This window comes from Caulobacter sp. FG7, assembly GCF_057808875.1.
Genome location: NZ_JBMDIW010000004.1, coordinates 115,343 through 223,935, shown reverse-complemented (window position 1 = coordinate 223,935; position 108,593 = coordinate 115,343). Strand labels below are relative to the sequence as shown.

Here is a 108,593-nt window from a genome sequence, read left to right as displayed (position 1 = left end):
AGCCCGTCCGGATTGACGCCGATCCGTGCGAAGACGCGTCGCGCCGCGCCGTCGGCCATGCCCAGCGAGGCCTGCAGCAGGTCCTCCGCGCCTATAGTAGCGCGTCCGGCCCGCAGACCCACGTTCGTCGCCTCGATGCACAGGGACCTGACGGTCCTGATGTCGAGCATGCGCTGCTTGACGGCTTCCGTGACCATGAAACTTCCCCGACTCCGAACTGTTACTACAGGTCCCCCGGCCCGAAGGCCTCGGGCAGCAGGCTCCAGAACGGCGTCCGCCGCGTCGCCTCGCCGCCCTGCACCGAGACGATCTCGCAGGTCCTGCTGGCGAACTCGCCGATGCGCTGGCGGCAGGCGCCGCAGGGCTGGACCACGGCGTCCGAGCCGGCGGCGATGTAGACCCGCTCGATCCTGCGCCCACCGGCGGTGACCATCGCGCCGATGGCGGTCTGCTCGGCGCAGGTGCCCGACGGATAGGCGGCGTTCTCGACATTGACGCCGAAGTGCACGCCGCCCTGGTCGTCGACCACGGCGCTGGCGACGGTGAAATTCGAGTAGCGGGCGTAGGACCGCGCCAGATAGGCCGGTAGCCGCGCGGCGATGGCGGCTTCGTCGGAGCCTGAAAAGTCGGAAGAAAGTCGTGCGGCGCTCATGCCATCCCTCGGGTCCCGGCAGGATCGCGCCGGGAACCGAGGCAATCAGTCGCGGGGCGGTTATGCAAGCGCAAACCGCACCCCCTGGTTCAGCTTTCGCCCGGCGCCAGGGCGACGATCGACAGGGCGTGCACGGGACCGGCCATCTCCTCGCGCAGGGCCTGGAAGATCAGCCGCTGGCGGGCCACGCGGGGCTTGCCGGCAAAGGCCTGCGCCTCGATGGTCAGGTTGAAGTGGCTCTCGCCGCCTTGGCGATGGCCAGCGTGGCCGTTGTGACGGTCGCTGTCGTCCACCAGCTCCAGCCTGGTGGGCGAAAAAGCGGCGTTGAGCTTGGCTTCGATGGCGTCTGCGACGGCGCCCATGGTGATCTCCGGCATGTCAATCCTTGAACGGAAATAGCCTGCGCTTACTCTAAGCGCCATGAGCCGCGCGTTCGAGTACCGCCCCAAGTTCTTCGACATCCGAGTCCGCCCGCCCAAGCCGGGCGAGGAGGAGGGTCCGCGCGCGGACGACGTCTACAAGCTCAAGCCCGGCCAGAAGCGCTGCGAGCATCCCGACTGCCTGCGCCCGGCCGAGGCCAAGGCGCCCAAGAGCCGCGACCTGCCCGGCCAGTATTACAATTTCTGCCAGCAGCATGCGGCCGAATACAACAAGAACTGGAACTTCTACGCCGGCATGAACGAGGGTCAGATTCGCGCCGAGCAGGAGCGCGAGAAGATGACCGGCGGCCGGCCGACCTGGAGCATGAAGGCCGACGCCGGCTCGCGCGAGGCCGCCGCCGCCGCCGCCCGCGACGCCCGCAACATGGCGGACCCCTTCGGCCTGTTCCGCGCTCAGCAGCGAAAGGCCGAATCGGCGGCCGCCGGCCGCGCCATCGGCAAGCTGGAACGCCAGGCCCTGGCCGACATGGACCTGGACGTCGACGCCGACGCCGCGGCCATCCGCACGCGCTACAAGGAACTGCTCAAGCGCTGCCACCCCGACATGAACGGCGGCGACCGCAGCGCCGAGCACAAGCTCCAGCGCGTGATCAAGGCCTACAAGACGCTGCAGAAGTCGGGCCTGGCGAAGTAGGCGCTCAGCGCGCCAGGCGGCGGTAGCCCTTCTCGCTCCAGCCTTCGAAGAAGTCGCCAGGATCGCCTTCCTCGGTCTCGATAGCGGGCAGCGGTTCACGCGCCCCGCCAGCGTAGGACAGCGTCCAGGCACCGCCCGACTCGCGCGCCAGGCTCGCCTCGACGCGACGAGCGCCTCCGACAGGCCCGACGACGCAGCCCATGCGCAGGCGGTCAGACGCCAGCCAGGCCTGCGGACTGCACGGCGCGCCCTTGGAGGCCACCGGGACCAAGTCCGCTCCGTCGGCCCGATAAAGGGTCACGCCGCCGCCGTCGTCGCTCTCGGAGCCGAACACCAGCCAGACGCCGTCCGGTGATGCGAGAGGCCGCCCGACATCAGCGACGCGCGGGCGACCATCGGCGCCGATCAAGAGCGAAAGGGCCTCGCCCTCGCCGTGGGAGAAGGTGAGATAGGGCAGCCGCTGGCCGCCAACGGGCACGACGCCCGCCAGACGCCAGCGAGCACACTGGTCGAAACCGTCGCACACGCCGCTGTCGGTAAAGGCGGCGACGTCGCGCCCGCCGCTACGTACGAACAGCGTGTCACCGGCGCGGCGAACCAGATCCGGCTGCGCGACCAGCAAGGCTTTCTCCGCGATGGCCCCCTGGCGGCCCCGCCCAGCCTCGTCGGATATGGAAACGCCGCCCTCGCTGTCGATCTGGATATGGAGCGGCGTGGGCGCGCCAGGCGGCCGGCGATCGAAAGGACGCGCGGCCAGCAAGGCGGCCACGCCGATACAGGACGCCACAACAGCGCCCGCGATCCCCCAGCCGACAATACGCTGCAAAGCCATGGCCAAGCTTTACGCCCGGCCAGACCATGACGCGAGACCCAAAGCGTACTCGCGCTTAAATTCAGCGGATACGGATGCGGATCGGCACGTCGATGAACGAGCCGGCCCGGCTCTTGCCGTCCGGGCCCAGGAGCTCGACCTGGATCTGCGAGGCCATTTGCAGGGCCGCGTCGCCGACACCCAGGTCGGTGGGGCTCTCGGCCTGGACGCTGCAGTCGGTCAGGCCGCCGTTGCTCTTGACCATGCAGCTGAGCAGGGCGACGGCTTCGCGCGGTTGCGCCACCTGGACCACGCGGGCCTGCGGCTCGGCCTGAAGGGCCGGAGCGGCGGTGGTGACGGCGGCGGCGAGAACGAACGAAGCGATCACTGTATCTTCCCTATGGTCTTGTCGGATGGCCCGTCAGGGCTCCGCGTTTCATTTCGGGTCAGGCGGCGTTCGCCTGCTTGATCCGCTGCAACCCCTGGGCCGCCATGTCGGTCAGCGACCGCAGGCCCAGTTCGGCGAAGACGTCGAACGCCACCGCCAGGGCGGTGGCCGCGCGGTCGAGGCGCCCGTCGTCGCGGCCGGTGATCTCGACCCGGGCCTCGTAGAGGCGAGCCAGGTTCATCTGGGCCACGGCCCAGCCGGCCGGATCGCGCGCGCCCGGCTGCTCGGCCAGCTCGGCCTTGAAGGCCAGCTCGGCGGCGTCGAGCACGGCCAGGTCCGCGGTCAGTTCGGCGCAGCGCGCCAGGCTGAGGGCGCGGTTGTTGGCCACGGCGGCGCGCAGGGTCAGCGCCGGCTGCACCTTCACGATGTGGGTTGCCCGGTCGAAGCAGGTGACCGCCTGCTCGAAGCAGCGCTCGGACGTCGTCGCCTCGCCCATGGCCTGCAAGGTCTCGCCCAGCGAAGCCTGGGCGCGGGCCCAGTCCAGCGGGCTGTGGCCGGGATCCAGCGGCTCCAGGGCCTGGGTCGCGGCCTCGACCGCGTCGGCGATCAGCGACAGCTCGCCGTCGAAGTCGCCCAGGCGGGCCAGGGCCTCGGCGCGCATCAGTTCGAGGCGCGACCAGGTCAGGGGTTCGAAATCGGGATCGAGGGCGGCCAGCGCCGTCCGGGATTCGGACAGGGCGACCTCGACCAGGGCGCGGTCCTTCAGCCGCACGGCGCAGGCCAGCAGCAGGTCGATGCGGGCGGCGCGCTGCTCGGCCAGCTGCAGGCGGGCGCCGCCTGACCTGGCCCCGCGCTCGCCGGCCAGGGTCGCCAGCGGCGCCTCGAAGGCCTGGGCCGCGGCCAGCGCGCGGTCGATGTCGTTGTCGGACAGGGCCATACGGCCGTCGACGGCGGCCAGCAGGCTGGCGGCCAGGGCGGCGTGCGGGCCGTGGGCCGTCTTGGCCAGGGAAAGCGTCGCGCCCGCGGCGGCGTGCAGGCCCTCGTCACCGAACAGCTCGGCGCCCAGCATGGCCAGCACCGCCTGCTCGCAACGGGCGGCGCAGACGAGGTCGGCCTTGCGTTCGGTATCGGCCAGCCTGGCGGCGGCCTCGGCCTGGGCCGCGCCCTTGCGCAGGGCCGCGGCGTCGCCGGTGCGGCGGGCCACTTCGCGCCAGACCACGGCGGCTTCCAGAAGGCGGACCGCGCGATCCTTGCAGCCGATCCGACCGGCGGCGACGTCGGCGGCGCGGGCTTCGTTGGTCAGCAGGCGCAGGTCCATCAGTTCCAGCAGCGCGGTGTCGCCGCCGGTCAGGCCTTCTCTATGCGCCGCGGCATGGGACACCCGTCCCTGGCCCTCGACGCCCAGAAGCCTCTTCAGATCGCGCCCCACGAATTCGAACATCGCTCGCGTACTCCGCACCGGGATCGTCCCACCTCGGCACGGCCGGGATGGATTTGACGCGAGATCAGCAAAACCGGAGCCAACGCTCTTAACAAGGGGTTAACAGGTCTGAATCCGCCATTAACCACGAATATTCGGATCACATTAACTTTGATCGCCGCCGCGTCCGGAAAATCGGCGATTTTGACCCATTTTGGCACGCTTTTTGCTTCAGGCGCTCACAGCCAGCGGACGGTGCGATCGCACAATTAATAACGCCGTTACCAATCTAAAAATGACGTTAACTATAAGATTTAGGACCTTGTTTACATTTCGTTCACGTTCGTGAATGGGCGGGATGGCGGATCAGCCCGCCAGGCGCTAGGAAGCGGCCATGACCAGCCCCGCCGTGACCCTCTGGACCGCCGCCCTCTGCAAGCAGGATCCCGGCTATGGCGGCTGGGCGTTCGTACGGAAGCTGGACGGCGAGTCGGGCGCGGCCGCGATCAAGGGCGCCGCTGGCGGCGAGCGGCGGACGTCTCTGGCGAAGATGAGCCTGTCGGCCCTGATCGAGGCGCTGGCCAGCCTGTCGGACCTCCCGGCCGACACGGCCGTGACCCTGCGCTTCGCCGATCCGGCCCTGGCCGGCGAACTGGTGACCGCCGACGGCGCCTACGCCACGGCCGAACCGGAAGCCTGGGCGGCCGCCCGCGCCCTGGTCGCCGCGCGATCCTCGCTGAATTTGGTTCCGCTGGCGGCCAGCGCGCCGCAGACCGGCTTCGTGGCCGCCTGGGCCGAGTTCGGCCAGGACACGTCCAAGAGCCGCGGCAGCTTCAAGGCCGCCATTCCGAAGCCGAACTTGATGAAGTTTCCCGCCTGAGGGTCCTCCCCCTGAAGGGGGAGGTGTCGGCGAAGCCGACGGAGGGGACGTGGCCTGCGAGCCAGCGGGCGCCTCGACGTCAGTAGGAACTTCCCCCGCCGCCCCTTCGGGCCACCTCCCCCTTCAGGGGGAGGATCTTTTTTACCCCAACCCCTTCACCACCAGCGTCGCCGTGGCCGGGTTACAGGCGAACGGGATGTCGGCCAGGGTCGCGAGGCGGATCAGCGCCTTGACGTCGACGTCGTGCGGCTGCGGCGACAGCGGGTCGACGAAGAAGATCAGGATATCCAGGCGCCCTTCGGCGATCATCGCGCCCAGCTGCTGGTCGCCGCCCAGGGGACCGCTCTTGAGGCGGGTCAGCTGCAGCTGCGGCAGCGCCTCCAGCACCCGGCCGCCGGTGGTGCCGGTGCCGTACAGGATGCTCTTCTCCAGGAACGCCGCATTGGCCTTGGCCCACGCCACGAGGTCGGCCTTCTTGTCGTCGTGGGCCACGAGGCCGATGGCGAGCTGGCGGGTCATGCGGGAACGGCTCCGGTTGCGAACGTTCCTCCCTATAGCGGCTGGCGAGGCCTCCGCCAGCCCGATGCGCCCTTCCCTTTTGGCGCGCATTGCCGTTAGGATACATATTGAAACGATATCTCAAATAATGAGACCGCCAGCGTAGCGGTCCTTGGAGGAAGCCGCCGATGAGCCTCGACCGCCGCGCCTTCGCCGCGGGCCTGACCGCCCTGCCCCTGCTCTCGGCCGCGCCGATGGCCCTGGCCGCAACTCCGGGCGCCCGCCCCGGTCCGTTCCTGCTGGGCGCCGACGTCACCTGGATCCCGCAGGACGAGGCCGACGGCGCGCAGTTCTTTGCCAACGGGCGCCGGCAGGACATCCTGGCGATCCTGGGCGAGGCGGGCTTCAACGCCATCAAGATCCGCGTCTTCGTCAATCCCGAGAACGGCTACTCGGAGACGCGCAAGACCGACCCGTGGGCGGGCCTGGCCCAGACCGTCGCCATGGCCAAACGGATCAAGGCCGCCGGCATGCACCTGACGATCAGCTTCCACTACAGCGACACCTGGGCCGACCCGCAGAAGCAGGGCAAGCCAGCCGCCTGGAAGGACCTTTCGTTCGACGCCCTGGTCAAGGCGGTCGGCGACCACACCTGCCAGGTGCTGGGCGCCCTGATGAAGGCCGGCGCCAAGCCCGACATGGTGGTGATCGGCAACGAGATCACCTTCGGCATGCTCTGGCCCGACGGCCGTGTGCCGCTGCCGGTTCCCACCGGCAACCCGGCCACCGACGCGGTTCACCTGAACGTTCCCGACGCCGGCGGCTTCGACAAGCTGGCCCGCCTGCTCAGCGCTGGCCTGGACGCCTCGCGCGAGGCCGTGCCCGGCGTGAAGACCAGCCTGCACAACCACCTGGGCCGCCACTGGACGATCGTCAGCCACTGGATGGACAGCCTGCTGGCGCGCGGCGTGCGTTTCGACGCCACCGGCTTCTCCTGCTACCAGCAGGCGGCCGAGGGCGACTGGGCCAACACCTTCGCCCGCTTCGGCGAGCGCTACCGCGACCACGGCTTCTACGTGGCCGAATATTCCAGCCGGAAGCGCTACGTGAACGACCTGGTGTTCGACGCGCCGGGCCAGCGCGGCTGGGGCACGTTCATCTGGGAGCCCACCCGGCACCAGGAGGCGATCTTCGACCAGGACGGCAAGAACGCCGGCGAAGGTCCGCGCCCCAACCTGCTGTCGCAAGGCATCAACGCCGCCGAGGCCCCCGGCGCCCACATCGCCGGCGCCCCGCCGCCCGAGCCGGAGAAGACCGAGCACGGCGGCCGCTACGACGCCAACGCCTTCATGGAGCTCTACCGCCAGATGGCGCGGGACTACGGGCTGAAGAAGGCGTGAGGCCCTAGCTGCCCTGGAAGACGCGGGCGGCGACCGGGGCGGGCTGGGCGATGATCGCCTCCAACCACGTCAGGGCGCCCTCGCACCGCTCCTTAGGCGTCAGCTTATCCTCGCTGCTGGAGCCCATCGCCGTCAGCCAAGCCTGATCGCCTCCGGCCGCCTTGTAGGAGCGGATGACGCTGAGGCCGTCCTCATTGCTGGGCCGGGCGCGCTGGGTCGGATTGCGTTCGGCCGCGGCGATGGCCCGGGCCTGGACCGTGATCGACTTCTCGATCTCGGCCCGCAGCAAGGTACCTACCGTCAGGGCGGTTTCGACCTTCAGGCCCTTGTTCTCATGATACTCGTAGCAGACGGCGTAGTTGGTCTGGGCGGCGAAGCGCATGACGCCCAGCTGCGCCCGCGCCATGGCCACGACCTCGGCGTCCGGCGCCTTGCGGCCCACCTCGCTGGCCGCCTTGTGAACCTTGCTGCTGAAGTCCGCGATCAGGGCCTTCGTCGCCGCGATGTCAGGCGTTGGCGCGAACATGCCGTCGAGGGCCTTCTTCTCGAACGCCTCGTATTCGGCGGGATTGGCCTGCACATAGGCCGCGACGATCTCCGTGCTCAGCATGCGCTCGCGCAGGCGCACCTTCATGTCGGCGCGGAACTCGTCCATCGGCGGAACGGGCCCCTGCGCCGCCGCCGGCTGGGCAAGAACCGCCATCGCGGCGCAGGCCGCCAAGAGAAACGAACGATGCATCAAGGCCCTCGGGATTTGAGGAGCCGGACCCTATGACGATTCCACCAGGGCGAGAGCCTTCGACCTGACGCTACGGCGCGCGGGGCGACGGAGATCGGCGAGACGGATCGTTGGTTGGGCCGACGCGACGAGGATCCGCCGCTGAGGGTCGACGCGGCCGGCCCCAGCCCATATCTGCACGGGCCAAGCCCCGCCCCGTGACGCCCGGAGACCATAGCGTGAGTGAAGTGGAGATCGACGGACGCCTGCTGCAACGCTGGTTGAAGAGTGACGCGGCCGATCCGGCTCTGCTGGCCGGCTGCGCGCTGGACGACGGCGAGAGCGACGAGCCCCTGCCGATCCTCGAGGTCGATCTTTCCCGCCAGGCGCTGGTCTGCGGCGGACAAAGGGGACGCATGCGGTTCCCGTTCGGACGACTGCCCGACGGCCTGCTGGTGGCGCCCGCGCCCGATCATCCGGCCGTCGCGGCGGTCAGGGCCGCCGTCTCGCCGCAGGAGCGCGCCCACCAGACGATGCGCGAGGAGCTCGGCGCGGAGTATCCCCGGCCGTTCGCCTCGGTGGCCGACCTCGAAGCCGTCCACGCGGCCGAGATGGCCCGGCGCGCGGGCAAGCTGCCCGAACGCGCCCTGCGCGGCCCGTGGGTGCGGGCGCTGAAGCGGAACGAGCTGCATCGCCAGGGCGCCCAGCTGGCCCAGTCGTGGCGCGAACTGGCCAATTCGTGCGGCGCGCCGTGGTCGGACATCGCCCTGCACCTGGCCTGGTTCCAGCGCCAGGGCGGCCATCCCAACCGGGCGATCGAGACCGCGCGGGACTTCTGGCGCTCCAAGGCGGCCGCCTCGCAGACCGAGATCGCCATGCTGGCGACGGTGGAGGCGGCGGCCTGGATCGACCGCTTCGAGCGCAAGGGCGGCGCCCCGCCCGACCTGGTCGAGGCCCGCCGCGCGGCGGCCAAGGCCTACGCCATCTCGCCGACCGATCCGGAGATCCAGACCGTCTACCAGCGCCTGAAGGCGGCCGAGACCGGTCCGGGCTAGCCGCGCTCCTTCGTCCGCTCGAAGCGCACCTTCGGATAGCGTTCGGCGACGTAGTTGATCTCCCAGCCGCTCTTGCCCAGGAACACCGGCTGCTCGTCGATGTCGCGGCCCATGGCCGACTTGTGCTTGTTCTCGAAGTCCTCGACGTCGGCGCGATCGCCGACCAGCCAGCGGGCCTCGGCGTAGGGGCTGTTCTCGAAGATGCAGTCCAGCTGGTATTCGTTGGCCAGGCGGTCGGCCATGACCTCGAACTGCAGCTGGCCCACGGCGCCGACGATGAAGTCGGAGCCGATCATCGGCCGGAACAGCTGGGTGACGCCCTCCTCGGCCAGGCCTTCCAGCGCCTTCTTCAGGTGCTTGGCCTTCAGCGGATCCTTCACGCGCACGCGGCGCAGGATTTCCGGGGCGAAGTTGGGCAGGCCGGCAAAGCGCAGGGCGCCGGTCTCCGACAGGCTATCGCCCACGCGCAGCACGCCGTGGTTGGGGATGCCGATCACGTCGCCGGCGAAGGCGTCTTCGGCCAGTTCGCGGTCGGAGGCGAAGAACATGATCGGCGCGTTGACGCTCATGGCCTTGCCGGTGTTCTGGGCCTTCAGCTTCATGCCGCGGGTGAAGCGGCCGCTGGTCAGGCGCAGGAAGGCGATCCGGTCGCGGTGATTGGGGTCCATGTTGGCCTGGACCTTGAACACGAAGCCCGAGACCTCGCTGTCGCCGGGGGCGACGTGGGTCTCGGCGCCGGCCTTGCTGGCCTTGGCCGGCTTGGGCGCGGGCGCATAGGCGCCGATGCCGGCCAAGAGCTGGTCGACGCCGAAGTGGCGCAGGGCCGAGCCGAAGAACACCGGCGTCATGTGGCCTTCGAGGAACGACTGCACGTCGAACGGCTTGCCGGCCTCGGTGACCAGCATGGCGTTGTCCTCCAGTTCCGAGCGCTCTTCGGGGTCGAGGTACTGGACGATAGCGTTGCCGTTGAAGGCGACGGGGTCGGGATGGCCCTCCTCGTCGGTCGAGCTCTTCTTGGCGTAGGGGATGAACTGCTGGCTGCGCAGGTCGAGCATGCCCTTGAAGCGCCCGCCCGAGCCGGCCGGCCAGTAGAGCGGCGCCGGATCCAGGGCCAGCTTGGACGACACCTCGTCGAGCAGCTCGAACGGATCCTGGGCCTCGCGGTCCATCTTGTTGATGAAGGTGATGATCGGGATGTCGCGCAGGCGGCACACCTCGAACAGCTTCAGGGTCTGGGGCTCGATGCCCTTGGCGGCGTCCAGCACCATGACGGCCGCGTCGGCGGCGGTCAGGGTGCGGTAAGTGTCTTCCGAGAAGTCCTCGTGGCCCGGGGTGTCGAGCAGGTTGAACATCAGACCGTCGTGGTCGAACGTCATCACCGAGGCCGACACCGAGATCCCGCGCTCGCGCTCGATCTTCATCCAGTCCGACTGGGTGCGGCGGGCCTGGCCGCGCGCACGCACGGCGCCGGCCGCGCGGATCGCCCCGCCGGCCAGCAGCAGGTTTTCCGTCAGCGTGGTCTTGCCGGCGTCGGGGTGGCTGATGATGGCGAAGGTGCGCCGACGGGCGGCTTCAGCGGCGGGAGAGGTGCTCATCCCGCGCAACTACCCCCCCGGCGCGTCCTTGTCACCTTCCCCCGAAGCGGCGGCGGCGGTGGCGGGCTTCAACGCCTCGCCGTCGGCCTTGCCCTCGAGCGTCGACAGAAGCTGGGTGGCGCGCCTGGCCTGCGGCCCGCCGTGCGGGTTGCCGGCCACCGGCTCCAGCAGTTCACGGGCGATCTCGTACTGCTTGGCGCGGATGAACAGGCGCGCGGCGTTGGTGCGGATGGCCGGGTTCTGCGGCGCGATCGTGGCCGCCCGGAAGACGACGTTGAGGGTGTTCTGCGACGGCTCGCGGTCCATCGACTTGGTCTCGGCGTAGCCGTAGAGCGTCAGGTAGTTGTCGTCGTCGAGCTTGTGGGCGCGGCCCAGATAGGTCGCAGCGTCGGCATAGACGACCTTGGCCTTTTCGCGGTCGGCCGGAACGCGAGCCATCCGCCGGGCAGTCTCCAGCCGGCTGTAGGCCATGACCTGCAGGGCCTCCAGGTCGCTGGGCCGCTCGTCCAGCAGGGTCTTGAGGATCGCCTCGCCCTTTGCGCGGTCGCCCAGGTCGATCTCGGCCCGGGCAAGGGCCAGGCGGCTGTAGAACTCGCCGGGACGCTTGGCCACCGTCTGCTGGAACTGGGCCAGCAAGGCCGGCGCCTCGGCCTTGGCCACGCCGCTCTTCAGGCGCTGGACCTCCAGGATCAGGTCGTCGGCGCCGGCCGGCAGCCGGGTGAAGGCGATCTGCGGCTTGGGCGGCTCGCGCGCGATGTCGAGCACGGGCAGCGACTTCATGTAGCCGCGCAGCGCCTTCTCCAGCGCCGCCGAGTCCTGGCCGTAGAGCTTGGTCCAGCTGGCCATGGGGTCCTGGTGATCGCGCACCAGCTCCAGATAGTCCTGCAGCTTCTTGCGGCGCTCGCGGTCGCTCCAGATGTAGTGGGTCAAAAGCCAGGACTGGGCGTAGAAGGTCAGGGCGTCGTCGCGATCGAACTGCGTGGCGCGCTTGGACAGGATGTCCGACATCGGCAGCCACTTCTCGTTCAGCAGCGAGACGGCCCGCCCGCGGCTGAAATCGCCGATCCGCACCCGCTTCATCTGCAGGTCGATGGTCTTGTAATACTCGGCCAGCCCCTCGACGAGCCAGCCCGGATAGGCGTCCGGGAAATACTGCATCATGAAGTGGTGGGTGTATTCGTGCAGCACCGTGTCGTCGCCGTTGGTGCGGTCGCTGAGATTGTCGTCGCCGCGAATGGCCAGGACGAAGATGTCCTCGACGCCGGTCATGTAGATGCCCCGCAGGCGCTCGTCGGCGCCCGGGATCACCCGCCGAAGCTGGCGGGTGTCGCCCAGCAGGTACAGCGGCAGCTTGCGTGGGGTCTCGGCCTCGGTCTTGCCGTGCAGCCGCCGCAGGACCGCGTCGAAGTCCTCCAGCATCGTCACATAGCGACGGACCAGGGCCTCGCTGCGGTCGGAATAGACGATGAAGTGCTCGCTCTCGCCGCGGATCCAGCGGCCGGGCGCGTCGGCCTGGACAGCGGGCGCAGCGGGCGCCGAGCCCCCGCCCTGGGCCCAGGCCGGAGCCCAGGCCCCCAGAGCCGCCGCCATGACCAGACCGACCCCGAAAGCCCGCGATACCAAGCTCGCCCCCTGCACAATTACACGTTGAGCTTTGCCGGACATCCAGGCCTCGGGCAAGGTCCAGCTTCGCCCCGAAGCAAAATGCTCCGAAGCCCGACGAACAGGCGTTCGAAAGACCCTATTCAACCTGGGGAATTGGAGTCATGCTCACCGTGTCGCCGACGTTCGGCCCCCGAGAGCCGTCGGGGCGACGGAGGAAACGACATGGCCCTGGCCGAAGACCCTCGCGATCACATCCGTCGTCGTCCCCTGGGGCAGAGCGCGCTCTGCCTGGGTACGGTCATCGCTGGATTGGTGGTGATAGCCCTCGTCCTGAACATCGTGGCCGGCCTGCTGATGTAGCGGGCCGCCGGCGACGTCAGGCCGCCAGCCGGCGCCAGACCTGGCGATCGGCCTCGAGATTGGTCAGTTGGCCCGCCTTCTGACGCTGATGCAGCGCGCCCATGACCTCCAGGCCGATCTGGGCGTAGCGCACCTGCACCTGCTCGATCAGGCAGCCGCGCGCCGGCGCGACGAACAGCGCCGCATTGATCTCCGGGGCCTTGGCGATGATCAGGGCGGCCAGGCGCTTGGCCTTCTCCACCTGCTTATGGTGCAGCAGCGGCTCCTCGGCATAGAGCTCCTTGCCCAGCTCGGCGACGAAGTTCAGCGACAGGGCCGCGAAACGGTCGCGCGTCATCGGCGGCGACAGTTCGACGGCGTCCAGGCTGAGCACGACGTCGTTCATCAGGAAGAGCATGGGCGGATGACGGGGGCTGCTTGAGAGACCTGCGACATCCTGCCGCGCTCTACTTTCGGTCTGGTTTAGCGGCAGGGTTAATGCTGTGGATCGTTGCACGAACGCCCTGCGGCCCGTCGTCCCCGGCGCCCGCTCAGCCCTCGACCGCTTCGGTCAGGAAATGGCGGCCTTCGCGATCCTCGATCTCCACCACCCAGACATCGGGGTCGATGCGGGCGGCGCGCTCGGCATAGGCGTCCAGGTCGGGCTCGAAGTCCGACTTGGTGGGCTGCATCCACACCCGCTCGCCGTCGCCGCGCGTGGCCTCGCTGTAGAGCCGCACCGTGCCGGCCTTGCGGTCGACCACCTTGACCAGCACCGCGCCCGCCCGGGCGTCGCCCTTGCGCACGACCATGGCGAAGGCCCCGCCCAGCTCGGCGCGGCGGATCAGCGCGCCCACCCAGAGATCCGTCGAAAGAAGCATTGCTAACCGAACCGCAACCAGGAGCGGCTAAGGTCCGCTCGAATATCCTCTCTCGCAGAATACGAGAAAATGGCCACCGTGAAGACCTCCGTCCCGCGAAAGCGGCGCCTGGCGGCGACGCTCGTCGCCACAGCCGTGCTCGGCGCGGCCCAGACGGCGACGGCCACCCCCTCCGACGTTTTCTACGAACGCAGCCTGATGAGCGCCGCCGGCGCGCGCTGCGGCCTGTTCAGCCCGTCGCTGTCGGGCGCCCTCGACGCCGGCAGGGCCCAGGCCCGGGGCGCGGCCCTGCGCGCCGGCGCCAGCGCCGATCAGCTGGACGGCGTGCAGCAACGGGCCCACGCCAAGGCCGCCTCCGTACCCTGCGGCTCCAAGGACCTGACCACCGCCGCCGGCCGCGTGCGCAAGGCCTTCGAGGGCTACGCCCTGTTGCAGCGGATGAACTATCCGGGCGACCGAGCCAGCTGGCAGGCCGACCGCGCCAGCTCGGCGACCATCCCGTTCTGGCGGCTGTCGCAGGCGGCCAGCTTCGGCGGCGACCGCCTGGTGTTCGGCCTGGCCGGCCGCAACACCGAACTGCTGGCCGTGGCGACCTTCGCCGACGGCGCGCGCCCCTACACCGCCAGGCTGGTCATGCGCGATCCGGCCCGCACGCAAGGTCCCTATCTGAAGGCCCGCGCAGCCGGGGGCCTGGCCGACAACGCCGCCCCGCGCGCCGCCAGCCGGGTGTTCGGGGCCGAGACCCGCGACGCCGCCCCCGCTCCCACCCTTTTGCCGACCAGCGCCAAGACCGGCATGGGCTTCCGCTTCCCGCGCGAGGCCGGCGACGCCATCGCCCGGCTCGACCCGCGCGAGGCCATGACGGTGGAGTTCGTCATCCAGGGCCGCGACGGCCGCGAGACCGTGCGCCGGGCCTATGTCGAGGTCGGCGACTTCGCCGCCGGGCGCGCCTTCCTGCGAGTCAGCTGACAGGTTTGGGCGCCGGGCCATTTGGCCTCGACGCGGCCTGGGCCCATATTCAGGTGATGACACGCATCCGCGTCATCGACCTCGAGACCGCCGGCAATGGACCGCAGGACGTCTGCGAGATCGGCTGGCAGGACGTCGTCCAGGACCCTGGCGGCTCCTGGCGCGTCGACGAGGACCGCGGCGCCCTGCTGGTCAATCCCGGCCGGCCGATCTCGCCGGAAACCATGGCCGTTCACCACATCCTCGACGAAGAGGTGGCCGGCGCGCCGTTCTGGAAGGACGCCGCGCCCGGCGTACTGAAACCCGAAGGCGGCGTCGCGGCGCTGGCGGCGCATCGCGCCTCGTTCGAGCAGCGCTACTGCACGCCGGCCCTGGCGGGCGGGGCGGCCTGGATCTGCACCTGGAAATGCGCCCTGAGGCTGTGGCCGCACCTGACCAGCTTCTCCAACCAGATGCTGCGCTACCAGCGGATGCCGCGGGGCCTGGTCCATGCGCTGGGCCTGCCGGCGCACCGCGCCCTGCCCGACGCCTATGTCACCGCCCATCACCTGCGCGACATGCTGGGCGAGGCCTCTCTGGAGCAGCTGCTGGCCTGGAGCGCCGAACCGGGCCTGCTGCCCCGCGCGCCCAAGGGCCCCGAGCGCGGCAAGCCCTGGCCCCAGCTCGGCGACGAGGCGCTGCGCCTGCTGGCCCAGGACCGCGACCCCGACGTGCGCTTCAGCGCCGAGACCGAACTGCGCCGTCGCAGCGACGCGGCGCCGGCGGTGGCCGTGGAGCCGGCCCAGCGGACGCTGCTTTAGAGCTATCTCCCAGGCGGGGGCGAAGAACTTTCCGCCTTCCCTCCCCCTTGATGGGGGAGGGGCAGGGGTGGGGGTGGTCACGGCGGTATACGCCTGGCGCCGCCGCCAGCTCAGCAGTCACCCCCATCCCCGGCCCTTCCCCCATCAAGGGGGAAGGGAGAAGCGTTGGCAGCGCCCCTACTTCCCCGCGTCGGACGGGGCCATGCATTCGACCGGCTTGGCGCTGGCGACGTCTTCGCCGTCCTTGAGCGGCGCGACCATCCCTTCGGTCATGCCCTTGGTCCACCATTGCAGGCCATCGCCCACATAGCGCGCCCCGCTGGCCGACATGGCCACGGTCAGGGTGCGGGTCTTGTCGCCGTATTCGACCACGGCGGTCTTGTCGTCGGGATAGGTCGCCTTCAGCACGCTGCCGTCGGCGCAGGCATAGACGATCTGCTTGGCCTCAGTGGCGGCGGGCGCGGCCGGCGGCGCCGGGCTCTGGGCCAGGTTGTCGGGCGTCGGCGCGGGCTTGGGCGCCTCGGTCTTCTTCTCGCAGGCGGCCAGGGCCAGGACGGCCAGGCCGGCGACGAACAACGGACGGATCATTGGCGAGCTCCCCGAAAAGCGAAGGTTCGATGAGCCTATAACGTCGGCTGGCCGACGTCGTTGCCGATCACTCGCCGTCGCGGTCGGCCTTCAGGCGGGCGCTCTCGGCCCTCAACGGCTTGGCGACCGGACAGACCTCCTGGACGAACTCGGTCAGTGTGTTGACCAGGCTGTCGCGCACCAGGCTGTAGTGCACGTACTGGCCGCGCTTCTCGCTGGTCACCAGCCCCGCCGCCTCCAGGATCGACAGATGCTGCGACACCGCCGGCTTGGAGATCTCGAAACGCGAGGCGATCTCGCCCGCCGTCAGGTCGGCATGGGCCAGATAGGCCAGGATCTTGCGTCGGACCGTCGACGACAGGGCTTCGAACACGCGTTGCATATGCCGAATTTAAGCTGTTCGCTAATCACTTGCAAATTAGCGATGAGGTATTTAAGGAATCGCCTATTAATTGAGAAACGGTCATGCGCGACTTCACTCGCCCCCTGCCGCAAACCAGCTCCCTCCAGATCGTCGCCGCCCTGCTGGCGGGCTCGATCACCGGCGCGGGGCTTCATGCCGCCTGGGTCCTCGTTGAGGCCGTGCTCATGGGTCAGTTCGAAGCGATACTGATCCTGCCGAGCCCCATCCTTCTATTCGTCGCCTGCGGCTGGGGCCTTGGCCTGGTGGTCTTCGGCCTTCCGTTGGGCGTGGTCCTGCACAGGCGCCGCCTACGGACCCGCCGCACCGGTGCGATCGCGGGCGCGATCGTGTCGGGCGCTGTCGTGGCAGCCTTTTGGATCCTCACGCCGATCCTGGTCGTCACCCCCGAGCCGAGCATCTGGAACATCGTCCAAGCCGTCGCCCTCTTCGGCATGGCCGGCGCGATCGTTGGCTGGGTCGTGGTCCGCTTGGCCTATGGAAAGCAGAACCCGTGACGAGCCGTCGGGAGGCCGGAGGATTCAGCGTTCCGCCGCCCCGATCGCCTTCCACACCGCCAGCGCCTGGCTCATCTCGCGCACGTCGTGGACGCGCACAGATTCCACGCCGCAGGCCGCGCCGTGCAGATGGACGGCCAGCGAGCCGCCCAGGCGGTCGCGGGCGTCCTGGGCGCGCGGATCGATGGCGGCGATGAAGCGCTTGCGGCTGGCGCCCAGCAGCACGCGATAGCCCAGCCCCACGAAGCGCGGGAGGGCGGCCAGCAGGGCCAGGTTGTGCTCCAGAGTCTTGCCGAAGCCGATGCCCGGGTCGAGCCAGATCTTCTCGCGCTCGACCCCCGCGGCCATGGCGGTCAGGGCCCGGGCCAGCAGGAAGGCCTCGACCTCGGCCACGACGTCGTCATAGCGCGGCTCGTCCTGCATGGTGCCCGGCTCGCCGCGCATGTGCATCAGGATCACTTCGCAGCCCAGCTCGGCGGCGACCTCGGGGGCGTCGGGGGCGAAACGCAGGGCCGCCACGTCGTTCCAGATGTCGGCCCCGGCCGCGACGGCGGCGCGGGCGACGCCCGGCTTCATGGTGTCGATCGAGATCGTCACGTCGCTCTCGGCGCGGATGGCGCGGATCAGCGGAACGGTCCGGGCGATCTCGTCAGCCTCGGAGACCGGGTCCGAACCCGGCCGCGTGCTCTCCCCGCCGATGTCGAGAATGGCCGCGCCGTCGTCGATCAGCCGGCGGGCGTGGGACAGGGCGGCGGCGGGATCGAAGAACCGGCCGCCGTCAGAGAAGCTGTCGGGCGTGACATTGACCACGCCCATGACGCTTGGAACGGCATGGATCATGGGGGCGGGTTTACCCCCGTGACCCGCGGCCGTCACCAGCCGATGAACTTGGTGAAATCGTCGATCATCGAGGTCCAGACGCCGAAGTCGTCGTCCAGGACGTCGGTGGTGCGGCCGGCGTTCAGGTTGACGTCGTACTGGACGTAGGGGTCGCCATCGTCGTCGATATAGGCCTTCAGGTAGCGGTTATCGCGGTTCCACTCGTTGATCTTGCCGGCCGAGAGCGGGGTCTTCATGTCGAAGCCGGCCGAGAACTGGATCGCCTTGCAGCGCGGCTTGGCCGTGCAGTCATAGAAATAGATGTCGAAATTGACCCCGTTGGCCGCGCTCTTGATGTGCGGGTCGCCGGTCTTGTCGGTCAGCAGCTCGGCCTTGTAGCCGGCGTCCTGCAACCACTTGACCACCTCGGGACCGGTCATGCCGTCGGCATGGATCGGCTTGGAGGCGGCCAGGGCGGCGGCGGGCGCCAGCGCCATGGCGGCGGCCAGCAGGAGCGGCATCGACGTCTTCATCGACTTCCCTTTCGTTCAACTTCGAAGGGAAGCTCTACCGGCCTTCGCCGAGGAAGGCCAGGACGGCGGCGTTGAACCGCTCGGTGCGCTCCAGGTGCAGCAGGTGGCCGGCGTCGAAGGCCTCGACCCGAGCGTTCTTCATCGTGGGGGCCAGGGCCTGGGCGCGGGCCAGCACATGGCCGAATTTCGGCTTGTCCTCGGGCCTGGCGTAGCCCTTGCCGGGCGCCGTGCCGTCGCGATCTCCCGCCAGGATCAGCACCGGAACCGACACCTTGGGCAGGTCCTGCAGATAAGGCTGGTCGCGGATGGCGACGGCGCTGGCTGCGAAGCTGCGGGCATAGCGTGGCCACTCGCCAGAGCGCTTGAGGCCCTCGCGCAGCTCGACATAGGGCGTCATGGCCTCGCGCGGCAAGGTCAGGCCGTAGCTGGTCATCAGTTCGTTCAGATAGGCGTCAGGCCCCTTGGCCTCGTCGTCGGCGACCAGCTTCTCCAGCGGCGTGGACGGCGTGTAGAGGCGGTAGTCCTCCAGCCCGACGGGGCCGTACATGACCAGGCGCCCGGTGCGATCGGCGTGGGCCAGGGCCCAGCGCACGCCCACGTGGTTGCCCATCGAGTGGGCGACGACGTCGACCTTGCCGATCTTCAGGTGGTCCAGCAGGGCGGCGGTGTCCTCGACCATGCGATCGAACCGGACGGGAACGTCGTCGAGCTTGGACGACTTGCCGAACTGGATCTGGTCGGGGGCCACCACCCGATAGCCGGCGGCGCCCAGCGCCTTGATGGTCGGCGCCCAATAGCCGGAGGGGAAGTTGCGGCCGTGCAGCAGCAGAACCGTCCTGCCGTTGGCCGGGCCGGTCGGGGCCACGTCCATATAGGCCATGCGCACCGCATGGCCGCCGTGCTCCAGCGGCAGGAACGCCAAGGGATAGGGATAGGCGTAGTTCTCCAGCCCGATGCCGACGGCGGCGGGCTCGGCGGCCTTGGCCATGACGGGAAGCGACAGCGCCAGCATGGCGGCGACGAGAGCGGTCTTCATGGGGCTACCTAACGCGCAAAACAAAAGCCGGACCCGAGAACGGATCCGGCTTTCGCATTATTCGAAGTTCTGTCGAACCCTTAGGCGGTGACGCCCGTGGGCGAGACCGGAACCGAAGCGACCGGGCCGGTCGGCTTCTTTTCTTCCGGCTCGTCGCGCTTGGGGGCCACGCCCTTGGTCACGCCGATGATCTCCTCGCCGCTGAGGGTCTCGAACTCCAGCAGGGCTTTCGCCACCGAGTGCAGGTCTTCCAGCTTCTCGGTGAGGATCCGGCGGGCGTCGTCCTCGCCGCCCTTCACCAGGCGACGGACCTCGGCGTCGATCTTGACCATGGTGTCGGGCGAGACGTTCTGGGTGCGCGCGACCGAGTGACCCAGGAACACCTCTTCCTGGTTGTCGCCGTAGGCCACGGTGCCCAGGTCGTCGGAGAAGCCCCAGCGGGTGACCATGTTGCGAGCCAGGTTGGTGGCCGCGCTGATGTCGCTCGACGCGCCCGAGGTGATCTTCTCCTTGCCGAAGATCAACTCTTCGGCCACGCGGCCGGCCATCATGATGGCCAGACGCGAGGTCATCATGTCGTAGCTCATCGAGTAGCGGTCGCCTTCCGGCAGTTGCATGACCATGCCGAGAGCGCGGCCGCGCGGCACGATGGTGGCCTTGTGGACCGGGTCGGCGACCGGGACGTTGAGGGCCACCAGGGCGTGGCCGCCCTCGTGATAGGCCGTCAGCTTCTTCTCGTCCTCGCTCATGGCCATCGAGCGACGCTCGGCGCCCATCATGACCTTGTCCTTGGCGTACTCGAAGTCGTGCATGGTGACCATGCGGCGGTTCTTGCGCGCGGCGGTCAGGGCCGCCTCGTTGACCAGGTTGGCCAGGTCCGCGCCCGAGAAGCCGGGAGTGCCGCGCGCCAGGGTCTTGACGTCGACGTCGGCGGCCAGCGGCACGTTCTTCATGTGCACGCGCAGGATCTTCTCGCGGCCGGCGACGTCGGGGTTGGGCACCACGACCTGGCGGTCGAAGCGGCCCGGACGCAGCAGCGCGGGGTCCAGGACGTCGGGACGGTTGGTGGCGGCGATCAGGATGATGCCTTCGTTGGCCTCGAAGCCGTCCATCTCGACCAGCAGCTGGTTGAGGGTCTGCTCGCGCTCGTCGTTGCCGCCGCCCAGGCCGGCGCCGCGGTGGCGACCGACGGCGTCGATTTCGTCGATGAAGATGATGCAGGGAGCGTTCTTCTTGGCCTGCTCGAACATGTCGCGCACGCGGCTGGCGCCGACGCCGACGAACATCTCGACGAAGTCCGAACCGGAAATGGTGAAGAACGGCACGCCGGCCTCGCCCGCCACGGCGCGGGCGATCAGGGTCTTACCGGTGCCGGGAGGGCCGACCAGCAGGGCGCCCTTGGGGATCTTGCCGCCCAGGCGCTGGAACTTGGCCGGGTCCTTCAGGAAGTCGACGACCTCCTGCAGTTCTTCCTTGGCCTCGTCCACGCCGGCGACGTCGTCGAACAGCACGCGGTTCTTGTTCTCGGTCAGCAGGCGGGCCTTGGACTTGCCAAAGCCCATCGCGCCCTTCGTGCCGCCCTGCATCTGGCGCATGAAGAAGATCCACACGCCGATCAGCAGCAGGATCGGCAGCATGTTCAGGAACAGGTTGACCAGGCTGAAGCGGCCGCCGTCCTGGATCTTGATCTCGGCGTTGCGCGCTTCCAGGCGCTTGATCAGGTCTTCGCTGTTGGGCGGAGCGTTGACGGTGTAGGTCGTCTTGCCGTCGGGCGAGGCGATCTTGACCTGCTGCCCGTTGATCTCGGCGGACTTCACCTGCCCGGCGTCGATGTTCTTGAGCAGCTGCGAGTAGCTGACCTCGCCGGCGCGCCCCGTGGGACCGCCGCGCTGCAAGACGCTGTAGGCCATGATGAGGACGAAAACGACCCCAAGCCAGATGGCGACATTCCTCAGATTCATACGCGTCGTCTTCCCAAAGATAGCGCTCGTCGACCCAAGATAGGACGGCGGACGGCTTTTCGCCACGCGCGCGATGTCATGTCGCGGGTTCTTGATCGATCAGGCCGGTCGCGGCCTCGAACCTTTCCCGGATCAGCACGCGCGCGCCGATTGTTCCGACCCCTGCAAGGATCGGGCTAGAAACCATGCCGGCGGCGTCGACGGCGGCCGGCAGGACGGGGCGGACGGCGGCCGCAAACCCCTTCAGGGCTTGTGTTTCGTCCGCCGGCAGACGGCTGGCCAGACCGCCGAGCGGTCGGACGGTGATCGGCCCGGCGCCCGCGGTGATCTCGTAGCGACCGTCCCAGACGCCGGTCTCGCCGGCGGCCAGGACCAGCGGCGATAGGCCGCTGCGGCGCCCCTCCCCCGCCTCGCGCACGAACAGCGCGCCGGCCGCGTCGGCGACGATCCGGGCGCCGGCCAGGGTGGCGACGAAGGCCTCGCCCGATCGCAGCCGGGCGACCAGCCGCTCCAGCCGCTCGCCGCGCGGCGGCGTGGCGGCGCCGGCCGCGCAAAGGCAGGCGGCGGCGACGTGGGCGGCCGAAGCCTCGCGCGGCAGGCGCAGGGCGTGATCGCCCTCGAACGCGGCGGGCGGGGCGGGATCCGGCGCAAGCGGAGGAACGGCCAGGTCCTCTTCGGCTAGAGCCGCCCGGGCCCGGGCGCGGGCGAAGCGGGCGTCGGCGTTGGCCGGATCCTCCAGCCAGGTCTCGCCCCTTTCGGACAGCCAGTCGCGCAGCGCCTGGCGGCGGGCCTCCAGCAGCGGCCGCAGGACGAATACGCCGCGCCCCTCCGGCCAGACAGGCGATGGGGCCCATTGCCGAGGATCGGAGGTGGTCGAGCCCTCGGCCCGCATCCACGCGGCCTCCAGGCGATCGTCGGCGGTATGGCCCAGCAGCAGGACCCGGGCGCCGGCCTCGCGGGCCGCGGCGGCCAGCAGGGCGTGGCGGGCGGCGCGGGCGGCGGCCTGCATGCCCGCCTGCGGCTTGTCTCCGGTCCAGTGCAGCGAACGAGCGTCTGCGCCGAGAGCCTTGGCCTTGGCCAGGGCGTCGGCGGTCCAGCCGGCGCTGGCGGGATTGAGGCCGTGGTCGACGGTCAAGGCCAGGACCGTCCGCCCCCGGGGCGCGGCCCAGTCCAGGGTCAGGCGCAGCAGGGCCAGGCTGTCGCCGCCGCCCGAAAAGCCGACGGCCAGGGGCGTGGTCGCCCCTGGCCGCAGTCGCCGTTGCAGGACGGCCTGGAAGTCTTGCGTCAGGCCGCGCACTTGGCCTGAGTGCGCGTGCTCTTGGCCTTGCTGACGACGTCGGCCGGCGCCTTGGGATAGCGCTTGGCCAGTTCGTCGAGCGTGCGGCAGGCGTCGGCGGGCTTCTTCAGCGCCACCAGCGAGCGCGACAGCTTCAGCACCGCGTTGGGGGCCCAGTTGGTCTGCGGCCAGCCACGCACCGCGCCGAGATAGGAGCCGGCGGCGTCGCCATAGGCCTCGCGGACGAACTGGGTCTCGCCCAGCCAGTAGCGGGCCTCGGGCGCCTTGGCGTCGTCGGGATAGGCCGAGACGAAACCGCCGAAGGCGTTCTCGGCGCCAGCGTAGTCGCCGTCCAGCAGCAGCTGGCGGGCCTGCTTGAAGGCCGTGGCCGGATCGGCCGGAGCGGCCGGCGGCGCCGGGATCTGCGCGGCCGCGGCGTTGGCGGCGGCGGTCTCCAGCGTGGTGATCTTGCCTTCGAGGGCCGACAGCCGCTGTTCCAGCTGGTCGGCGCGCGACTTCTGGCTCTCGGAGCCACGACGGGCCTGGTCAAGATCGTGGGTCAGGACCTCGTTCTGACCATTCATCCGCTGGATGGTCTGCTCCAGGTCGGAGATCCGCTCGTTGAGGGCGGCGATCTGGGCGTCGGTCTCGGCGGTCTGGACGACGACCGGCTTGCCGGTGTCGCGCCCCTGGAAGACGATCGCCCGCAGCTCGCGCACGACCTTCTCCATCTTCTCGATGCGCTTGGCCGAACGGTCGTCCAGCGGATCGGGCATCGGCGTCTGGGCCAGGGCCGGCGCGGCGGCGCAGGCCACAAGGACGGAGGCGAGGAGCGCGGTTTTCAGCTTCATGTCGACGATTATGCCCCGGTTGCGGACAAAAGTGCGGCCAGAAACGCGGCCAGAAAAAAGGCCCCCCTCCGCTAGGAGGAGGGCCTTCGTTCAGATCAGGCGATCAAGCCTTAGCGCGCGCCCTCGGTGATGGCGGTGCGCGAGTTGCGGTTCTTGGCCCACGCGTCTTCGGTGGTGCCCGGATCCAGCGGACGCTCCTTGCCGAACGAGATCGTCTCGATGCGCGAGGCGGCGACGCCCTGGCTGATCAGGAACTCGCGGACGGCGTTGGCGCGACGGGCGCCGAGAGCCAGGTTGTATTCGCGGGTGCCGCGTTCGTCGGCGTTGCCTTCGATGCGGACGCGAACGGCCGAGTAGCGGGCAAGCCATTGGGCCTGGCCGGCCAGGACCGGCTGGGCGTCGGCGCGCACCGAGTAGGAGTCGGTGTCGAAGTAGACGCGGTCGCCGACGTTGACGACGAAGTCCTGCACGGTGCCCGGCAGCGGACCTTGGTCCACCGGGCCCGGGGCCGGCGGCGGCGTGTAGGGCTGCTGCGGCGTGGCCGGCTGCGTCGGAGCCGGCGGGGTTTCGACCGGACCAGCGGGCTTCGGGCGCGTACAAGCCGCGACCGAAGCGACGGCCAGACCGATCAGCGCCAGTCGGGCGGCGCTCTTGATGTCGAAGCTCATACGATATCTCCTCAAGTCTAGGTACGGCCTGGGTTCAAAACTCTTACCGGCGCTGCTCTTGCTCCGCCCCGCAAAAACGTTCCCTGGACCTCACAATGGCGTCAGTTGGACGCTGTTCCACCTCGTTTCACCTGTCGGGTGAACGACGGATGAACAGCCACGCTCCAACGCGTCGAGGCTGTGGAAAGTTGCGAAACCTTCTTATTTCGCAGCTTCCCACGCCCCAAAATCAGTCCAGTAGCGGCGACCAGGCCGGATCCGAGGCCGCGCCCGGATAGGCGGCGGGACGCAGGATTCGGCCGGTGATGTCGACGGTCCAGAGGCGCGGATTGCCCGCCGAGCTCTCGCGGAAGAACATCAGCACCCGCCCGTTGGGGGCCCAGGTCGGGCCTTCGTCCAGGTAGCTGGTGGTCAGCAGGCGCTCGTCGCCGCCATCGGTGCGCATGACGCCGATGTGGAACTGGCCGCCGGTCTGCTTGGTGAAGGCGATGTAGTCGCCGCGCGGGCTCCACACGGGGGTCGTGTAACGGCCGCCGCCGTAGGAGATGCGGCGCACGCCCGAACCGTCGGCGTTCATCACGTAGAGCTGGGCCTGGCCGCCGCGGTCGGAGTTGAACACGATCTTGCTGCCGTCCGGCGAGAACGACGGCGAGGTGTCGATGGCCGGATCGGTGGTGATGCGGGTCGACTGGCGCGTGCGCAGGTCCAGCACGTAGATGTCGCTGTTGCCGCCCTTCTCGACCGAGAAGGCCACCTTCTTGCCGTCAGGCGAGAAGCGCGGGGCGAAGACCATGCCGGGGAAGCGGCCCACCGTCTCCTGGCGGTTGGTCTGCAGGTTCAGGAGGTAGATGCTCGACCCCGTCGGCCGCAGGGCCATGTAGGTCAGTTCCTGGCTGGTGGCCGAGAAGCGCGGGGTCATCACGATCGACGAGCCGTCGGTGATGAACTGCGGGTTGGCGCCGTCCTGGTCCATGATGCCCAGGCGCTTGACGCGGGCCAGCTTGGGGCCGCTCTCGGCGACGAAGGCCACGCGGGTGTCGAAATAGCCCTTCTCGCCGGTCAGGCGCTCATAGACCGCGTCGCTGATCTTGTGGGCCACGCGGCGCCAGTTCTCGGCCGTCGAGGTGAACTGCAGGCCCAAGAGCTGCTGCTGGCTGAAGGTGTCCCACAGGCGGAAGTCGACGCGCAGCGAGCCGTCGGCGCCGACCGTGACCTGGCCGTTGATCAGCGCCTGGGCGCCCGTGCCCTGCCAGTCGGGAAAGCGCGGCTGGATGTTCACGTCGGTCAGCTTGTCGGGCACGCCGGCCACGTTCAGCGGCTGGAACAGTCCCGAACGCTCGAGATTGCCGCTGATGACCTGGGCGATGTCGGCGCCGCGCTGGGCGCCGGCGAAGGCCGGGATCGCCACGGGCATCGGCTTGACCGCGCCCTTGTCGATGTCGATCTCGATCTGGGCCGCCGCCACGCCCGGCAGGGCGGCCGCGAACGCGCCGCCCGTCAGGGCGAGGGTCACGGCGAGGAGCGGCGTGGCGAGGGTCCGCTTGGCGCGGGCGCTCTTGGCGATCATCGTCGGGCTTCCTTCCATTCTTCTCTTTGCGGCGTCCATGGAACGCCTAACGCGCGGCGCAGGCGTCGCGCGCCTTGAAGTTCAGGTTCAGCTGGGTGTTGTAGTAGTCGGGCGGCAGGCCTTCGAACGGGGCAGACTGGAAGACCGCGCGGATCGCCCGCTCGGCCTCGGTCTTGACGATGGCGTCGCCGGAGTTCTCGGCCCCGCCGGCCGTCACCTGGCCGGAGACCCGGCCATTGCTGGCCAGCTTGAAGCTGAGCTTGATCTGCATCGAACCACCGCCCACGACCTCGCAGTTGGGGTTCCAGCGCCGCTGGATCTCGTCCTTCATGCCGCTGATGGCCGCGGCCTGCATGGCCGTCATCTGACCCGCGCCAGGGCGGGCCTGGGTCGCGGTCTCCGGACGGTTGGTCTGGCCTTTGGGCGCGGACGAAGCCGGCTTGCCGGCCGGCTTGGCCGTCTTCGACAGCGTCTTTTCCAGCGACGAGAAGAAGTCGGGCTCGGGCTTGGCCGGGGTCGGCTTCGGCGTCGGCTTGGGCTGCGGCTGCTGGGGCTTGGGCGTGGGGGTCGGCGCCGGCTTTGGCGGCGGCGTCGGTTGCGGCTTGGGCGTCGGCGCGGGCTGCGGCTTGGGCGGCGCGGGCTGGGGCTGCGGCGCGGGCGTCGGGGCCGGCGGCTCGGGCGTGGCCTCGGGAACCGGATCGATGGTCTCGGCCGGCTGCTCGACAGGGTCCTCGATGGCCGGGCGCACGTTGGTCGGTCCCTCGGTGACGATGGTCACCGGCACGCTCTCGCCGATGACGATCTTCTTGGACGTCTTCCACGGCCAGCCGATCATCACCGCCGCCACCACCGCGGCGTGGAGCGCGACCGAGCCCAGCAGGGCCGGAGACAGCTTGTTGCGTTCTTCCCGCATCAGGCTTGGCTATTCCCTACTGGGCCGGACGCAGGTCGCCGCCGCCGCCGACCGGCTGGGCGTCCTGCGGAGCGGCGCCCGACGACGGGCCGCCGGTGTCGGTCAGCAGGTTGATCTTGGTGAAGCCGGCCTTGGACAGGGCGGCCATGACCTGGGCGACCACCTCGTAGGGGGTCTTGCCGTCGGCGCGCACATAGATCGGCTTGTCGTTGGCGTCGCCGGCCTTGGCCGAGACGATCGAGGCGAACTCGGTGAACGGCGCCTGGTCCTCGCCGATGAACACCGCGCCGTCGTGGCGGACCGACACGGTGATCGGCTCCTGCTCGTTCTTCAGCGCGCCCGCCTCGGTCTTGGGCAGCTCCAGCTCAACGCCCGAAGTCAACAACGGGGCGCTGATCATGAAGATGATCAGCAGCACCAGCATGACGTCGACCAGCGGGGTGACGTTGATCTCGGACAGGGCCCCCTTGCCGCGTCGGCGGCGACGGCGGCCGCGACCGCCGCCCGAGGTGGCGAAGGCGTCGTTTGCGGACATCGCCATGGGGTCAGACCCGCTCGCTCAGGCGACGCTGGATGGCGGTCGACAGGTCGTCGGCGAAGTTCTCCAGGCGGCCGGCGTACTTCGAGGCGTCGGTCGAGAACTTGTTGTAGGCGATGTAGGCCGGGATGGCGGCGATCAGGCCGACGGCGGTGGCGAACAGGGCCTCGGCGATGGCCGGGGCGACCACGGTCAGCGAGGTGTTCTTGGCCGCGGCGATGCTCTGGAAGGCGTGCATGATGCCCCAGACCGTGCCGAACAGGCCGATGAACGGCGAGGCGGTGGCGACGATCGCCAGGCTGCCCAGGCCCTCTTCGGCCTTGGCGCTCTCACGGGCGATCTGGGTGTCGAGCACGCGGTCGATGCGCTGGGAAAGCAGGGCCACCTGGCCCTCGCTCTGCACGCCCTTGGTCTTGGCTTCGCGCCATTCCTTCAGGGCGGCCTGCAGCATGCGCGGCAGGGCGTGGCGCGGGTTCGAGCCGGCCTCGCCGGCGACGTCCTCGAGCGAACGGCCCGAACCGACCTGCTCCTCGAAGCGGTCGGCGGCGCGGTTCAGCGCGGAAAAGCGGAACAGCTTGTCGAGAATGACCGCCCAGGAGCCCAGCGAGGCGAGGATCAGACCGATCATCACCAGCTTGACCACCCAGTCGGCGTTCAGGAACAGCGTGATGAAGGAGAAGCTTTCGGGGCTGGCGGCGGCGTCCATGCGGGGTCCTGTTCCGTTCGGGCGTCAATCTAGGGCGCTTCGGGCGAAGTGTGTGCGTTTGCCCGCTCGAATGCGCTCCAGGCACTAAGGTGATTGGTCTGCGCCTTACTGCATGAAGCGGCGCAATGTTGAAACTATGACATTGGTTGCAGACGGCCCATTTTTCACCGACCCGCGATCTTCATTGTCATGCGGGCGCCGTCAGATCTCTTCGGGAGCGAGCCAGGGCGTGACCTTGGCGGTCATCTCGGCCGACGGCTTGCGCGGGCGGCCGTCCAGGCTGATGCAGACCGCCTCGACATTGGCCGCGCAAATCAGCTCCTCGCCGCGCGTGATCCACTGCCTGGCCAGAAGCCGCACGCCCTTGATGCGGTTCCACACCGTGTGCACCACCAAGGCGTCGTCGACCCTCGCCGCGCGCTTGAAGTCGATCTCCATGCGGGTGATGGCGAAGGCCGTGTCGATGGCCGCGAGCTCGGTGTGCGACACCCCGATCATCCGGAAGAAGTCGCTGCGCCCGCGCTCGAAGTAGCGCAGGTAGTTGGCGTGATAGACGATCCCCGAGAAGTCGGTGTCCTCGTAATAGATGCGCACCGGCAGCTGGTGCTCGCGGTCGACGAAGACGCCGGCGGAGGGTTCGATCATGAGGCAGATCCGACGCAGTTGGGCCAGCCGTTGTAGTGGCAGGCTCGCGGAATGAAAATCGAGCCGATCTCGTCTGAAGAAACCGAGGGCCCGCCAGAGCTGTCTAGTTCCTGACCTCTTCGACGGCCCCACCGTGTAGCGCCTGCTGGACGTGGGCGATCAGGCGCACGCGCTCGTCGCGATAGATGTAGCTGGTCATGATGGCCACGTAGAGACCCCATCCACCCAGGAACAGGCACCACAGCCCGAACAGGATGACGTGGACGGCGGTCAGGCCGCCAGCCTCCGCCGCGATCGGTCCGAACAGGCAATAGGCCGACAAGGCGAGCACGAGCACCAGGCCGATGATCATAGCCCGGGCGAAGCGCCTGCTCGGCCCCCGCATACGGCAAGTCACCAGACATCCTTCGCCTTCAGCGAGCCAGTCGATGCGCAGCGGAACCGGTGCGCTTCGATGATGCGGTCGATGATAGATCCTGGCCCCGTCAAGGCCGACTCGGCCGATCACGACCCCGACTCGGGTCTCCTCCGGACTGCCGACGCTGGCGGCTAGGCGCTCGCGTACGCCCTCAGGCGAAAACGGCGCGCGGAAGCGCCAGGCGGCGCCGCCCACTGTGCTACTCATCCCCGAACATCACCCCACCGCACAACTTCTGATCGTGGCGCGTCCGACGCCGTTGGGCCAACGTCGTTGTAGTGATAGGCTGGCGAAATGAAAATCGAGCCGTCCCTGTTCGATGAGATCGATGACGAGGTCGAAGCCGCCGCCGATGCGCGGGCTGAGGCCGACGTCGCCGCCGGCCGATTGATCAGCCACGAGGCCGTCAGCCGCTGGCTGGCGTCCTGGGCCGACGGCGCGCCAACGCCCAAACCCAAGCCCGGCGACTGATGTCGCGTGTCGTCTGGACGGCGGAAGCCGTCGACAATCTCGACAGCATCTTCACCTATGTGGTGTCCTTCAACGCCTCGGCGGCGGCGCGGCTCGCCCAGCGGCTCCACGCAGCTGCGAACAGTCTCGACGCCAATCCCGAACGCGGTCGACCTATCCCAAAGGGGTTGCGGGAACTGGCGGTGATTGCGCCCTACCTGATCCGCTATCGGATCACCGAGGACGCCGTGATCATCCTGCGCATCCGACATGGAATGCGCCAGCCCGACTAGGCCCTACTCATCCCCGAACAGCCCGCCCTGCGCCGCCGAAGGCGGGGCGGCGGGCGGGGTCAGTCCAAGGTGGAGGTAGGCCTTGCCGCAGGCCATGCGGCCGCGCGGCGTGCGCTGGATGAAGCCCTGCTGCATCAGGTAGGGCTCGATCACGTCCTCCACCGCGTCGCGGGCCTCGGCGATGGCGTAGGCGATGGTCTCCACGCCCACCGGTCCGCCGCCGTAGTGCTCGATCATGGCTCGCAGGTAGCGACGGTCGAGGCTGTCGAGGCCGCTTTCGTCGACCTCGAGGCGGGCCAGGGCCATGGCCGCAGCCTTGCGGTCGATGACCTGCGCGCCGTCGGCGGTGGCGAAGTCGCGCACCCGGCGCAGAAGGCGACCGGCCACGCGCGGCGTGCCGCGGGCCCGCTTGGCGATCTCGTCGGCGCCGTCTTCCGACAGCGGCGCGCCCATCTTGCGTGCGGCGTGCAGCAGCACGTGGCGCAGCTCGCGCGGGGTGTAGAACTCCAGCCGAACCGGAATGCCGAAGCGGTCGCGCAGGGGCGTGGCCAGCATCCCCGCCCGCGTGGTCGCCGCGACCAGGGTGAAGGGCGCCAGGTCGATGCGGATCGAACGGGCCGAGGGCCCCTCCCCGATCACCAGGTCGAGCACGTGGTCCTCCATCGCCGGATAGAGGATCTCCTCGACGTTGGACGACAGCCGGTGGATCTCGTCGATGAACAGGACGTCGTTCGGCTCGAGATTGGTCAGGATCGCGGCCAGGTCGCCGGGCTTGTTCAGCACCGGGCCCGAGGTGGCGCGGAAGTTCACGCCCAGCTCGCGGGCGACGATCTGGGCCAGGGTGGTCTTGCCCAGGCCGGGGGGGCCAAACAGCAGCACGTGGTCGAGCGACTCGCCCCGCCCCTTGGCCGCCTCGATGAAGATCCGCAGATTGGCCTTGGCCTGCTCCTGGCCGACGAACTCGGCCAGGGTCTGGGGCCGCATGGCGCGATCGGAAGCGCCGGGGATCTGCTCACCGTGCTGGGCTTCGCCGGAGATGATGCGAGTCATGCTGCGCAAGCCCCCTCAGTCGCTCCGCGACAGCTCCCCCAAGAGGGGAGCATCTTGGCGCCGGCGCCGAACGCGATCCTCCCCCTCTGGGGGAGGTGGCCCGGAGGGCCGGAGGGGGTAGCGCGAGCCCTCATCGACCCAGCTCCTGCAGACCCGCCTTGATCAGCGCCTGCACGGACGCGTCATCCCCGAGCTTCGCCGCGGCGGCCTCGACCACGCGGCGGGCGTTCACCTCGGCCACGCCCAGGCCCATCAGGGCGGCGACGGCGTCGCCGGTGGCGGCGGGCTTGGCGGGGGCGGACGGCGCGGCGGCGGCCGAGGGCGCGGCCGTCAGCACCGGTCCGTCAGTGATCGGCTTGCCCTTCAGCTCGGTGACGATGCGCAGGGCAAGCTTCGGCCCCACGCCGTTGGCGCGGCCCACCGCGGCCTTGTCCTCGCGCGCCACGGCGCTGGCCAGCTCGGCCGGCGACAGCACGTCGAGCACGGCCATGGCGGCCTTGGGCCCCACGCCCTGGATCGCCTGCAGCAGCACGAAGGCGCGGCGGTCGTCGCGGGTGGAGAAACCGTAGAGCCGCAGGCCCTGGTTCTCGCTCCACTGGCTCTCGACATGGACCAGCGTCTCCTCGCCCAGGGCCGGCAGGCGCTGGAGGGTGCGCTGGCCGCAGCGGACGATGTAGCCGACGCCCATGACGTCGATCAGGGCCTCTTCCTCGCCGACCTCGGCGACAGCCCCGCGCAGTCTTCCAATCATAGCTTTCTGGCGATCATGCGACTCTCCTCGCCGTGCGGGCGTGAGCGTGGGCGATGGCGACGGCCAGCGCGTCGGCGGCGTCGGCGGTGGGCGAGCCGGCGGTCGGCAGCAGGCGGGCGATCATGAAGGCGACCTGGGCCTTGTCGGCCGCGCCGGTGCCCACCACCGCCTTCTTGACGACGGGGGCCGAATATTCGGCGACGAGCAGGCCGGCGCGGGCCGGGGCGATCATCGAGGCCGCGCGGGCGTGGCCCAGCTTCAGCGTCGACTGGGCGTTGGTGTTGACGAAGGTTTCTTCCACCGCCGCCTCGTCGGGGGCGTGCTGCTCGATGACCGCGCAGACGCCCTCGAACAGGGTCAGCAGGCGGTCGGAGAAGGCGGCCTTCTCATCGGGCGCGATGACGCCGTGGGCGATGTGGGTGATGCGCGAGCCGGCCACGCCGATCACGCCCCAGCCGGTGCGGCGGAGGCCCGGATCGAGGCCGAGGATGCGCAGAGGGCGATTCGCGTTCATCATGTGTTCTCGCAGTCTCGCCCTTTCCTGTCGCCAGGAAAAGCCGTGTCATGCTTAAGCACGGGTTAACGCCAGGCCCTGGTTTTCGCGCATGTGGCTTGCGCAGCGACGCGAAGCCCGCTCCTGTTCCGGCCACGTTTTACGACACCGAAGGTCGGACCATGCGCCTGAAGGCCCTTTTCGCCACCACCGCGGCCCTCGCCGCCCTGCCGGTTCTGGCGCACGCCCAGCCGACGCCCGGCCCGCAGGTCACGCCCCGCGCCGACCAGACGGCCTTCCGCGCGCTCTACAAGGAGCTGGTCGAGATCGACACCACCCTGTCGAAGGGCAGCTGCACCGCCGCCGCCGAGGCGATGGGCGCGCGCCTGAAGGCGGCCGGCTATCCGGAAGGCGACGTCAAGGTCGTGGTCGACCCGAAATATCCGCGCGAGGGCAGCCTGGTCGCCGTGCTGCGCGGAACCGACGCCAAGTCCAAGCCCATGCTGCTCTTGGCCCACATCGACGTGGTCGAGGCCAAGCGCGAGGACTGGACGCGCGACCCGTTCAAGCTGGTCGAGGAGAACGGCTACTTCTACGGACGCGGCACGTCGGATGACAAGGCGCAGGCGGCGATCTGGGCCGACACCCTGGTCCGCCTCAAGCAGAGCGGCTTCAAGCCCAAGCGCGACATCAAGATGGCGCTGACCTGCGGCGAGGAGAGCGAGGGGTACAACGGCATCGAGGACCTGGTGAAGAACCACCGTCCGCTGGTCGACGCCGAGTTCGCGCTCAATGAAGGCGCCGACGGCCTGCTGGACGACACCGGCAAGGAGATCGTGCTTGAGGTCCAGGCCGGCGAGAAGGTCTATCAGGACTTCACCTTGACGGCGACGAACCCCGGCGGCCACTCCAGCCGCCCCGTGGCCGACAACGCCATCTACCACCTGACGGCCGCCGTCGGCCGCATCGGCGCCTATCAGTTCCCCACCCGCTTCATCGACGCCACGCGCGGCTACTTCACCCAGATGCAGGCCCGCGTGCCGGCCGAGCAGGCCGCCGCCATGAAGGCCTTGGTCGCCGACGTCAGCGATCCAGAAGCGCTGAAGGTGCTGACCAAGGACGCAGGCTGGAACTCGATCCTGCGCACCACGTGCGTCGCCACCATGGTCAACGCCGGCCACGCGCCCAACGCCCTGCCCCAGCGGGCCAGCGCCAACATCAACTGCCGCATCCTGCCGGGCACGCCGGTCGAGGAGGTGAAGGCCAAGCTGACCGAGCTGGTCGCCGATCCGGCCGTGACCGTCGCCCTGGCCCACGAGGCCAAGCCGGTCTCGCCGCCCCCGGCCCTGACGCCGGCGATCATGGGCCCGATCCAGAAGAACGCGGCCAAGCAGTGGCCCGGCGTGCCGATCGTGCCGATCCTGCTGACCGGCGCCACCGACGGCGTGCACACCAACGCCGCCGGCATCCCGACCTATGGCGTCAGCGGCCTGTTCGGCAATGCGGACGGCGACGGCGTGCACGGCCTCAACGAGCGCATGCGCGTGAAGTCGCTCTATGACGGGCGGGACTTCCTCTACGCGCTGGTCAAGGACTACGCGGGCGGGAAGTAGGTCGTGCGTGGTCCTCGCCCTTCGACAAGCTCAGGGTGAGGACCATTTCAGGCTCGGCGGATTACTCGAAAACCTCATCCTGAGCTTGTCGAAGGACGAGGTTTTCGCTCCCTCACGCCCCCGCCATCTCCACCCAGCCGAACAGCGCCTTGAGGATCAGGGCGCGCACCGCCGGGGCGTCGACGCCGATACAGACCTCGGCGTTGGGCTCGCCCTCGACGCGCTCGATGCGGCCCTGGCGCTCGCCGTCCAGCACCACGCGCAGGCGGGCCGGCTCGAAGGTGAACGCCTCGGGCGACACCAGGCTGGCGGCGGCGACGGCGTCGTGCGGATGGCAGCCCTCGGCGCCCCAGGCCTTCTGGTGGAAGGCGATATAGGGCGCGGCCGCGCGGCTCAGCCGCGCCGACAGCGGGCTGCCGCAGCAGCGCGCGCCGCTGTCGAGGTCGGCGGCGGTGACCGTTACAAGGCTGGTGACGTCCAGCGGCACGAGACGCGGCTTGACCCCCGCCTCCAGGATCCTGGCCAGGGCCTCGGGATCGCTCCAGCTGTTGAAGTCGGCCCCGCCTGCGGCCTTGCCCTGCACGGAGAAGGCGCCGGCCATGATCGTCGGCGACCAGCCGCGAAAGGCGGCCGGATCGTCCAGCAGGCCCAGCGCCAGGTTGGTCAGCGGCCCCAGGAACAGCCCCTTCACCCGCCGGCGCGCCAGGAAGGCCAGCAGGCTGACGCCGTGGCCGCGATCCAGCTCCGGCAGCTTCCAGCGCTGGGAGAAGCCCGCGCCGTTCAGGCCGTCGGGACCGTGGGCCGGGCGCATCCGCTCGACCCGGCGGCGGGCCAGCCCCGCGCCGGCGCCGATATAGACCTCGGCCGCGCAGCCGGCGAGGCGCAGCACGCCCCGGGCGTTGGCGGCGGCCTGGTCGACATAGGTGTTGCCGAACACGGCCGAGACCGAGCCCACCTCGACGGCCTCGCGGGCCCGCGCCAGCAGGGCCAGGGCGAGAGCGTCGTCCACGCCGCAGTCGGTGTCGATGTGCAGACGAAGCGCCATGGCCGCGATCATAGCCGATCAGCGTGCGCGCCCGGAAGCCGTCGGCGAGCGCCGTTCAGTCCTTTCTGGGCAGGATGTCGAACTCGACCACCCGCTGGTCTTCCTCCAGGCGCCGGGCCAGCTCGCCCAGCCGCAGCGTCCCCTTGCCCGAGAACGAGCCGGCCAGCTCGAACAGCGCCCCGCCGCCGATCAGGCGCTGGTTGATGCGCCCGCCCTCCAGCTCGAAGGTCGCCAGCAGGCCGCGCAACTGCGCCTCGTCGACCAGGGCCTCGCGACGGAAGCGCACGGCGATGTCGGCATAGTTCTTCTGCGGCATGTGACGGTCGAGCCAGCGGGCGGCGCTGAGCACCACCACGCTGAGCACCGTGCCGGCGATCGCCAGGTCGTACAGCGCCATGCCGAACAGCATGCCCAGCGCCGAGGTGATCCACAGCGACGCCGCCGTCGTCAGCCCGTGCACGGACACGCCCTGCTGGAAGATCACGCCGCCGCATAGAAAGCCGACGCCGGTCAGCACCCCGTGGGCCATGCGGACGGGATCGATACGCACCGTCTCCAGCGGCGTGTCGCCCATCCACTTCAGCTGGTGCACGGCCGCCAGCATCAGGAGGGCCGAGGCCAGCGACACCAGCATGTGGGTGCGCAGGCCCGCCGGCCGCGAGCGGTACTCGCGCTCGAACCCGACCACCGCCCCGGCCATCAGGGCGCCCAGCACGGGCAGCACATATTGCAGCGAAACGCCGTCCATGGCGGGAGAACGGCCAAGCGGGGCAAGAGGCTCCCGCCTTCGCCCAAGGCCCTTGCGCCTCCAACGGGGGAAGAGGCGCAAGGAACCCCGGCTCGCCCGCCTCCAGGGTGGGGGACGGGGGTCGGCGGGCGCGCGGCAGGGCGGCGCCTTGCGTGGACGCCGCCTCCATGTCCGCAGCTACGGCGGCCGTCGCGAGACGGATGCGCGCCCTCCTCAAAAATCAGCTGAAGCCGTTGACCATCTTGCGCAGGCGGCGGGCGACGTCCTCGGGGCGGTCGGCGATCTGGAGGAACAGGGCCTGGACCTCGGCCTCCTCCAGGCCGGCGGCGCGCAGGGTGCGCCAGGCGCCCAGCAGCGCGGCCAGGGCCACTTCCTGGCGGTCGGGAACGATGGCGGCGGCAGACATGGAACTGGCCTCTTCAAGAACCGGAGGCGTCACAATGTTCATTTTTTGTTCTCTATGACAAGCCCCGACGCCGAGGGATCGGCGTCGGGGTTGAAAGGCCTCAGCGGCAGACCGTGCGTTCGTAGACCGAGCCGCTGTAGCGGTCGTAGTCGCGCGTGGTCCAGCAGTCGCTGCGGTGACGGCGCGGACCGTAGTCGTAGCCGTAATAGCGCGGCGGCGGCGCGCGATAGCCGTAGTCGTAGCCATAGGCCGGACGGCCGTAATAGCCACGGTCGTAATGACGGTCGCGGCGGTCGTTGTTCAGCGACGAGCCGATGGCCAGGCCCACGATGCCGCCGACGATGGCGGCGGCCGCGGCGTCGTTGCCGCGGTCACGGTGGCGGTGGCGGCGCCAGTCGTCGGCCGAGGCCTGGGTGCTGGCGGCGATCATGGTCAGGGCGGCGAGGCCGGCGGCGACGCCCCCGAAGGTCTTGAGCGGTTTGAAAGCCATGGCGGCCTCCCTGGAAAAGCTTGCCTCAAGCCTGCGCGTTCGCGCCTGAACCCCGTGTGAACGGCCCTGTCAGGTGGAAAGTCGCGCCAAGGCGCCTTTTTTGTTCACCTTTCTGGGCGATGCTTTTCCTCGAACGTGGCCAGAAGGCCATCGACGCGACGAAGGCGGACGAAAGCGATGTCGAGCAACAACACGGCCTATACCCCCGGCGAAGCCCTGCAGGTGCTGTCGTTCGAGGTCGGCGCCCAGACCTACTGCGTGCCGGTCGGCACGGTGCGCGAGATCCGCGGTGTCACGCCTCCCACCCCGCTGCCCGACGCCCCGCCGCACGTGCGCGGCGTCATCAACCTGCGCGGCCAGGTGATGCCGGTCATCGACCTGTCGGCCCGCCTCGGCAAGGGCCCGGCCCAGGACGGCCCGCGCCAGGTAATCATCGTCGTCGAGAACGGCCGCGACGTCGCCGGCCTGCTGGTCGACGCGGTGTGCGACAGCTTCATCGTCGAAGCCAGCCAGATCAGCCCGCCGCCCTCGGTCGGCGACGAGGCCTCGGCCCTGGTCTCGGCCGTGGTCACCACCGAAGCGGCCATGGTCGTGCTGCTGACCGTCGACGCCATCCTGCCCGAGCGCCCGATCGCCATCGCGGCCTAAGGGCGCATTCAACCGTCTCTTCCGGCAATGAGAGTCGCCTCCCTCGCCCCTGTGGCGAGGGCCCATGCCGGCGGCCGCTCAGACCTCGTTCGTCCTGAGAGATCCGAGCGGCTGAACGATGGGCCCTGGGCACGAGGCCCAGGGAAGCAGGACCAGGCCCGCCACCGACGCCGACCCGCTCCACCTTCAAACAAATGTTTCGATAGCCTCTTCCGCTCGCCCCTCCGCCGGGGCTAGGGTCTGCCGCACAACCATAAAGCGGGAGACGAGCGGATGAAGGCGGCGGTGCTGCGCGAGGTGGGCAAGCCCCTCGTCATCGAGAACGTGACCATCGGCAAGCCGGGCCCGCGCGAGGTGCTGATCCGCACCAAGGCCGCCGGCGTCTGCCACTCCGACCTGCACTTCGTCGAAGGCTCCTACCCCCACCCCCTGCCCGCCGTGCTGGGCCACGAGAGCGCCGGGATCGTCGAGGCGGTCGGCGACGAGGTGCGCACCGTCAAGGTCGGCGACCACGTCATCACCTGCCTGTCGGTCTATTGCGGCCACTGCGAGGTCTGCCTCACCGGCCACATGAGCCTGTGCACCAGCTCTGAGACCAAGCGGCCGAAGGGTTCGGAGCCGCGCCTCTTCAAGGAAGACCTTAACGCCGCCAACGGGCGCGGCCCGATGGCCCAGTTCCTCAACCTGTCGTCCTTCGCCGAGCTGATGCTGGTGCACGAGCATGCGTGCGTGGCCATCCGCAAGGACATGCCGTTCGACCGCGCCGCCCTGATCGGCTGCTCGGTCACCACCGGCATCGGCGCGGTGATCCATACGTCGAAGGTCCAGCCGGGCGAGACCGTGGCCGTCATCGGCTGCGGCGGCGTGGGCCTGGCCACCATCAACGGCGCGGCCATCGCCGGCGCCGGACGCATCATCGCCATCGACCGCCAGCCCTCGAAACTGGCCCTGGCCAGGACGTTCGGCGCCACGGATGTGATCGACGCCAATGACGGCGACGTGGTCAAGCAGGTGCAGGAACTGACCGGCGGCGGCGTGCACCACAGCTTCGAGGCCATCGGGCTGAAGGTCACCGCCGAGCAGGCCTTCAAGATGCTGCGCCGGGGCGGCACGGCCAACATCATCGGCATGATCCCGGTCGGCACCATGATCGAGCTGCACGGTCCCGACTTCCTCGGCGAGAAGAAGATCCAGGGCAGCTACATGGGCTCCAACCGCTTCCCGGTCGACATGCCGCGCTTCGTCGACTTCTACATGAACGGCAAGCTCAAGCTCGACGAGCTGATCGCCCGCCGCATCAAGCTCGAAGACGTCAATGACGCCTTCGAGGAGCTCAAGCGCGGCGAACTGGCGCGCTCGGTGATCGTGTTCGACTAGAACTCCCTCTCTCAAAGAGAGAGGGTTTTTCTAGGCCGCTTTCCGCCGCCCCGCCCGCGTCACCAGGAAGATGCCGGCGCAGACCAGCGCCAGGGCGGCGGCGTTCTTCCAGGCCAGCACCGGCTCATGCAGGAACAGGGCCGACAGCAGCACCCCGAACACCGGGATCAGGAAGTTGAACACCGCCAGCATGCCCACCGGGTTATGCTTCAGGAGCAGGCTCCACAGGGCGAAGGCGGCCGCCGACAGACCCGCCATGTAGGCCAGCAGGGCCAGAGAGCGGATGTCGAAGCCCTCCAGCCGGCCTCCGAACGCGAAGCCGATGCCCAGCAGCGCCGCGCCGCCGATGGCCAGCTGCCAGCCGGTCATGACCATGGCGTCCATCTTCTGCGAGATGGTCTTGCCCCAGATGCCGGCGGCGGCCAGCACGAAGGCGGCGATGACCACGAAGCCTTCGCCCAGCAGGCTGAACTCGAAATCGAGCCCCTTTCCGCCGAGGTTCACCGCCAGCACGCCCAGGAAGCCGAGCAGGCAGCCCAGCGCCTTGCGCGGGGTCAGGCGGTCGTTGGCATAGAGGAAGTGGGCCAGGATCACGCCGAAGAAGGCGCCGGTGGAGTTCATGATCGACGACTTCACGCCGGTCGCGTGGGCCAGGCCGATATAGAAGAAGACGTACTGCACCGTGGTCTGGACGATCCCCAGCGCCAGCACCTTGGGCGCCTGGTCGCGGGGCGGGACCAGCGGCTTGCCGGTCAGCCCCGCCAGCACCAGCAGGATCGCGCCGGCCGCCACGAAGCGCCAGCCGGCGAACAGCATCTGGGCGGCCGTGTCGGCCTTGGCCACGTGCAGCATCGCATAGCCGGCCTTCACCGCCGGAAAGGCGCTGCCCCACAGCAGGCAGCACAGCACCGCCATGCCGATGACGAAACGGCGGTTGCTGTAGAGGTCGGCGCGGGGCGAGGTCACGCTAGGCGAGGTCACGGGGGCGGGCCTTGTCGAAAAAAGCATCGCCGCCCCGCGGGAAAGCGGAGCGGCGATCATGTCTGCGCCCCGCTTCTAGGCTTCTCCCCGCCGGGCTTCAACCGCGGGCCGCCCTTGTGCGCGCTGTCACGAGATCGCCGGGCCCGCCATGCTACCGGCAGTGTTCCTGAGGGGGAGATTCGCCATGTCCGACATTGATCGCCGCGGCCTGCTGCTGGGCGGGGCCGCCGCCGGCGCCCTGCCGACCTTCCTCGCCTCGACCCTGGCCCGCGCCGCCGCGATAGACGCCGACGACCGCACGGGCACGATCGCGGACGTCGAGCACGTGGTGATCCTGATGCAGGAGAACCGCAGCTTCGACCACTATTTCGGGGCCATGGCCGGGGTGCGCGGCTTCGGCGACCGCTTCCCCGTCCCGGTGCGCGACGCAGCCGGCCGCAAGGACGGCACGGCGTTCCTCCAGGCCTATGGCCAGCAAGGCGGCCCGGACGTGATCGCGCCCTTCGCGCTCAGCACCGGCCCGCTGGGCGACCTGATCCGCGTCGAGGGCACGCCGCATGGCTGGACCGACGCCCAGGACGCCTGGGACGAAGGGCGCATGGACCGCTGGCCCGTGGCCAAGCGGCCTCACTCCATGGGCTACTACACCAAGGCCGAAATCCCCTTCCAGTACGCCCTGGCCCACGAATTCACCCTGTGCGACGCCTATCACTGCTCGACGCAGACCGGCACCAACACCAACCGCCTGTTCCTGTGGAGCGGAACCAACGACGGCGCAGGCCAGGCCGGCGGGCCATCGATCTCGAACTCGCACGACGATTTTCCGGAGAAGGGCGGCGCGGCCGAGTCCTATCGCTGGACCACCTATCCCGAACGGCTGCTGGAAGCGGGCGTCAGCTGGCGCATCTACCAGGACATGGCCGACAACTTCACCGACAATCCCCTGGCGGGGTTCGCGGCCTATCGCGCCGCCCATGCCGGCGCCCCCGGCGCCGACCAGCGGCTCAAGGACCTGGCCCTGTCCACCTGGCATCTCGACGGGCTGCGCCAGGACGTGTTGTCGGGGCGCCTGCCGCAGGTCTCGTGGATCATCGCCCCCGCCGCCGATTCCGAGCATCCGGGCCCGTCCAGCCCCGCCCAGGGGGCCTTCTACCTGGCCCGGGTGCTCGACGCCCTGACCCTGAACAGCAAGGTCTGGGCGCGAACGGCGCTGCTGGTGATGTTCGACGAGAACGACGGCTTCTTCGACCACGCCCCGCCGCCCGCCCCGCCGTCGCGCGACGCCGCCGGCAAGCCACTGGGCGGCTCGACCGTGGATACGGCCGGCGAGTATCACCTCGTGCGCAATCCGACCGAGGCCAAGGCCGAACGTGACGACCTGATGGGCCGCCCCTATGGCCTGGGCCCGCGGGTGCCGATGTACGTGATCTCGCCCTGGAGCCGGGGCGGCTGGGTCAACAGCGAGGTCTTCGACCACACCTCGGTGATCCGCTTCCTGGAGGCCCGCTTCGGCGTGGCCGAGCCCAACATCTCGCCCTGGCGACGATCTGTGTGCGGCGACCTGACCTCGTGCTTCAACTTCGCCACGCCGAACGCCGACCCGCCCGCCGCGATGCAGGACATGCAGACGCTGGCCAGGGCGGCGCGGTTCGCCCAGAAGAAACGCACGACGACCCCGCCGACGCCGACCGCGGTCCGGGCGCCCTACCAGGAGATGGGCACGCGCAAATCGCGCGCATTGCCCTACCGACTGGAGGTGGACGCCAGGATCGGCGACGAGGCGGCAAGCCTGCTCCTGAACAATCCCGGCGCCGCCGGGGCCGTGCTGCACGTCTATGACCGCCTGCGCCTGGACCAGGCGCCGCGCCGCTACACCCTGGGCGCGGGTGGGCGGCTCGAGGACGCCTGGCCGGCCGGCGCCTACGACCTGTGGCTGCTAGGACCCAACAGCTTCCACCGACACTATGCGGGCGAACCGTCCGACGGGCTGGAATGGCTGATCGTCCCTAACCTCAACGGCAAGACAGTGGCGATGATCCTCTACAACACCAGTCCGGAAGCGCGCACGGTGATCGTCGAGCCGGCCGGCTTGCTGAGGCCCAAGCCCTGGACGGTGACGCTGGCGGCGGGCGAGACGCGGGACCGCGAATGGCCGACGGGCGCCGACTGGTACGACCTGTCGGCCCGCTGCGAAGAGCGTCCGTCCTGGCGCCGCCGCGCCGCGGGGCGCGCGGAATCGGGCCGGCACTCGCACAGCGATCCGTTGATGGGCGAACTGGCGAGGCTGTCTCGCTAGCGCAGCCGGCTCGCGTTGGGCGACTTCAGCTCGGCCAGGGCCAGGCGCGGGGTGTCCTTGCTGGTCCCGTTGGAGGCCTGGGCATAGTTGCTGTCTTCGCGGCCGGCCTGGGCCAGCAGGGTGTCCACCCGGGCCTTCTTGGCCTTGAAGGCCGCCAGCTCGCCGCCCGACAGCACCGTGCCCTGCGGCACCTTGGCGCCGATCGGGTTGACGCGCTGGCCATTCAGCCAGACTTCGTAGTGAAGGTGCGGGCCGGTCGACATGCCGGTCGAGCCGACATAGGCCACGACCTGGCCCTGCGAGACGCGCATGCCCGGGCGGATGCCCTTGGCGTAGCGCGAGATGTGGGCGTAACCGGTATCCCAATTGCCGGCATGGCGGATGCGCAGCCAGTTGCCGTAGCCGGCCCAGCGCTTGGCCTCCAGCACCACGCCGTCGCCGGCGGCGAGGATCGGGGTGCCGGTGCCGGCGCCGAAGTCGACGCCCTTGTGGCCGCGGGCGTAGCCCAGGATCGGGTGGCGGCGCATGCCGAAGGTCGAGGTGATGCGAGCGCCGTCGACCGGGGTGCGCAGCAGGAAGCCCTTGATGTTCTTGCCGCTCTCGTCGAAGAACTGGGTCTTGCCGTCCCGCTCGAAGGCGTAGAAGCGCTGGCCCTTGACCTCGGCGTACTCCAGGTCGCCGGCCTCGATGGTGCGGCCGCTCTCGGTGACCTTGCGGTCGAACACCAGGCAGAACTGGTCGCCGTCCTTGATGTCGCGCGAGAAGTCGATCTTGTGCGAGAACAGCTTGGCCGCCTGGCTGATCACGGCCGGGCTGCCGCCGACGGCCGCCACGCTCTCGTAGAACGAGCCGTTCATGGCCCCGCACGAGACCTTGGTCTCGTCGCGGACCTGTTCCTCGATCTCGCGCAGCTTCAGCGCGCCGTCGAAGGTGCGCGACACGGTGACGGTCGAGGACGGGCTGGTGCGCATCGACAGGCCGACCAGGCGGGCCGGGCCGCGGTCGTTGTCGCGGCGGCGGGCGATGGCCGCCTCGAAGGCCATGCCGGCCTTGATGTTGACCGTGTCCATGGCGCTCTGCAGCGTGCTGACCACCTGGCTGGCCTCGTCGGCGCCGACGCCCGAGCGCTGCACGGCGCCTTGCAGGGTCTCGCCGGGGCGAACCTTGACGGAAACGGTTTCAGGACGATCGAAGCCGGGCTGGGCCTCGGCCTGGGCGAAGGCGACGTGTTGCAGGGCCACCATGGCGGCGGCGTCCAGCGGCGCGTGGGCGGCGACGACGGTCGACGGGGCGTCGCCCGCCGTCAGCTTCCAGCCCAGGGCCAGGGCGGCCAGGCCGGCGACAGCGGTGAAGAGCCGCGGCGCGAGACGCCACGTCGGGCGTCGCGGATCAAATTCCTGCATCGGTCCCCCGTTAGGTAGCGATGCCGTTTTCGTACAGAAACAGCACGGCCGGGAAGCCCCCCAGCAATCGTCGGGCCGGAACATGACGGCGCAGGGGCCGCCGATCAAGGACTATCCGGTGCTTTGGACGTTTTGTCACGGATATGGTTAACCCGTTGTCCCGGCTCGGAAAACGCGAGCCGGAAAAGAAAAACGCCCGCTGCGAGCAGCGGGCGCCTTCTGTCGAATTTCGGGTTTCGCGCTGGCGAAAAATCAGGCGGTGCTGACCTGCTCGTTCGGGTCGCGCAGCACGTAGCCGCGGCCCCAGACGGTTTCGATGTGGTGCTTGCCCTGGGCCGAGGCCGCCAGCTTCTTGCGCAGCTTGCAGATGAAGACGTCGATGATCTTCAGTTCCGGCTCGTCCATGCCGCCGTACAGGTGGTTGAGGAACATCTCCTTGGTCAGGGTCGTGCCCTTGCGCAGGGAGAGCAGCTCCAGCATCTGGTATTCCTTGCCGGTCAGGTGAACGCGGTTGCCGTTCACTTCCACCGTCTTGGCGTCCAGGTTGACGATGATGTCGCCGGTCTTGATGACCGACTGGGCGTGACCCTTCGAACGACGGACCACCGCATGGATGCGGGCGATCATCTCGTCCTTGTGGAAGGGCTTGGTCATGTAGTCGTCGGCGCCGCCGGCGAAGGTCTTAACCTTCGTGTCGATTTCGGCCGTGCCCGACAGGATCATGATCGGCGTGTTGACCTTGGCCACGCGCAGGGTGCGCAGCACGTCGATGCCGCTCATGTCGGGAAGGTTCAGGTCGAGCAGGATCAGGTCGTAGTCATAGATCTTGCCCAGGTCGACGCCTTCTTCGCCCAGGTCGGTCGTGTAGACGTTGAAGCCTTCCGACTTCAGCATCAGCTCGATCGTCTGCGCGGTGGCGCTGTCATCCTCGATCAACAGTACCCGCATGAAACCCTCCCCGCCCTGAGGCGGCGCTTATTCGACAGCTAGGCGGACAACCGCCGGTGAAACCCGTCCACCAGTCTGGCGGACAGTTAATTTAAGACTGGTTAATGGTGAACGCGTCGTCTGGCGAAATGGTTAATATGATTTGCGAATCGGGTGCAAGCGCCCAGAAAACCGTTGCGCACATTGGCCGCAGGCGGTTTTCAAGCTCGACCTTGGCATGGTGAAAAGCCAGCAAACCCAAGGGTTAACAGGGGATCGGACGCCGTTACCGCGTTAAGAAGCCTCAAGGCTCCGTTCGTCTTTAGGGCGAGATTGCGGCGTTCTGTCGCGAGAATTTCCCACCCATTTTTTCGCCTTCAGCGTGCGGGCTGCGGGCGGCCGAAAGCTTGAGCGGTCGATCGCCGCGTCACCCGGTCGCGGCCGATTCCCCGTCGGTCAGCCAGCCGGCCGCCCGCAGGCGGGCCACCGAGGCGCGAGAGACAGGGGCGGCCTCGCCGTCGACCAGCCTCAGCCGCAGGTTCCGGCCGTCGCGCTCGACCCCGACCACCGCCCGACGCGCCACCCACCACGAGCGGTGCACCTGCAGGCCGTCCAGGCCCGACAGCCCCGCCAGCACCCGCGCCAGCGGCCCGGCCTCCAGCCGCGAGCCGGTCTGCGTGCGGACGCGGACATAATGGTCCTCCATCTTCAGATAGAGGACGCTGGAGGGCGTGAGAGCAGGCTCGGCCGGCGCTCCCGGGATGACCGGGACCACCCGCGCCACCTGCAGGCGCGCGCGCAGCCAGGTGAAACCCGCCGCGATCGGCGCCGAGATCGCCAGGCATTGGCCGTACCAGTCCAGCGGCGACAGGCGCTTGAGGAACGGCCACAGGCTCGTGGCCAGCGGCGCCACGACCGCCGTCTGCAAACCGCAACCGACCAGGATGGCACCGCCGACCATCACCCAGGCGGGAACCTTCAGCCGCTCGGCCCCGGCGATCGCCAGCCGGATCGAAAGGCCGAAGATCACGATGCCGGCCCAGAAACAGCCCGTCCAATAGAACGCGCGCACGAGGACGGAGCCGTTGAAGTAGCTGCCGAACGGCCCGACCACGCCCAGGAACACCCCCACCGCCGTGGCGACGGAAAGGTCGATCGCCCATTCGCGGGCGGTTCCCAGGACGGGAGGCTTTGCGGTCATGGCCGATCTATAGCGCCGTTCGCCGCTTGGCGAACCCATTCGCCCGTTCACGCAACGGACGTGGCGGCGCAAGGGCCGGGGCCGCATCGAGAGGGCGTCGCCAACCGGAGCCCTCCATGCGTTCCCCTCGCCTTCTCGCCCTGCTCGCCACCCTCGCTTTCGCCGGCATAGCCTCCACCCCCACTTGGGCGTCCGAGCCGCATGTCGGCTTCATGCGGCTGTCCGCGCCCGATCCCGGCGGCCCGCCGATCGAGGTCGGGGTCTGGTATCCCACCGACACGCCCGAGACCGCGCCGGCCGGCGGCATGGAGAGCCTGCCCGTCGCCGGCGGCGCTCCGGTCGCCGGCAAGGACCTGCCGCTGGTGGTCATGTCGCACGGCAACGGCGGCTGGTTCGGCGGCCACTACGACACCGCCGCCGCGCTGGTGAAAAAGGGCTTCGTCGTCGCCGCGCTCACTCATACCGGCGACAACTACCGCGACCAGAGCCGGGCGCTGGACATGGCCGACCGCCCCCGCCAGCTCTCCGTGCTGATCGGCTACATGCTGGACGCCTCGCCGATGCACGCGCGGATCGACGCCGGCAAGGTCGGCGCCTTCGGCTTCTCGTCGGGCGGCTTCACGGTGCTGGCGGCGGCCGGCGGCGAGCCGAACCTGGCGGCGACCTTCCCCGCCCACTGTCTGAAGCATCCCGCCAACTACGATTGCCGCCTCAGCGCCGGCAAGCCGCTGCCGGCCAGCGTCCTGACCGCGACATGGACCCACGACGCGCGGATCAGGGCCGTGGTCTCGGCCGCGCCGGCCCTGGGCTTCTCGTTCGGCCGCGCGGGGCTGAAGGGCGTCACCCAGCCGCTGCAGCTGTGGAAGGCCGGCGACGACGAGATCCTGCCCGATCCCGACTACGCCGAGGCCGTGCACCGCGCCCTGCCCCGCGCCCACGACTATCGCATCGTGCCGGGGGCGCGACATTTCGACTTCCTGGTCCCGTGCGGCCCGCAGGCGGCCAAGCAGTTGCCAACCCCTTTGTGCGCAAGCGCTCCGGGCTTCGACCGGGCCGCTTTCCACGCCGATTTCAACAGGCAGGTTGCGACATTCTTCGCCACCCAACTGGGCGTCGGCGAACGCTGAATTTCATGCCCAATTAACCATGATGACCGAGTCTGCGCGGGTCGCTTCCAGGAGCCGTCTTGCGCAGTCTCATCGCCGCCGTCGAACGTCTTGACCCGCTGACCGTCTTTGGACGCGTGGCGGCCGTCAACGGCCTCCTGATCGAGGCTCGCGGCGGCCTGACGCGCCTGGCGGTCGGCGCCCGGGTCGAGATCGAGCGCATCGGCGCGCCGGTGCTGCCGGCCGAGGTGGTCGGTTTCCGCGAGACCCGCGCCCTGCTGATGCCCTTCGGCCCGGTCGAGGGCGTGGCCCCCGGCGCCGAGATCCGCATCATGCCCGAAGGCGCCACGGTGCGCCCGACCAAGGCCTGGCTGGGCCGCATCATCAACGCCTTCGGCGAGCCGATCGACGGTCTTGGCCCGCTGCCGCAGGGCGAGGTTCCCTACCCGCTGAAGACCCCGCCGCCGCCGGCCCACGCCCGCGGCCGGGTGGGCGAGCGCCTGGACCTGGGCGTGCGCTCGATGAACGTCTTCACCACCACCTGCCGCGGCCAGCGCCTGGGCATCTTCGCCGGTTCCGGCGTCGGCAAGTCGGTGCTGCTGTCGATGCTGGCGAAGGAAGCCACCTGCGACGCCGTCGTCGTCGGCCTGATCGGCGAACGCGGCCGCGAGGTGCGCGAGTTCATCGAGGAAACCCTGGGCGAAGAAGGCCTGCGCCGCGCCATCGTCGTGGTCGCCACCTCGGACGAGCCGGCCCTGACCCGCCGCCAGGCCGCCTACATGACCCTGGCCATCGCCGAGTTCCTGCGCGACCAGGATCAGGAGGTCCTCTGCCTGATGGACTCGGTGACCCGCTTCGCCATGGCCCAGCGCGAGATCGGCCTGGCCGCGGGCGAGCCGCCGACCACGAAGGGCTACACGCCCACCGTCTTCACCGAACTGCCCAAGCTGCTCGAGCGCGCCGGCCCCGGTCCGATCCGCGCCGACGGCACCACCGCCGCCCCGATCACCGCCCTCTTCACCGTGCTGGTGGACGGCGACGACCACAACGAGCCGATCGCCGACGCCGCCCGCGGTATCCTCGACGGCCACATCGTCATGGAGCGCTCGATCGCCGAGCGCGGCCGCTTCCCGGCCATCAACGTGCTGAAGTCGATCAGCCGGACCATGCCGGGCTGCCAGCTGCCGCACGAGCGCGACATCGTCAAATCGGCCCGCCAGGTGCTGTCGGCCTATTCGAACATGGAAGAGCTGATCCGCATCGGCGCCTACCGCGCCGGCGCCGATCCCACCGTCGACCGGGCCATCCAGCTCAATCCGGCGGTCGAGGCCTTCCTCAGCCAGAACCCCGACGAAGCCACGAGTCTTGACGATTCGTTCAACTTCCTCGGCCAGATTCTCCAAAGCGCCGCCTGAAGCGCCCGTACCGAGTAAGCCAGCATGACCAAGTGGGCCGCCTCCCTGATCCGCCTCTCGAACCACGAGGTCGAGACGCTGCAGAAGCGCCTGGCCGAGGTGGTCGACCGCCGCGAGGCCGCGCAGATGAAGCTGGCCACGATGGACGCCGAGGCCGAGATCGAGATCCGCAACGCCGAGGGCGACGCCTCCGCCGGCTGGTACATGGTCGGCTACCGCAAGGGTCTGGAAGTGCGCCGCGCCGAGACCCTGCTCGAGATCGACCAGATCGGCATCGAGGAAAACGGCGCCCGCGACGCCCTGTCGATGGCCTTCGAGAACCTCAAGAAATACGAGCACGTCGCCGAGACCGCCAAGGCGGCCCTGGCCAAGAAGGTCGGCAAGCTGGAAATGGCCGCCCTGGACGAACTGGGCCTGCGCCGCGCGGCGATGGGCGGGCGCTGACAACGAACCTCCCCCTGTGGGGGAGGCGATCGCGCAGCGATCGGTGGGGGGCGTGACTTCGAAGTCGGCCAACGCATCGTCAGCTGAAAACTTCCCCCCACCGGCCTTCGGCCGCCTCCCCCAATGGGGGAGGTTCCCTTCACCCTTCCCCAACCTCCCCGTGCTTTCCTCGCGTCGATCGCCAGGGAGCAAACGATGTCCGACGTCTCACGCCGCGCCGTGCTCGGCTCCAGCCTGGCGCTGGCCGCCTGCGGCCAGAAGGCGCAGAGCCAGCCGGTCCCGGCCAACCTAGCGCCGCTGAAGTCGGTCGCGCCGTTCCGGATCGGATCCTCGGTCCAGGCCCTGCACCTGGACGACCCCGCCCTCGCCGCCCTGCTGCGCCGACAGGTCAGTCAGCTGACGCCCGAATGGCAGATGAAGATGGAATACATCGTCCAGCCGGACGGCTCGTTCCGCTTCGACGCGCCCGACAGGATCGCCGCCTTCGCAGCCGCCAACGGCATGGCGCTGCTGGGCCACGTGCTCGTCTGGTACGCCCAGGCGCCCGAGGCCTTCGAGCGGCTGGACGAGAACCGGGTCAGCTTCGAACAGGCCTATCGCAACTACATTCTGGCCGTGGCCGGGCGCTATCGCGGCAAGGTGGTCGGCTGGGACGTGGTCAACGAGGCCGTGGCCGAGGACGGCGACGGCTGGCGGACGAGTCTCTGGTCCAGGCGCCTGGGCGACTTCGAGCACATCGCCCTGGCCTTCCGCACGGCGCGCGAGGCCGATCCCGGCGCGACCCTGCTGCTCAACGACTACAATCTCGAATACATGCCCCGAAAGCGGGCCACCTTCCTCAAGCTGGCCGAGCGCCTGCTGGCCTCGGGCGCGCCCCTGACCGGCATCGGCACGCAGATGCACGTCGCCGCCGACATCCGGCCGGGCGAGATCACCACCATGATGAAGGACCTGGCCAGCCTTGGCCTGCCGATCCACCTGTCGGAACTCGACGTGTCGCTGGTGCGCGCCGACAACAAGCTCCTGGGCCGCGCCGAGCTGGAGCGCCGCCAGGCGCGCACCTATGGCGAGGCGGCCGAGGCGTTCATGGCCCTGCCCGAACGCCAGCGCTTCGCCTTCACCCTGTGGGGCCTGCGCGACGGGGATTCGTGGCTGAAGAAGGAGAACGCGTCGGACGCTCCCGCGCCGTTCGACGACGCGGGCCGGCCCAAGGCCGCCGCGGCGGCGCTGGTGGAGGCGTTCAGGCGCTAGTGGTCAACGCCGTGCGCGGGCCTGGCGGTAGAAAACCTCTTCCTGAGCTTGTCGAAGGACGAGGTTTTCGCCGGGCCTAAGCGCCCGGTCCGCGAACGCTGGAGGCCACCGCGTGGTCGGCGTCGTTGGCCTGGCGCAGGGCGCGCAGGTCCTCGCTGATGCGGAAGACGGCGACGTAGAACTCGCAGAAGGCGCGCCACAGCAGCACCATGCCGGCGGCGACCAGCAGACCGGCGATCAGCACCGGGAAGGCCAGCAGCAGCGAAGCCACGCCGCGCTCCTTCAGCGCCAGGCCCACGGCCGCGCCGACGACGGAGAAGGCGAACAGGGCGACGACGCCCAGGCCCGCCCAGTAGATCAGGTGGATGACCGGCCCGGTCACCAGTCGGTCGAACGTCAACAGATCCCAGAACAACGCGCCAGAACCACGCGCCTTGGATTTCCTGGCCGGAGCCATCCGACACACCTCATGTCAGCGGACTGGCGGAGACCGCCGAAGTTTACGCTGCATCGCTAGCAGCGTGAGGCCCGCTCGGCAATGCCGGGCGGGCCTCGTGCGTGTTCGGAAGAAGGGACGCCGTTGTTTCGTCCCCAGCCTTCGGCCCCGTTACTTCGGAGCGGCGGCGCCGGCCAGGGCGGCGTCGATCTGGGCCTTGGTGGCCGTGGTGCTGATGCTGCCGTCGGCGCCGGCGCTCAGGCTGGCCTTGGGCAGGGCGAACTTCTTGTCGCCGCTGCTGACCACGACGTTGGCCGAGCCGTCGGCGCCGGTCGAAGTCCCGCTGACGGTGCCGACCACCGCGCCGGCCGGATCCTTGATCTCGGCGCCGACGGCGACGTCGGCCGAGACGTTGGCGGACGACGGCGTGCCTGCCGAACTGGCGGCCGCGGCGCTGCTGTCAGCCGGAGTGGTGGTGGTGGTCGTGGTGGTGCTGCTGGTCGTCGATTCCGGCGGCTGCGTGCTGGCGGCCGGCGGTTGCGCGGCGGCCGGATCGGCCGGCGGCTGAGCCGCGTCTTGAGCGTAAGCGGCGCCAGCCATCGAAAGGGTCGCGGCGGCGGCGAGGTAAGCAAACTTGGTCTTCATAATGCGCTCCGTCGGAGGGCCCCTGCCCGATCATCCAACGCAGCCCGGTTTGTAACGGTTCCGAAACAACGCGTGATCGCCAACTCACGGCGTCGTGGCGACGAGCTTGGGCGCTTCCTGGATCGGGGCCTCGTCGTCCTTCAGGCTGGCGGCCTTCATGGCCGACTTCAGCGTGTAGATCGACGGATCCTTGCTGGTCGAGAAGGCCAGCTCGGCCGTCAGGGCCGGGTTCTCGGCCTCGTTGGCGAAGCCGCCCTCGCGCACGCCGTTGAAGGTCACCGCATAGTTCTTGCCGGGCTTGGTGCTGCACAGCAGGACGAAGGTCTTGCCGTCGTTCAGCAGGCGGGGCGCGCGGACGCATTCGGGCTTTTCGCCGCCGGCCCCGGCCGCGTAGTTCCAGGCGCCGGGCGTCATCTTCTGGTCGAAGGTCACCTTCAGCACCAGGATCCCCGGCGCCACGGTCTGGCTGGCCGCCGGCCAGGTGGCGGTCACCTTCGGCGGCTGGGTCGGCGGCATCACCGTCACCGGCGCGACAGGAGTCGGCTCGGGCCGGGACGCTTGCGCGAGCGCGCCGCCCGCGACGGCGAGGACGGCCAGGACAGGAAGGGCGAGAACGGCGGTGCGCATGGCCTGACAATGGCGATCAAGCGCGGCCTTCTCAAGGCGCCGTTCGGCGACGGCGCCCTTTCGTTACAAGGTTTTCATTCAGGTGACGTTCACGCGTCGCGATACTAGCTTGGCCGCATCAACCGGCCTCGACGCCGGCCTTTCGGGAGACCTTCGCCATGCGCACCGCCATCGCCCTGATCGCCGCGACGAGCGCCCTCGCCGCCTCCGCGGCCCCTGCCCTCGCCCAAGGCCCCGGCCGCGGCGACCGCTACGAGGAACGGCCCCGCGGCTCCTACGAGCAGAGCTGCCGCAACATCAACGTTCGCCGTGGCGAGATCACCGCCGAGTGCCGCGACCGTCGCGGCCGCTGGCAGTGGTCGACCGCCAGCGCCGACTGTCGCGAGATGGAGAACCAGGACGGCCGCCTGGCCTGCGTGCGCGGCGGTGGTCGTCCCGGCGGCCCGGGCGGCTCGGGCGGTTCCGGCTGGGGCGGCGGCCGCGGCGCCGACGCGGTGATCTTCGAGCACGCCGGCTACGGCGGCCGCGCCTACGAGGTGCGCGGCGACATGCCCGACTTCGTGCAGATCGGCTTCAACGACAAGGCCTCGTCGATCCAGATCCGGCGCGGCGAGTGGGAGCTGTGCGACGACGCCTACTACCGCGGCCGCTGCTGGCGAGTGTCGGCCGACATGGGCGTCTTCCCGCGCGACATGAACGACCGCGTCAGCTCGATCCGCCGGATCCGCTGATCGGCCCTGACTTTTCTCGCCCTAATTTGGTCGAGAACTCGACCTTGAAGCGGCGCGCGGGGCGGCTAAGCTCCGCGCGCCTTTTCATTTGGGGAACGCCCATGCGCAAGATCATCGTCCTCGCCGCCGCCGCGGCCGCCCTGCTGGTCTCGGCCTGCAACACCATCGAAGGCGTGGGCCGCGACGTCTCGGCCGCCGGCCGCGCGGTCGCCGACACCGCGCGCGACGCCAAGTAGGGCCCTCGGCTCTTCGGCGCGTTTTGTCGCACGGCGGGCGCGCCGCCTCGCCCAATCCCGGCCGCAATGGCGCGCCAGATTTGCCGGTGTCGAGACAAGTAACCCGTGTGACGTCGTTCGACAGCCAAAGCTTAACCGGAAGCCGCCCGCCATTAACCTTGCCGGAAAATTCATTCGCGCACGACACGCGCAGAGGATGAAGTCTTTCGGCAACTCCCCGGTTTAGGGACGAATATCTGCTTCCAAAGCGCGCATGCGACCGAAAGTGCTATTTGCACCAAGCGTCGCCGGAGCCATATGGACGCCATGACCGACCGACCCGTACCCAGCGTCCTTACCGGCATGAAGAGAGGCGTCCGCCATCGCTGCCCCAACTGCGGCGAGGGCAAGCTGTATTCGCGCTACCTGAAGGTCGAATTCGACTGCGAGGCCTGCGGCCACCACCTGGCCGCCTACCCCGCCGACGATGGTCCCGCCTATTTCACGATCCTGATCGTCGGCCACCTGTTCGTGGCCCCGCTGCTGCTGTTCCCGTTCATCTGGCAGGCCTCGCCTTGGCTGGTCGCGCCGCTGACCATCCTGCCGCTGGCGGCCCTGACCCTGATGCTGCTGCCGCGCGTCAAGGGCGCGGTGATCGGCGCCCTGTGGGCCAACGGCCTGCGCAAGGCCGGGGACGCTCCGGGCGGCTGACCCGAAAAGTCGCGGCGGAACCGTCGCCGCACAGGCCGCATTCCCTCCCCGAAGCCCAGGCGGACCGAACAAGGTTCGCCGGCACACCTGGGAGACCCGAATGCTCGGCACCATTCTCATCATCATCCTGATCCTGGCCCTGATCGGCGCCCTGCCCACCTGGGGCCACAGCCGCTCGTGGGGCTACTTCCCCAGCGGCGGCCTGGGCCTCGTTCTGGTGATCATCATCATCCTGGTGCTCATCGGCAGGATCTGACGCCCCTCTTGGAGCGCGGCGGCGAACGCGCATAAGGTTCCTCCAACGGCTCATGGCCGACCAGGGGAGCCCGCATGACCGACGCCGCCGCGCCGCAGCCCGCCGCCGTGACCCTGACCCCGGGCCAGCGCGCCCGGGCCATACTCGGTGGCTCGGCCGGCAATCTGGTCGAATGGTACGACTGGTTCGCCTACGCCGCCTTCACCCTCTATTTCGCCCCGCACTTCTTCCCCAAGGGCGACCAGACCGTGCAGCTGCTGCAAGCGGCCGCCGTGTTCTTCCTGGGGTTCGTGGCCCGCCCCGTGGGGGCCTGGCTGATGGGCCACTACGCCGACCGCTCGGGACGCCGCGCGGCTCTGAGCGTCTCGGTGTCGCTGATGTGCGCCGGCGCGCTGATTATCGCCATCACGCCCGACTACAAGACCATCGGCCTGTTCGCGCCGGCCGTTCTGCTGATCGCCCGCGTGCTGCAGGGCCTGTCGGTGGGCGGCGAGTACGGCGCCAGCGCGACCTATATGAGCGAGATGGCCGGTAAGAGCCGTCGCGGTTTCTGGTCCAGCTTCCACTACGTGACCCTGATCGCCGGCCAGCTGATCGCCCTGGCCGTGCTGATCGTCCTGCAGCGCTTGCTGCACAAGGACGACCTGGCCGCCTGGGGCTGGCGCATCCCGTTCGTGATCGGGGCCCTGCTGGCCGTGGTGGTGTTCTGGATCCGCCGGGGCCTGGACGAGAGCGCCTCGTTCAAGGCCGCCGACAAGCCGGCCGCGGGCATAGGCAAGGCCCAGCGCAACCTCGCCAGCCTGTTCTTCGTACTGACCCTGGCGGCGGGCGGCTGGGTGCTGGCGCGGCCGGGCCTCGTTCCGCAGGTGCTGGCCGGCGTCTTCCTGGTCGCCTTCTTCGCCACGCTGATCGCGCCGCTTCTGCGCCGCCACCCGCGCGAGACGCTGATGATCATGGGCCTGACCGCCGGCGGCTCGCTGACCTTCTATGTCTACACCACCTACATGCAGAAGTTCCTGGTCAACACGGCCGGGTTCGACAAGGCCGCCGCCTCCGAGATCAGCGCCATCAGCATGATCGTCTTCATGCTGATGCAGCCAGTCGCCGGCTGGCTATCGGACAAGGTGGGCCGCAAGCCGCTGCTGATCGCCGCCTATGCCGGCGGGGCCCTGACCATCTGGCCGATCATGAGCGGCATCGCCGCCACCGACTCCATCGGCGTGGCCCTGGCCCTGATCATCGTCGGCATGACCTTCCAGTCCGGCTACACCTCGATCAGCGCCGTGGTGAAGGCCGAACTCTTTCCCGCCCACGTCCGCGCCCTGGGCGTGGCCCTGCCCTACGCCGTGGCCAACGTATTGTTCGGCGGCACCGCCGAGATGGTCGGCCTGGCCTTCAAGCACGGCGGGATCGAGAGCGGATTCTACCTCTATGTCGCCGCGATCATGACCGTGGGCCTCGTCGTCTCGGTCCTGTTGCGTGACACCGCCAGACACAGTCTCATCGCCGAGGATTGACCGGCGCGCCCCGCCCGATATCCCCTGTCGTCGACTCCCGTTCCTTCGCAGCGTCCACCATGCCGATTCTCGATATCCTGGCCCTTGGCCTCTTCGTCTTCGCCTGGCTGTTCTACGAGCCGCTGCTGCGGCGCCTGGGCCAGGGCAAGAACCTGATCAACACCGACATGACGGTCATCCGCCGCCGGTGGATGACCGAGATGGCCGTGCGCGAGGTCGCCCTGCTGGACGGCCAGCTTCTGGGCCACGCCATCAACTCGGCCAGCTTCTTCGCCTCGTCGAACCTGATCCTGATCGCGGCGGCGGCCGGCGTGCTGTTCGGCGGCGACGCGGCGCTGAAAAGCGTCGAGGGCCTGAAGGTGCTGGCCGAGACAACGCCGGTGATGTTCCAGATCAAGCTGGGCCTCGTCCTGCTGACGCTTGCCCGGGGCCTGCTCGACTTCATCTGGGCCCTGCGCCAGATGAACTACTGTCTGGCCGCCATCGGCGCGACGCCCGTCTGGTCGCCGCCGGCCGTGCTGGCCGAGTACGCCGAGGCCGCTGGCGGCATCCTCAACCCGGCCCTGTCGGCCTTCAACGCCGGGGTGCGCGGCTACTACTTCGCCCTGGCGGCGGCGGCCTGGCTGCTGGGCCCCTACGCTTTCCTGGCGGCCAGCGCCGGCGCCCTGGTCCTGCTGGTCTGGCGCCAGCGCCGCAGCCGGGCCTCGGCGGCGGTGCGCAAGGTCAGGCAGATCCTTGAGCGCCAACCGGTGGTGCACGGCCCGCACATGCGGAGCGGGGTGCAGGAACCGCCGGAGGATCGGATTTAGTGCAGAGATCCTCCCCCTGAAGGGGGAGGTGTCGCGAAGCGACGGAGGGGGAAGTCAGCGCGCTCCCGACTGTCGCCTCGAAAGCTGAAAACGTCCCCCCTCCGGCCCTCCGGGCCACCTCCCCCAAAGGGGGAGGATCTAGAGATGCTTCCCCTCTGGGGGAGCTGTCGCGGGGCGACTAAGGGGGCCTTTCTCAGAGCCCCAACGCCGCCCGCACCTTCTTCGTCAGCTTGGCCGCGACCAGCGCATGGGCGGTCTTCAGCCAGTCGGCGACCTCGGCGTCGTCGAACGCGCCCAGATCGTCCAGCTTCACCCACTTGGCGCGGGCCAGATACGGCGCAGGGATCGCCCGCCCCGTTTCGGTCAGCACCTCGAAGGCGACGTCAGAGACCTTGAACGACACCCCGCCCTGGGCGGCGCCCGGCCCCATGACGGCGAACATCTTGTCGCCGACCTTGTAGACCTGGTCGTCGCCCCACTGGACGGTCATGGTCGCCGCGGGCAGCGCCATGGCGGCGGCGTGGAAGGCCTGCGGGCTCATCAGGCCTCGACGCCCACGCCGATCGGGCAGGTCACGCCGGTGCCGCCGATGCCGCAATAGCCGCCCGGGTTCTTGGCAAGGTACTGCTGGTGATAGTCCTCGGCGAAGTAGAACGGGCCGGCGGCGGCGATCTCGGTGGTGATATCGCCCAGCCCCTTGGCCGACAGGGCGACCTGATAGGCTTCCTTCGACGCCACGGCCGCGGCGGCCTGGGCGTCGTTGGTGGCGTAGATCCCCGAGCGGTACTGGGTGCCGATGTCGTTGCCCTGGCGCATGCCCTGGGTCGGGTCGTGGTTCTCCCAGAACACCTTCAGCAGGGCCTCGTAGGTGACGACCTTGGGATCGAACACCACCAGCACCACTTCGGTGTGGCCGGTGCGGCCCGAGCAGACCTCTTCATAGGTCGGGTTCGGCGTAATGCCCGCGGCGTAGCCGGCGGCGGTGACCAGCACGCCGGGAACCTTCCAGAACACGCGCTCGACGCCCCAGAAGCAGCCCATGGCGAACACGGCCGTCTCCAGGCCGTCGGCATAGGGGCCCTTCAGCGGAGCGCCGTTGACGAAGTGGGTCTGGGCGGTCGGGATCGCCGCCTCGCGCCCCGGCAGGGCGGTGTCGACGGTGGGCATCTCGAGGCTTTTCTTGAACAGCATGGCGGGGCCTTTCGGAGGCGGGAGTTCCTTGCCCGCCGATATAAGTCGTCGCAGGCTCGTTTTCATCCCGTAACGGCGCTTGCTACGAGTCGCTGCCTGAGTATATTGCGCCCCTTCCCGCGCCGGGGGTCTCAACCGCCCCCGACTCGAGTGCGCTGGTGAGGTGGCCGAGTGGTTGAAGGCGCACGCCTGGAACGCGTGTATAGGGGAAACTCTATCGAGGGTTCGAATCCCTCTCTCACCGCCACGCCTCATTTCGCGGCAAAGCTTCAAGCCCAAGCCTGTTTCGAACGGTGATGCGCGCCAGGGCGTCCCGGCTCACACGTGCGGTCGCAGCACTCGCGTCGCGGCCCGCAGCTGCTCTTTGAAGGCCTTCAACGCCGGGGGAGCGGCCCCCCGCTTCTGCTTGCGGAACACGAGGTAGTGGGAATCCTCGCTCTCCTGGCTGAACATCAGCTGCCCCCTCGCGCCCGCGATGTGGAAGGCGATCTCGACCATCTGCCGGGTCGTGTCGTGATCCAGCGTATGCCAATGCAGGTCGTGATCGTTTCTCCGCTCCATGTCGTAAAGCAGGTAACGGGCGAAGGTCGGCGTATCGTTCTCCGTGGCGAACCAAGGGGCCAGCTCGCCTCCCGAGGCCGTCAAAGCCAGTACGAAAGAGGCGATGTGCTGCTTGCTCTCGTAGCACTCCGGCCCGCGCCCGAAAACGAAGTCTTCCAGAAGGTGGCGGATCGGCGTCAGCGCGCGCTGAAACTCCGTCGTGTTGTTCTGTGAAGGGATCGACAGGTACAGGACCCCGCCCATCTTCAACATGCGGATCCAGTCGGCCAGCACCGGAATAGGATTGTCGATGTGCTCGACGACATGATGGCTGTTGATGAAGTCCAGCCCCTTGGGGTGCCGGCGCTTGATGTCTTCGACGGACATCAGCGGATAGTGAGGTAGAGCCCCGAAATAGGTCTCGAACTCCTCCGGCGTCCGCTTGTCCAGGAACATCAGATGCTCGATGCCGTCGTGTAGCACGGGCCGTAGGCCAGCGCCGATCTCGACGCCGACCCCGGCGATATGCGGATCACCGATCTGCTTTCTCAGCTCAATGTAGCTCATCGTGCAACGCCCCGCGAAATTGCGGCATGAAGCTTAGACGGTTCCACTACTTGCGCTACCGCGAAATCATGACGCTCGCCCTTCGCGAGAAAGCTTCAACTCGCTGCCCTCACGTGCAGTTTCTTGGCCGCCCAGATGCGCATCGCGTAAAGACACGGCATGATCCGCGCCGTCTCCCTCATCGCCGCTCTGAGCCTCTCCATGACGACCGCCGCCCTGGCCGCCCCGACCGTCGTGACCTCGCCCGAGCCTCTCCCCGGCGCTCATGACAAGCCGCGCGTGTTCCTGGGCGGCAGCATCGACATGGGCAAGGCCGTCGACTGGCAGGCCCAGATGATCGCCGCCCTGGCCGACCAGGACGTGGTGATCCTCAACCCGCGCCGCCCCGACTGGAACCCGGCCTGGAAGCCGGTCGCCCAGGAGCCGGAGTTCCACCGTCAGGTGGAATGGGAGCTGGCCGCCCTGGAAAGCGCCGACGTCGTCGTGCTCTACCTGACGCCCGGCTCACAGGCCCCGATCAGCCTGCTGGAGATGGGCCTGCACGCGCGGACCGGGAAGCTGGTCGTGCTGTGTCCCGATGGCTTCTGGCGCAAGGGCAATGTCGACATCACCGCGCAGAAGTACGGGGTCAAGCAGGTGGAGAGCCTGGACGCGCTGATCGCCGAGGTGAAGGCGCGGGTGGGGAGGTAAGTCCCCGAGATTGGCTTTAATTCCCGTGAAATCCCCGCGAAAGCGGGGACCCAGGTGTTTTATCGTCAAGCGCCGCGCGTTTCAGAAAAAGCCTGGGTCCCCGCTTTCGCGGGGATTTTACGGAGTTGGGGATCGCCCTCGCCCTAAAGCCCCACCGCCCGCTCCACCCCGATCCCGCCCAGGAAATCCTCGTCGTGGCTGACCACCAGCAGCGCGCCGTCGTAGCCGGCCAGCGCCGCCTCCACGGCCGCCACCGAGTCCAGATCCAGGTGGTTGGTCGGCTCGTCGAGGATCAGCAGCTGCGGCGGGGTCGGGCCGGCCAGCACGCAGGCCAGGGCCGCGCGCAGGCGCTCGCCGCCGCTCAAGGCGCCGGCCGGCCGGTCGGCGGCGCTGTTGCGGAACAGGAAGCGGGCCAGGGCGGCCTGGGCCAGGTTGCGATCGGCGCTGGGGTGCAGGCGCAGGAAGGCCTGCAATAGCGTCTCGTCGTCGCGCAGGATCGCCAGCGACTGATCGAGCATCACCGCCGGGACGCCGCGCGTGATCGTCCCCGCCGTCGGCGCCAGCACCCCGGCCGCCAGGTTCAGCAGGGTCGACTTGCCCGCGCCGTTGGGACCGCGCACCGCCACCCGCTCGGGACCGGCGATACGCAGGTTCACACCCGACAGCACCGGCGGCCGGCCCAGCCAGCCGAAACCGACATCTTCCATGGCCAGCACCAGCCGCCCCGCCGGCAGGCCGGTCGGCGGCAAATCAAAGCCCAGGGTCCGCGCCCGCTCGACGCGGGCCTGCGCCGTCTCCACCGCCTCGCGAGCGCCGGTCTGCAGGCGCTCGGCCAGGCGGCGCTCCTTGCCGCCGGTGTTCTCGGCCCGCTCGGCCCGGGCGCCGAGCAGGATCTTGGGCTCCGATCCCCTGGCGGCGAAGCGCTTGCCGGCGGCGTCGCGGCGGGCCTTGCGCTCGATGGCGGCCTGGGCCTCGCGGGCGGCGCGGCGCTCGTCGCGCTCGGCGCTCTCCAGGGCGCGGCCGGCCGCCTCGACCTCGGCGGCCTTTCGCTCGGCATAGAGGTCGTAGCCGCCGCCGTAGCTGGCCGCACCCAGGCTGGTGATCTCGACGATACGGTCCATGCCGCGCAGCAGCGACCGGTCGTGGCTGGCGACGATCGCCCCGCCCTTCCAGCGGGCCAGCACGTCGGCGACCAGGTCGCGGGCCTGGGCGTCCAGGTGGTTGGTCGGCTCGTCCAGCAGGATCAGGTCGGGCGCGGCCAGCAGCAGGGCGGCCATGCCCGCGCGGGTCTGCTGGCCACCGCTGAGCGCCGCGGCCGGACGGTCCGGATCGAGACCCGACAGCCCGACCTGCGCCAGCGCCTCGTCCAGCCGTGACGGCAAGGTCCAGTCGGCCTCGGCGAAGTCGAGATCGTCGCCCTGCCCCGCCTCGATGCGCGCCAGCCGCCGCCAGGCTTCGCCCACGCCCAGGCGGTCGGCGAGGATCGCGCCCTCCGGCAGGTCGGGCGTCTGGTCGAGCACGCCGATCGTCCCTGTGCGCACGACCGTCCCGGCCGGGGGCGCACGCAGCCCCGCGACCAGCGCCAGCAGGGTCGACTTGCCCGCGCCATTGCGACCGACCAGGCCGACGCGCTCGGCGCCGACAGACAGGTTCAGGTTTTCGAAGAGAACGCGGCCGTCAGGCGCGGCGGCGGAAACGGAGTCCAGAGTGACGTAGGACGAATTGGGGGCAGGCATGGGAAACCACGAACAGGGGAACGGGAAGGACGAAGTGGTCTTCCGTCTGGCTGATCATGGCGGCCTCCATCAGGGGTGGAGCAGCGGATGTAGAGGTTGAGACGCCGCTGGGCAAGCGTCAGCACAGCCCGTCGCGCAGGCGCGGCTGGCTGGCCCGGCCGTCGCGATAGGCCCGGCAGCGCGCTTGCTTGCGGGCCTCCTCGGCATAGGGCGGAGGCGGCGGCGGAAGACCGCGCGGCACGAACTTCGGCGGCTTGCGAGGGCCCGGCCCGGCGTTCTCCTTCGGGATCCTATCAGCGAAGCCGCCCCAGCACTTGTCCTTCTCCTCGTCGGTCATATGCTCGCTGGAAAGACCCTTGCAGGCGCGGTGATAACGGCCCCAGCGGAAGTCTGGATTGCCCTCGGTCAGCTTCCAGCGGTCGACGGCCTTGGGATCGACCTTCCACGCCGGGTCGATCGGCGGAGCAGCAGGACCGGCGGCGGGAATGACCTCGCCTTCGCCAGCCACGTCCGCGCCAGCCGCGGCAGGCGCGGACGTGGCTGGCGACGAAGGCCCGCGCGACCGGGCCGAAGACGACGCCTTGGCCGGCGCCCGCTTTTCGGCGGCTGGCGGCTCGTCCTCCAGCCTGTCGATGTCGAACAGCATGGGCGGGATCTCCGAAGGCGGCGTCCCACGCTCGACAAGCGTCAGCAGGCCGATCAGCAGCAAGTTCGCCGCCACCCCCGCCGGGACCGCGATCGCCCATCGTCCAGCGCCTGTCCGCACCCGCCCCATCGCCCCGCCACCGAAGATTGCCCGACGTCGAATGCTCACGCTTCGATGGCGTCCGAAATTCGACCGCGCGGCGCCCGCTTTGCGCCCTTCGCACCCCCGTCTGCTGACATCTGGTGTCAGCAGGATTGGCAGCAGGATGGCTGCGGCATTTGTTCGCATCTTGTTCTTGTGTTAATGCCGCGCCAGAACCCTACATATAGCCGCTGCGCCGCGCTCCCCACGCGGCTCCCAATCCGACCTTCGAGCGTTCCGGACACCATGGCCGAGCAACTGAACTTCATCCGCGTCCGCGGCGCCCGCGAGCACAATCTCAAGGACGTCAGCGTCGACATTCCGCGCGGCGAGCTGGTCGTGCTGACCGGCCTGTCGGGCTCGGGCAAGAGCTCGCTGGCCTTCGACACCATCTATGCCGAAGGGCAACGCCGCTACGTCGAGAGCCTGTCGGCCTACGCCCGCCAGTTCCTGGAGCTGATGAGCAAGCCGGACGTCGACCTGATCGAAGGCCTGTCGCCGGCCATCTCGATCGAGCAGAAGACCACCAGCCGCAACCCGCGCTCGACCGTCGGCACGGTGACCGAGATCCACGACTACATGCGCCTGCTGTGGGCGCGGGTCGGGGTCCCCTACTCGCCGGCCACCGGCCTGCCGATCGAGAGCCAGACCATCAGCCAGATGGTCGACAAGATCACCGTCCTGCCCGAAGGCACGCGCCTCTACCTGCTCGCCCCCGTCGTTCGCGACCGCAAGGGCGAATACAAGAAAGAGATCGCCGAGTGGCAGAAGGCCGGCTTCCAGCGGCTGAAGATCGACGGCGAATACTATCCGATCGAGGACGCCCCGGCCCTCGACAAGAAGTTCAAGCACGACATCGACGTGGTCGTGGACCGCGTGGTGACCAAGGCCGGCATGGAACAGCGCCTGGCCGACAGCCTGGAGCAGGCCCTGCGCCTGGCTGACGGTCTCGCGGTGGCCGAATGGGCGACGATCGAGGAAGGCGAGAAGGAGCCCAAGCGTCTCCTGTTCTCCGAACGCTTCGCCTGTCCGGTCAGCGGCTTCACCATCGCCGAGATCGAGCCGCGGCTGTTCTCGTTCAACAACCCGGCCGGCGCCTGCCCCACCTGCGACGGCCTGGGCGCGAAGCTGGCCTTCGACGCCGACCTGATCATCCCGGACAAGGACAAGACCCTGCACAAGGGCGCGGTCGCCCCTTGGGCCAAGGGTCCCTCGCCGCTCTACACCCAGACCCTGCAGGCCCTGGCGCGCCACTACGGCTTCTCGATGGACGAGCCCTGGTACAAGCTGCCGGAAAAGGCCCGGACCGTGGTGCTGAACGGCTCCAAGGGCGAGAAGATCAAGTTCACCTACGACGACAACGCCCGCAAGTACGAGGTCGACAAGCCCTTCGAGGGCGTGCTGCCGAACCTGGAACGCCGCTGGCGCGAGACGGACTCTTCGTGGGTCCGTGAAGAACTGGGCCGCTACCAGTCCGACACCCCGTGCGAGGCCTGCGGCGGCAAGCGCCTGAAGCCCGAGGCCCTGGCCGTGAAGGTCCACGGCCTGGACATCGCCGCCGTCTCGAACCTGGCCATCCGCCCCGCCCGCGACTGGTTCAGCGCCCTGGAAGGCCACCTCTCCGACAAGCATTTGGAGATCGCCCGGCGGATCCTGAAGGAGATCAACGACCGCCTGCGGTTCCTGGTCGACGTCGGCCTCGACTATCTCAACCTGTCGCGCGGCTCGGGCACGCTGTCGGGCGGCGAGAGCCAGCGCATCCGCCTGGCCAGCCAGATCGGCAGCGGCCTGACGGGCGTGCTCTACGTGCTCGACGAGCCGTCGATCGGCCTGCACCAGCGCGACAACACCCGCCTGCTGCAATCGCTGCAAGGCCTGCGCGACCTGGGCAATTCGGTGCTCGTCGTCGAGCACGACGAGGAGGCCATCCTCACCGCCGACTACGTGATCGACATGGGTCCGGCGGCCGGCGTCCACGGCGGCGAGATCGTCGCCCAGGGCACGCCCGACCAGATCATGGCCAATCCGGCCAGCGTCACCGGCCAGTACCTGACCGGCGAGCGCGAGATCGCCGTCCCCGAGGAGCGTCGCCCGATCAACAAGAAGAAGACGCTCAAGGTCATCGGCGCCAAGGGCAACAACCTGAAGGACGTCACCGGCGAGATCCCCGTCGGCACCTTCACCTGCATCACCGGCGTCTCGGGCGGCGGCAAGTCGACCTTCACGATCGAGACCCTCTACAAGGCCGCCGCGCGCCGCCTGAACAACGCTTCGGACGCCCCGGCGGCGCACGAGCGGATCGAGGGCCTGGAGAACTTCGACAAGGTCATCGACATCGACCAGTCGCCGATCGGCCGCACCCCGCGCTCGAACCCGGCGACCTATACCGGCGCCTTCGGGCCCATCCGCGACTGGTTCGCCCAGTTGCCGGAGAGCAAGGCGCGCGGCTACGGTCCGGGGCGCTTCAGCTTCAACGTCAAGGGCGGCCGCTGCGAGGCCTGCCAGGGCGACGGCGTCATCAAGATCGAGATGCACTTCCTGCCCGACGTCTACGTCACCTGCGATATCTGCAAGGGCAAGCGCTACAACCGCGAAACCCTGGACGTGCTGTTCAAGGGCAAGACCATCGCCGACGTGCTGGACATGACGGTGGAAGAAGCCGCCGACTTCTTCAAGGCCGTGCCGCCGATCCGCGACAAGATGGAAACCCTCAAGCGCGTGGGCCTCAGCTACATCAAGGTGGGCCAGCAGGCGACCACCCTGTCGGGCGGCGAGGCCCAGCGGGTGAAGCTGTCCAAGGAGCTTTCCAAGCGCGCCACCGGCCGCACGCTCTACATCCTCGATGAGCCGACCACCGGCCTGCACTTCGAGGACACCAAGAAGCTGCTCGAGGTGCTGCACGAGCTGGTCGACCAGGGCAACACCGTGGTCGTCATCGAGCACAACCTCGACGTCGTGAAGACCGCCGACTGGCTGCTGGACTTCGGTCCGGAAGGCGGCGACGGCGGCGGCCAGATCGTGGCCGTGGGCTCGCCCCAGGACGTGGCCAAGGTCGAAGCCAGCTGGACCGGCAGGTACCTCAAGGACCTGCTGGCCAAGCACGAGGAGCGCCGCCTGGCCCGCGTGGCCGACCTCAAGACGTCCAAGCGCGCCTGACGCGCGGGCGTCTTCGAAACAAGAAAGGCCGGCGGATCGCTCCACCGGCCTTTTTCGTTGCGCTGCCTGGCAAGGCTCAGGCGAAGGTGTCGCTGGCGCTTTCCACGTCGACGGCGATCTCGCGGTAGATGAAGGCCGAAGGCGTGTAGATCGTCACGCTGGTCAGCACCGCGATCAGGCCGCCGACGGCCAGGCTGAGGATGCCCGTGGGCGTCATCAGGCTTTCCAGCGAGGTGGTCTGCGACTGCATCAGCGTGCCCAGGGTCTCCATGTTGAAGCCGCTCAGGGCGCCGCCCAGCAGGGTCACGATCAGGAACAGCAGCAGATAGACGACCACGGCCAGGATGGTCGCCACGACATAGGCGCCCAACATCGGCCAGAAGCGGCCCTTGGTCAGGGCCATGGAGCCGAAGATGTCGATCTTGCCCTTGGCGAAGGTCAGCACGTTGGCCAACGACAGGCGGACGGCGAAGTAGATCAGCGCGCCCAGGCCGGCCGGCACGAGCAGGATGGCCGCCAGGCCGCCGACGGGCTTGGACACCGCCGCCAGGATGCCGATGACCACCGCCACGCCCAGCACGATGCCGATGTAGCCGGCGAAGAACAGCAGGACCATCAGGATGGACACGCCGGCCTGGCGCAGCTCGTCCACGCCGAAGCGCAGATAGGCCCTGTGGTTGTCGGCCGGGCGCAGCGTCACGCGATAGATCGCCGCCATCAGCACCGAATAGAAGGCGATGCTGTAGACCATCGAGCACAGCATGGCCGGGACCAGCCCGCCCATCATCCGCAGGGTCTCGGCCGGGTCGGGCTGGGCGTTGGTCTGGCTGAGATTGGCGAAGGCTTCCAGCTGCGCGCCGAACAGGCCCACGGTAATCACCGCAACCACGGCCGAAACGATGGTCGAGATCAGCACCCAGGCCCCCACGGCCTTGGGATGCTCGCGCACGATGCCGAAGCCGGAAATGGCCGCGTCCGTCGCCGAGAAGGTCTTCATCATAGCCCCTTGCAAACCCTAGTGAGCCAAGGGGTAACAAGCTTCGGGGACGAGCGACAGACCCGGGTTCAAATATCGGGATGCAGCTGCCGATAGGCGCGGGCCGGACCGGCCGTCAGGATCACCGTCTGGACGGTGACGATCAGCGGCGCGATCAGCAGATTGACCAGCAGGCCCAGGATCACGAACAGCTTGGTCCCGCCGCCGATCAGGGCGATCACGCCCGTCAGCAGGCCGCCGACCAGCGTCATCGCCATGGTCGCGCCCAGCGCCATCAGCAGGTTCAGCACGAACATGCCCAGCAGACCCCAGAAGTGGCCGTGGGTCAGCACCCACGACTCGCGGACATTGATGCGGCCCTCGGCGAAGGTCTGGGGCGACAGCAGCGACAGACGCACGCCCACCCACATCGACAGGCCGATCACCGCCAGGCCGCCGAGGAAGGCGATCCAGGCCGACAGGCCGCGGGCGCCGGCGCCGGCGACCGTGGCGGTCAGCAGGGTCAGGGCGCCGCTGGGAATGGCGGTGACGAACAGCGCCGTGGCCCAGGCGATCAGGGCCACCACGAACAGCCGGACCTCGTCGGCGCCCAGGCGCAGATAGGCGCCCTGGTTCTGCTCGGGGTGCATGACCGAGCGCAGGATCGCGCCGGCCAGCACCGCGCTCATGGCGGCGGCCAGCAGGATGATCAGCGCCATCGCCCCGCCCAGATGCGAGATCAGTTGCAACACCTCGCGCGGGTCGGCCGTGAACCGGGTCTGGGCCAGGTCGCGCCGCACCTCGTCGCCAAACACGGCGACCAGCAGCACCGACAGCAGGATCAGCGAGCCGAGATACAGCCCGCCCCAGATCAGCAGGGAGACGGGGTGGCGGCGCATGGTGCGCGGCCCTTCGAGGGCGGCGGCGACGGGCGACAAGACGATCATGATCAGGCTTCTGACGGCTCGGCGACGGCCAAGCTCGGAGCGTGTCTGTAGACGTGGACGCAGGCCGCCGTCCAGGCAGGAGCGACACAGAAATAATAGAGGCCGACCGCGGCCGCCTGCACCAGAAACGCGCCGGCGCCGTCGAAGGCCGCCTTGCCGCTGGCGGCGATCAGCACGCTGGGCAGGTAGAAGACCAGGCCCAGGGCGACCAGCAGGCCGGCCCGGCCCTTGGTCAGGTCGAAGGCGCTGAGCACCCGCAGACGGCCGGCGGCGATCGAGGCGGCCGGCGCCAGGGCCAGGCGCGCGGCCAGCCAGGCCAGAACCGCCAGGCTGGCCAGCGGCGCGAGACTGGCGGCGAAGGCGGCCAGCGGTCCCGACAGCGCCGCCCGCCAGGCCTCCGACGACGTGGCGTCGAAACCAGGAGCCGCCGCGCGGGCGACGCCCAGGGCCACGGCGCCGACCACGACCAGCAGCACGGCGATGACCACTAGGAACACCACGCCCAGCAGCAGCTGGACGGCGGCGATCAGCGCCTCCTCGCGTCCGCAGCGCAGGCCGGCCAGGCCCGCCGGGCCGTCGAAAGCGGCGCGATAGAGGGCGCCATAGGCCAGGGCGGCGGCGGCGAAATCGGCCAGCAGGACGAAGGCTCCGCCCAGGTAGCGGCCGAGCAGGCCCACCAGGCAGGCGACGGCCAGCGCCGCCCAGGTGCGCGGCGCAAGATGGGTCACGCCGGCGATGCCGGCTCGCGCCGTCGCGCCGATCGCGATCGATGCCTCGCCCATGTGGTTCCAGGTCCTTCAGAACAGCCGACGCCACCCTAGCGCGCGCGGCGTCATGAAACGACGAGTCGCCGGCCGGTTCGCGCGGATTTTGCCCGGCCGTGGCGGGAAGGCCGCTGTCAGGCGGCCGCCTGCGCCTCGTCGGCGGCCTTCAGCGACCGGTAGACGCTGGCCAGCGGCGTCACGCACACGGTCAGGACCACCGTCTGGACGATCGCCGCCAGGGGCAGCGCCACGGCCAGGATCGGCCAGATCAGGCGCAGCACCTCCGCCACCGAGCGCGCCGCCGGCAGGGTCTTGGCCAGGCCCGGGGCGACCAGCGCCATGGCGACGACAGCGACCACGCCCACGACGATCTGCACGAGCAGCAGCGTCAGCCCGATCAGCAGCAGCATGCCCAGCAGGCGCAGGCTCTGGCCCTTGGTCAGGGTCCAGGACTCGAACAGCATGAAGCGTCGCTCGGCGAAGGTCATCGGCAGGGCCATCGACAGCCGCAGGAAGGCCCACAGCAGCGCGAGCTCGCCGACGATCACGCCGATCACGCCGACCACCACCCCGACGACGGCGCCGGCCTGCGTGTCGCCGCCGATCGCCATGACCACGAAGCCGATCAGCCCCAGCAGCACGCCCGGGATCATGGCCGCGAAGATGGCGATGTTGCCGCCGAAGGTGAGGACCAGGCTGACCAGCATCATCCAGCCCTCGGCCGCGCCGACGCGCAGGAAGAATTTCCGGCTCTCCTCCGGGCGCAGCACGGCGCGGAAGGCCGCGGTCATGACGATGGTCGGCGCGACCACCTGCACGGCCATCATGCCGATGTTCATCAGGCTCAGCTGTCCCTGCATCGCCATGATCCGCGCCGTCAGCTCCGGATCCTGCGCTTCGGGCGTCTGCGGCATCGCCCGGATCATCTCGACGAACGGATCGATGATCGGCAGGAAGAGCAGCAGCGCCGGCAGGAACAGGCCCAGCAGGATCACCGCGCTCCACGCAGCGACCGACAGCGGCCGCCGGCCGACCAGCGCCCAGCTCGACACGGCGGCCGACGCCGCCGAAAACTTTTTCGCCACCCTGAAGACCCCCAAAACCGGATACTCGCCCAAGACGAGCTTACACGGCGGTTCCGTCTTGGCGAGGGCGGAGGTATGAGGGCGCATGACCACCTCCCCCATTCACGTGATCGGCGGCGGCCTCGCCGGTTCCGAGGCCGCCTGGCAGATCGCCCAGGCCGGCGTTCCCGTCATCCTGCACGAGATGCGCAAGGACGACTCCAGCGGCAAAGTCACCACCGACGCCCACCAGACCGACGGCCTGGCCGAGATGGTGTGCTCCAACTCGTTCCGCTCGGACGACTGGCAGTTCAACGCCGTCGGCCTGCTGCACGCCGAGATGCGCCGCTGCGACTCGATCATCATGTCGGCGGCCGACCAGCACCAGGTGCCGGCCGGCGGCGCCCTGGCGGTCGACCGCGACGGCTTCTCGGAAGAAGTCACCCGTCGCCTGGAAGCCCACCCGCTGGTGACCATCGTCCGCGAGGAGATCGCCGGCCTTCCGCCCGAGGACTGGGACAACGTCATCGTCGCCACCGGCCCGCTGACCTCGCCGGCCCTGGCCCAGGCGGTGCTCGACCTGTCGGGCGAGGGGCAGCTGTCGTTCTTCGACGCCATCGCGCCGATCATCCACCTCGAATCCATCGACATGGACAAGGCCTGGCGCCAGTCGCGCTACGACAAGGAAGGCCCCGGCGGCGACGCGGCCGCCTACATCAACTGCCCCATGAACAAGGAGCAGTACGAGGCCTTCATCGACGCCCTGCTCGAAGGCCCCAAGGCCGAGTTCAAGGAGTGGGAGAACGTCCCCTATTTCGACGGCTGCCTGCCGATCGAGGTGATGGCCGAGCGCGGCCGCGAGACCCTGCGCCATGGTCCGATGAAGCCCGTCGGCCTGACCAACCCGCGCGACCCGACCGTGAAGTCCTACGCCATCGTCCAGCTGCGCCAGGACAACGCTCTCGGCACCCTGTGGAACATGGTCGGCTTCCAGACCAAGCTGAAGCACGGCGTCCAGGCCGAGACCTTCCGCATGATCCCGGGCCTGGAGAACGCCCAGTTCGCGCGCCTGGGCGGCCTGCACCGCAACACCTTCATCAACTCGCCCAAGCTGCTCGACAAGGGCCTGCGCCTGAAGGCCTCGCCGCGCATGCGCTTCGCCGGCCAGGTGACCGGCGTCGAGGGCTATGTGGAAAGCGCCGCCATCGGCCTCCTGGCCGGCCGCTTCGCCGCCGCCGATCGCAGGGGCGGCTCGCTGGAAGCCCCGCCCCCGACCACCGCCCTGGGCGCCCTCGTTGAGCACATCACCGGCGGCCACCTGGAAGGCGCGCAAGAAGGCTCCCGGGGCGGCAGCTTCCAGCCGATGAACATCAACTACGGCCTGCTGCCGCCGCTCGACACTCCCAAGGTCGACGAGGACGGCAATAAGATCCCGCTGAAGGAGCGCGGCCGCGCCAAGAAGCGGCTGATGAGCATCCGGGCGCTGAAGGACCTGGACGCCTGGCTGGCGAACTGATCCTTCCGGTTTGAAGAAATAGGCCTCCGCCCGATCCAAGGCGGAAAAGCGCGGCCGTGGAACCCTGGCGTTCCCGGCCGCGCTTCGTCGCGGCGTCTCGATCGAGATCGCCCATGCTCCGCACGCTCAGCCTCGCCGTCGCCACGACGGCCCTCCTCGCCGCACCCGCCTTTGCCCAGGACGTGATCTCGCCGACCAAGGACGCGATCATGGCGTCCTTCGACATCGTCCGCACGGAGGTCAAAAGCGTCGGGCCGGACGTCGTCTTCCGCGTGCAGGTGCGCGGCAAGGCCGGCGAGATGAAGCCCAAGGCCACGGGCCAGTTCGCCGGCAGCGCGGTGTGGAGCTATGTGTGGCCCACCTCGCTCGACAGCGGCAGCGTCGGCTTCGAGGGCGCCCAGGGCATACTGGCCCTGGCGGTCACCTTTCACCCCGACTTCGACGACGCGGCCTATGGCGGGGTCAACCGCCACGTCTGGCATCCGCACTGGGTGGTGCTGGTTCCCGACGACGCCTGCGGCAAGGGCGCGCTGAAGGTCCGCGACATCCCCGAGGGCGCCAAGCCCAAGGTGCCGGCCACCTGGCCCGGCGTGCCGCTGCTGATCGACAGCCCGACCTACCCTACCACCCTGGCGACCGACACCGTCGAGGTCAGCGTGCCGGCCGGCGTGATCGGCGCGGTCGAGGGGGTGAAGTTCGACGGCGTCACCTCGGCGCTCAAGGTCAACGCCAACCTGCACGCGCCGCTGCTGTGCATCTCCGACATCTTCGACGTGGCCTCGGGCGACCTCAGCCTGCCCGGCAAGATCACCCGCTGAGCGGCGGATGTGCTTTTACGATCCCGAACCGGGCGGCCTCGCGCCGCCCGGCGCCTTCGTGGGCGCAAAGCCGGCGGGCCTGGCGCCGTGGCAGGCCAGCCGCGCGGCCGCCTATGTCGAGCGCGAGCTGGAAACGACGATCCGCGTCGTCGACCTAGCCCGCGCCGCCCGGCTCAGCCCGTCCTATTTCTCGCGCGCCTTCAAGACGACCTTCGGCCTGTCGCCGCAGAAGTACGTGGTCGAGCAGCGCCTGACCCTGGCCAAGCGGATCATGCTGACCACCGACGAGCCGCTGTGCGGCATCGCCGTCGCCTGCGGCTTCAGCGACCAGGCCCACCTGTCGCGCCTGTTCCGGCGGCGGGAAGGCGCGCCGCCCAGCGCCTGGCGTCGCGAACGGCGCCAGGCGTCCCTCTGAACCTCTAGCTGGTCGAGCGCACGAAGCTTGCGATGTGCTCGGCCGAGGCGCGCGGATACTGGTGCTGCGGCCCATGCCCGGCCGACGGATAGGTGATCAGGTGCAGCGTCGGCAGCACCTGGTTCAGGGCGTACCAGTTCTCGACTGGAAAGATGATGTCGTGGTCCCCGCCCAGGTGCAGGATCGGCTTGTCGGTGGTCTTCAGCACCTCCAGCACCGCATCGGCGGGGAAGATCGGGTTCTTGGGCCCGTCCCCGATATTGGCGCGGGCGAAGGCGATCGGCACCACCGGCGAACGCCCCTCGGTGCGGCCGGCGATCCGGGCCGAGGACTCGGCGGCGGCCTTGCGGCTGACCTCCGACTTCGGCTCGAAGAACAGGATCTCCTCTTCCTTCAGCGCATAGTCCTCGATGACGGCGGTGTCGAAGAACAGCTGCTCGGCCGGCTTGACCAGCGGCCCCGGCGGCGTGGTGCCGATCAGCAGCAGGTGGCTGATCCGCGCACCGGCCACGGCGAAGGCCACCTGCGCCGCCATGCCGCCCAGCGACCAGCCGCCGAGCACCACGTCGCTGAGATCGAGGGCGCTCATCAGGTCGATCGGATCGCGGGCCATCTGCGCCGGATTGTAGGTCGCCTCGCCGGTCGACAGGCCAAGGCCCGAATAGTCGAAGGTGATGACCCGGAAGCCCTCGTTGGCCAAGCCGTCGAGGAAGGCGGGATCCCAGACGTCCATATTGCCCCGGAAGCGGGTGCACAGCACGAGCGGTCGGCCCTCGCCGATCGACCGGTAGGCCAGGGTGCGGCCGCCGACCTCGACGAACTGGTTGGGGGCCGAGACGGCGGAATGGATGGAAGCGACGGCGTTCATGGAAGACCTCGAAGGCAGGGGAAGGAACGGGTCGGAAGCCTAGGCCTGGGCGCGCCGCTCGAGTTGGACGCAGCCGCCGCGATCGTCGCCCGGCGCATGAAACACCGGCGTCGCATGCAGCCGCCGCCAGGCCGCCGGCGTCATGCCCGCCAGCCGGTGGAAGCGGTTGGTCAGGTGCGACTGGTCGGAAAAGCCGCAGGCCAGGGCGATGTCCTTCAGCGGGTCCTCGCCCTGGGCGATCAGGATCTTGGCCCGCGCCACGCGCCGCTGCAGGACCATGGCGTGCGGGCTGACGCCGAAGCTGCTCTTGAAGGCCTTGCCGAAATAGCCGGGGCGCACGCCGCCCACCGCCGCCAGCTCGGCCACGGTCAGGGCCCGTTCGAGGTTCTCGTCGATGTAGCTGGCCACCCGCCGGGCCTGCCAGGGCGCGAGGCCGCCGGTGCGCGTCGGGCTGGCCGCGGACGGCGCCTGCAGCACCTGGATCGCCTGGTCGATCAGCCGTCGCGCGCCCTCGACGTCGTCGAACAGCCTCTGCTGGATCTCCTCCAGCAGGGCGCCGACCTTGGCTGACGCCCGCTCGCTGCAGATCTGCTGTTCCATCGCCTCGTCCCCTGGGCGGGAGCACGACCGGCTCCCAGGGGAGAACACGCAGCGGCGGGCAAAACCCACACCGACGTTATTCGAATCCGCTCAGTCGGCGCGGACGATCCGATAGCGGCCGGGCCCCGCCGCCTCGCCACGCACCGGCAGCACCTGGGCCAGGGTGCGCAGGAAGCGCTGCGGATCGCCGGTGCGGAACCGGCCCGTCACCCGTAGCGCCGCGACCTTCGGGTCGTCGACCACCAGCTTCGTGGCGCTGTGGCGGTTCAGTTCGGCCACCACCTCCGACAGCGGCTTGTCCTCGAAGGTGATCGAGGTTTCGCGCCAGGCCGAGCCGCCCGCCGCCTCCGCCGGCGCGACGACATCGCGGCCAGGGGCGGCGGTCAGCTGCTCGCCCGCCGCCAGCACCACCGGTCGGCCCGGGCCGTCGGTCGCATCGACCGTGCGGGCGACCGAGACCTGGCCCTCGACCAGCGTCACCCGCAGCGGCCCGTCGTCGAGGCGGACGTCGAAGCGCGTACCCAGGGCGGTGATCCGCCGGCCGCCGGCCTCGACCGTGAACGGCCGCGCCCGGTCAGGAACCACGTCGAAGAACGCCCGCCCCCTGACCAGCCGCATGGCGCGGCCCCCGTGGTCATAGGCCAGGTCCAGGGCGCTGCCCGGCGCCAGGCTGGCCTTGCTGCCGTCCGGCAGGTCGAAGGTCTTCGTCTCCGCCGCCGTGACCAGGTCCGGCTCGCCGAACACCGCCGAGGCCTCGACGACGGGCGGCGGCAGGGCCGGGACCGGCCGCTCGGCCAGCCACAAACCCAGGCCGATGGCGACGACGAACACCGCCGCCGCCGCCATCCAGCGCGACGACAACAGCGGGCGCGAGGTCTTGGCCGCCCGGCGTCGCAACACCCGCAGCGTCGCCTCGTCGCCGGCCTGGTCGAAGCCGCTCCAGATCTCCTGGGCCCGCAGCCAGGCCGCGCGGTTTGCGGGATCCTGGTCCAGCCAGGCGTCGAGCACGGCAGCCTGGGCCGGGTCGGACTCGTCGATGTTCAGCCAGAGCAGCGCGGCGGCCTCGTCGCGCGGCAACCGCGCCATCTCGTCGAACGCGAGGGGATAGGTGCTCATCGCAGGTCCCCCGTCTGGGCCAGAAGGCGCTCCAGCGCCTTGGCCACGTGTTTCTCGACCGCGCTGCCGGAAATGCCCAGGCGGCCGGCGATCTCGCGTACGGTCATCCCCTCGATCCGCCGCAGCACGAAGATCGTCCGCGTGCGCTCGGGCAAGGCCAGCAGCACGGCGGTCGCCGCGCGCAGGGTCTCGCGGGCGTCCAGGCGCCCGGCCGGATCGTCGTCGGTCTCGCCATGGCGCTCGGGGTCGAAGGGCACGTGCTGGTCGGCCCGCCGCGCCAGCCGCCGACGGTGCCGGTCGGCCCAGACGCTGGCGGCGGTACGGAACACATAGGCTCGCGCATATTCCTCGTCGGCGAGCCCCACCTGGTCGGCGGCGCGCACGAACACCTCCTGGACCAGATCCTCGACCTCGGCGTCGGCGCCCAGGCGGCGACGGAAGAAGGCGGTGACGTCGGCCTGCAGGGCGAGCGCGCGCGCAGGACCGGCCTGCGCCGCCTTCGAACCGTCCGCCGACTGAGGATGGACAGCCGCCACCTTACGCTCCACGCACCCCACGCCGCCTCTCGGCCGGGCGGCCGAGCAGCGGGTCTTTCCTAGAATACGTAGCCGAAGGCGAAATCCTCATCGCTTCCTTCGAATTTTGACCAAGACCCGGATCTCGGCTTGCGCCGTCAGATAACAGCGTTACCTAGCGTCGCAATACAGGTCGTGTCGATCTGAAGACCTGAGGGAGGCGAAGGGCGAATGCGGGGACGGCTCGGACTGGCGGGCATGCTGGCCGCGGCGATCACCGCGCCCGCCGTCGCCGCGCCCGCGATCGACGTCGACCGCCAGGACCTGTCGTCGGCCCTGCGCCAGCTGGCCCGGCAATCGGGGGCCGAGCTGCTGTTCGCCTCCAGCCTGACCGCGGGCAAGCGCTCGGGCCGGGCGCGCGGGCGCATGTCGGTGGAGGCCGCGCTCGACCGGCTGCTGGAAGGCACGGGCCTTGTGGCCCGCCGCACCGCCGACGGCGTCTACGTCCTGGCCCCCGCCCCGTCGGCGACCGCCCCGCCGGCCTCCGACGCGGTGACCACCGTTCCCGAGATCCTGGTGCTGGGCCGGCGCGCCCTCAACGGCGACCTGCGGCGGCTGGAGAACGGCGTGCAGCCCTATGTCGTGCATACCGCCGACGAGATCGCCCTCTCCCAGGCCGGCGAGGTCGGAAGCTTCCTGCGCGACCGCGTGCTGGCCGACGCCGCCGCCGTCTCGCCCGCCCAGGCCCGGCCGGGCGCGGCCCGCTCCGAACTCGACCTGCTGGGCCTTGGCCCCGGCCAGACCCTGGTGCTGGTCGATGGCCGCAGGCTGCCGCGCCTGCCGGGGCTGGACGGCTCGTTCTTCCGGCAGCCCGACATCAACGCCCTGCCGCTGGGCGCCATAGAGCGCATCGAGACCATCCCCGCCTCGGCCGGCGGCATCTATGGCCTGGGCGCCCTGGGCGGGGTGGTCAACATCGTGCTGAGGCGCGACCAGGACGGCGGCGAGGTCACCGCGATCGGCGGCCTGTCCTCGCGTGGCGACGCCGGCCAGGGTCGGCTGGAGGCGCGCCTGGGCTTCTCGCCCGACGGCGGCCGCACCCAGGTCTCGGCCGGGGTCTCGACCTCGACGCGTGAGCCGCTGCGGGTGATCCAGCGCGACTTCACCACCCGCTACCGCGCCAAGTCGGACGTCCGCACCGCCAGCCAGGTGCTGGCGGCCGCCGCGGACGGCCGCAACGTCATGAGCTATACCGGCCAGCCGCTGGTCACCGACACCGGCGTGAACCTCGGCTCGAACGTCACCACCCTGCCCCTGCGCTATGCGGCCGGCGACTTCCAGCGCCTGGCGCTGCAGGGCGCCGGCGCCCTGTCGCGGGGCCTAGGCCCCGACGCCAGCAGCGGCGACGCCAGCCTGCTGAACGGCGCGCGCTCGACGGCGATCACCGCCAGCGTCCGCCGCGCGCTGTTCGGCGTGGAGACCTATCTCGACCTCCTGCACCTGGAGAACGAGGGCGAGGGCCTGACCAGCCCCAACTCCCGCGCCTATTTCGTCAGCGCCTCGGCGCCGACCAATCCATTCCAGCAGGACATCCTGGTCTCGGTGCCGTTCGCTTCCTACGATCAGAAGAACCAGGAGCGCACCCTCGCCCAGCGGCTGACCGCCGGCGCGATCATCGAGGCGCCGCTTGGATGGCGGGTGAACGTGGACGCCTCCACCGGCGTCGGCCGCGTCCGGGTCAGGCAGTATCAGCACCAGCCCCAGCCGGACCTGAACTACAGCTTCGTATGGGGCGAGGAGGGCCTGGACCGGCCGGTGATCGAGCCGTTCGGCGACTACGACTCGCTGCAGTCGGTGCTCGACCTCTATCGCAGCGACTCCCTCAAGCGCATCCGGCAGTCCAACCGCTTCGCCAACCTCGCCCTGCGCGCCGCGGGCCCCGTGATGCAACTGCCGGCGGGCCCGGCCAACCTGACGATCGCGGCCGACCTGCGCGACGAGCGCATCGGCGACGTGGTCGAGACCACGACCCAGGGCGACCAGACGGCCTCGACCCACACCCTGGTCGGGGCGCGCCAGAGCGTCGCCTCGCTGTACGCCGAAGCCAACGCGCCGATCTTCCGCCGCGACCACGCCCCGCCGGGCCTTGCGGGCCTCGAACTGCAGGCCTCGGTGCGGCTCGACGACAGCAAGGCCTGGGCGCCGGCCCTGGCCTTGACCAGCGATCCGCCGCTGGTCCGCTCACGCCACGAGGTCTGGACCTGGACCGCCGGCGCACGGGTGTTCCCGGCCAGGGCCGTCATGCTCCGTCTCAGCGCCGCCACCGGGGCCCTGGCGCCCACGGCCAGCGAGCTGATCACCTCGCGCCTGACCATTCCGGGGTTCTTCTATGCCGACCCCGGCCGGCCGGGCGACACCGTTGGAAGCGGCCGCCCCTTTGTCTACATGTTCGGCAGCTCCCCCGCCCTGAAGCCCGAACGCGCCGAAAGCGCCTCGGTGGGCCTGGTGATCCAGCCGCCCGGATCGAGCCTGCGGGCATCGCTCGACTACACCCGTGTGCTCAAGCGCGACGGCTTCTACGGCCTGAAGGGCGAGCTCTCCATGGGCTACCTGCTGGCCAATCCGCAGCTGGGCCGGGTGTCGCGCGCGCCGCTGACCGCCGCCGACATCGCCCGCGGCTACGCCGCCGGACGGGTGCTGGAGATCGACGGCCGCGCCATGAACAGCGCCAAGCTGGAGACCCAGCTGGTCAGCGGCGAGCTGCGCCACGGCTTTCCCGCGGCCGGCGGACGGCTCGACCTGCGCGGTTCGGTGGTCTGGCAGCCCAGCTTCCGCCGCAAGCTGCTGCCCGGCGAGGCCTGGACAGCGCTGACAGGCGATTACCAGGCGCCGCTGGAATGGCGAGGCTATGGCGGCGCGACCTGGCGGCGGGGGGCCTTGACCCTGGCGGCCAGCGCCCAGTTCGACGGCGCCTTCCGCACCCCGACCGGCTATGGCGAGGTCCGCACCGTACCCGCCCAGGTCTATGTCGACCTCGCCGGAGCCTGGCGGACCGGCGACAGCGAGATCCGCCTGGGGGTGCGCAACCTGTTCGACAAGAGCCCCAGCATCTTCAAGACCAGCGTCGGCGACTACAACACCTATGCCGACCCTCGCCGCCGGCGGTTCGAACTGGCGCTCTCCCGCCGCTTCTGAAGGCGCGAAACGGCCCCTCTGCGGCGTTTCGCCCCAGGTTCGCAAACCGGCGTTTTGTTGCTCCGACGCTACGCCCCGCCGCATATTTGCCGTCCGCGCCACCGAGCGGCCATTTTTCGGTTTGATCCCGAGCGGCCATTTCGGCTTAATGACACCGGTAGCTATTTTGATGACACCGGTAGCGGATACCGCTACCAATAAGAACAGAGATCACGGGTCGGCCACTCAAGAGCCTGCCCGTCGGGAAGAACTGGGAGGGAATATGTTGCAAGTCACTTCGCGGCGGAGCCGCGCCCGCGTGCTGTGCGATCGCGCATCGCTCGGCGCCCTGACCGTCGCCGGCAGCCTGCTGCTCGCCGGAACCGCCTTCGCCCAAGACGCCGCCCCCGCCGCCCAGGCTTCGGGCCAGACCGAGGAAACCGCGGTCGAGGAAGTGGTCGTCACCGGCTACCGCGCCGCCCTGCAGAGCGCCCTCAGCCTCAAGCGCAGCTCGAACGTGATGGTCGACGCCATCAACGCCGAGGATATCGCCGACTTCCCCGACGCCAACCTCGCCGAGTCGCTGCAGCGCCTGCCGGGGGTGTCGGTCGACCGCGAGAACGGCGAAGGCCGCACCATCACCGTCCGCGGTCTGGGCAGCGACTTCACCCGCGTTCGCCTGAACGGCCTGGAAGCCCTGTCGACGGCCGGTCCTTCGATCGCCGGCGACGCCGCCAACCGCTCGCGCGGCTTCGACTTCAACACCTTCGCCTCGGAGCTGTTCAGCGCCCTGAAGGTGCAGAAGACCGCTTCGGCCGAGACCGACGAGGGCTCGCTGGGCGCCACGGTCGACCTGGAGACCGGCAAGCCGCTGAACTTCAAGGATCGCCGCCTGGCCCTGTCGGTTCAGGACGCCTACTACAAGAACGGCGGCACCCACTCGCCGCGCTTCGCCGGCCTCGTCTCCGATCGCTGGGAAACCAACTGGGGCGACTTCGGCGCGCTGTTCTCGGTCGCCTACAACAAGCGCAACCAGATCATCGACAGCTATCAGCGCCAGGCCGGCCAGTCGGACTACACCTATCGCCAGTCGACCTTCCTGGCGACCAACTCGACCGCCACCTCGCCGCGCCGTCAGGGCTTCGCGACCCCGATCGGCACCTCGTGCAACGGCGGCGTGATCCCGGGCATCAACATCACCAACACGGCGATCTGCTCGATGCTGGTCGGCTCGAACGCGGCCGCCTACAACCTGATCAACAACCCCTCGAGCGCGACGACCAACGCCACCAGCCTGACCGGCACCGGCACGATCACCGCGCCCGGTCCGCTGACCCGCATTCCCGCCCTGGCCACGCTGAACCAGCAGGACCTCGAGCAGGAACGCCTGGGCCTGACCGGCGCCCTGCAATGGCGCCCGACCAGCCGCACCACGATCTCGTATGACTGGGTCTATTCGGAGCTGCAGCAGTCGTCGGTCAACTACCAGGTCCAGACCGTCGGCCTGAACCGCAACAACACCAACAACAGCACCAACAACCCCTTCTACACGCTGAACCCGGCCACCACGGCCGCCCAGAAGCGGGCGTTCTACGCGTCGTGCGCCGCGCAAGCCGCCAACGAAGTCCGCGACGCCATCGACTGCGGCCAGCAGCTGAACGGCGGCGCCCTGGTCGCCGGCACGACCAACAGCTACAACCCGTTCAATCTCGATCCGTACGACTACTACAACTCCGTCTCGTCGGTGGGTTACGTGCCCAGCGCGAACGGCACGGCGATGGTCGACAAGTTCATCGGCCGTCCCAGCGTGCGCCTGATCGATGCGGCGCTGTCGCCGACCGGGGCCAACGCCGACTATCTGAAGCTGGGCAATGTCGACCTGCGCTCGGCCGCCGACGCGGCGTTCTTCACGACCTACTTCCGCCAGTCGTCTCTGAAGCTGGACCATGAGTTCAGCGACAACTTCACGATGAGCGCGGTGTGGGGCAAGTCGTCGTCGAAGAACAAGACGCAAGGCCTGCTGGCCGACTTCATCCGCCTGGACTCGGGCCAGGGCGTGGCCGGCGACGACTACCTCGTCTACGACGCGCGCGGCGGCGGCGACATGCCGCTGCTGAACCTCGGTTTCGATGCGACCCAGGCCTCGGCCTGGGACTTCGTGAAGGGCTATTCGGCCCTGCGCCACTTCCAGCGCTTCACCAACAACGACTACGAGACCCTGCGCTTCGACTTCAAGTACGACCTGGACGACAACTACGCGATCCGGTTCGGCGTCAGCCAGCGCAAGTACGGCTTCGACACCGCCGAGTATCGCCGCCTGAGCGGCGAGACCCTGAACCCCAGCCTGAAGGAAGCCGGCTCCAACATCGCTTCGGTCAGCAAGGTCATCAACTGGGGCACCGGGCTGAACGTCCCGTCCGGCGGCACCACCGCCTTCCTGGCGCCCGACCTGCAGAAGATGGTCAGCCTGTTCGACTTCGACTGTAACTGCGTCAACAAGTGGGGCGACTGGCGCCTGTCGTACCTGAGCAGCGCGGCCAACCGCTACTCGGTCGAGGAGAAGGACACCGGCGCCTTCGTCCAGTTCGACTACAACACCGAGCTGTTCGGCCGCGAACTGCGCGGCAACGTCGGCACCCGCTACGCCATCACCGAGCTGGAGTCCTCGGGCCTGACCAACGGCTCGCGTCCGATCTCGGGCGAGAACAAATACACCGACGTCCTGCCGTCGCTGAACGCCGCCTACGAGGTGGCAGACAACATGTATATCCGCTTCGGCGCGGCAAAGGTCATGGCCCGCCCGCTGCTGGGCAACCTGTCGCCCTCGGTCACGGCGATCAGCGTGCCCACCGGCGCCGGCGCCGTGGTCGGCGGCACGATGACCGTCGGCAACCCGAAGCTCGACCCGTTCCGGGCCGTGAACTACGACCTGAGCTTCGAGTGGTACTTCACCTCGGGCGCCCTGGTGTCGGTCGCGGTCTTCGACAAGCAGATCAACAACTTCCCGCAGACCCTGATCAACAACGCCCCGCTGAGCCAGATCCTGGACGCCGCGGGCATCGCCGCGCTACGGGCCGCCCAGACCAACGCCAACGCGATCCTCTATATCGATCAGGACAACACCTTCGACATCCGCCAGTTCGACAACGCGCCGGGCGGCTACATCCGCGGCATTGAGGTCAACTACCAGCAGAACCTGACCTTCCTGCCCTGGTACTTCAAGAACCTGGGCGTCCAGTTCAACGCCACTCACCTGGAATCGGAACTGGAATACATCGTCACCCCGGCCAACGCCCGCACCGGCGCGGCCCCGATCACCGCCAAGGCCCCGTTCACGGGCGCCTCGCCGGACGCCTTCAACTTCACGATCTTCTATGAAGTCGAGAAGTTCTCGGCCCGCCTGTCCTCGTCCTACCGCAAGGGCTACAGCCAGACCTACCCGGTCGCGGCCGGCACCTGCGAACCGGGCTACTGCGACAGCCCGCTGGTCAACGACTTCGCAGGCAGCAAGAAGACCTTCAACCTCGACGGTTCGGCCACCTACAAGCTGACCAAGAACATCACCCTGTCGCTGGAAGCCCTGAACCTGACGGACCAGAAGGAAGAGCGCTGGGCCTACCAGGACGATCCGGTCGTTTCGCGCTACGCCGCCACCGGCCGCTCGGTCTTCATGGGCGCGCGCTTCGTCTACTGACGCCGATCGCGTCTTTCTCCCCGGAACGACTGGCGGCGCGGACTTATGTCCGCGCCGCTTTTTCTTTGTTCAGCGAAGAGGGGCGGACTTATGCCCGCGCCGCTTCTTCTTTGTTCAGCTAAGAGGGGGCTGACTTCAGGTCCCCGCCGCCTTTTCCTTGCCCAGGCGCGGATTGGCGAAGAACCGGAAGCCCTTGAGCAGGATCTTCACCGCCTCCCAGTGGATGGCGGCCAACACGCCGGCGACCTGCCAGGGATGGCTCAGCGCCGCACGCAGCACCACGCCGTCGCTCAAGGGCTCGCGCCGTCCCGCAAAGCTGGCCGACAGCACCCGCCCCGCATCGTCGTGCACGTCGACGCCCACCCGCACCCCCTCGCCCGGCGGCGCGATCGTGAAAGCGTAGCGCAGGTCCATGGGCAGGAACGGCGAGACGTAGAAGCTCTTGTCGCAGCCCTGCAGCACCAGCCCGTCGTCGCGCGCCATAGCCGGCAGCACGTAGTCGTGGCGCTCGCCGAAGGTGTTGCTGACTGCATAGACCACCGCGGCCAGCCGTTCGTCGCGGTCATGGCAGAAATAGACCGTCAGCGGATTGAAGCCGTGCCCCAGCACGCGCGGCATGCACAGGGCCAGGATGGGGCCGCCCGGCGCGTCCAGCCCGCGCGCCGCCAGCAGCGCCTCGACCTGCGGCTTGACCGGCGCGGCCAGGCGGCCGGCATGGTCGCGATCGTGATAGCTGAGCAGGTTCAGCGCGTTGTGCGAGAACAGCCGCAAGGCCCGCCCTGCCGCGTCCAGCTCGTCGAGATCGAGCAGCAGCATGAACACCCGGTAGCGCAGCCGATGCCTCCGAGGCCGGTCGCGCGCATGCACCACGACGCCGCTGTAGAGGGCCGAGCGCAGGCTCATGCGACCAGCTCCGCCTCGCGCTCCTCGACGGGCGCGTCGACGAAGATCCGGCCCGACGGGTTCGGGGTCAGCCAGGGCCGACGCACCCCGCCCAGTTGCTCAGCCACGGCCAGGCCGGCTTGCAAGCCGTCCTCGTGGAAGCCCGAGCCGAAATAGGCGCCCGCGAACCAGGTGCGGCGCACGCCCTGCAGCGACCACAGCCGCGCCTGGGCCGCCATGGCCGGGCCGTCGAACAGCGGGTGCTCGTAGACCTGGTCGTGCAGCACGGCGCCCGGCGCGCGGTCGGGGTTGAGCGACAGGAAGCACGGGTCGGCATCGCCCAGCGGCTGCAGGCGATTCATCCAGTAGGTCACCCCGCCCTCGCCTCGCACGCCCCGACGGCCGACGTGGTTCCAACTGGCCCAGGCCGCGGGCCTGCGCGGCATCAGGCCGGCGTCGCGATGCAGCACCGCGCGGTTGCGGCTGTAGCGGAAGGCGCCCAGCAGGGTCGCCTCCTCCGGGGTCGGCTGGGCGAGCATGGCCAGGGCCTGGTCGGCATGGGCGGCGATCACCACCTGGTCGAAGCTTCGCGCCTGGCCACGTCCATCCTCGACGACCACGTGGTCGGGATGGCGCGTGATCCGCCGCACCGGCCACGACAGCAGGATCTCACCGTCCAGGTCGGCGGCCATGGCGGCGACGTAGCGGGCGCTGCCGCCGGTGACCGTCCGCCAGATCGGCCGCTTGTCGATCGGCAGCATCAGCCCGTGATTGTCGAAGAAGCGCAGGAAGGCGTCGGCCGGAAATTCGCGAATGTCGCGCAGCGAGGCCGACCAGATCGCCGCCGCCTGCGGCAGTAGGTGATCCTCCTGGAAGGCCCGCCCGAACCCCTGCGCATCGAGATAGTCGGCCAGGCGGCAGAAGCCGCCGTCGGCCTCCAGCGACCGGGCGTCGCGCGTCCCGGCCCGATAGAAGCGCATGACGTCGATCAGCATGCCCAGAAACCGCGGGTTCACCAGGTTGCGCTTCTGGGCCAGCAGCTTGTTGGACGAGTATTCCAGGGCCCCGTCGTCCAGCGACACCCCGAACGACATGTCGCTGGCGGCGGTCTCGACCCCCAGGTGGCCAAACAGCGCCGTCAGGTTGGGATAGTTCGGCTCGTTGTAGACGATGAAGCCGGTGTCCACCGCCATGCCGCCGGCCTGCACCGTATGGGCGTGGCCGCCCAGGCGATCGTCGGCCTCGTACAGCACGACCTCGTGGCGCCGGGACAGCAGCCAGGCCGCCGACAGGCCGGAGATTCCGGAACCGACCACGGCGATGCGCTGGCGCGGGCTTGGGCTGGAGGTCGGCAACGCTGGTGCTCCTGTCGGCAAGGCTTCCTGGCAGCTACGGAGCAGGCCGCCGCTTGGACGCATGCATCCGGACGCCGCCCTTGTGCGTAGCTCCGTCCGAAGGTCGCCAGCCCGCCAGACGGGGGGCGGCCGCCACGGACGGAGGCACGATGACGGACACGACGCGCGACCTGACCCGCAAGGCGCCCGCCCGTGACGAGGGCCTGGGCCGCAGCGGCGGCGGACCGATCCAGGCCCTGGTCCGCCTGGCGCAGGACGCGCCCGTGCCCGACATCGTCTCACGCCTTGCCATCCACCATCTGGTCTCGGGGGCGCGACGCTCGCTGGAGCAGGCGTCGCCGGACACCACCGCCCGGTTCGCCGATGCGATGACCGACGGTCCGATCGCCACCCACACCGCCGACGCCAACGCCCAGCACTACGAGCTGCCGGCCACCTTCTTCGAGGCGGTGCTGGGCCCGCGCCTGAAATATTCCAGCGGCCTCTACCCGCCGGGCGCCGACATGCTCGCCGAGGGCGAGATCGCCGCCCTGCGCGAGACCGAAAGCCATGCCGACCTGCGCGACGGCCAGGCGGTGCTCGAACTCGGCTGCGGCTGGGGGTCGCTGTCGCTGTGGATGGCCGAGCGCTTTCCCGCCTCGACGATCACGGCGGTGTCGAACTCGACCTCGCAGCGGGCCTTCATCCAGGCGCGCGCCGCCGAGCGCGGCCTTGGCAACCTGACCGTCGTCACCGCCGACATGAACGTCTACGACACCCACCGGCGCTTCGACCGCGTGGTCTCGGTCGAGATGTTCGAGCACATGAGCAACTGGCGGGCCCTGCTGGCCCGGGTGCGCACCTGGCTGAAGCCCGACGGCCTGCTGTTTCTGCACGTCTTCACCCACGCCACGACGCCCTACAGCTTCGAGACCGAAGACCCCGACGACTGGATCGCCCGCCACTTCTTCAGCGGCGGGATCATGCCCAGCCACGACCTGCCCCGGCAGTTTCCGGACCTGTTCGAAGTGGCCATGGACTGGCGCTGGAGCGGCGCCCACTACGCCCGCACGGCCATGCAGTGGCTAGAGCGCTTCGACGCGGCGAGCGAGGTGATCGATCCTCTGCTGGTCGAGGTTTACGGCGCCGATGCGCGGATTTGGCGGCGACGCTGGCGACTGTTCTTCCTGGCCACCGCCGGACTGTTCGGCCATCGCGGCGGGTCCGAGTGGGGCGTCAGCCACTACCGCCTGCGGCCCGTCGCCTGAAGGAGACCTTCGAGAATGCTCCGCTACGCCCTCGGCTACCTGTCGACCGCCGTCGTCTTCCTGGCGCTGGACGCCGTCTGGCTGACCCAGATGGCCGACCGCCTCTACCGGCCGCGCATCGGCGCCCTGATGGCTGATACGCCAAGCCTGCCGCCGGCCGTGGCCTTCTACCTGATCTATATCGGCGCGGTGACCTGGTTCGCGCTCGTCCCGGCCCTGCGCCCGGACGGCGGCTGGCCGCGCCTGCTGGTCAACGCCGCCCTGTTCGGCCTCGCCGCCTACGCCACCTACGACCTGACCAACCAGGCGACGCTGAAGACCTGGTCGACCGCCGTCACCCTGGCCGACATGGCCTGGGGCGCGTTCGTCACCACCGTGGCGGCCTCGGCCGGCTATTTCGTCGCCAGTCGGTTCGGCGCGCGGTAAGCCGTTGCCAGCCTTGGAGGAGCATGCGAGCGTCCCCGCTAGGCATCATGCCGGAGGGGACGTCGCTTGGACGCTGACAGCAGCCGCGCCTTGCTTTCGCGAGCGATCGCTCGCGTCGCCAACCGCGACCAGGACGCCCTCAAATACGTCTATCGACACACCTCCGCGAAGCTATTGGGCGTCGCCTTGCGTATCTTGAATGATCGCGAGGAGGCCGAGGACGTGTTGCAGGACGTCTATCTGACGGTGTGGAACAAGGCCGAACGGTTCGACCCGGACAAGGCCAGCCCGATCACCTGGCTGGTCAGCCTGGCCCGCAACCGCGCCATCGACCGGCTGCGCTCGCGCGGGAGCCGGGTGATGACCGGCGTCGAGGAGGCCGAAAGCCTGCCCGACGCCGCACCGCTGGCCCCGGCAAGGATCGAGGCCGACGAGGATCGCCAGCGCCTCGACGGCTGCCTCGACCAGCTCGACCCCAAGCATTCCGGCGCAGTGCGCAAGGCCTTCTTCGAGGGCCTGACCTACGACGCCCTGGCCCAGGCGGTCGGCGTGCCGCTGGGCACCATGAAAAGCTGGATCCGGCGCAGCCTGATCAGCCTGCGGGCCTGTCTCGAAGCATGACCGACGCGACCGACATTCCGCCGGAAGGCCCCGAAAGCCGCGAAGGCGAAGAGCGCCCCCTGGCCGGGGAGTACGTGCTGGGCGTGCTCGATGCGTCCGAACGCGCCGAGGTCGAACACCGGCTGAGCGTCGATCCGGCCTTCGCCCGCTCGGTGGCCTGGTGGGAGGAGCGCCTGACGCCGCTGGCCGCCGACGTCGCCTCGGCCCAGCCGTCCGAAGGCCTGTGGCCGCGCATCCAGAACCTGATCGCCGAGCCGCTTAAGCCGTCGGCCTGGAGCAACGTGACCCTCTGGCGCGGCCTCGCCGCCGGCGCCATGGCCCTGGCCGCGGCCTGCGTCGTGGTGGCGGTTCTGCCGCGTCCCGCCCTGCCGCCGGCAGTTGCGCCCGCGCCAGCCAAGCCGCAGGCGGCCGAGGTGGCGCTGATCGCCGACCCGACCACCAACAAGCCGATGATCGTCGCCACGCTCGACCACGGCATGGACCAGGTGATGCTGACGCCCATGGGCATGAAGATGCCCGAAGGGCGCGACGCCGAACTGTGGATCATCCCCGAGGGCCAGAAGGCGATCTCGCTGGGCGTGATCCCGATGGACAAGCCGATGCGCATCCCGATGCCCAAGGACCTGCGCGGCGAGGGAACCTACACCGCCCTGCTGGCCGTCACCGACGAGCCGGTCGGCGGTTCGCCCACGGGCGTGGCCACCGGCTCGGTGCGCGCGGCGGGCAAGTTCGCCAAGGCCTGAACGGCGTTTTTCGGGGAGCCATAAGGGCCTGGGCGCGTTGGCCCCGGTCATGAAGGATCTTCCCGCCTGGCTGCCTGACTGGCTGAACGACTCCGTGTGGCTGATCGCCTGGGCGCCGCCGTGGATCGTCAGCCTGGCCCTGATCGTCGCCGCCATCGCTCTCGCCCTGGCCTTCCACGCCGTCGCCGTGCGGATCGTGCGTCATGGCTTCGCCAAGCGCGACGCCTTCTGGCAGGCGATGATCGCCCGCACCCGCCGGCCCACGCGCATGGCCTTCATCGTCGCCGCCCTGGGCGCGGCGGTGTCGATCGCGCCGCTCGACGTCGCCCAGGCAGCCACCGCCAAGCACCTGCTGCTGGTGATGTTCATCATCCTGCTGGGCTGGATGGCGATGACCGCGCTCGATATCGGCGCCGCGCTCTACATGCGCGGCTTCAAGGTCGACGTCGAAGACAACCTGCTGGCCCGCAAGCACATCACCCAGATCCGCATCCTGCGCCGGGCGATGGCCATACTGATCGGCATCTTCACCCTGGCCCTGGCGCTGATGACCATTCCCGGCGTGCGCCAATGGGGCGTCAGCCTGCTGGCCGCCGGCGGCGCGGCCTCGCTGATCGTGGGTCTGGCCCTCCAGCCGCTGCTGACCAACCTGATCGCCGGCATCCAGATCGCCGTCACCCAGCCCATCCGCATCGACGACGCCGTCATCGTCGAGAAGGAGTGGGGCAATATCGAAGAGATCAACGCCACCTACGTGGTGGTGCGGCTGTGGGACTGGCGGCGGATGGTGCTGCCGCTCAGCTATTTCATCCAGACCCCGTTCCAGAACTGGACCCGCGAGAGCGCGGCCCTGATCGGCACCGCCATGCTCTATGTCGACCCGTCCGCCCCGGTCGATCGCCTGCGCGAGAAGCTGGAGGAGATCGCCAAGGCCTCGCCGCGCTGGGACGGCAAGGTCGTCAACCTCGCCGTCACCGACATCACGCCGGAAGTCATGGAGGTGCGCTGCCTGGTCAGCGCCCGCAACGCCCCCACCACCTTCGACCTGCGCTGCGAGGTGCGCGAGAAGATGATGGCCTTCCTGCGCGAGGAACTGCCCGACGCCTTCCCGAAGAAGCGCCTGGCGCTGGCGGCGGAGGCTTAGAGCCTCCCTCCCCCTTGATGGGGGAGGGCTGGGGTGGGGGTGGCTGCGGCGGTTCGGCTCGTGCCAACTCCTGAAACGCTGCCCCCCATCCCCGCCCCTTCCCCGCCCCTTCCCCCATCATGGGGGAAGGAAGCTATCCATCCACCAAAGTAAGTGATTTATGACTTACAAGCAGGCGCCCGCGGGTGCGGTTGGCGCTTGCGCGGGCAATCGGCGGAGACTTCGCCGTCGAGGCGCTTGCCGGGGAAGACCGGCGGGCGCAGCCTGCTATCGGGTGGGGCGACGAAACGGCGGGGAGCGGAGTGACTCAAGCGTTCGAGATCGGCGTCAGGGCCAAGGCCCGCTGCGACCTGATGGGCGCGGCGCCGTTCAGCGAGGCCGACGACATGCTGGTGCGGCGGTTCCTGACCCCCGCCCACAAGGCCGCCCTCGACACTCTGAAATTCTGGATGGAGGAGGCCGGCATGGCCGTCCGCCTCGATCCGGCCGGCAACCTGGTCGGCCGTTACGAAGGCGAGACGCCGGGCGCCCCGGCCCTCCTGATCGGCTCGCACATCGACAGCGTGCGCAATGGCGGCCGCTACGACGGCGCTCTGGGCGTGATGCTGGCCGTCGACCTGATCGAGACCTTCCACCGCCAGGGCCGCCGCCTGCCGTTCGCGCTGGAAGCCATCGCCTTCGGCGACGAAGAGGGCTCGCGCTTTCCCGCCTCCATGGCCTGCAGCCGCGCCGTCGCCGGCACGGTCGATCCCTATGTGGTCGAGATGACCGACGCGGACGGAACCAGCCTGGCCGAGGCCTATGCCGCCTTCGGCCTGGATCCCACTCGCATCGTCGAGGCCGCCCGCCGACCAGGCGAGGTCTTCGCCTTCCTGGAAGCCCATATCGAGCAGGGACCGGTGCTTGAGGCCGAGGGCCTGGCCCTGGGCGTCGTCACCGCCATCGCCGCCCAGAAGCGGATCCTCGTCCGCTTCAAGGGCCAGGCCGGACACGCCGGCACCACGCCGATGGGCCTGCGCAAGGACCCCGGTCCCGCCGCCGCCGAGGCGGTGCTGGCCCTCGAACACATCTGCCGCGAAGGTCCGCTGGGCGGAACCGACGGCCTAGTGGGCACGGTCGGCCGCATGACCGCCCTGCCTGGCGCCTTCAACGTCATTCCCGGCGCGGTCGAGTTCTCGATGGACATCCGCGCCGAGACCTCGACCACCCGCGACGCCGCCGTCGCCGCCGTAACCGCGCGGATCGAGGCCATCGCCGCCCGCCGCGGCCTGTCGGTCTCGGTCACCCTGATGCAGGAACTGGCCGAAAGCCCCTGCGATGCGGGCCTGGCCGACCTGCTGGCCGCCGCCGTCGGCGATCTCGGGGAGCCCGACCGCCGCCTGCCCAGCGGCGCGGGCCACGACGCCATGGTCATCGCCGACCTCTGCCCCACCGCCATGCTGTTCATCCGCTGCGAAGGCGGGATCAGCCACAACCCCGCCGAAGCCGTCACCGACGCCGACTGCGCCCTGGCGGCGCGGGCGATGGTCGGGTTCGTGGAGAAGCTGGCGGAACAAGATCCTCGCCCTTCGACAGGCTCAGGGTGAGGACCTTGAGCGCCCCCCCGTAGAGCGACGACCAATCAGTAGCCCTCATCCTGAGCCCGTCGAAGGACGAGGGCGGACCAAGAACGAATTGCCCATGACCGACACCTTCAAAGAACTGGACCACCCCGCCCGCCTGCTGATGGGCCCCGGCCCGATCAACGTGCACCCGCGCGTGCTGCGAGCGATGTCGGTGCAGTTGCTCGGCCAGTTCGACCCCGAGTTCACCGGCTACATGAACGAGGTCATGGCGCTGTATCGCGGCGTCTTCCAGACCGCGAACCAATGGACCTTCGTGGTCGACGGCACCTCGCGCGCCGGCATCGAGGCGGCCCTGGTCTCGACCCTGCAGCCGGGCGACGACGTGGTAGTGGTCAATGCCGGGCGCTTTGGCCTGCTGCTGGCCGAGATCGCCGAGCGCTGCGACGCCAAGGTGACCTTCGTCGAGGGCGAATGGGGCCAGGTCGTCGGCCCGCAGGCGGTGGAGGACGCGGTCGCGCGCGTGAAGCCGCGCCTGGTGGCCTGCGTGCATGGCGACACCTCGACCACCATCGCCCAGCCGATCGAGGCCATCGGCGAGATCTGCGAGCGCCACGGCGCGCTGCTCTATGTCGACGCCACCGCCACGCTGGGCGGCATGAGCGTTCCGGTCGACGCCTGGAAGGCCGACATCGTCACCGCCGGCCTGCAGAAGTGCATGGGGGGCCCCTCCGGCTCGGCCCCGATCACCATCAACGACAAGGCCGCCGACTACATCTTCTCCCGCCGCCATGTGGAGAAGGGCCTGGCCGGTCCTGGCGCGACGGGGAACGGCCGCCGCATCGCCTCCAACTACTTCGACCTGGCCATGATCATGGACTACTGGTCGGACAAGCGCCTGAACCACCATACCGAGGCGGCCAGCATGCTGTTCGCCGCCCGCGAATGCGCCCGCATCGTGCTGGAAGAAGGCCTGGAAGCCCGCTTCGCCCGCCATGCCCAAGCCGGCGCGGCGATGACCGCCGGCATCGAGGCGATGGGCCTCGAAGTCTACGGCGACCAGGCCCACAAGATGACCAATGTCACCGGCGTGATCGCGCCTGCCCGCGTCGACTACGACCGGGTGAAGGCCCGCATGCGCACCGAGTTCGAGATCGAGATCGGCGCAGCCTTCGGTCCCCTGGCCGGCAAGATCTGGCGGATCGGGACCATGGGCGTGAACGCCCGCAAGCACGCCGTGCTGCAGACCCTGGCGGCGCTGGAGGCGGTGCTGCGCTGGGAAGGGTTCAGCGCTCCGGCCGGCGCGGGCGTGGATGCGGCGCTGGGGGTGTTTGGATGACGGCGGTGAAGACCCCCTCCGGCCCTCCGGGCCACCTTCCCCGGAGGGGGAGGATCTCGTTCGGCGCCGGCGCCAAGATGCTCCCCCTCTGGGGGAGCTGTCGCGGAGCGACTGAGGGGGTCCGCCCATGACCTACCCCCGCGACCTCGTCGGCTATGGCGAGCACCCGCCGCACGCCCAGTGGCCGGATGGCGCGCGCGTGGCCGTGCAGTTCGTGCTGAACTACGAGGAAGGCGCCGAGCGCAGCGTGCTGCATGGCGACAAGGTCAGCGAATACTTCCTGTCGGAGATGGTCGGCGCCCAGCCCATCGAGGGCATGCGCCACATGTCGATGGAGAGCCTCTACGAATACGGCTCGCGCGCCGGCTTCTGGCGCATCCGTCGCCTGTTCGAGGAATTTGGCCTGCCTCTGACCGTCTACGGCGTCGCCCAGGCCATGGAGCGCGCGCCCGACGTGGTCGAGGCGATGATGAAATCCGGCTGGGAGATCGCCAGCCACGGCTATCGCTGGATCGACTACCAGCACTTCCCCGAAGAGCTGGAACGCGAGCACATCGAAAAGGCGATCGAGGTGCACAAGCGCCTGACCGGCGAGCGCCCGCTCGGCTGGTACCAGGGCCGCACCAGCCCCAACACCGCCCGTCTGGTCGCGCAGGAAGGCGGCTTTGTCTACGACGCCGACAGCTACAGCGACGACCTGCCCTACTGGGACGACCAGCACGGCCGGGCCCAGCTGATCGTGCCCTACACGCTCGACACCAACGACATGCGCTTTACCGCCCCCCAGGGCTTCAACAGCGGCGACCAGTTCTTCGCCTATCTGCGCGACGCTTTCGACGCCCTCTATCTGGAGGGCGAGACGGCGCCGAAGATGATGAGCATTGGCCTGCACTGCCGCATCGTCGGCAAGCCCGCCCGGATCATGGCCCTGCGCCGGTTCATCGAGCACGTGACCCGCCACGACAAGGTCTGGGTGGCCAAGCGCATCGACATCGCCCGCCATTGGATCGCGACCCATCCGTACGGAGCCAAGGGATGAGCGCCCCGCCCCTGACCCTGGCCCTGCTCAACAGCATGAACCAGACGGGCTTCGTCACCGCCCTGGGCTTCGCCTTCGAGCTGTCGCCCTGGGTGGTCGAGCGCGCCTGGAGCGCCCGCCCCTTCGACAGCATCGAGGCCATGCACGGCGCGATGATGCAGGTGCTGAACGCCGCCCCCCTCGACGACAGGCTGGCCCTGATCCGCGCCCACCCCGAACTGGCCGGCAAGGCGACGATCGCCCGGCAGCTTACCGCCGAAAGCACGGCCGAGCAGGCCGGCGCGGGTCTGGACAAGCTGACGCCCGAGGAATTCGCGCGCTTCCACGACCTGAACGCCGCCTATGGCAAGCGCTTCGGCTTCCCGTTCATCATCGCCGTTCGGCTGAACGACAAGACCTCGATCCTGCGGGCCATGCAGGCGCGCCTCGACAACGACCGCGAGGCCGAGATCGCCGAGGCGACCGCCCAGATCGGCCTGATCTCCAAGCTCCGCATCCAAGACGCCGTGACCGACTAGATGGACTACGATCTCGCCGCCTGGCTGAACCTGGCGCTTCGCTGGCTGCACGTGATCGCGGGCGTCGCCTGGATCGGCGCCTCGTTCTACTTCGTCTGGCTCGACAACAACCTGCGGGCGCCCGAGCCGCCAAAGGACGGGGTGAAGGGCGAGCTGTGGGCCGTGCACGGCGGCGGCTTCTACCACTCGCAGAAGTACCTGACCGCGCCGGCGCACATGCCCGGCCACCTGCACTGGTTCAAGTGGGAGGCCTACACCACCTGGCTGTCGGGCTTTGCCCTGCTGTTCGTGCTCTACTACTGGGGCGCGCCGGTCTACCTGATCGACCCGGCCAAGCACGCCTTCAGCCACTGGCAGGCGGTGGGCGTCGGCCTTGCCTTCATCTTCGGGGGCCTCCTCGTCTACGAAGGCCTGTGCCGCTCGCCGTTGGTGGAGCGCCCGCGCCTGTTCGGGATCGTCTGGTTCTGCGCCCTGATCGGCGCTGCCTGGGCGTTGCAACACCTCTTCACCGATCGCGGGGCCTTCATCCATGTCGGCGCCATCATCGGCACGGCCATGGCCGCCAACGTCTTCCTGACCATCATCCCCAACCAGCGCAAGATCGTCGCCGACATGCTGGCCGGCCGCGAGGTCGATCCGCGCCTGGGCGCGGCGGGCAAGCAGCGCTCGGTGCACAACAACTACATGACCCTGCCGATCCTGTTCATCATGATCAGCAACCACTATCCGGCGATCACCGGCCACCCGCTGGCCTGGCTGCTGCTGGCGCTGGTGGGCCTGGCGGGGATCTCGATCCGCCACTTCTTCAACCTGCGCCACCACGGGATCATCCGGCACGACTTCCTGTTCTACGGGGCCATGCTGATGTTCGCCGTCAGCGTCATCGCCAGCCAGAAGCCCAAGGCGCCCGCCGTGCTGGGCCCGGTCAGCTTCTTCGAGGCCCAGGCGATCGTCGAGAAGCACTGCGTGACCTGCCACGCCGCCAAGCCCACGCACCGCGGCTTCGGCGCCCCGCCCAACGGCGTCACGTTCGACAGTCCCGAGCACATCGCCCGCTATGCGCCCAAGATCAAGGAACGCGCGGTGGTCAGCACCAGCATGCCGCTTGGCAACGAAACCCATATGACCGATGAGGAGCGCGCCAAGCTTGGCGCCTGGATCGAATCCGGGGCCAAACTGCCCTGACGTCCCTGGAGACACTCGCCTTGTCAGACGCCGATCACGAGGCCGCCCCCGATGCCCCGGCGCCGCGCAAGCGCAACGCCGAACGGACGCGCAAGGCGATCATGTCGGCTGCGTCGAAGGAGTTTTCCCAGGCCGGCTTCGCAGGCGCGCGCATCGAGCGGATCGTCAAGGCCGCCAAGTGCAACATCCGCATGCTCTACCACTACTTCGGCGACAAGAAGGGTCTCTATGTCGCCGTGCTGGAGGCCGCCTACGAGGACCTGCGCAACCGCGAGGCCGAGCTGAAGATCGATTTCGACAAGCCGCTCGAAGGCTTCCTCGAACTGCAGCGCTTCACCTTCGAGTATTTCGAGAAGAATCCCCGGTTCGAGGGCCTGCTGCGCAACGAGAACCTGATGCAGGGCAAGTTCGTCGCGCAGAGCCGCAAGGTCACCGAGACCGCCTTCCCCCTGCGCCGCACCATCGAGCGCCTGATCGAGAGCGGCCAGGAACAGGGCCTGTTCCGCGACAACCTCGACCCGATCCAGATCTATGTCACCATCGCGGCCATGAGCCGCTTCCACCTGGCCAACGGCTGGTCGCTGTCGGTGACGCTCGACACCGACATGAGCACCGCCGAATGGCGCCGCGCCAGGCTCCAGCACGCGCTGGACGTGCTGGAGGGGTATCTGACGGCGGCTTGAGGCGTTGGGCGGATTTCGTGCTAAGCTAAGCGAACAATGAAAGCCGAACCGTCCATTTTCGACGACGACGACGCCGCCGCCGAGGCTGCGGCCGACGCCGAAGGTCTGGCAGACCTGGATGCGGGTCGGGTGATTTCGCATGAACACATGAAGGCGTGGCTTCTGTCCTGGGGCACGCCCGAGGAAATTCCGCCGCCCAAGACCGACTAAGCTGCTGCATGGCCGATCACGACCCGCCCGCTTTCCGCGTCGTCTGGTCGGTGAGATCCCGACGCGATCTTGAGGGCATTCGAACCTATATCGGCCAGGTCAGGCCAATCGCCGCTCAGAGGCTGGCTCTTAGATTGGTCGCCGCCGTCGAAGCCCTAACCGAACACCCCCATCGAGGCAGACCAGCGGGCGAAGCTCGGGAACTGGTGGTGATCGCGCCCTACGTGGTGCGCTACCGCGTAAAGGGCGCGATCGTTCAGGTCATCCGGATCAAGCACGGGGCCGAGCGCCCCGACTGACCCTACTTCGCCATCACGTTCATCACCGCCAGCGTCATGGCCTCGACCCCCGTGCGGATGCTGGGCTCGGGAACCGGGGCGAAGAACGGCGAATGGTTGACGGGCAGCGGCTTGCCTGCCGCCTTGGCGTCGGCCATCGCCTTGGGATCGAAGCCCCCGATCGAGAAATAGACAGACGGCACACCGGCGATGATGAACTCCGAATAGTCCTCGCTGGCCGAGCCGGGGCTGGGCACAGCCACCGCGTCCTTGCCGAAGGCGGCCTTGAAGACGGCGGCGGTCTTTTCGGTCAGGGCCGCGTCATTGACCACCGCCTTGCCGCCCGGAACGATCTCAAGATCCGGGGCCGGAGCGCCCGACATCTCGGCGACCGCCTTGGCGGTGCGGGTCACCCCGGCCAGGATCTTGTCGCGCACGCCGTCGTCCTGGGTGCGGATCGTGCCGCGCACCTTGGCCTTGTCGGGGATGATGTTGCCGGCGCTGCCGGCCTGGATCGAACCGACGGTGACCACGCCGAACGCGGCCGGATCCTTCTCGCGGCTGATCACGCTCTGCACGTCGACGGTGAAGCGGGCGGCCATCATCACCGGGTCGATCGAGGCGGCGGGCATCGAGCCATGGGCGCCGCGGCCGTTGAAGGTCAGCTCCAGGGCGTCGGAGGTCGAGGTCAGGACCCCGGCCTTGTAGTAGACCTGCCCCGCCGCGCCGGGGCCGACGTGCAGCGCGAAACCGTAGTCGGGCTTGCCGAACTTCTGGAAGAAGCCGTCATTGATCATGGCCTTGGCGCCGCTGACCGTCTCCTCAGAGGGCTGGGCGACGAAGACGAGCGTGCCCTTCCACTTGGCCTTCTGCGCCACCAGCTGGCGGGCCGCGCCGATCCAGGCGGCCATGTGCACGTCGTGACCGCACGAGTGGGCGACGAACACCTCCGCGCCGTTCCAGGTGGTCTTGGCGCGGCTGGCGTAGGGCAGGCCCGTCTTCTCCTCCATCGGCAGGGCGTCGAGCTCGGTGCGGACCAGAACGCTGGGCCCCTCACCGTTCTTCAGCACCGCCACCACGCCGGTCTTGCCGACGCCTTCGGTGACCGTGAAGCCCAGCGCCCGCATCTGCTCGGCCAGCTTCCTGGCGGTCTCGACCTCCTGGAAGCCGACCTCGGGATGGGCGTGCAGGTCCTTGTAGAGCGCGTCGAGCTGCGGGTAGTCGCGGTCGAGCTGGGCCTTGATGGCGGCCTTGGTCGCCGGAACGTTCAGCTGGGCCGCAAACGCCGGCGCGGCCAGCAGGGCCATGGCGGCGGCGAGGGTGAGCTTCGGGGTCAAGGTCATGCGGTTCGCGGACAGATCCGCGCCTCCTCGTGAAGATACGCAAAGGGCTCCGTTGGAGGAGCCGCCCTCGCCCTTCGACAAGCTCAGGGAGAGGGCTACTGGCAAGGCGATGGGCAGTCGGGAACCTCATCCTGAGCTTGTCGAAGGACGAGGTTCCCGGAAGCGCCCTATCAGAACTTCCTACGGGCGTTCACCCCGACGGTGCGCGGGGTCAACCCATAAAGCAGGTCCTGGTACCCGACGTTGCTGTTCTTGTTCATGATCCCCTCGGCGTCGGTGAGGTTGGTCACGAAGGCGTAGACGCCCCAGTCCTCGCCCTCGACGCCGGCGCGCAGGTTCACGGTCGAGAAGCTGCCGAACTTGTCGAAATAGACGTAGGTCGGACGGAAGGTGGAAACCATCTCGCCGGTATAGGCGTAGTCGGCGCGCAGCAGGCCGTTGAGCCCCGCCACCGGCAACGGCCAGACGTACTGGGCCGAGGCCGAGGCCGTCCAGTCGGGCACGTTGGCGATACGGTCGCCCTTCCTGCCGGTCGAGCCGTCGACCAGGATGTTGGCGTTGGCCTGGTCCTCGGTCAGCTCGGCCTTGGTGTAGCCGATCGAGCCGTTGAGGGTCAGGCCGTGGATCGGGCGGGCGGCCACCTCCAGCTCCAGGCCCTCGATCCGCGCCGCGCCGGCGTTGGTGATGAACTGGTAGAGACCGTCGGCCGTCATGGCGCTGGTCTGGCGGTCCTTCCAGTCGATGCGGTAGGCCGCGGCGTTGGCCGTCAGCTTGCCGCCCAGCCAGGTGGTCTTCACGCCGGCCTCGTAGTTCCACAGGCTGTCGGGATTGTAGACCACCAGCGCGCCGTTGAGGCCCGGCACGTTGTTGGCCCCGCCCGGTCGGAAGCCCTCTGCCGCCGTGGCGTAGACCATGACGTCGGAGGTGAGCTTGTAGCTGGCGTTGAACTTGTAGACCCAGCCCGAAGCTTCGGCGGTCTGCTCGGTGTAGGGCGCCGGCGCGGCGCCGGTCAGCACGTTTCGCTGGGTGCCGGCGCTGCCGGTGGTCTTGGTGTAGTCGTAGTGGCGCGCGCCCACCGTCAGCGACAGGCCCTCGACCTGCGGCGGCGTCCAGGTCGCCTCGCCGAACTGGGCGGTCTGCTTGACGCCGGTGTTGACGTAGCGGCCCTGCAGGTACTGCATCGGGCTGTAGGGTTGGCCCGTGGTCAGGCTGGTCAGCACCGTGTTGCTGTCGATGTGGTCCTTGCGCAGCTCCATGTAGCCGCCGACCGTCCACTGGACCTGACCCTCGCCCTTCGACGACAGCCGCAGCTCGTGGTTCCAGGCGCCCAGATAGGCCGGCTGGTAGCCGATCACGCCGTTGGCGCTGCCGATATAGGGCCGGTACTGCGGGGTGAAGTCGATCGTCCGCAGCATGTCGTACTTGTAGTAGGCGCTCGACGCGGTGACCTCGCCGACCGGGCTCGACCATTTGCCGGTGACGCTGGTCATGTCCATCTCGGTGTCGAGCGGCAGCTTAACCGCGCTGTCGGTGTTGTAGCCGCCCAGGCGGTCGTACCAGCCTTCCAGGTCGTCGGCCGACGAGTTCTGGTGAACCTTGGTGACGACCAGCGAGATGTCGTCGGTGGGCGTGAAGCCCAGCATGGCGCGATAGCCGTCGGCGTGGCTGTCGTTGATGTTCTTGGCGCCGGTGCGGACGTTGTCGACGAAGCCCGGACGGTCCTCGGTATAGGCCACGATGCGGGCGGCCAGCTTGCCCTCGATCAGCGGGATGTTGCCCATGGCCTTCAGGTACGAGCCGCGCGAGCCGCCCTTGGTGGCGCTGGCCTGGCCTTCGATCGAGGCGCCGAACTGGCTGCTGTCGGGCTTGGCGTAGATCACCCGGATCGTGCCGCCCATCGAGCCGCCGCCGTACAGCGTGCCCTGCGGGCCGCGCAGCACCTCCACGCGCTCGACGTCGAACAGGTTGAGGTCGGCGGCGTTGTTGGCCGGATCCTGGGTGGTGCCCGAGGGGCCGGTGACCGAGGTCTCGTCGTAATAGAGGCCGGTGGTGGCCTCGCCCGAGCCCTGGACGCCGCGGATGGTCACGCGGCTCTGGCCCAGCTGGCCCTGCGTCAGGTTCACGCCCGGGACCGAGCGGAAATAGTCCTGCAGGCCGGTCGCGCCGATCTTCTGCAGACTGTCGCCGGTCACGGCGCTGATGCTCATCGGCGTGGTCTGCAGCGTGGTCGAGCGCTTGAGCGCGGTGACGACGATCTCCTCGACGGTCTCGTCGGCTGCGGGCTTGGAACTGGTCTGGGCGGCCGCCCCCAGCGGCGCGGCCAGGGCGGCGAGCGCCGCCGTGGAAAGCAGGATCTTCAGGTCGGTACGCATAACATTCCCCAGTGCATGCATGAGAGCGCCCGCTCTGAAGGCGGGTCGGTTCCCAGGCTGGGGTCGGCGTCGAAAATATGTCAACGCTTTTGTATCGATATTATTTGAATCGATATCTACGCCTACCGAACAAGCACACCATCGCCCCCACCGCCGTCATCCCGGCCGCAGCGAAGCGAAGAGCCGGGATGACGAGCTAAGGGGATGGCGGACCTTGAGTTAGATACCCGGCGCGTAGGGGAAGGCCATCGCCTCGTAGGCCTCCAGGCTCAGCGGCGGCGGCGCCTCGCCCTTTGGCAGGGGCAGGCCGTTGATCGACTGGAAATAGGCCACCGATGCGTCGCGCCACCACTGGGCCTCGCGGCGCTGGATGGCCAAGTACGTCGCCACCTCGCCGTGGCGCTCGGCGTCGACATAAGGCGCCAGATCCGCCCAGGTCGCCTGCATGCCCCCCACCGCCTTCACCCCGCGCGAATAGCGCGTGACCAGCTCGTCCCACAGCGGGCGACCGGACCTGGTGCGGTAGTCCCACGGCAGGTGGTGGAACCACAGCAGGTCCTTCTCGTCGATCTTCGAGAGATCCGAGAACGCGGCCGCCACCGGCGGGGCGTACTGGGCGACGGCGTCGCTGCCCTTGGCCGTGCGATCGAAGCCGATCCCGGCCCTGTCGGCCTTGTGGTAGTAGACGCTGGTCCAGTCGGCGCGCTCGCCGCCGGCCACCCAGGGTCCAGGCCCATAGTGGTGGCTGCGGCCCATCAGGTGGTGCAGGCCCATCGGGGTCATGTAGTCGACCACCGCCTCGCGCGAGCCCATCATCATCGCCACGGCCGGCCCGGTGAAGCGCCTGTCGGGCGAGAAGGTCATGGCCGCCCAGTCGCGGGCGATGGCTTCCGAGGAGGCTTCCGGATCCCAGGCCAGGCGCCCGAAAGCGTACCAGTTGGCCTGGTCGAACTGCGAGCCGCTCCAGTTGCGGTCGGTCCCGATATTGGCCACGCCCGCCATCAGGGTGCGCGAATAGCCGTGCAGCTTGCCGTCGACCACCTTGGCCACGGTCGAGCCCTGGCCGGCGGCAAAGGTGTCGGCCTTCAGCACCTCCTCCCACATGGGTCCCAGGTAGGCCAGGTGCGTGGAGAAGCCGAGATATTCCTTGGTGATCTGGAACTCCATGCCGAGGTTGGTCTTCGGCATGGCCCCGAACAGCGGGTGGAACGGCTCACGCGGCTGGAAGTCGATCGCCCCGTTCTTGACCTGGACGATGACGTTCTGCGCGAACTGGCCGTCGAACGGCTTGAACTCCGAATAGCCCTGCTTGGCGCGGTCGTCGGGCTGCTCGTGCGAATAGACGAAGGCCCGCCACATCACGATCCCGCCGTGCGGCCCCACCGCCTGCGCCAGCATGTTGGCCCCGTCGGCATGGGTGCGGCCATAGTCCTGCGGGCCCGGCTGCCCTTCCGAATTGGCCTTCACCAGGAAGCCGCCGAAGTCGGGAATGGCCTTGTAGATCTCGTCGGCCTTGGCCTTCCAGAAGGCCCGCACGGCCGGATCCAGCGGGTCGGCGGTCTTCAGCCCTCCGATCTCGATCGGCGAGGAGAACCGGGCCGACAGATAGACCTTGATCCCATAGGGCCGGAACGTGTCGGCCAGGGCGGCGGCCTTGGCGATGTAGGGCGCGGTCAGGCTGTCGGACTTGGCGTTGACGTTGTTGAGCACCGCCCCGTTGATCCCGATCGAGGCGTTGGCGCGGGCGTAGTCGACATAGCGCGGATCCCTGACGTCGGGCAGCCGCCACCAGTCCCAGATCGACTGGCCCGAATAGCCGCGCTCGACGCTGCGATCCAGGTTGTCCCAATGGTTCAGCAGGCGGTAGCGGACCTTGGGGGCGTCGACGAGGTCCAGCCGGTCGAGCGCCTGCCGGGTCTGAATCAGCGCAAGGTAGCGATAGACGCCGTGCAGCACGCCGACCTCGGCGTTGGCGGCGATCACAGTGACGGGCCTTCCCGCCTCGGTGACGGCGCGGATGCGGTAGCCCTCGTCCCCGGCGGCCTCAAGCGGCAGCTTCAGGGCGGCGATCCGGGGCGAGGACTTCGGCGTGCCCAGCAGGATCTCCCCGCCCCCGTCGCGGCGCTCGCCCAGCAGGCCCGCCAGACCCCGTTCGAGCTCGGCGCGGGCAAGCTTCAGGGTCGGCGTATCGGCGACCGGCCCAACGGCGCCCGCCGAGGCGCGATAGGCGCCCGCCGCGCTCGCCTCCACCGTTCGATAGCGGAGCCACAGGCCATGACCGTCCTCGGCCCGGGCGATCAGCGGCGCCAGCAGCAGGCCGGCGGCCAGGCAGAGCCCGTAGAGCAGGTGGCTGGGTCGCATTGCATCTCCCCGTCGATCATCTGGGTCGGCCGTCTTCGCGGCCTGAGCTGTCGCCGCATGTCCGGCGAGGTGGTCGAGTCTCCTGCACCTTATTGGTCAGACCAATGGATTGACAACCTCCCCGCCGCGTTTAAACGAAAGGAGGAAGATCGCTCGCGGGCCCAGCGCCCGCCAAGACCTCGTCGCCGGCCCTACCGGCGCCGCCGCAGAAAGACGCCGATGCTCAAGATCACCGCCGCCAGGGTCATCGTCACCTGCCCGGGGCGCAACTTCGTCACCCTGAAGATCGAGACCAGCGACGGCGTCCACGGCATCGGCGACGCCACCCTGAACGGGCGCGAGCTGGCAGTGGCCAGCTATCTGAACGACCATGTCATTCCCTGCCTGATCGGCCGAGACGCCCACCAGATCGAGGACATCTGGCAGTACCTCTACAAGGGCGCCTACTGGCGGCGCGGGCCGGTGACCATGTCGGCGATCGCGGCGGTCGACATGGCCCTGTGGGACATCAAGGCCAAGGTCGCGAACCTGCCGCTCTATCAGCTGCTGGGCGGCGCCTGCCGCACCGGCGTCATGGTCTACGGCCACGCCAACGGCGCCAGCATCGAGGAGACCCTCGACAACGCCGCCGTCTATGCCGAGCAGGGTTACAGGGCCATCCGCCTGCAGTCGGGCGTGCCGGGCCTGAAGACCGTCTACGGCGTCTCCAAGGACCGCTTCTTCTACGAGCCGGCCGACGCGGCCCTGCCCAGCGAAAGCCTGTGGTCGACCGAGAAGTACCTGCGCAGCGTGCCGCCGCTGTTCGAGGCCGCGCGTGAAAAGCTGGGCTGGGACGTCCACCTGCTGCACGACGTGCACCATCGCCTCACCCCGATCGAGGCTGGACGCCTGGGCAAGGACCTCGAACCCTATCGCCCGTTCTGGATGGAGGACGCCACCCCGGCCGAGAACCAGGCCAACTTCCGCCTGATCCGCCAGCATACGACGACGCCCCTGGCCGTGGGCGAGGTGTTCAACTCGATCTGGGACTGCAAGCAGCTGATCGAGGAACAGCTGATCGACTACATCCGCGCCACCGTGGTCCATGCCGGCGGCATCACCCACCTGCGCCGCGTGGCCGCCTTCGCCGACATGCACGGCGTGCGCACCGGCTGCCACGGGGCCACCGACCTGTCGCCGGTCTGCATGGCCGCGGCCCTGCACTTCGACCTGTCGATCCCCAACTTCGGCATCCAGGAATATATGCGCCACACGGCCGAGACCGACGCGGTGTTCCCGCACGCCTACAGCTTCGAGGACGGCATGCTGCATCCCGGCGAGGCGCCCGGCCTGGGGGTCGACATCGACGAGGACCTGGCCGCGAAGTATCCCTACAGCCGCGCCTATCTGCCGGTGGCCCGTCGCGAGGACGGCTCGATGCACGACTGGTAGGTGGTGAGATCGCTGACGCGATCTTGTCAGACCAAATAGCGGCGGCGTCCGACAAGGGTTATGCTATCGGTGAGGGACCATCGGTTCCGAGCGTCGATTCCAGGAAGCCATGTCGGACAACGTCAAGCTCTACCGCAAGATCGCGGACACCGTCGCCGACGCCATCGAGGCCGGCCAGTATAAGCTGGGCGACCGCCTGCCGACCGAGCGCGAACTGGCCGAGCAGTTCGGCGTCTCCCGCCCCACCCTGCGCGAGGCTATGATCGCCCTGGAAATGCTGGGCATGATCGAGGCCCGCCACGGCCTGGGCATCTATGTCACCGGCGACGTCCGCCCCGTGGCCCCGCAGGCGGCCGAGCGCGAGACCGAGATCGGCGCCTTCGAACTGATCGAGGCCCGCCGCCTGTTCGAGGGCGAGGCCGCCGCCCTGGCCGCCACCTCGATCACCGAGGAGCAGATCGCCCAGCTGGAAAGCCTGCTCGAGCGCATGCACGAGGAGGAAGAGATCCGCGGCGAGGACGCCGACCGCGAGTTCCACCTGGTCATCGCCGCGGCCACCGGCAACGGCGCCATCATCGCCACGATCGAGAACCTGTGGGACTGGCGCAACCGCTCCGCCCTGGCCCGCAACATCCTGACCCGCGCCCGCGGCATGGGGCTGGAGCCGCGCATCGCCGAGCACCGCCGGGTGGTCGAGGCCCTGAAGGCTCGCGATCCCGCCGCCGCCCGCCAGGCCATGCGCGACCACCTCGAACGGGTCATCGAGCACCTGCTGCACGCCACCGAGACCGAGGCCGTCGAGCGCGCCCAGCAGGAAACCAACGCCCGCCGCGACGCCATCGCCAAGCGCGTGGCGATCTAGAACGCAAAACGCCCCGGCGAAGACCGCCGGGGCGCGGTTGCGAGCCTGCCCGCGACCTCAGGTCGGCGTGCGAACGGCCATGCCGCGGAGCCAGAAGTAGGTCGTGCCGGTGCTGGCGACCTGCAGGCTGAAGGTGTTGGCGCCGGCCTTCACCAGTTGCGGCGGCACCACGAAGTAGTTGGCCTGGTAGCCGAAGCCGCCGCCGGGCACGACGTAGTTGGAGATGATCTGCGTGCCGTTGACGCTGAGGCTGACCGGGGCGTTGCCGTCCTGGTTGCCGTTGCGCGAGACCAGCCCGTCGAACTCGAACATCAGCGCCGCCGAGGCCGAGGCCGCCTGGTAGGTCACCGACACCACGCCGTTCTGGGCGATCTTCACGTGGTCGCCGGCGAAGCTGCCGTCGTTCTGCGAGACCGTCAGCTGGTTGGTCTTCGGCGGCGAGACCGAGAAGTCGGCCGTGGCGACCGGCGTGTAGAACTGGCCCTTGGAGACGGCGAAGTCATAGAGCCAGAAGAAGGTGGTGGCGTTGGGCGACACCGTCAGGACGATGGTGTTGGCGCCGGACACGCAGAGCTCGGCGGGCACGGCCACCTCGACCCACTGCGGCCCGAAGCCGCCGCCCGGCACGGTGTAGTCGGCCAGGATCGGCTTGCCGTTGAAGATCAGCGAGATCGGCGAATAGCCTTCCTGGTTGCCGTTGCGCGACACCAGGCCGTACAGCGCGACGCTGACCTGCGCGCCCGGACCAAGGTCGGTCAGCGAGAACTGCAGGCCAAAGCTGGTGTTCTGGGCGTACTTGTAGTGATCGCCCGCGAAGCTCCCGCCATTGGTGGTGATCGACAGGCCGGGGCTCAGGGCCACCGGCGAGACCCGCAGATTGGCGGCCAGGGCCTTGCCGACATAGGGACCCGAGACGAAGTCGATCTCCAGGCCGTAGAGCCAGAAGAAGGTCTGGGCGTTGCCGGCCACCTGCAGCTGCAGGGCGTTGGGGCCGGCCTTCAGCAGGGCCGCGGGGATCGGGAAGATCGCGTCCTGCGGGCCGAAGCCGCCGCCCGGCATGGTGAAGCCCGAGACGATCTGGCCGCCGTTGACCTGCAGCGAGATCGGCGAGAAGCCCTCCTGATTGCCGTTGCGCGACACCAAGCCGTTCACCCGCACCGCCAGGGTCTTGGTGAAGGCGTCGGCGTCCAGGTTGAACTGCACGGTGACGGCGTCGTTGTTGCCCAGGCGCTGGTGGTCGCCGGCCGGCGAGCCGCCGAGGGCCGAGATCGACAGCCCCTGGGTGGTCGGCGGCGAGGTGTTGAAGACGGCGGCGCCGAGCACGAGGCCGATGGCGGCGGTGTCGGTCGAGACGATGGCGTTCATGATGTTTCCTCCTTGATTGAACTCGGTTTTCGAACTCGCACTCAGGACAGGTTTTCGGAGATCTCGGCGCACCACTCGGCGGTCTGGTCCGTCGGCGGCGCATTGAGGTTCCAGAGCATGATCCCGGCCTTGGACGCCCCGGGCGGGTTCCAGCTGGCCAGGGGCGCCAAGTCGGCGAAGGCGGTGTTCTGGCCGGCGTTGGCGGCGTCGGCGACCCCGATGGCGACCTTCCCGGGCCCGACGAGCCCGGCGTACTGGTCGAACATCTCGGTCTGGCCCTGCACGTCGTTCCAGTAGGCCATGGTGGCGACGAACGAGATCTGGTCCTTGACCTGCGCCAGGTAGGCGTCGCGGGTCACGCCCAGATAGACGGGCAGGGTCAGCAGCGCGTCCGGCCCCAGCGCCGCGCGCAGCGCCTTGATCACTTCGACGAAGTTTTCGTCGGGCGTGTAGGAGACGTCCTCGTTGTCCAGGTCCACCCCGTCCAGGCCCCAGTCGTCGACGACGATCGCCTTGACGTTGGCCGCATAGGCCGTCGGGTCGAGATTGCCCCAGCCGCCCGGGTGCCCGTCCCAGTTCGGCTTGCCGTTGATCGACATCAGCACCTTGACGCCCCGCGCCTGCAGCGCCTTGGCGCCCGCGCGGATCTCCTGCGCGCTGTGCTTGCTGGTCAGGAAGTCGAGCGTGATGGTGTCGCCCTGGTCGCTCGGCGCATTAACCGCGAAGGCCAGCGCCACGACGCCTACCGAAGCCGGCGCGGCCTCGGGCGGCGGACCGCCCTCGTTGTAGCCGAGCCAATAGGCCATGAAGGTCTGACTGGTCATTCCGAGCCCCCTGAAAACAACCTGAGGGCGATAATGAATTTTCCACACTCGATAGATGTGCGATTCCGCACACGCAACCCAAGGGTGCGAAAAATTCGCAAGACCGATAACTAGACGACCGGTCTATTATTTCCTATATCGAGGCCATGACCGCCCGCAAAAAGTCCGAGATCACCCGCGAACACATCCTGGCCAGCGGCCGCGAACTGGTGCTGCGCCAGGGTTTCGGCGGCATGGGCCTGAAGGAGCTGCTGGACGCCAGCGGCGTGCCCAAGGGCTCGTTCTACTACTACTTCGCCTCCAAGGAGGCGTTCGGCTGCGCCCTGCTGGAGGACTATTGCGCCGAGTACGGGGCCAAGCTGACCGCCCTGTTCGACGCGCCCGGCAGCGGCCGCCAGCGTCTCATGGCCTACTGGAAGGTCTGGCTGGACGGCGACACCGCCTGCGGCATGGCCGACCGATGCCTGGTGGTGAAGCTGGGCGCCGAGGTCTCCGACCTGTCGGAGGACATGCGGCTGATCCTAGACACCGGGGTCGAGCGCCTGGTGCGCCGCATCGCCGCCGTCATCGTCGAGGGCCGCGACGACGGCTCCCTTCCCGGCGCCGGCGATCCGGTCGCCACCGCCCGGGCGATGTACGCCCTGTGGCTGGGCGCGGCCATCCTGGCCAAGCTTTCCAAGGACCAGACGCCCCTGCGCGAGGCGATGGCCACCACCGAGATCCTGCTCGCGGCCGCCTGAGCCGCGCCCTCACAACAACAAGGAGAACACCCATGCGCAGCGCGATCCACGACGTGTTCGGCGATCCGACCGAGGTCCTGGCCCTGGCCAACAGCCCCGTTCCCGAGCCCGGCCCCGGCAAGGTGCGGGTGCGCACCCTGCTGTCGCCGATCCACAATCACGACCTTTGGACCGTGCGTGGCAACTACGGCTACAAGCCCGCCCTGCCCGCCATCGGCGGCAGCGAGGCGGTCGGGATCGTCGACGCCGTGGGTGAAGGCGTCGACGCCGCCCTGGTCGGCCAGCGTTTCGCCGTAGCCGGCGTGCATGGCAGCTGGGCCGAGTTCTTCATCGCCTCGGCCGCCGGCCTGGTGCCCGTGCCCGACGCCATTCCCGACGAGGCCGCCGCCCAGTTGATCGCCATGCCGTTCAGCGCGATCACCCTGCTCGAGACCCTCAATGTCGAAGCCGGCGACTGGGTCGCCCAGAACACCGCCAACGGCGCGGTCGGCAAGACCCTTGCCATGCTGGCCAAGGCCCGCGGCGTCAACGTCATCAACCTGGTGCGCCGCGACGCGGGCGTGGCCGAACTGGCGGAGCTGGGCATCGACAACGCCGTCTCCACCGCCGACGCCGACTGGAAGAAGACGGTCGCCGAAATCACCGGCGGCGCGCCGATCAAGGCCGCCGTCGACTCCATCGGCGGAACCGCCTCGGGCGACATGGCCGACCTCTTGGGCGAGAACGGCCTGCTCGTTTCGTTCGGTTCGATGACCGGCGAGCCGATGCAGATCTCGTCGGGCGCCGTGATCTTCAAGCAGCTGACCGTGAAGGGCTTCTGGGGCTCGACCGTCTCGGCCAACATGGCCCCGGACCTGCGCCGCAAGCTGATCGGCGAACTCCTGACCCAGGTCGCCACCGGCAAGCTGAAGCTGCCTGCCGACGGCGTCTACGGCCTCGACCAGGTGTCCGACGCCGTGAAGGCCTCTCTGACCCCGGGCAAGACCGGCAAGGTGCTGCTGCGGCCTTGATTCAACGGCGGAAACCTCGCCCTTCGACAAGCTCAGGGTGAGGTTTCTCCAGCGCCGGGAGCTATGAGTGGTCCTCACCCAGAGCCCGTCCCCCGGGTCCGACCTTTGGCCGGCCCGAGGATGAATTCCGGGCGAGGACCACGCACTATCCCTTCAGCAACGCCTTCAGCTGCGCCAACCCCCGCTCGGGCGGGCTGCCGTAACCGATCGGTTCGACGAAATTCCCCTTGGCGTCGAACAGGTAGACCGCCGACGAGTGGTCGACCGTGTATTCCCCGCCCTCGATCGCCACCTTGCGGTGATAGACGCGGTAGGCCTTGGCCGCCGCGTCGGTCTGGGCCGTCGTGCCGGTCAGGCCCCGGATGCGATGGTCGAAGTTCGACAGATAGAGCTTCAGCTGCTCGGGCGTGTCGCGCTCGGGATCGACCGAGACGAACACCACGTTCAGCTTGTCGGCGTCGGGGCCCAGGTCCTTCAGCCAGCCGGTCATCTCGGTCAGGGTCGTGGGGCACACCTCCGGACAGAAGGTGAAACCGAAGAAGATCGCCGTGGGCTTGCCCAGCAGGTCCTTCTCGGTGACGGCCTTGCCGTTCTGGTCGACCAGCTGGAACGGCCCGCCGACCTTGGCCGAGGCGTTGGCCTTGGCGTGCTCGGCCGTGCGGTCGCAGGCGGCCAGGGGCGCGGCGCAGATCACCGCCGCCAGGACGAGTTTGGACAGGATACGCACGTCTACTTGCCTCCCACGGCCTTGACCGGCGCGTTGATCGCCACCGGCGGCGCGAACTTGAACCGCAGCGTCAGCGGCACGCTGGCGCCCGCCACGAGATCGATCTTCGGGCCGATGACCATCAGGTGCTCGGCCCCGGGCTTCAGCGCCACGGCTTGGCCGGCCGGCAACGGCAGGCCTTCCGAGAGCTTGCGCATGCGCATCACCCCGCCGTCCATCGACATGGTGTGGATCTCGGCCCGAGCCGCCGCCGGGGTTTCCACCGACACCAGCTGATCGGCGACCGAGGCGGTCAGGGTCAGGTAGCAGCCGCCGGCCGGCGCGCCCTTGGGCGCGGCCCGGCACCAGGCGCCGTCGACGGCGACCTTGGGCGCCACCCGGGCGGGCGGCGCGGCCTGGGCGGCGCCCGCCAGCGCGGCGAAGGCCAGGACGGGGATAAGCAGGGTCTTCATGGTCAGGCTCCAGCCTCGAGGCGCCGCCGGGGGGACAGGCGGCGCAGGATGAGATCAAGCGACAGGACCGCCGCCAGCGAGACGCCGACGAGCGGATAGAGAACGGCCAGGGGCAGAACGAGGGCCAGCAGCCCCAGATACGCGCGGCGGTCGGCCGGCGGGACGGGCGCGGCCAGCCGGCCCTTCGGCCGGCGCTTCCACCACATGACCACGGCCGAGACGCCCAGCAGCCAGACGGCGACGCAGCCGGCCAGCATCAACAGCTTGTTGGCGAGGCCGAACTGCTGGCCCTGGTGCACGGCGATGCCCCATTCGATGACCTTGGCGGCCGGACCGAAGTCGCGATAGCCGAGGTCGGCGATCACCCGGCCGTCGCCACCGTCGAGATAGACGGTGCGGGTGCGCTCGACCTGGTCGGGCATGTAGGCCGCCGTCCAGGTTCCGCCGTGGGTCTTGGGCAGGGTCAGGGTGAAGCCGTCGTTCAGGCCGGCGGCCTTCGCCCGCTCGACGACGGCGTCGACGCCGAGGCTCGTGTGGCCGTGGCCCGAGGCGGGCGCGGCATGGGCCTGCAACGCCCACGGCACACCCTCGCTCACCGCCTCGCCGGCATGGTGCGGCTGCGCGACCGGCGGACGCGGGCGCCCCCAGCCGGCCTGGGTGGTCAGTTGCCGGACCTCCTTGCCCCAGACGGCCGACCACGGCATGCCGGTGACCGCCAGGAACACGATCACCAGCCCCGCGAAGCTGCCGGTCACCGCGTGCAGGTCGCGCCAGAAGACGCGCCTGGCCGGCGCGCCGCGCACAGTCACCACGCCGCCTCCGCGCCCGCGCGGCCACCACAGGAAGACGCCGGTGGCGACCAGCACGATGGCCCAGCCGGCGACGATCTCGACCAGCAGGTTGGCGACGGGACCGGCGATATCCAGGCTGTGCAGCCGCTTGACCACGCCCATGACGCCGCCAGGCGCGCCGACGCCCAGCACCTGGCCGGTGTGCGGATCGACATAGGCCGTCCGCGCGCCGTCGTCGGTGTCGAGCGCCAGTTGCACGGCACGGTCGCCGCGCGCGGGGACGATCAGTTGCCTGACCTTGCCGCCCGCCGCCAACTCGGCCTGCGCGATCCAGGCCGAGGGCCGCGTGGCGCCCGGCCCGTCGGCGACCACGGCCAGCGGGCGCTGGACGATCGCGGTCAGTTCGTCCTTGAACAGGTAGAGCCCGCCGGTCAGCGCCAGCAGCATCAGGACCGGCAGCACCAGCAGGCCGGCATAGAAGTGCCAGCGCCAGAAGGCGCGATAGACCTCGCCGGCCGGGGTTTCGGTTCCCGACGCCATGGTCAGAACGACACCGTCACGCCGCCGAACACCGAACGGCCGTCGCCCGGCCAGACCGCGGCGGTGGCGGCCGTCCAGGTGGTGGCCGCCTGGACGTTGGAGACATAGGCCTCGTCGGTCAGGTTGCGGGCGTCGAGGAACAGCGAGACCTTGTCTGTCGCCTTCCAGCCGGCGTTGAGGTTGAGGATCGCGTAGGACGGCGCGGTCTTCGTATTTTTGTAGTCGATCCACTGGTCGCTGGCCGACCACTCCACCGACGGCGCCAGGAACCACCGCGCCGCCGCGTCGTAGCGCAGCTCGGCCCGGTAGAAGTGCTTGGGCACGATGGGCAGGCGGTTGTCGTCGTACAGTCGGTCGCCGTCAAAGCGGAAGTCCGACAGGGTATAGGTCTGGCGCAGACGCCAGCGCGGCGCAAAGTCCCAGTCCAGCGCCGCCTCGATCCCCTGATGCATCGTGTCGTCGGCGTTGAAGACGCTGACCGGGCGCAGGCTGTCGGTGGCGAACTGCAGCAGCTCGTTCTTCAGCTGGGCGCGATAGACCGTCAGGTCATAG

General features: G+C 69.2%; 112 protein-coding genes, 1 tRNA gene and 2 pseudogenes (2 of these 115 running past the window's edge). 50 read left to right on the top strand and 65 right to left on the bottom strand.

Annotated elements, in window-relative coordinates; all coding sequences use genetic code 11:
- From ACODR1_RS05295 to ACODR1_RS05285, 3 genes are all read right to left on the bottom strand, one after another.
- Positions 1-197 carry the 5' end (the start) of a hypothetical protein gene (locus ACODR1_RS05295; protein WP_488879512.1) on the bottom strand. It extends 286 nt beyond the left edge of the window, so the window shows 197 of its 483 coding nt (coding positions 1-197); it begins with the start codon at positions 195-197; its stop codon lies off the left edge, out of view.
- A gap of 26 nt (positions 198-223) precedes the next feature.
- Positions 224-652 carry a cytidine deaminase gene (gene cdd / locus ACODR1_RS05290; RefSeq protein WP_488879511.1) on the bottom strand — a complete coding sequence of 143 codons (429 nt, stop codon included), beginning with the start codon at positions 650-652 and terminating at the stop codon, positions 224-226.
- Positions 653-741: 89 nt separating this feature from the next.
- On the bottom strand, positions 742-1,014 hold the full coding sequence (locus tag ACODR1_RS05285) for a BolA family protein (protein ID WP_488879510.1): 273 nt from the start codon (positions 1,012-1,014) through the stop codon (positions 742-744).
- A gap of 58 nt (positions 1,015-1,072) precedes the next feature.
- On the opposite strand from ACODR1_RS05285, the gene ACODR1_RS05280 reads away from it, so the two are divergent.
- Positions 1,073-1,726 carry a J domain-containing protein gene (locus tag ACODR1_RS05280; RefSeq protein WP_488879509.1) on the top strand — a complete coding sequence of 218 codons (654 nt, stop codon included), beginning with the start codon at positions 1,073-1,075 and terminating at the stop codon, positions 1,724-1,726.
- A 4-nt stretch (positions 1,727-1,730) separates the two neighbouring features.
- Here the strand turns inward: ACODR1_RS05280 and ACODR1_RS05275 are convergent, their stop codons facing one another.
- The 3 genes from ACODR1_RS05275 to ACODR1_RS05265 all read right to left on the bottom strand — a co-directional run bounded on the left by ACODR1_RS05275 (position 1,731) and on the right by ACODR1_RS05265 (position 4,366).
- Positions 1,731-2,558 (bottom strand): hypothetical protein, encoded by an 828-nt coding sequence (locus ACODR1_RS05275; protein WP_488879508.1) that lies wholly within the window; start codon positions 2,556-2,558, stop codon positions 1,731-1,733.
- A 61-nt stretch (positions 2,559-2,619) separates the two neighbouring features.
- On the bottom strand, positions 2,620-2,925 hold the full coding sequence (locus ACODR1_RS05270; RefSeq protein WP_116490497.1) for a TonB family protein: 306 nt from the start codon (positions 2,923-2,925) through the stop codon (positions 2,620-2,622).
- 58 nt (positions 2,926-2,983) lie between these two features.
- Positions 2,984-4,366 (bottom strand): hypothetical protein, encoded by a 1,383-nt coding sequence (locus ACODR1_RS05265; protein ID WP_488879507.1) that lies wholly within the window; start codon positions 4,364-4,366, stop codon positions 2,984-2,986.
- Positions 4,367-4,739: 373 nt separating this feature from the next.
- Here ACODR1_RS05265 and ACODR1_RS05260 point away from each other — a divergent pair, with 373 nt between their 5' ends.
- A complete protein-coding gene (locus tag ACODR1_RS05260) occupies positions 4,740-5,225 on the top strand; it encodes a ribonuclease H (RefSeq protein ID WP_488879506.1) in 486 nt (161 codons plus the stop codon).
- A 141-nt stretch (positions 5,226-5,366) separates the two neighbouring features.
- Here ACODR1_RS05260 and ACODR1_RS05255 read toward each other — a convergent pair whose 3' ends face one another.
- Positions 5,367-5,744 (bottom strand): methylglyoxal synthase, encoded by a 378-nt coding sequence (locus tag ACODR1_RS05255; RefSeq protein ID WP_101720132.1) that lies wholly within the window; start codon positions 5,742-5,744, stop codon positions 5,367-5,369.
- A gap of 167 nt (positions 5,745-5,911) precedes the next feature.
- Here ACODR1_RS05255 and ACODR1_RS05250 point away from each other — a divergent pair, with 167 nt between their 5' ends.
- A complete protein-coding gene (locus tag ACODR1_RS05250) occupies positions 5,912-7,123 on the top strand; it encodes a glycosyl hydrolase 53 family protein (protein WP_488879505.1) in 1,212 nt (403 codons plus the stop codon).
- A gap of 4 nt (positions 7,124-7,127) precedes the next feature.
- Here ACODR1_RS05250 and ACODR1_RS05245 read toward each other — a convergent pair whose 3' ends face one another.
- Complete coding sequence (locus tag ACODR1_RS05245; RefSeq protein WP_488879504.1) at positions 7,128-7,862, bottom strand: hypothetical protein; 735 nt, start codon at positions 7,860-7,862, stop codon at positions 7,128-7,130.
- A gap of 218 nt (positions 7,863-8,080) precedes the next feature.
- Between ACODR1_RS05245 and ACODR1_RS05240 the strand changes: the two genes are divergently transcribed.
- Positions 8,081-8,896 (top strand): hypothetical protein, encoded by an 816-nt coding sequence (locus tag ACODR1_RS05240; protein WP_488879503.1) that lies wholly within the window; start codon positions 8,081-8,083, stop codon positions 8,894-8,896.
- Here the strand turns inward: ACODR1_RS05240 and ACODR1_RS05235 are convergent.
- Together ACODR1_RS05235 and ACODR1_RS05230 are read right to left on the bottom strand one after the other, a co-directional pair.
- Positions 8,893-10,491: a peptide chain release factor 3 gene (locus ACODR1_RS05235; RefSeq protein WP_488879502.1), complete on the bottom strand. Its 1,599-nt coding sequence runs from the start codon at positions 10,489-10,491 to the stop codon at positions 8,893-8,895. The genes ACODR1_RS05240 and ACODR1_RS05235 overlap by 4 nt on opposite strands.
- A gap of 9 nt (positions 10,492-10,500) precedes the next feature.
- Positions 10,501-12,114, bottom strand: coding sequence for a DUF1570 domain-containing protein (locus tag ACODR1_RS05230; protein ID WP_488879501.1), 1,614 nt, complete (start codon positions 12,112-12,114; stop codon positions 10,501-10,503).
- A gap of 204 nt (positions 12,115-12,318) precedes the next feature.
- Between ACODR1_RS05230 and ACODR1_RS05225 the strand changes: the two genes are divergently transcribed.
- A complete protein-coding gene (locus tag ACODR1_RS05225; RefSeq protein ID WP_154112379.1) occupies positions 12,319-12,456 on the top strand; it encodes a hypothetical protein in 138 nt (45 codons plus the stop codon).
- A gap of 16 nt (positions 12,457-12,472) precedes the next feature.
- Here the strand turns inward: ACODR1_RS05225 and ACODR1_RS05220 are convergent, their stop codons facing one another.
- Positions 12,473-12,853: a hypothetical protein gene (locus tag ACODR1_RS05220; protein WP_488879500.1), complete on the bottom strand. Its 381-nt coding sequence runs from the start codon at positions 12,851-12,853 to the stop codon at positions 12,473-12,475.
- Positions 12,854-12,986: 133 nt separating this feature from the next.
- Positions 12,987-13,316 carry a DUF1491 family protein gene (locus ACODR1_RS05215; RefSeq protein WP_109100886.1) on the bottom strand — a complete coding sequence of 110 codons (330 nt, stop codon included), beginning with the start codon at positions 13,314-13,316 and terminating at the stop codon, positions 12,987-12,989.
- 69 nt (positions 13,317-13,385) lie between these two features.
- On the opposite strand from ACODR1_RS05215, the gene ACODR1_RS05210 reads away from it, so the two are divergent.
- A complete protein-coding gene (locus ACODR1_RS05210; RefSeq protein ID WP_488879499.1) occupies positions 13,386-14,285 on the top strand; it encodes a hypothetical protein in 900 nt (299 codons plus the stop codon).
- 56 nt (positions 14,286-14,341) lie between these two features.
- Entirely contained in the window at positions 14,342-15,085 is a 744-nt protein-coding gene (locus ACODR1_RS05205; protein WP_488879498.1) for a DNA polymerase III subunit epsilon, read from the top strand.
- Between the two features lie 177 nt (positions 15,086-15,262).
- Here ACODR1_RS05205 and ACODR1_RS05200 read toward each other — a convergent pair whose 3' ends face one another.
- Both ACODR1_RS05200 and ACODR1_RS05195 read right to left on the bottom strand, forming a co-directional pair.
- Positions 15,263-15,673, bottom strand: a complete 411-nt coding sequence (locus ACODR1_RS05200; RefSeq protein ID WP_488879497.1) for an MliC family protein — start codon at positions 15,671-15,673, stop codon at positions 15,263-15,265.
- A gap of 67 nt (positions 15,674-15,740) precedes the next feature.
- The gene (locus ACODR1_RS05195) at positions 15,741-16,055 is read right to left on the bottom strand and encodes a metalloregulator ArsR/SmtB family transcription factor (protein WP_488879496.1); all 315 of its coding nucleotides are present in this window, start codon (positions 16,053-16,055) and stop codon (positions 15,741-15,743) included.
- 83 nt (positions 16,056-16,138) lie between these two features.
- On the opposite strand from ACODR1_RS05195, the gene ACODR1_RS05190 reads away from it, so the two are divergent.
- On the top strand, positions 16,139-16,591 hold the full coding sequence (locus ACODR1_RS05190) for a hypothetical protein (RefSeq protein WP_488879495.1): 453 nt from the start codon (positions 16,139-16,141) through the stop codon (positions 16,589-16,591).
- Between the two features lie 24 nt (positions 16,592-16,615).
- On the opposite strand, the gene folP is transcribed toward ACODR1_RS05190, so the two are convergent.
- From folP to ACODR1_RS05125, 13 genes are all read right to left on the bottom strand, one after another.
- Complete coding sequence (folP, locus tag ACODR1_RS05185; protein WP_488879494.1) at positions 16,616-17,431, bottom strand: dihydropteroate synthase; 816 nt, start codon at positions 17,429-17,431, stop codon at positions 16,616-16,618.
- 32 nt (positions 17,432-17,463) lie between these two features.
- Entirely contained in the window at positions 17,464-17,943 is a 480-nt protein-coding gene (locus ACODR1_RS05180; protein ID WP_488879493.1) for a YbjN domain-containing protein, read from the bottom strand.
- A 34-nt stretch (positions 17,944-17,977) separates the two neighbouring features.
- Positions 17,978-18,979: an alpha/beta fold hydrolase gene (locus ACODR1_RS05175; RefSeq protein ID WP_488879492.1), complete on the bottom strand. Its 1,002-nt coding sequence runs from the start codon at positions 18,977-18,979 to the stop codon at positions 17,978-17,980.
- Between the two features lie 80 nt (positions 18,980-19,059).
- Entirely contained in the window at positions 19,060-20,940 is a 1,881-nt protein-coding gene (gene ftsH / locus ACODR1_RS05170) for an ATP-dependent zinc metalloprotease FtsH (RefSeq protein WP_488879491.1), read from the bottom strand.
- A 76-nt stretch (positions 20,941-21,016) separates the two neighbouring features.
- Entirely contained in the window at positions 21,017-22,228 is a 1,212-nt protein-coding gene (gene tilS, locus ACODR1_RS05165; RefSeq protein ID WP_488879542.1) for a tRNA lysidine(34) synthetase TilS, read from the bottom strand.
- Positions 22,225-23,067: a tol-pal system protein YbgF gene (ybgF, locus tag ACODR1_RS05160; protein ID WP_488879490.1), complete on the bottom strand. Its 843-nt coding sequence runs from the start codon at positions 23,065-23,067 to the stop codon at positions 22,225-22,227. Before ybgF ends, tilS begins: the two co-directional genes overlap by 4 nt.
- A gap of 110 nt (positions 23,068-23,177) precedes the next feature.
- Positions 23,178-23,750 (bottom strand): peptidoglycan-associated lipoprotein Pal, encoded by a 573-nt coding sequence (pal, locus tag ACODR1_RS05155; RefSeq protein ID WP_488879489.1) that lies wholly within the window; start codon positions 23,748-23,750, stop codon positions 23,178-23,180.
- Positions 23,751-23,964: 214 nt separating this feature from the next.
- Positions 23,965-25,302: a Tol-Pal system beta propeller repeat protein TolB gene (gene tolB, locus ACODR1_RS05150; protein ID WP_488879488.1), complete on the bottom strand. Its 1,338-nt coding sequence runs from the start codon at positions 25,300-25,302 to the stop codon at positions 23,965-23,967.
- Between the two features lie 46 nt (positions 25,303-25,348).
- Positions 25,349-26,215: an energy transducer TonB gene (locus tag ACODR1_RS05145; RefSeq protein ID WP_488879487.1), complete on the bottom strand. Its 867-nt coding sequence runs from the start codon at positions 26,213-26,215 to the stop codon at positions 25,349-25,351.
- Between the two features lie 16 nt (positions 26,216-26,231).
- Complete coding sequence (locus tag ACODR1_RS05140; RefSeq protein ID WP_488879486.1) at positions 26,232-26,756, bottom strand: ExbD/TolR family protein; 525 nt, start codon at positions 26,754-26,756, stop codon at positions 26,232-26,234.
- A 4-nt stretch (positions 26,757-26,760) separates the two neighbouring features.
- Positions 26,761-27,459, bottom strand: a complete 699-nt coding sequence (gene tolQ / locus ACODR1_RS05135; protein WP_101720150.1) for a protein TolQ — start codon at positions 27,457-27,459, stop codon at positions 26,761-26,763.
- Between the two features lie 201 nt (positions 27,460-27,660).
- A complete protein-coding gene (gene ybgC / locus ACODR1_RS05130) occupies positions 27,661-28,104 on the bottom strand; it encodes a tol-pal system-associated acyl-CoA thioesterase (RefSeq protein WP_488879485.1) in 444 nt (147 codons plus the stop codon).
- Positions 28,105-28,207: 103 nt separating this feature from the next.
- Positions 28,208-28,456 carry a hypothetical protein gene (locus tag ACODR1_RS05125; protein ID WP_488879484.1) on the bottom strand — a complete coding sequence of 83 codons (249 nt, stop codon included), beginning with the start codon at positions 28,454-28,456 and terminating at the stop codon, positions 28,208-28,210.
- A gap of 360 nt (positions 28,457-28,816) precedes the next feature.
- On the opposite strand from ACODR1_RS05125, the gene ACODR1_RS05120 reads away from it, so the two are divergent.
- Both ACODR1_RS05120 and ACODR1_RS05115 read left to right on the top strand, forming a co-directional pair.
- Complete coding sequence (locus tag ACODR1_RS05120; protein ID WP_488879483.1) at positions 28,817-28,993, top strand: CopG family transcriptional regulator; 177 nt, start codon at positions 28,817-28,819, stop codon at positions 28,991-28,993.
- The gene (locus ACODR1_RS05115; RefSeq protein WP_488879482.1) at positions 28,993-29,265 is read left to right on the top strand and encodes a type II toxin-antitoxin system RelE/ParE family toxin; all 273 of its coding nucleotides are present in this window, start codon (positions 28,993-28,995) and stop codon (positions 29,263-29,265) included. Before ACODR1_RS05120 ends, ACODR1_RS05115 begins: the two co-directional genes overlap by 1 nt.
- A 3-nt stretch (positions 29,266-29,268) precedes the next feature.
- On the opposite strand, the gene ruvB is transcribed toward ACODR1_RS05115, so the two are convergent.
- The 3 genes from ruvB to ruvC form a co-directional block, all read right to left on the bottom strand.
- A complete protein-coding gene (gene ruvB / locus ACODR1_RS05110) occupies positions 29,269-30,315 on the bottom strand; it encodes a Holliday junction branch migration DNA helicase RuvB (protein WP_488879481.1) in 1,047 nt (348 codons plus the stop codon).
- 130 nt (positions 30,316-30,445) lie between these two features.
- Complete coding sequence (gene ruvA / locus ACODR1_RS05105; protein ID WP_488879480.1) at positions 30,446-31,066, bottom strand: Holliday junction branch migration protein RuvA; 621 nt, start codon at positions 31,064-31,066, stop codon at positions 30,446-30,448.
- Positions 31,067-31,079: 13 nt separating this feature from the next.
- A complete protein-coding gene (gene ruvC / locus ACODR1_RS05100; RefSeq protein ID WP_180896913.1) occupies positions 31,080-31,595 on the bottom strand; it encodes a crossover junction endodeoxyribonuclease RuvC in 516 nt (171 codons plus the stop codon).
- Positions 31,596-31,741: 146 nt separating this feature from the next.
- Between ruvC and ACODR1_RS05095 the strand changes: the two genes are divergently transcribed.
- A complete protein-coding gene (locus ACODR1_RS05095; protein ID WP_488879479.1) occupies positions 31,742-33,172 on the top strand; it encodes a M20/M25/M40 family metallo-hydrolase in 1,431 nt (476 codons plus the stop codon).
- A 7-nt stretch (positions 33,173-33,179) separates the two neighbouring features.
- A pseudogene (locus ACODR1_RS05090) lies at positions 33,180-33,277 on the top strand (hypothetical protein); the annotation flags it as partial.
- A 7-nt stretch (positions 33,278-33,284) separates the two neighbouring features.
- Here the strand turns inward: ACODR1_RS05090 and ACODR1_RS05085 are convergent.
- The 4 genes and pseudogenes from ACODR1_RS05085 to ACODR1_RS05070 all read right to left on the bottom strand — a co-directional run bounded on the left by ACODR1_RS05085 (position 33,285) and on the right by ACODR1_RS05070 (position 35,861).
- Positions 33,285-34,217 carry a nucleoside hydrolase gene (locus ACODR1_RS05085; RefSeq protein ID WP_488879478.1) on the bottom strand — a complete coding sequence of 311 codons (933 nt, stop codon included), beginning with the start codon at positions 34,215-34,217 and terminating at the stop codon, positions 33,285-33,287.
- Positions 34,218-34,272: 55 nt separating this feature from the next.
- Positions 34,273-34,965 carry an MgtC/SapB family protein gene (locus ACODR1_RS05080; RefSeq protein ID WP_488879477.1) on the bottom strand — a complete coding sequence of 231 codons (693 nt, stop codon included), beginning with the start codon at positions 34,963-34,965 and terminating at the stop codon, positions 34,273-34,275.
- Positions 34,966-35,185: 220 nt separating this feature from the next.
- A pseudogene (locus tag ACODR1_RS05075) lies at positions 35,186-35,332 on the bottom strand (hypothetical protein); the annotation flags it as partial.
- A gap of 139 nt (positions 35,333-35,471) precedes the next feature.
- Complete coding sequence (locus ACODR1_RS05070; RefSeq protein WP_488879476.1) at positions 35,472-35,861, bottom strand: hypothetical protein; 390 nt, start codon at positions 35,859-35,861, stop codon at positions 35,472-35,474.
- A gap of 177 nt (positions 35,862-36,038) precedes the next feature.
- Here ACODR1_RS05070 and ACODR1_RS05065 point away from each other — a divergent pair, with 177 nt between their 5' ends.
- Positions 36,039-36,509 carry a chemotaxis protein CheW gene (locus ACODR1_RS05065; protein ID WP_116490468.1) on the top strand — a complete coding sequence of 157 codons (471 nt, stop codon included), beginning with the start codon at positions 36,039-36,041 and terminating at the stop codon, positions 36,507-36,509.
- Positions 36,510-36,782: 273 nt separating this feature from the next.
- Entirely contained in the window at positions 36,783-37,886 is a 1,104-nt protein-coding gene (locus tag ACODR1_RS05060; RefSeq protein ID WP_488879475.1) for a Zn-dependent alcohol dehydrogenase, read from the top strand.
- Between the two features lie 30 nt (positions 37,887-37,916).
- On the opposite strand, the gene ACODR1_RS05055 is transcribed toward ACODR1_RS05060, so the two are convergent.
- A complete protein-coding gene (locus tag ACODR1_RS05055) occupies positions 37,917-38,801 on the bottom strand; it encodes a DMT family transporter (RefSeq protein WP_488879541.1) in 885 nt (294 codons plus the stop codon).
- Positions 38,802-39,051: 250 nt separating this feature from the next.
- Between ACODR1_RS05055 and ACODR1_RS05050 the strand changes: the two genes are divergently transcribed.
- Complete coding sequence (locus ACODR1_RS05050; RefSeq protein ID WP_488879474.1) at positions 39,052-41,163, top strand: phosphocholine-specific phospholipase C; 2,112 nt, start codon at positions 39,052-39,054, stop codon at positions 41,161-41,163.
- On the opposite strand, the gene ACODR1_RS05045 is transcribed toward ACODR1_RS05050, so the two are convergent.
- The 3 genes from ACODR1_RS05045 to ACODR1_RS05035 form a co-directional block, all read right to left on the bottom strand.
- The gene (locus tag ACODR1_RS05045) at positions 41,160-42,566 is read right to left on the bottom strand and encodes a M23 family metallopeptidase (protein WP_488879473.1); all 1,407 of its coding nucleotides are present in this window, start codon (positions 42,564-42,566) and stop codon (positions 41,160-41,162) included. The two genes, ACODR1_RS05050 and ACODR1_RS05045, sit on opposite strands and share 4 nt — an antisense overlap.
- Before the next feature lie 252 nt (positions 42,567-42,818).
- Positions 42,819-43,514, bottom strand: coding sequence for a response regulator transcription factor CtrA (ctrA, locus tag ACODR1_RS05040; RefSeq protein ID WP_488879472.1), 696 nt, complete (start codon positions 43,512-43,514; stop codon positions 42,819-42,821).
- A 406-nt stretch (positions 43,515-43,920) separates the two neighbouring features.
- A complete protein-coding gene (locus ACODR1_RS05035) occupies positions 43,921-44,694 on the bottom strand; it encodes a LytTR family DNA-binding domain-containing protein (protein WP_488879471.1) in 774 nt (257 codons plus the stop codon).
- Positions 44,695-44,810: 116 nt separating this feature from the next.
- Between ACODR1_RS05035 and ACODR1_RS05030 the strand changes: the two genes are divergently transcribed.
- The 4 genes from ACODR1_RS05030 (at position 44,811) to ACODR1_RS05015 (ending at position 48,910) form a co-directional block, all read left to right on the top strand.
- Complete coding sequence (locus ACODR1_RS05030) at positions 44,811-45,821, top strand: alpha/beta hydrolase family protein (RefSeq protein ID WP_488879470.1); 1,011 nt, start codon at positions 44,811-44,813, stop codon at positions 45,819-45,821.
- Positions 45,822-45,880: 59 nt separating this feature from the next.
- Positions 45,881-47,215, top strand: coding sequence for a flagellar protein export ATPase FliI (fliI, locus tag ACODR1_RS05025; RefSeq protein ID WP_109100856.1), 1,335 nt, complete (start codon positions 45,881-45,883; stop codon positions 47,213-47,215).
- A gap of 24 nt (positions 47,216-47,239) precedes the next feature.
- Positions 47,240-47,659, top strand: coding sequence for a flagellar export protein FliJ (locus tag ACODR1_RS05020; RefSeq protein WP_488879469.1), 420 nt, complete (start codon positions 47,240-47,242; stop codon positions 47,657-47,659).
- Between the two features lie 195 nt (positions 47,660-47,854).
- Entirely contained in the window at positions 47,855-48,910 is a 1,056-nt protein-coding gene (locus ACODR1_RS05015; RefSeq protein ID WP_488879468.1) for an endo-1,4-beta-xylanase, read from the top strand.
- Between the two features lie 76 nt (positions 48,911-48,986).
- Here ACODR1_RS05015 and ACODR1_RS05010 read toward each other — a convergent pair whose 3' ends face one another.
- The 3 genes from ACODR1_RS05010 to ACODR1_RS05000 all read right to left on the bottom strand — a co-directional run bounded on the left by ACODR1_RS05010 (position 48,987) and on the right by ACODR1_RS05000 (position 50,618).
- Positions 48,987-49,367 carry a DUF4282 domain-containing protein gene (locus ACODR1_RS05010; protein WP_488879467.1) on the bottom strand — a complete coding sequence of 127 codons (381 nt, stop codon included), beginning with the start codon at positions 49,365-49,367 and terminating at the stop codon, positions 48,987-48,989.
- A 150-nt stretch (positions 49,368-49,517) separates the two neighbouring features.
- Positions 49,518-49,991, bottom strand: coding sequence for a hypothetical protein (locus tag ACODR1_RS05005; RefSeq protein ID WP_488879466.1), 474 nt, complete (start codon positions 49,989-49,991; stop codon positions 49,518-49,520).
- A gap of 84 nt (positions 49,992-50,075) precedes the next feature.
- Positions 50,076-50,618, bottom strand: a complete 543-nt coding sequence (locus tag ACODR1_RS05000; RefSeq protein ID WP_488879465.1) for an Ig-like domain-containing protein — start codon at positions 50,616-50,618, stop codon at positions 50,076-50,078.
- Positions 50,619-50,776: 158 nt separating this feature from the next.
- Here ACODR1_RS05000 and ACODR1_RS04995 point away from each other — a divergent pair, with 158 nt between their 5' ends.
- The 6 genes from ACODR1_RS04995 to ACODR1_RS04970 all read left to right on the top strand — a co-directional run bounded on the left by ACODR1_RS04995 (position 50,777) and on the right by ACODR1_RS04970 (position 54,857).
- On the top strand, positions 50,777-51,349 hold the full coding sequence (locus ACODR1_RS04995) for a beta/gamma crystallin-related protein (RefSeq protein ID WP_488879464.1): 573 nt from the start codon (positions 50,777-50,779) through the stop codon (positions 51,347-51,349).
- A 101-nt stretch (positions 51,350-51,450) separates the two neighbouring features.
- Positions 51,451-51,585 carry an entericidin A/B family lipoprotein gene (locus tag ACODR1_RS04990; protein WP_101712307.1) on the top strand — a complete coding sequence of 45 codons (135 nt, stop codon included), beginning with the start codon at positions 51,451-51,453 and terminating at the stop codon, positions 51,583-51,585.
- Positions 51,586-51,882: 297 nt separating this feature from the next.
- On the top strand, positions 51,883-52,275 hold the full coding sequence (locus ACODR1_RS04985; protein ID WP_488879463.1) for a DUF983 domain-containing protein: 393 nt from the start codon (positions 51,883-51,885) through the stop codon (positions 52,273-52,275).
- A gap of 100 nt (positions 52,276-52,375) precedes the next feature.
- Complete coding sequence (locus ACODR1_RS04980) at positions 52,376-52,531, top strand: DUF3309 family protein (protein ID WP_058347217.1); 156 nt, start codon at positions 52,376-52,378, stop codon at positions 52,529-52,531.
- A 74-nt stretch (positions 52,532-52,605) separates the two neighbouring features.
- Positions 52,606-54,048, top strand: a complete 1,443-nt coding sequence (locus ACODR1_RS04975; protein ID WP_488879462.1) for an MFS transporter — start codon at positions 52,606-52,608, stop codon at positions 54,046-54,048.
- Positions 54,049-54,107: 59 nt separating this feature from the next.
- Positions 54,108-54,857 (top strand): DUF599 domain-containing protein, encoded by a 750-nt coding sequence (locus ACODR1_RS04970; RefSeq protein ID WP_488879461.1) that lies wholly within the window; start codon positions 54,108-54,110, stop codon positions 54,855-54,857.
- 193 nt (positions 54,858-55,050) lie between these two features.
- Here ACODR1_RS04970 and ACODR1_RS04965 read toward each other — a convergent pair whose 3' ends face one another.
- Positions 55,051-55,398, bottom strand: coding sequence for an MmcQ/YjbR family DNA-binding protein (locus ACODR1_RS04965; protein ID WP_488879460.1), 348 nt, complete (start codon positions 55,396-55,398; stop codon positions 55,051-55,053).
- Complete coding sequence (gene msrA, locus ACODR1_RS04960; protein ID WP_488879459.1) at positions 55,398-56,048, bottom strand: peptide-methionine (S)-S-oxide reductase MsrA; 651 nt, start codon at positions 56,046-56,048, stop codon at positions 55,398-55,400. Before msrA ends, ACODR1_RS04965 begins: the two co-directional genes overlap by 1 nt.
- A gap of 157 nt (positions 56,049-56,205) precedes the next feature.
- Here msrA and ACODR1_RS04955 point away from each other — a divergent pair.
- Positions 56,206-56,295, top strand: a tRNA-Ser gene (locus ACODR1_RS04955).
- Positions 56,296-56,366: 71 nt separating this feature from the next.
- Here ACODR1_RS04955 and ACODR1_RS04950 read toward each other — a convergent pair.
- Positions 56,367-57,155 (bottom strand): class I SAM-dependent methyltransferase, encoded by a 789-nt coding sequence (locus tag ACODR1_RS04950; protein WP_488879458.1) that lies wholly within the window; start codon positions 57,153-57,155, stop codon positions 56,367-56,369.
- 159 nt (positions 57,156-57,314) lie between these two features.
- On the opposite strand from ACODR1_RS04950, the gene ACODR1_RS04945 reads away from it, so the two are divergent.
- Positions 57,315-57,845: a nucleoside 2-deoxyribosyltransferase domain-containing protein gene (locus ACODR1_RS04945; RefSeq protein WP_488879457.1), complete on the top strand. Its 531-nt coding sequence runs from the start codon at positions 57,315-57,317 to the stop codon at positions 57,843-57,845.
- 143 nt (positions 57,846-57,988) lie between these two features.
- On the opposite strand, the gene ACODR1_RS04940 is transcribed toward ACODR1_RS04945, so the two are convergent.
- Together ACODR1_RS04940 and ACODR1_RS04935 are read right to left on the bottom strand one after the other, a co-directional pair.
- Positions 57,989-59,581, bottom strand: a complete 1,593-nt coding sequence (locus ACODR1_RS04940; protein WP_488879456.1) for an ABC-F family ATP-binding cassette domain-containing protein — start codon at positions 59,579-59,581, stop codon at positions 57,989-57,991.
- A gap of 118 nt (positions 59,582-59,699) precedes the next feature.
- A complete protein-coding gene (locus ACODR1_RS04935) occupies positions 59,700-60,290 on the bottom strand; it encodes a hypothetical protein (RefSeq protein ID WP_488879455.1) in 591 nt (196 codons plus the stop codon).
- A 324-nt stretch (positions 60,291-60,614) separates the two neighbouring features.
- Here ACODR1_RS04935 and uvrA point away from each other — a divergent pair, with 324 nt between their 5' ends.
- A complete protein-coding gene (gene uvrA / locus ACODR1_RS04930; protein WP_488879454.1) occupies positions 60,615-63,524 on the top strand; it encodes an excinuclease ABC subunit UvrA in 2,910 nt (969 codons plus the stop codon).
- 76 nt (positions 63,525-63,600) lie between these two features.
- Here the strand turns inward: uvrA and ACODR1_RS04925 are convergent, their stop codons facing one another.
- The 4 genes from ACODR1_RS04925 to ACODR1_RS04910 form a co-directional block, all read right to left on the bottom strand.
- Entirely contained in the window at positions 63,601-64,521 is a 921-nt protein-coding gene (locus tag ACODR1_RS04925) for a hypothetical protein (protein ID WP_488879453.1), read from the bottom strand.
- Between the two features lie 68 nt (positions 64,522-64,589).
- The gene (locus ACODR1_RS04920) at positions 64,590-65,447 is read right to left on the bottom strand and encodes a hypothetical protein (protein ID WP_488879452.1); all 858 of its coding nucleotides are present in this window, start codon (positions 65,445-65,447) and stop codon (positions 64,590-64,592) included.
- Positions 65,448-65,449: 2 nt separating this feature from the next.
- The gene (locus ACODR1_RS04915) at positions 65,450-66,229 is read right to left on the bottom strand and encodes a hypothetical protein (protein ID WP_488879451.1); all 780 of its coding nucleotides are present in this window, start codon (positions 66,227-66,229) and stop codon (positions 65,450-65,452) included.
- A 116-nt stretch (positions 66,230-66,345) separates the two neighbouring features.
- Entirely contained in the window at positions 66,346-67,296 is a 951-nt protein-coding gene (locus ACODR1_RS04910; RefSeq protein ID WP_488879450.1) for a hypothetical protein, read from the bottom strand.
- Between the two features lie 85 nt (positions 67,297-67,381).
- On the opposite strand from ACODR1_RS04910, the gene trmFO reads away from it, so the two are divergent.
- The 3 genes from trmFO to ACODR1_RS04895 all read left to right on the top strand — a co-directional run bounded on the left by trmFO (position 67,382) and on the right by ACODR1_RS04895 (position 70,024).
- Positions 67,382-68,791, top strand: a complete 1,410-nt coding sequence (gene trmFO, locus ACODR1_RS04905) for a methylenetetrahydrofolate--tRNA-(uracil(54)-C(5))-methyltransferase (FADH(2)-oxidizing) TrmFO (RefSeq protein WP_488879449.1) — start codon at positions 67,382-67,384, stop codon at positions 68,789-68,791.
- A 113-nt stretch (positions 68,792-68,904) separates the two neighbouring features.
- Positions 68,905-69,609: a hypothetical protein gene (locus tag ACODR1_RS04900; protein WP_488879448.1), complete on the top strand. Its 705-nt coding sequence runs from the start codon at positions 68,905-68,907 to the stop codon at positions 69,607-69,609.
- A gap of 7 nt (positions 69,610-69,616) precedes the next feature.
- Positions 69,617-70,024 carry a helix-turn-helix domain-containing protein gene (locus ACODR1_RS04895; protein ID WP_488879447.1) on the top strand — a complete coding sequence of 136 codons (408 nt, stop codon included), beginning with the start codon at positions 69,617-69,619 and terminating at the stop codon, positions 70,022-70,024.
- Between the two features lie 4 nt (positions 70,025-70,028).
- Here ACODR1_RS04895 and ACODR1_RS04890 read toward each other — a convergent pair whose 3' ends face one another.
- From ACODR1_RS04890 to ACODR1_RS04875, 4 genes are all read right to left on the bottom strand, one after another.
- On the bottom strand, positions 70,029-70,892 hold the full coding sequence (locus ACODR1_RS04890) for an alpha/beta fold hydrolase (protein ID WP_488879446.1): 864 nt from the start codon (positions 70,890-70,892) through the stop codon (positions 70,029-70,031).
- A 39-nt stretch (positions 70,893-70,931) separates the two neighbouring features.
- A complete protein-coding gene (locus tag ACODR1_RS04885; RefSeq protein WP_488879445.1) occupies positions 70,932-71,492 on the bottom strand; it encodes a helix-turn-helix transcriptional regulator in 561 nt (186 codons plus the stop codon).
- Between the two features lie 90 nt (positions 71,493-71,582).
- On the bottom strand, positions 71,583-72,608 hold the full coding sequence (locus tag ACODR1_RS04880; RefSeq protein WP_488879444.1) for a FecR family protein: 1,026 nt from the start codon (positions 72,606-72,608) through the stop codon (positions 71,583-71,585).
- Positions 72,605-73,144: an RNA polymerase sigma factor gene (locus ACODR1_RS04875; protein WP_488879443.1), complete on the bottom strand. Its 540-nt coding sequence runs from the start codon at positions 73,142-73,144 to the stop codon at positions 72,605-72,607. The genes ACODR1_RS04880 and ACODR1_RS04875 overlap by 4 nt, the downstream gene beginning before the upstream one ends.
- Positions 73,145-73,354: 210 nt before the next feature.
- Between ACODR1_RS04875 and ACODR1_RS04870 the strand changes: the two genes are divergently transcribed.
- Together ACODR1_RS04870 and ACODR1_RS04865 are read left to right on the top strand one after the other, a co-directional pair.
- Positions 73,355-76,318, top strand: a complete 2,964-nt coding sequence (locus ACODR1_RS04870; protein ID WP_488879442.1) for a TonB-dependent receptor — start codon at positions 73,355-73,357, stop codon at positions 76,316-76,318.
- Positions 76,319-76,580: 262 nt separating this feature from the next.
- Positions 76,581-79,991: a TonB-dependent receptor gene (locus ACODR1_RS04865; RefSeq protein WP_488879441.1), complete on the top strand. Its 3,411-nt coding sequence runs from the start codon at positions 76,581-76,583 to the stop codon at positions 79,989-79,991.
- Positions 79,992-80,126: 135 nt separating this feature from the next.
- Here ACODR1_RS04865 and ACODR1_RS04860 read toward each other — a convergent pair whose 3' ends face one another.
- Both ACODR1_RS04860 and ACODR1_RS04855 read right to left on the bottom strand, forming a co-directional pair.
- Positions 80,127-80,894 (bottom strand): DUF1365 domain-containing protein, encoded by a 768-nt coding sequence (locus ACODR1_RS04860; protein WP_488879440.1) that lies wholly within the window; start codon positions 80,892-80,894, stop codon positions 80,127-80,129.
- On the bottom strand, positions 80,891-82,228 hold the full coding sequence (locus tag ACODR1_RS04855) for an NAD(P)/FAD-dependent oxidoreductase (RefSeq protein WP_488879439.1): 1,338 nt from the start codon (positions 82,226-82,228) through the stop codon (positions 80,891-80,893). The genes ACODR1_RS04860 and ACODR1_RS04855 overlap by 4 nt, the downstream gene beginning before the upstream one ends.
- A gap of 149 nt (positions 82,229-82,377) precedes the next feature.
- On the opposite strand from ACODR1_RS04855, the gene ACODR1_RS04850 reads away from it, so the two are divergent.
- From ACODR1_RS04850 to ACODR1_RS04790, 13 genes are all read left to right on the top strand, one after another.
- Positions 82,378-83,475, top strand: a complete 1,098-nt coding sequence (locus ACODR1_RS04850) for an SAM-dependent methyltransferase (protein ID WP_488879438.1) — start codon at positions 82,378-82,380, stop codon at positions 83,473-83,475.
- 15 nt (positions 83,476-83,490) lie between these two features.
- Positions 83,491-83,901 carry a DUF2177 family protein gene (locus tag ACODR1_RS04845; protein ID WP_488879437.1) on the top strand — a complete coding sequence of 137 codons (411 nt, stop codon included), beginning with the start codon at positions 83,491-83,493 and terminating at the stop codon, positions 83,899-83,901.
- 66 nt (positions 83,902-83,967) lie between these two features.
- A complete protein-coding gene (locus ACODR1_RS04840) occupies positions 83,968-84,522 on the top strand; it encodes a sigma-70 family RNA polymerase sigma factor (RefSeq protein ID WP_488879436.1) in 555 nt (184 codons plus the stop codon).
- A complete protein-coding gene (locus tag ACODR1_RS04835; RefSeq protein ID WP_488879435.1) occupies positions 84,519-85,265 on the top strand; it encodes an anti-sigma factor in 747 nt (248 codons plus the stop codon). Before ACODR1_RS04840 ends, ACODR1_RS04835 begins: the two co-directional genes overlap by 4 nt.
- Positions 85,266-85,314: 49 nt before the next feature.
- The gene (locus ACODR1_RS04830; RefSeq protein WP_488879434.1) at positions 85,315-86,409 is read left to right on the top strand and encodes a mechanosensitive ion channel family protein; all 1,095 of its coding nucleotides are present in this window, start codon (positions 85,315-85,317) and stop codon (positions 86,407-86,409) included.
- A 302-nt stretch (positions 86,410-86,711) separates the two neighbouring features.
- Positions 86,712-87,995 carry an allantoate amidohydrolase gene (locus ACODR1_RS04825; protein WP_488879433.1) on the top strand — a complete coding sequence of 428 codons (1,284 nt, stop codon included), beginning with the start codon at positions 86,712-86,714 and terminating at the stop codon, positions 87,993-87,995.
- A 94-nt stretch (positions 87,996-88,089) separates the two neighbouring features.
- The gene (locus tag ACODR1_RS04820) at positions 88,090-89,310 is read left to right on the top strand and encodes a pyridoxal-phosphate-dependent aminotransferase family protein (RefSeq protein WP_488879432.1); all 1,221 of its coding nucleotides are present in this window, start codon (positions 88,090-88,092) and stop codon (positions 89,308-89,310) included.
- A 127-nt stretch (positions 89,311-89,437) separates the two neighbouring features.
- Complete coding sequence (gene puuE / locus ACODR1_RS04815; protein ID WP_488879431.1) at positions 89,438-90,349, top strand: allantoinase PuuE; 912 nt, start codon at positions 89,438-89,440, stop codon at positions 90,347-90,349.
- On the top strand, positions 90,346-90,867 hold the full coding sequence (uraD, locus tag ACODR1_RS04810) for a 2-oxo-4-hydroxy-4-carboxy-5-ureidoimidazoline decarboxylase (RefSeq protein ID WP_488879430.1): 522 nt from the start codon (positions 90,346-90,348) through the stop codon (positions 90,865-90,867). Before puuE ends, uraD begins: the two co-directional genes overlap by 4 nt.
- Complete coding sequence (locus tag ACODR1_RS04805) at positions 90,868-92,052, top strand: urate hydroxylase PuuD (protein WP_488879429.1); 1,185 nt, start codon at positions 90,868-90,870, stop codon at positions 92,050-92,052. It begins immediately after the preceding gene.
- 20 nt (positions 92,053-92,072) lie between these two features.
- Positions 92,073-92,735 carry a TetR family transcriptional regulator gene (locus ACODR1_RS04800; protein ID WP_431307663.1) on the top strand — a complete coding sequence of 221 codons (663 nt, stop codon included), beginning with the start codon at positions 92,073-92,075 and terminating at the stop codon, positions 92,733-92,735.
- A gap of 36 nt (positions 92,736-92,771) precedes the next feature.
- Complete coding sequence (locus ACODR1_RS04795) at positions 92,772-92,945, top strand: CopG family transcriptional regulator (protein WP_488879428.1); 174 nt, start codon at positions 92,772-92,774, stop codon at positions 92,943-92,945.
- Between the two features lie 8 nt (positions 92,946-92,953).
- Positions 92,954-93,244 (top strand): type II toxin-antitoxin system RelE/ParE family toxin, encoded by a 291-nt coding sequence (locus ACODR1_RS04790; RefSeq protein WP_488879427.1) that lies wholly within the window; start codon positions 92,954-92,956, stop codon positions 93,242-93,244.
- Between the two features lie 2 nt (positions 93,245-93,246).
- On the opposite strand, the gene ACODR1_RS04785 is transcribed toward ACODR1_RS04790, so the two are convergent.
- The 3 genes from ACODR1_RS04785 to ACODR1_RS04775 all read right to left on the bottom strand — a co-directional run bounded on the left by ACODR1_RS04785 (position 93,247) and on the right by ACODR1_RS04775 (position 99,299).
- A complete protein-coding gene (locus ACODR1_RS04785) occupies positions 93,247-94,566 on the bottom strand; it encodes an amidohydrolase (protein ID WP_488879426.1) in 1,320 nt (439 codons plus the stop codon).
- Between the two features lie 170 nt (positions 94,567-94,736).
- The gene (locus ACODR1_RS04780; RefSeq protein ID WP_488879425.1) at positions 94,737-96,938 is read right to left on the bottom strand and encodes a TonB-dependent receptor; all 2,202 of its coding nucleotides are present in this window, start codon (positions 96,936-96,938) and stop codon (positions 94,737-94,739) included.
- A 219-nt stretch (positions 96,939-97,157) separates the two neighbouring features.
- A complete protein-coding gene (locus tag ACODR1_RS04775; protein WP_488879424.1) occupies positions 97,158-99,299 on the bottom strand; it encodes an alpha-glucuronidase family glycosyl hydrolase in 2,142 nt (713 codons plus the stop codon).
- 219 nt (positions 99,300-99,518) lie between these two features.
- Between ACODR1_RS04775 and manD the strand changes: the two genes are divergently transcribed.
- Positions 99,519-100,730 carry a D-mannonate dehydratase ManD gene (gene manD / locus ACODR1_RS04770; protein WP_488879423.1) on the top strand — a complete coding sequence of 404 codons (1,212 nt, stop codon included), beginning with the start codon at positions 99,519-99,521 and terminating at the stop codon, positions 100,728-100,730.
- Between the two features lie 109 nt (positions 100,731-100,839).
- Positions 100,840-101,592, top strand: a complete 753-nt coding sequence (locus ACODR1_RS04765; RefSeq protein ID WP_109100550.1) for a FadR/GntR family transcriptional regulator — start codon at positions 100,840-100,842, stop codon at positions 101,590-101,592.
- Between the two features lie 57 nt (positions 101,593-101,649).
- Here the strand turns inward: ACODR1_RS04765 and ACODR1_RS04760 are convergent, their stop codons facing one another.
- Together ACODR1_RS04760 and ACODR1_RS04755 are read right to left on the bottom strand one after the other, a co-directional pair.
- The gene (locus tag ACODR1_RS04760; protein WP_488879422.1) at positions 101,650-102,957 is read right to left on the bottom strand and encodes a hypothetical protein; all 1,308 of its coding nucleotides are present in this window, start codon (positions 102,955-102,957) and stop codon (positions 101,650-101,652) included.
- A 41-nt stretch (positions 102,958-102,998) separates the two neighbouring features.
- On the bottom strand, positions 102,999-103,781 hold the full coding sequence (locus ACODR1_RS04755) for an EndoS/ChiA family endoglycosidase (RefSeq protein WP_488879421.1): 783 nt from the start codon (positions 103,779-103,781) through the stop codon (positions 102,999-103,001).
- A gap of 146 nt (positions 103,782-103,927) precedes the next feature.
- Between ACODR1_RS04755 and ACODR1_RS04750 the strand changes: the two genes are divergently transcribed.
- Complete coding sequence (locus ACODR1_RS04750) at positions 103,928-104,521, top strand: TetR/AcrR family transcriptional regulator (RefSeq protein WP_488879420.1); 594 nt, start codon at positions 103,928-103,930, stop codon at positions 104,519-104,521.
- Between the two features lie 32 nt (positions 104,522-104,553).
- Positions 104,554-105,531 (top strand): zinc-binding dehydrogenase, encoded by a 978-nt coding sequence (locus tag ACODR1_RS04745; RefSeq protein ID WP_488879419.1) that lies wholly within the window; start codon positions 104,554-104,556, stop codon positions 105,529-105,531.
- Between the two features lie 145 nt (positions 105,532-105,676).
- Here the strand turns inward: ACODR1_RS04745 and ACODR1_RS04740 are convergent, their stop codons facing one another.
- The 4 genes in view from ACODR1_RS04740 to ACODR1_RS04725 are tightly spaced (at most 2 nt apart) and all read right to left on the bottom strand, a layout consistent with a single transcriptional unit that may run on beyond the window.
- Positions 105,677-106,258 (bottom strand): SCO family protein, encoded by a 582-nt coding sequence (locus ACODR1_RS04740; protein WP_488879418.1) that lies wholly within the window; start codon positions 106,256-106,258, stop codon positions 105,677-105,679.
- Positions 106,259-106,260: 2 nt separating this feature from the next.
- Entirely contained in the window at positions 106,261-106,710 is a 450-nt protein-coding gene (locus tag ACODR1_RS04735; protein ID WP_488879417.1) for a copper chaperone PCu(A)C, read from the bottom strand.
- 2 nt (positions 106,711-106,712) lie between these two features.
- Complete coding sequence (locus tag ACODR1_RS04730; protein ID WP_488879416.1) at positions 106,713-108,041, bottom strand: PepSY-associated TM helix domain-containing protein; 1,329 nt, start codon at positions 108,039-108,041, stop codon at positions 106,713-106,715.
- A gap of 2 nt (positions 108,042-108,043) precedes the next feature.
- A protein-coding gene (locus tag ACODR1_RS04725; protein ID WP_488879415.1) for a TonB-dependent receptor family protein crosses the window boundary here: on the bottom strand, positions 108,044-108,593 show its 3' end. It continues 1,496 nt past the right edge of the window; only the last 550 of its 2,046 coding nucleotides appear in the window; the start codon falls outside the window, past its right edge — the gene reads right to left on this strand; its stop codon occupies positions 108,044-108,046.

Bases quoted from the DNA above. Each gene is read 5' to 3' on its own strand.
- cdd (WP_488879511.1), bottom strand. From the start codon at position 652: ATGAGCGCCGCACGACTTTCTTCCGACTTTTCAGGCTCCGACGAAGCC.
- ACODR1_RS05285 (WP_488879510.1), bottom strand. From the start codon at position 1,014: ATGGGCGCCGTCGCAGACGCCATCGAAGCCAAGCTCAACGCCGCTTTT.
- ACODR1_RS05280 (WP_488879509.1), top strand. From the start codon at position 1,073: ATGAGCCGCGCGTTCGAGTACCGCCCCAAGTTCTTCGACATCCGAGTC.
- ACODR1_RS05275 (WP_488879508.1), bottom strand. From the start codon at position 2,558: ATGGCTTTGCAGCGTATTGTCGGCTGGGGGATCGCGGGCGCTGTTGTG.
- ACODR1_RS05265 (WP_488879507.1), bottom strand. From the start codon at position 4,366: ATGTTCGAATTCGTGGGGCGCGATCTGAAGAGGCTTCTGGGCGTCGAG.
- ACODR1_RS05260 (WP_488879506.1), top strand. From the start codon at position 4,740: ATGACCAGCCCCGCCGTGACCCTCTGGACCGCCGCCCTCTGCAAGCAG.
- ACODR1_RS05255 (WP_101720132.1), bottom strand. From the start codon at position 5,744: ATGACCCGCCAGCTCGCCATCGGCCTCGTGGCCCACGACGACAAGAAG.
- ACODR1_RS05250 (WP_488879505.1), top strand. From the start codon at position 5,912: ATGAGCCTCGACCGCCGCGCCTTCGCCGCGGGCCTGACCGCCCTGCCC.
- ACODR1_RS05245 (WP_488879504.1), bottom strand. From the start codon at position 7,862: ATGCATCGTTCGTTTCTCTTGGCGGCCTGCGCCGCGATGGCGGTTCTT.
- ACODR1_RS05235 (WP_488879502.1), bottom strand. From the start codon at position 10,491: ATGAGCACCTCTCCCGCCGCTGAAGCCGCCCGTCGGCGCACCTTCGCC.
- ACODR1_RS05225 (WP_154112379.1), top strand. From the start codon at position 12,319: ATGGCCCTGGCCGAAGACCCTCGCGATCACATCCGTCGTCGTCCCCTG.
- ACODR1_RS05220 (WP_488879500.1), bottom strand. From the start codon at position 12,853: ATGCTCTTCCTGATGAACGACGTCGTGCTCAGCCTGGACGCCGTCGAA.
- ACODR1_RS05215 (WP_109100886.1), bottom strand. From the start codon at position 13,316: ATGCTTCTTTCGACGGATCTCTGGGTGGGCGCGCTGATCCGCCGCGCC.
- ACODR1_RS05210 (WP_488879499.1), top strand. From the start codon at position 13,386: ATGGCCACCGTGAAGACCTCCGTCCCGCGAAAGCGGCGCCTGGCGGCG.
- ACODR1_RS05205 (WP_488879498.1), top strand. From the start codon at position 14,342: ATGACACGCATCCGCGTCATCGACCTCGAGACCGCCGGCAATGGACCG.
- ACODR1_RS05200 (WP_488879497.1), bottom strand. From the start codon at position 15,673: ATGATCCGTCCGTTGTTCGTCGCCGGCCTGGCCGTCCTGGCCCTGGCC.
- ACODR1_RS05195 (WP_488879496.1), bottom strand. From the start codon at position 16,055: ATGCAACGCGTGTTCGAAGCCCTGTCGTCGACGGTCCGACGCAAGATC.
- ACODR1_RS05190 (WP_488879495.1), top strand. From the start codon at position 16,139: ATGCGCGACTTCACTCGCCCCCTGCCGCAAACCAGCTCCCTCCAGATC.
- folP (WP_488879494.1), bottom strand. From the start codon at position 17,431: ATGATCCATGCCGTTCCAAGCGTCATGGGCGTGGTCAATGTCACGCCC.
- ACODR1_RS05180 (WP_488879493.1), bottom strand. From the start codon at position 17,943: ATGAAGACGTCGATGCCGCTCCTGCTGGCCGCCGCCATGGCGCTGGCG.
- ACODR1_RS05175 (WP_488879492.1), bottom strand. From the start codon at position 18,979: ATGAAGACCGCTCTCGTCGCCGCCATGCTGGCGCTGTCGCTTCCCGTC.
- ftsH (WP_488879491.1), bottom strand. From the start codon at position 20,940: ATGAATCTGAGGAATGTCGCCATCTGGCTTGGGGTCGTTTTCGTCCTC.
- ybgF (WP_488879490.1), bottom strand. From the start codon at position 23,067: ATGAAGCTGAAAACCGCGCTCCTCGCCTCCGTCCTTGTGGCCTGCGCC.
- tolB (WP_488879488.1), bottom strand. From the start codon at position 25,302: ATGATCGCCAAGAGCGCCCGCGCCAAGCGGACCCTCGCCACGCCGCTC.
- ACODR1_RS05145 (WP_488879487.1), bottom strand. From the start codon at position 26,215: ATGCGGGAAGAACGCAACAAGCTGTCTCCGGCCCTGCTGGGCTCGGTC.
- ACODR1_RS05140 (WP_488879486.1), bottom strand. From the start codon at position 26,756: ATGGCGATGTCCGCAAACGACGCCTTCGCCACCTCGGGCGGCGGTCGC.
- tolQ (WP_101720150.1), bottom strand. From the start codon at position 27,459: ATGGACGCCGCCGCCAGCCCCGAAAGCTTCTCCTTCATCACGCTGTTC.
- ybgC (WP_488879485.1), bottom strand. From the start codon at position 28,104: ATGATCGAACCCTCCGCCGGCGTCTTCGTCGACCGCGAGCACCAGCTG.
- ACODR1_RS05125 (WP_488879484.1), bottom strand. From the start codon at position 28,456: ATGATCATCGGCCTGGTGCTCGTGCTCGCCTTGTCGGCCTATTGCCTG.
- ACODR1_RS05120 (WP_488879483.1), top strand. From the start codon at position 28,817: ATGAAAATCGAGCCGTCCCTGTTCGATGAGATCGATGACGAGGTCGAA.
- ACODR1_RS05115 (WP_488879482.1), top strand. From the start codon at position 28,993: ATGTCGCGTGTCGTCTGGACGGCGGAAGCCGTCGACAATCTCGACAGC.
- ruvB (WP_488879481.1), bottom strand. From the start codon at position 30,315: ATGACTCGCATCATCTCCGGCGAAGCCCAGCACGGTGAGCAGATCCCC.
- ruvA (WP_488879480.1), bottom strand. From the start codon at position 31,066: ATGATTGGAAGACTGCGCGGGGCTGTCGCCGAGGTCGGCGAGGAAGAG.
- ACODR1_RS05095 (WP_488879479.1), top strand. From the start codon at position 31,742: ATGCGCCTGAAGGCCCTTTTCGCCACCACCGCGGCCCTCGCCGCCCTG.
- ACODR1_RS05085 (WP_488879478.1), bottom strand. From the start codon at position 34,217: ATGGCGCTTCGTCTGCACATCGACACCGACTGCGGCGTGGACGACGCT.
- ACODR1_RS05080 (WP_488879477.1), bottom strand. From the start codon at position 34,965: ATGGACGGCGTTTCGCTGCAATATGTGCTGCCCGTGCTGGGCGCCCTG.
- ACODR1_RS05070 (WP_488879476.1), bottom strand. From the start codon at position 35,861: ATGGCTTTCAAACCGCTCAAGACCTTCGGGGGCGTCGCCGCCGGCCTC.
- ACODR1_RS05065 (WP_116490468.1), top strand. From the start codon at position 36,039: ATGTCGAGCAACAACACGGCCTATACCCCCGGCGAAGCCCTGCAGGTG.
- ACODR1_RS05060 (WP_488879475.1), top strand. From the start codon at position 36,783: ATGAAGGCGGCGGTGCTGCGCGAGGTGGGCAAGCCCCTCGTCATCGAG.
- ACODR1_RS05055 (WP_488879541.1), bottom strand. From the start codon at position 38,801: ATGGCGGTGCTGTGCTGCCTGCTGTGGGGCAGCGCCTTTCCGGCGGTG.
- ACODR1_RS05050 (WP_488879474.1), top strand. From the start codon at position 39,052: ATGTCCGACATTGATCGCCGCGGCCTGCTGCTGGGCGGGGCCGCCGCC.
- ACODR1_RS05045 (WP_488879473.1), bottom strand. From the start codon at position 42,566: ATGCAGGAATTTGATCCGCGACGCCCGACGTGGCGTCTCGCGCCGCGG.
- ctrA (WP_488879472.1), bottom strand. From the start codon at position 43,514: ATGCGGGTACTGTTGATCGAGGATGACAGCGCCACCGCGCAGACGATC.
- ACODR1_RS05035 (WP_488879471.1), bottom strand. From the start codon at position 44,694: ATGACCGCAAAGCCTCCCGTCCTGGGAACCGCCCGCGAATGGGCGATC.
- ACODR1_RS05030 (WP_488879470.1), top strand. From the start codon at position 44,811: ATGCGTTCCCCTCGCCTTCTCGCCCTGCTCGCCACCCTCGCTTTCGCC.
- ACODR1_RS05020 (WP_488879469.1), top strand. From the start codon at position 47,240: ATGACCAAGTGGGCCGCCTCCCTGATCCGCCTCTCGAACCACGAGGTC.
- ACODR1_RS05015 (WP_488879468.1), top strand. From the start codon at position 47,855: ATGTCCGACGTCTCACGCCGCGCCGTGCTCGGCTCCAGCCTGGCGCTG.
- ACODR1_RS05010 (WP_488879467.1), bottom strand. From the start codon at position 49,367: ATGGCTCCGGCCAGGAAATCCAAGGCGCGTGGTTCTGGCGCGTTGTTC.
- ACODR1_RS05005 (WP_488879466.1), bottom strand. From the start codon at position 49,991: ATGAAGACCAAGTTTGCTTACCTCGCCGCCGCCGCGACCCTTTCGATG.
- ACODR1_RS05000 (WP_488879465.1), bottom strand. From the start codon at position 50,618: ATGCGCACCGCCGTTCTCGCCCTTCCTGTCCTGGCCGTCCTCGCCGTC.
- ACODR1_RS04995 (WP_488879464.1), top strand. From the start codon at position 50,777: ATGCGCACCGCCATCGCCCTGATCGCCGCGACGAGCGCCCTCGCCGCC.
- ACODR1_RS04990 (WP_101712307.1), top strand. From the start codon at position 51,451: ATGCGCAAGATCATCGTCCTCGCCGCCGCCGCGGCCGCCCTGCTGGTC.
- ACODR1_RS04985 (WP_488879463.1), top strand. From the start codon at position 51,883: ATGGACGCCATGACCGACCGACCCGTACCCAGCGTCCTTACCGGCATG.
- ACODR1_RS04980 (WP_058347217.1), top strand. From the start codon at position 52,376: ATGCTCGGCACCATTCTCATCATCATCCTGATCCTGGCCCTGATCGGC.
- ACODR1_RS04975 (WP_488879462.1), top strand. From the start codon at position 52,606: ATGACCGACGCCGCCGCGCCGCAGCCCGCCGCCGTGACCCTGACCCCG.
- ACODR1_RS04970 (WP_488879461.1), top strand. From the start codon at position 54,108: ATGCCGATTCTCGATATCCTGGCCCTTGGCCTCTTCGTCTTCGCCTGG.
- ACODR1_RS04965 (WP_488879460.1), bottom strand. From the start codon at position 55,398: ATGAGCCCGCAGGCCTTCCACGCCGCCGCCATGGCGCTGCCCGCGGCG.
- msrA (WP_488879459.1), bottom strand. From the start codon at position 56,048: ATGCTGTTCAAGAAAAGCCTCGAGATGCCCACCGTCGACACCGCCCTG.
- ACODR1_RS04950 (WP_488879458.1), bottom strand. From the start codon at position 57,155: ATGAGCTACATTGAGCTGAGAAAGCAGATCGGTGATCCGCATATCGCC.
- ACODR1_RS04945 (WP_488879457.1), top strand. From the start codon at position 57,315: ATGATCCGCGCCGTCTCCCTCATCGCCGCTCTGAGCCTCTCCATGACG.
- ACODR1_RS04940 (WP_488879456.1), bottom strand. From the start codon at position 59,581: ATGCCTGCCCCCAATTCGTCCTACGTCACTCTGGACTCCGTTTCCGCC.
- uvrA (WP_488879454.1), top strand. From the start codon at position 60,615: ATGGCCGAGCAACTGAACTTCATCCGCGTCCGCGGCGCCCGCGAGCAC.
- ACODR1_RS04925 (WP_488879453.1), bottom strand. From the start codon at position 64,521: ATGAAGACCTTCTCGGCGACGGACGCGGCCATTTCCGGCTTCGGCATC.
- ACODR1_RS04920 (WP_488879452.1), bottom strand. From the start codon at position 65,447: ATGATCGTCTTGTCGCCCGTCGCCGCCGCCCTCGAAGGGCCGCGCACC.
- ACODR1_RS04915 (WP_488879451.1), bottom strand. From the start codon at position 66,229: ATGGGCGAGGCATCGATCGCGATCGGCGCGACGGCGCGAGCCGGCATC.
- trmFO (WP_488879449.1), top strand. From the start codon at position 67,382: ATGACCACCTCCCCCATTCACGTGATCGGCGGCGGCCTCGCCGGTTCC.
- ACODR1_RS04900 (WP_488879448.1), top strand. From the start codon at position 68,905: ATGCTCCGCACGCTCAGCCTCGCCGTCGCCACGACGGCCCTCCTCGCC.
- ACODR1_RS04895 (WP_488879447.1), top strand. From the start codon at position 69,617: ATGTGCTTTTACGATCCCGAACCGGGCGGCCTCGCGCCGCCCGGCGCC.
- ACODR1_RS04890 (WP_488879446.1), bottom strand. From the start codon at position 70,892: ATGAACGCCGTCGCTTCCATCCATTCCGCCGTCTCGGCCCCCAACCAG.
- ACODR1_RS04885 (WP_488879445.1), bottom strand. From the start codon at position 71,492: ATGGAACAGCAGATCTGCAGCGAGCGGGCGTCAGCCAAGGTCGGCGCC.
- ACODR1_RS04880 (WP_488879444.1), bottom strand. From the start codon at position 72,608: ATGAGCACCTATCCCCTCGCGTTCGACGAGATGGCGCGGTTGCCGCGC.
- ACODR1_RS04870 (WP_488879442.1), top strand. From the start codon at position 73,355: ATGCGGGGACGGCTCGGACTGGCGGGCATGCTGGCCGCGGCGATCACC.
- ACODR1_RS04865 (WP_488879441.1), top strand. From the start codon at position 76,581: ATGTTGCAAGTCACTTCGCGGCGGAGCCGCGCCCGCGTGCTGTGCGAT.
- ACODR1_RS04860 (WP_488879440.1), bottom strand. From the start codon at position 80,894: ATGAGCCTGCGCTCGGCCCTCTACAGCGGCGTCGTGGTGCATGCGCGC.
- ACODR1_RS04850 (WP_488879438.1), top strand. From the start codon at position 82,378: ATGACGGACACGACGCGCGACCTGACCCGCAAGGCGCCCGCCCGTGAC.
- ACODR1_RS04845 (WP_488879437.1), top strand. From the start codon at position 83,491: ATGCTCCGCTACGCCCTCGGCTACCTGTCGACCGCCGTCGTCTTCCTG.
- ACODR1_RS04835 (WP_488879435.1), top strand. From the start codon at position 84,519: ATGACCGACGCGACCGACATTCCGCCGGAAGGCCCCGAAAGCCGCGAA.
- ACODR1_RS04830 (WP_488879434.1), top strand. From the start codon at position 85,315: ATGAAGGATCTTCCCGCCTGGCTGCCTGACTGGCTGAACGACTCCGTG.
- ACODR1_RS04820 (WP_488879432.1), top strand. From the start codon at position 88,090: ATGACCGACACCTTCAAAGAACTGGACCACCCCGCCCGCCTGCTGATG.
- puuE (WP_488879431.1), top strand. From the start codon at position 89,438: ATGACCTACCCCCGCGACCTCGTCGGCTATGGCGAGCACCCGCCGCAC.
- uraD (WP_488879430.1), top strand. From the start codon at position 90,346: ATGAGCGCCCCGCCCCTGACCCTGGCCCTGCTCAACAGCATGAACCAG.
- ACODR1_RS04805 (WP_488879429.1), top strand. From the start codon at position 90,868: ATGGACTACGATCTCGCCGCCTGGCTGAACCTGGCGCTTCGCTGGCTG.
- ACODR1_RS04795 (WP_488879428.1), top strand. From the start codon at position 92,772: ATGAAAGCCGAACCGTCCATTTTCGACGACGACGACGCCGCCGCCGAG.
- ACODR1_RS04790 (WP_488879427.1), top strand. From the start codon at position 92,954: ATGGCCGATCACGACCCGCCCGCTTTCCGCGTCGTCTGGTCGGTGAGA.
- ACODR1_RS04785 (WP_488879426.1), bottom strand. From the start codon at position 94,566: ATGACCTTGACCCCGAAGCTCACCCTCGCCGCCGCCATGGCCCTGCTG.
- ACODR1_RS04780 (WP_488879425.1), bottom strand. From the start codon at position 96,938: ATGCGTACCGACCTGAAGATCCTGCTTTCCACGGCGGCGCTCGCCGCC.
- ACODR1_RS04775 (WP_488879424.1), bottom strand. From the start codon at position 99,299: ATGCGACCCAGCCACCTGCTCTACGGGCTCTGCCTGGCCGCCGGCCTG.
- manD (WP_488879423.1), top strand. From the start codon at position 99,519: ATGCTCAAGATCACCGCCGCCAGGGTCATCGTCACCTGCCCGGGGCGC.
- ACODR1_RS04765 (WP_109100550.1), top strand. From the start codon at position 100,840: ATGTCGGACAACGTCAAGCTCTACCGCAAGATCGCGGACACCGTCGCC.
- ACODR1_RS04760 (WP_488879422.1), bottom strand. From the start codon at position 102,957: ATGAACGCCATCGTCTCGACCGACACCGCCGCCATCGGCCTCGTGCTC.
- ACODR1_RS04755 (WP_488879421.1), bottom strand. From the start codon at position 103,781: ATGACCAGTCAGACCTTCATGGCCTATTGGCTCGGCTACAACGAGGGC.
- ACODR1_RS04750 (WP_488879420.1), top strand. From the start codon at position 103,928: ATGACCGCCCGCAAAAAGTCCGAGATCACCCGCGAACACATCCTGGCC.
- ACODR1_RS04745 (WP_488879419.1), top strand. From the start codon at position 104,554: ATGCGCAGCGCGATCCACGACGTGTTCGGCGATCCGACCGAGGTCCTG.
- ACODR1_RS04735 (WP_488879417.1), bottom strand. From the start codon at position 106,710: ATGAAGACCCTGCTTATCCCCGTCCTGGCCTTCGCCGCGCTGGCGGGC.
- ACODR1_RS04730 (WP_488879416.1), bottom strand. From the start codon at position 108,041: ATGGCGTCGGGAACCGAAACCCCGGCCGGCGAGGTCTATCGCGCCTTC.